At 66.5% G+C, this 111903-nt stretch carries 108 protein-coding genes, 1 tRNA gene and 1 other RNA gene (2 of these 110 cut by a window edge); 43 read left to right on the top strand and 67 right to left on the bottom strand.

All coding sequences use genetic code 11. From position 1 onward, the window contains the following. Together NVV90_RS02815 and NVV90_RS02810 are read left to right on the top strand one after the other, a co-directional pair. Window positions 1–140, top strand: the end of a protein-coding gene (locus NVV90_RS02815) for a biotin carboxylase (RefSeq protein ID WP_258439681.1). 1402 nt of this gene lie to the left of the window's left edge; 140 of the gene's 1542 nt are visible here — the last part of the coding sequence; the start codon falls outside the window, past its left edge; it ends in the stop codon at window positions 138–140. Window positions 141–217: 77 nt separating this feature from the next. Next, window positions 218–1381 (top strand): serine hydrolase, encoded by a 1164-nt coding sequence (locus tag NVV90_RS02810; protein WP_258439680.1) that lies wholly within the window; start codon window positions 218–220, stop codon window positions 1379–1381. Between the two features lie 90 nt (window positions 1382–1471). Here the strand turns inward: NVV90_RS02810 and NVV90_RS02805 are convergent, their stop codons facing one another. The 4 genes from NVV90_RS02805 to lysA all read right to left on the bottom strand — a co-directional run bounded on the left by NVV90_RS02805 (window position 1472) and on the right by lysA (window position 5611). After that, entirely contained in the window at window positions 1472–2227 is a 756-nt protein-coding gene (locus NVV90_RS02805) for an amino acid ABC transporter ATP-binding protein (protein WP_258441048.1), read from the bottom strand. A gap of 59 nt (window positions 2228–2286) precedes the next feature. Further along, window positions 2287–3282 (bottom strand): amino acid ABC transporter permease, encoded by a 996-nt coding sequence (locus NVV90_RS02800; RefSeq protein WP_258439679.1) that lies wholly within the window; start codon window positions 3280–3282, stop codon window positions 2287–2289. 6 nt (window positions 3283–3288) lie between these two features. After that, on the bottom strand, window positions 3289–4230 hold the full coding sequence (locus NVV90_RS02795; protein WP_258439678.1) for an ABC transporter substrate-binding protein: 942 nt from the start codon (window positions 4228–4230) through the stop codon (window positions 3289–3291). Window positions 4231–4300: 70 nt separating this feature from the next. After that, window positions 4301–5611 (bottom strand): diaminopimelate decarboxylase, encoded by a 1311-nt coding sequence (gene lysA / locus NVV90_RS02790; RefSeq protein WP_258439677.1) that lies wholly within the window; start codon window positions 5609–5611, stop codon window positions 4301–4303. 115 nt (window positions 5612–5726) lie between these two features. On the opposite strand from lysA, the gene NVV90_RS02785 reads away from it, so the two are divergent. Together NVV90_RS02785 and NVV90_RS02780 are read left to right on the top strand one after the other, a co-directional pair. Next, on the top strand, window positions 5727–6602 hold the full coding sequence (locus NVV90_RS02785) for a hypothetical protein (RefSeq protein ID WP_258439676.1): 876 nt from the start codon (window positions 5727–5729) through the stop codon (window positions 6600–6602). Between the two features lie 153 nt (window positions 6603–6755). Then, window positions 6756–7367, top strand: a complete 612-nt coding sequence (locus tag NVV90_RS02780; RefSeq protein WP_258439675.1) for a CdaR family transcriptional regulator — start codon at window positions 6756–6758, stop codon at window positions 7365–7367. Window positions 7368–7413: 46 nt separating this feature from the next. Here the strand turns inward: NVV90_RS02780 and NVV90_RS02775 are convergent, their stop codons facing one another. From NVV90_RS02775 to NVV90_RS02745, 7 genes are all read right to left on the bottom strand, one after another. Further along, the gene (locus NVV90_RS02775; protein ID WP_258439674.1) at window positions 7414–8154 is read right to left on the bottom strand and encodes a winged helix-turn-helix domain-containing protein; all 741 of its coding nucleotides are present in this window, start codon (window positions 8152–8154) and stop codon (window positions 7414–7416) included. A 491-nt stretch (window positions 8155–8645) separates the two neighbouring features. Continuing rightward, window positions 8646–9203 (bottom strand): ATP-binding cassette domain-containing protein, encoded by a 558-nt coding sequence (locus NVV90_RS02770; RefSeq protein WP_258439673.1) that lies wholly within the window; start codon window positions 9201–9203, stop codon window positions 8646–8648. 29 nt (window positions 9204–9232) lie between these two features. Beyond that, complete coding sequence (locus NVV90_RS02765; protein ID WP_258439671.1) at window positions 9233–10552, bottom strand: hypothetical protein; 1320 nt, start codon at window positions 10550–10552, stop codon at window positions 9233–9235. A gap of 163 nt (window positions 10553–10715) precedes the next feature. Then, window positions 10716–11123, bottom strand: a complete 408-nt coding sequence (locus NVV90_RS02760) for a hypothetical protein (protein WP_258439669.1) — start codon at window positions 11121–11123, stop codon at window positions 10716–10718. Between the two features lie 43 nt (window positions 11124–11166). After that, window positions 11167–11772: a hypothetical protein gene (locus tag NVV90_RS02755; RefSeq protein ID WP_258439668.1), complete on the bottom strand. Its 606-nt coding sequence runs from the start codon at window positions 11770–11772 to the stop codon at window positions 11167–11169. 25 nt (window positions 11773–11797) lie between these two features. Continuing rightward, complete coding sequence (locus tag NVV90_RS02750) at window positions 11798–12286, bottom strand: hypothetical protein (RefSeq protein ID WP_258439666.1); 489 nt, start codon at window positions 12284–12286, stop codon at window positions 11798–11800. Between the two features lie 73 nt (window positions 12287–12359). Continuing rightward, window positions 12360–12695, bottom strand: a complete 336-nt coding sequence (locus NVV90_RS02745) for an uberolysin/carnocyclin family circular bacteriocin (protein WP_258439665.1) — start codon at window positions 12693–12695, stop codon at window positions 12360–12362. Between the two features lie 295 nt (window positions 12696–12990). Here NVV90_RS02745 and NVV90_RS02740 point away from each other — a divergent pair, with 295 nt between their 5' ends. Beyond that, a complete protein-coding gene (locus NVV90_RS02740; RefSeq protein ID WP_258439664.1) occupies window positions 12991–13644 on the top strand; it encodes a TetR/AcrR family transcriptional regulator in 654 nt (217 codons plus the stop codon). Window positions 13645–13714: 70 nt separating this feature from the next. Here the strand turns inward: NVV90_RS02740 and NVV90_RS02735 are convergent, their stop codons facing one another. The 3 genes from NVV90_RS02735 to NVV90_RS02725 all read right to left on the bottom strand — a co-directional run bounded on the left by NVV90_RS02735 (window position 13715) and on the right by NVV90_RS02725 (window position 15272). Further along, window positions 13715–14017 carry a DUF4193 domain-containing protein gene (locus NVV90_RS02735; protein ID WP_258441047.1) on the bottom strand — a complete coding sequence of 101 codons (303 nt, stop codon included), beginning with the start codon at window positions 14015–14017 and terminating at the stop codon, window positions 13715–13717. Between the two features lie 135 nt (window positions 14018–14152). Beyond that, the gene (locus NVV90_RS02730; protein ID WP_258441046.1) at window positions 14153–14800 is read right to left on the bottom strand and encodes a LytR C-terminal domain-containing protein; all 648 of its coding nucleotides are present in this window, start codon (window positions 14798–14800) and stop codon (window positions 14153–14155) included. Between the two features lie 172 nt (window positions 14801–14972). After that, on the bottom strand, window positions 14973–15272 hold the full coding sequence (locus NVV90_RS02725) for a type II toxin-antitoxin system VapB family antitoxin (protein ID WP_207617061.1): 300 nt from the start codon (window positions 15270–15272) through the stop codon (window positions 14973–14975). Window positions 15273–15406: 134 nt separating this feature from the next. On the opposite strand from NVV90_RS02725, the gene NVV90_RS02720 reads away from it, so the two are divergent. Both NVV90_RS02720 and NVV90_RS02715 read left to right on the top strand, forming a co-directional pair. Beyond that, on the top strand, window positions 15407–16327 hold the full coding sequence (locus tag NVV90_RS02720; protein ID WP_258439663.1) for a hypothetical protein: 921 nt from the start codon (window positions 15407–15409) through the stop codon (window positions 16325–16327). 57 nt (window positions 16328–16384) lie between these two features. Beyond that, window positions 16385–17950, top strand: a complete 1566-nt coding sequence (locus NVV90_RS02715; protein ID WP_396125383.1) for a stealth family protein — start codon at window positions 16385–16387, stop codon at window positions 17948–17950. Between the two features lie 19 nt (window positions 17951–17969). Here the strand turns inward: NVV90_RS02715 and NVV90_RS02710 are convergent, their stop codons facing one another. From NVV90_RS02710 to NVV90_RS02695, 4 genes are all read right to left on the bottom strand, one after another. Then, window positions 17970–18902: a phosphodiesterase gene (locus NVV90_RS02710; protein ID WP_258439661.1), complete on the bottom strand. Its 933-nt coding sequence runs from the start codon at window positions 18900–18902 to the stop codon at window positions 17970–17972. Between the two features lie 164 nt (window positions 18903–19066). Next, window positions 19067–20110, bottom strand: a complete 1044-nt coding sequence (locus NVV90_RS02705) for a PDR/VanB family oxidoreductase (protein WP_258439660.1) — start codon at window positions 20108–20110, stop codon at window positions 19067–19069. Then, window positions 20091–21803, bottom strand: a complete 1713-nt coding sequence (gene hutH / locus NVV90_RS02700) for a histidine ammonia-lyase (RefSeq protein WP_258439659.1) — start codon at window positions 21801–21803, stop codon at window positions 20091–20093. Before hutH ends, NVV90_RS02705 begins: the two co-directional genes overlap by 20 nt. Further along, window positions 21781–22572: an IclR family transcriptional regulator gene (locus NVV90_RS02695; protein ID WP_258439658.1), complete on the bottom strand. Its 792-nt coding sequence runs from the start codon at window positions 22570–22572 to the stop codon at window positions 21781–21783. Before NVV90_RS02695 ends, hutH begins: the two co-directional genes overlap by 23 nt. A gap of 218 nt (window positions 22573–22790) precedes the next feature. Here NVV90_RS02695 and NVV90_RS02690 point away from each other — a divergent pair, with 218 nt between their 5' ends. After that, window positions 22791–23963, top strand: a complete 1173-nt coding sequence (locus NVV90_RS02690; protein WP_258439657.1) for a cytochrome P450 — start codon at window positions 22791–22793, stop codon at window positions 23961–23963. 35 nt (window positions 23964–23998) lie between these two features. Here NVV90_RS02690 and NVV90_RS02685 read toward each other — a convergent pair whose 3' ends face one another. Continuing rightward, the gene (locus NVV90_RS02685) at window positions 23999–24580 is read right to left on the bottom strand and encodes a TetR/AcrR family transcriptional regulator (RefSeq protein WP_258439656.1); all 582 of its coding nucleotides are present in this window, start codon (window positions 24578–24580) and stop codon (window positions 23999–24001) included. Between the two features lie 60 nt (window positions 24581–24640). On the opposite strand from NVV90_RS02685, the gene NVV90_RS02680 reads away from it, so the two are divergent. Both NVV90_RS02680 and NVV90_RS02675 read left to right on the top strand, forming a co-directional pair. Further along, window positions 24641–26215, top strand: coding sequence for a succinic semialdehyde dehydrogenase (locus NVV90_RS02680; RefSeq protein WP_258439655.1), 1575 nt, complete (start codon window positions 24641–24643; stop codon window positions 26213–26215). A gap of 45 nt (window positions 26216–26260) precedes the next feature. Next, on the top strand, window positions 26261–27124 hold the full coding sequence (locus NVV90_RS02675) for an SDR family NAD(P)-dependent oxidoreductase (RefSeq protein ID WP_258439654.1): 864 nt from the start codon (window positions 26261–26263) through the stop codon (window positions 27122–27124). On the opposite strand, the gene NVV90_RS02670 is transcribed toward NVV90_RS02675, so the two are convergent. The 4 genes from NVV90_RS02670 to NVV90_RS02655 all read right to left on the bottom strand — a co-directional run bounded on the left by NVV90_RS02670 (window position 27121) and on the right by NVV90_RS02655 (window position 30425). Then, window positions 27121–27849, bottom strand: a complete 729-nt coding sequence (locus tag NVV90_RS02670) for a hypothetical protein (protein WP_258439653.1) — start codon at window positions 27847–27849, stop codon at window positions 27121–27123. The genes NVV90_RS02675 and NVV90_RS02670 overlap by 4 nt on opposite strands. Window positions 27850–27884: 35 nt before the next feature. After that, a complete protein-coding gene (locus NVV90_RS02665) occupies window positions 27885–28364 on the bottom strand; it encodes a glutathione peroxidase (protein ID WP_258439652.1) in 480 nt (159 codons plus the stop codon). 87 nt (window positions 28365–28451) lie between these two features. Beyond that, the gene (locus NVV90_RS02660; RefSeq protein ID WP_258439651.1) at window positions 28452–29849 is read right to left on the bottom strand and encodes a M23 family metallopeptidase; all 1398 of its coding nucleotides are present in this window, start codon (window positions 29847–29849) and stop codon (window positions 28452–28454) included. Between the two features lie 198 nt (window positions 29850–30047). Next, window positions 30048–30425, bottom strand: coding sequence for a MarR family winged helix-turn-helix transcriptional regulator (locus tag NVV90_RS02655; protein WP_258439650.1), 378 nt, complete (start codon window positions 30423–30425; stop codon window positions 30048–30050). A gap of 84 nt (window positions 30426–30509) precedes the next feature. Here NVV90_RS02655 and NVV90_RS02650 point away from each other — a divergent pair, with 84 nt between their 5' ends. Together NVV90_RS02650 and NVV90_RS02645 are read left to right on the top strand one after the other, a co-directional pair. Next, window positions 30510–31973 carry an MFS transporter gene (locus NVV90_RS02650; RefSeq protein ID WP_258439649.1) on the top strand — a complete coding sequence of 488 codons (1464 nt, stop codon included), beginning with the start codon at window positions 30510–30512 and terminating at the stop codon, window positions 31971–31973. Between the two features lie 120 nt (window positions 31974–32093). Further along, window positions 32094–33005, top strand: a complete 912-nt coding sequence (locus tag NVV90_RS02645) for an oxygenase MpaB family protein (RefSeq protein ID WP_258439648.1) — start codon at window positions 32094–32096, stop codon at window positions 33003–33005. An 85-nt stretch (window positions 33006–33090) separates the two neighbouring features. Here NVV90_RS02645 and NVV90_RS02640 read toward each other — a convergent pair whose 3' ends face one another. Continuing rightward, window positions 33091–36555 carry a proline dehydrogenase family protein gene (locus NVV90_RS02640; protein WP_258439647.1) on the bottom strand — a complete coding sequence of 1155 codons (3465 nt, stop codon included), beginning with the start codon at window positions 36553–36555 and terminating at the stop codon, window positions 33091–33093. A 125-nt stretch (window positions 36556–36680) separates the two neighbouring features. Here NVV90_RS02640 and NVV90_RS02635 point away from each other — a divergent pair, with 125 nt between their 5' ends. Continuing rightward, window positions 36681–37580, top strand: coding sequence for a LysR family transcriptional regulator (locus NVV90_RS02635; protein WP_258439646.1), 900 nt, complete (start codon window positions 36681–36683; stop codon window positions 37578–37580). 104 nt (window positions 37581–37684) lie between these two features. Here NVV90_RS02635 and NVV90_RS02630 read toward each other — a convergent pair. Both NVV90_RS02630 and NVV90_RS02625 read right to left on the bottom strand, forming a co-directional pair. Beyond that, a tRNA-Ser gene (locus NVV90_RS02630) sits at window positions 37685–37769 on the bottom strand. Window positions 37770–38143: 374 nt separating this feature from the next. Beyond that, a complete protein-coding gene (locus NVV90_RS02625; RefSeq protein ID WP_258439645.1) occupies window positions 38144–40015 on the bottom strand; it encodes a PA domain-containing protein in 1872 nt (623 codons plus the stop codon). 152 nt (window positions 40016–40167) lie between these two features. Here NVV90_RS02625 and NVV90_RS02620 point away from each other — a divergent pair, with 152 nt between their 5' ends. Next, window positions 40168–40518 carry a hypothetical protein gene (locus NVV90_RS02620; protein WP_258439644.1) on the top strand — a complete coding sequence of 117 codons (351 nt, stop codon included), beginning with the start codon at window positions 40168–40170 and terminating at the stop codon, window positions 40516–40518. A 9-nt stretch (window positions 40519–40527) separates the two neighbouring features. After that, a complete protein-coding gene (locus NVV90_RS02615; protein ID WP_258439643.1) occupies window positions 40528–41418 on the top strand; it encodes a hypothetical protein in 891 nt (296 codons plus the stop codon). A gap of 220 nt (window positions 41419–41638) precedes the next feature. On the opposite strand, the gene NVV90_RS02610 is transcribed toward NVV90_RS02615, so the two are convergent. Further along, window positions 41639–42127 carry a hypothetical protein gene (locus NVV90_RS02610; protein ID WP_258439642.1) on the bottom strand — a complete coding sequence of 163 codons (489 nt, stop codon included), beginning with the start codon at window positions 42125–42127 and terminating at the stop codon, window positions 41639–41641. A gap of 528 nt (window positions 42128–42655) precedes the next feature. On the opposite strand from NVV90_RS02610, the gene ffs reads away from it, so the two are divergent. The 4 genes from ffs (at window position 42656) to NVV90_RS02590 (ending at window position 47139) form a co-directional block, all read left to right on the top strand. After that, window positions 42656–42752: signal recognition particle sRNA small type (gene ffs / locus NVV90_RS02605), an RNA gene on the top strand. A 33-nt stretch (window positions 42753–42785) separates the two neighbouring features. After that, window positions 42786–45860, top strand: a complete 3075-nt coding sequence (locus NVV90_RS02600) for a DNA polymerase III subunit gamma and tau (protein ID WP_258439641.1) — start codon at window positions 42786–42788, stop codon at window positions 45858–45860. A gap of 95 nt (window positions 45861–45955) precedes the next feature. Further along, window positions 45956–46555, top strand: a complete 600-nt coding sequence (gene recR / locus NVV90_RS02595) for a recombination mediator RecR (RefSeq protein WP_207617040.1) — start codon at window positions 45956–45958, stop codon at window positions 46553–46555. 5 nt (window positions 46556–46560) lie between these two features. Next, window positions 46561–47139 carry a GNAT family N-acetyltransferase gene (locus NVV90_RS02590; RefSeq protein WP_258439640.1) on the top strand — a complete coding sequence of 193 codons (579 nt, stop codon included), beginning with the start codon at window positions 46561–46563 and terminating at the stop codon, window positions 47137–47139. A 16-nt stretch (window positions 47140–47155) separates the two neighbouring features. Here NVV90_RS02590 and NVV90_RS02585 read toward each other — a convergent pair whose 3' ends face one another. The 3 genes from NVV90_RS02585 to NVV90_RS02575 are packed head-to-tail and all read right to left on the bottom strand — an operon-like array spanning window position 47156 to window position 50449. After that, the gene (locus tag NVV90_RS02585) at window positions 47156–48325 is read right to left on the bottom strand and encodes a hypothetical protein (RefSeq protein ID WP_258439639.1); all 1170 of its coding nucleotides are present in this window, start codon (window positions 48323–48325) and stop codon (window positions 47156–47158) included. An 8-nt stretch (window positions 48326–48333) separates the two neighbouring features. Next, window positions 48334–49500 (bottom strand): ABC transporter permease, encoded by a 1167-nt coding sequence (locus NVV90_RS02580; protein ID WP_258439638.1) that lies wholly within the window; start codon window positions 49498–49500, stop codon window positions 48334–48336. A gap of 13 nt (window positions 49501–49513) precedes the next feature. Continuing rightward, complete coding sequence (locus tag NVV90_RS02575) at window positions 49514–50449, bottom strand: ABC transporter ATP-binding protein (RefSeq protein ID WP_396125382.1); 936 nt, start codon at window positions 50447–50449, stop codon at window positions 49514–49516. Between the two features lie 264 nt (window positions 50450–50713). On the opposite strand from NVV90_RS02575, the gene NVV90_RS02570 reads away from it, so the two are divergent. Next, on the top strand, window positions 50714–52060 hold the full coding sequence (locus tag NVV90_RS02570) for an aspartate kinase (RefSeq protein ID WP_258439635.1): 1347 nt from the start codon (window positions 50714–50716) through the stop codon (window positions 52058–52060). A gap of 164 nt (window positions 52061–52224) precedes the next feature. On the opposite strand, the gene NVV90_RS02565 is transcribed toward NVV90_RS02570, so the two are convergent. Continuing rightward, the gene (locus tag NVV90_RS02565; protein ID WP_396125381.1) at window positions 52225–52404 is read right to left on the bottom strand and encodes a hypothetical protein; all 180 of its coding nucleotides are present in this window, start codon (window positions 52402–52404) and stop codon (window positions 52225–52227) included. A gap of 130 nt (window positions 52405–52534) precedes the next feature. Beyond that, window positions 52535–52729 carry a hypothetical protein gene (locus NVV90_RS02560; protein ID WP_396125380.1) on the bottom strand — a complete coding sequence of 65 codons (195 nt, stop codon included), beginning with the start codon at window positions 52727–52729 and terminating at the stop codon, window positions 52535–52537. A 137-nt stretch (window positions 52730–52866) separates the two neighbouring features. On the opposite strand from NVV90_RS02560, the gene NVV90_RS02555 reads away from it, so the two are divergent. The 4 genes from NVV90_RS02555 to NVV90_RS02540 all read left to right on the top strand — a co-directional run bounded on the left by NVV90_RS02555 (window position 52867) and on the right by NVV90_RS02540 (window position 55332). Next, window positions 52867–53349: a MarR family winged helix-turn-helix transcriptional regulator gene (locus NVV90_RS02555; RefSeq protein WP_258439633.1), complete on the top strand. Its 483-nt coding sequence runs from the start codon at window positions 52867–52869 to the stop codon at window positions 53347–53349. Window positions 53350–53423: 74 nt separating this feature from the next. Continuing rightward, the gene (locus NVV90_RS02550) at window positions 53424–54002 is read left to right on the top strand and encodes a subtilase-type protease inhibitor (RefSeq protein WP_258439632.1); all 579 of its coding nucleotides are present in this window, start codon (window positions 53424–53426) and stop codon (window positions 54000–54002) included. After that, window positions 53989–54927 (top strand): 3-methyladenine DNA glycosylase, encoded by a 939-nt coding sequence (locus NVV90_RS02545; protein WP_258439631.1) that lies wholly within the window; start codon window positions 53989–53991, stop codon window positions 54925–54927. Before NVV90_RS02550 ends, NVV90_RS02545 begins: the two co-directional genes overlap by 14 nt. A gap of 36 nt (window positions 54928–54963) precedes the next feature. Next, window positions 54964–55332 carry a serine protease inhibitor gene (locus tag NVV90_RS02540; protein ID WP_258439630.1) on the top strand — a complete coding sequence of 123 codons (369 nt, stop codon included), beginning with the start codon at window positions 54964–54966 and terminating at the stop codon, window positions 55330–55332. Between the two features lie 33 nt (window positions 55333–55365). On the opposite strand, the gene NVV90_RS02535 is transcribed toward NVV90_RS02540, so the two are convergent. Continuing rightward, entirely contained in the window at window positions 55366–57567 is a 2202-nt protein-coding gene (locus NVV90_RS02535) for an elongation factor G-like protein EF-G2 (RefSeq protein ID WP_258439629.1), read from the bottom strand. A 136-nt stretch (window positions 57568–57703) separates the two neighbouring features. On the opposite strand from NVV90_RS02535, the gene NVV90_RS02530 reads away from it, so the two are divergent. Continuing rightward, window positions 57704–58174, top strand: a complete 471-nt coding sequence (locus tag NVV90_RS02530; protein ID WP_258439628.1) for a pyridoxamine 5'-phosphate oxidase family protein — start codon at window positions 57704–57706, stop codon at window positions 58172–58174. A 61-nt stretch (window positions 58175–58235) separates the two neighbouring features. Then, a complete protein-coding gene (locus NVV90_RS02525; RefSeq protein WP_258439626.1) occupies window positions 58236–58817 on the top strand; it encodes an adenylate kinase in 582 nt (193 codons plus the stop codon). 92 nt (window positions 58818–58909) lie between these two features. Here the strand turns inward: NVV90_RS02525 and NVV90_RS20950 are convergent, their stop codons facing one another. The 4 genes from NVV90_RS20950 to NVV90_RS02495 form a co-directional block, all read right to left on the bottom strand. Further along, the gene (locus tag NVV90_RS20950; RefSeq protein WP_309304112.1) at window positions 58910–62011 is read right to left on the bottom strand and encodes a S8 family serine peptidase; all 3102 of its coding nucleotides are present in this window, start codon (window positions 62009–62011) and stop codon (window positions 58910–58912) included. A 334-nt stretch (window positions 62012–62345) separates the two neighbouring features. Then, on the bottom strand, window positions 62346–65318 hold the full coding sequence (locus NVV90_RS02505) for an exo-alpha-sialidase (protein WP_258439625.1): 2973 nt from the start codon (window positions 65316–65318) through the stop codon (window positions 62346–62348). Between the two features lie 297 nt (window positions 65319–65615). Continuing rightward, window positions 65616–65906, bottom strand: coding sequence for a DUF1540 domain-containing protein (locus NVV90_RS02500; RefSeq protein ID WP_258439624.1), 291 nt, complete (start codon window positions 65904–65906; stop codon window positions 65616–65618). A 122-nt stretch (window positions 65907–66028) separates the two neighbouring features. Beyond that, a complete protein-coding gene (locus NVV90_RS02495; RefSeq protein ID WP_258439623.1) occupies window positions 66029–66211 on the bottom strand; it encodes a hypothetical protein in 183 nt (60 codons plus the stop codon). A gap of 311 nt (window positions 66212–66522) precedes the next feature. Between NVV90_RS02495 and purS the strand changes: the two genes are divergently transcribed. Genes purS through purL form a run of 3 tightly spaced genes read left to right on the top strand, consistent with a single transcriptional unit; the run spans window position 66523 to window position 69837 of the window. Continuing rightward, window positions 66523–66774: a phosphoribosylformylglycinamidine synthase subunit PurS gene (gene purS / locus NVV90_RS02490; RefSeq protein ID WP_207615945.1), complete on the top strand. Its 252-nt coding sequence runs from the start codon at window positions 66523–66525 to the stop codon at window positions 66772–66774. Between the two features lies 1 nt (window position 66775). Continuing rightward, entirely contained in the window at window positions 66776–67531 is a 756-nt protein-coding gene (gene purQ / locus NVV90_RS02485; protein ID WP_258439622.1) for a phosphoribosylformylglycinamidine synthase subunit PurQ, read from the top strand. Further along, the gene (gene purL, locus NVV90_RS02480) at window positions 67528–69837 is read left to right on the top strand and encodes a phosphoribosylformylglycinamidine synthase subunit PurL (protein WP_258439621.1); all 2310 of its coding nucleotides are present in this window, start codon (window positions 67528–67530) and stop codon (window positions 69835–69837) included. Before purQ ends, purL begins: the two co-directional genes overlap by 4 nt. 95 nt (window positions 69838–69932) lie before the next feature. Here purL and NVV90_RS02475 read toward each other — a convergent pair whose 3' ends face one another. The 13 genes from NVV90_RS02475 to NVV90_RS02415 form a co-directional block, all read right to left on the bottom strand. Further along, window positions 69933–70226: a DUF503 domain-containing protein gene (locus NVV90_RS02475; RefSeq protein WP_258439620.1), complete on the bottom strand. Its 294-nt coding sequence runs from the start codon at window positions 70224–70226 to the stop codon at window positions 69933–69935. Between the two features lie 93 nt (window positions 70227–70319). Next, window positions 70320–71213 carry a carbohydrate ABC transporter permease gene (locus NVV90_RS02470; protein WP_258439619.1) on the bottom strand — a complete coding sequence of 298 codons (894 nt, stop codon included), beginning with the start codon at window positions 71211–71213 and terminating at the stop codon, window positions 70320–70322. After that, window positions 71213–72226 (bottom strand): carbohydrate ABC transporter permease, encoded by a 1014-nt coding sequence (locus NVV90_RS02465; protein WP_258439618.1) that lies wholly within the window; start codon window positions 72224–72226, stop codon window positions 71213–71215. Before NVV90_RS02465 ends, NVV90_RS02470 begins: the two co-directional genes overlap by 1 nt. A 5-nt stretch (window positions 72227–72231) precedes the next feature. Continuing rightward, window positions 72232–73641 (bottom strand): N-acetylglucosamine/diacetylchitobiose ABC transporter substrate-binding protein, encoded by a 1410-nt coding sequence (ngcE, locus tag NVV90_RS02460; RefSeq protein ID WP_258439617.1) that lies wholly within the window; start codon window positions 73639–73641, stop codon window positions 72232–72234. Window positions 73642–73860: 219 nt separating this feature from the next. After that, window positions 73861–74490, bottom strand: a complete 630-nt coding sequence (locus tag NVV90_RS02455; protein WP_258439616.1) for a hypothetical protein — start codon at window positions 74488–74490, stop codon at window positions 73861–73863. A 95-nt stretch (window positions 74491–74585) separates the two neighbouring features. Continuing rightward, the gene (locus NVV90_RS02450) at window positions 74586–74996 is read right to left on the bottom strand and encodes an MmcQ/YjbR family DNA-binding protein (RefSeq protein WP_258439615.1); all 411 of its coding nucleotides are present in this window, start codon (window positions 74994–74996) and stop codon (window positions 74586–74588) included. A gap of 98 nt (window positions 74997–75094) precedes the next feature. Further along, window positions 75095–75976 (bottom strand): polysaccharide deacetylase family protein, encoded by an 882-nt coding sequence (locus tag NVV90_RS02445; RefSeq protein WP_258439614.1) that lies wholly within the window; start codon window positions 75974–75976, stop codon window positions 75095–75097. A 96-nt stretch (window positions 75977–76072) separates the two neighbouring features. After that, on the bottom strand, window positions 76073–76498 hold the full coding sequence (locus NVV90_RS02440; RefSeq protein WP_258439613.1) for a CoA-binding protein: 426 nt from the start codon (window positions 76496–76498) through the stop codon (window positions 76073–76075). Window positions 76499–76616: 118 nt separating this feature from the next. Further along, window positions 76617–77372, bottom strand: a complete 756-nt coding sequence (locus tag NVV90_RS02435; RefSeq protein WP_258439612.1) for a hypothetical protein — start codon at window positions 77370–77372, stop codon at window positions 76617–76619. Further along, entirely contained in the window at window positions 77369–77923 is a 555-nt protein-coding gene (locus tag NVV90_RS02430) for an RNA polymerase sigma factor (protein ID WP_258439611.1), read from the bottom strand. The genes NVV90_RS02435 and NVV90_RS02430 overlap by 4 nt, the downstream gene beginning before the upstream one ends. 436 nt (window positions 77924–78359) lie before the next feature. Then, window positions 78360–79628: an IS110 family transposase gene (locus NVV90_RS02425; RefSeq protein WP_258437945.1), complete on the bottom strand. Its 1269-nt coding sequence runs from the start codon at window positions 79626–79628 to the stop codon at window positions 78360–78362. A 394-nt stretch (window positions 79629–80022) separates the two neighbouring features. Further along, window positions 80023–80487 carry an iron chaperone gene (locus NVV90_RS02420; protein ID WP_258439610.1) on the bottom strand — a complete coding sequence of 155 codons (465 nt, stop codon included), beginning with the start codon at window positions 80485–80487 and terminating at the stop codon, window positions 80023–80025. 181 nt (window positions 80488–80668) lie between these two features. Then, window positions 80669–81958, bottom strand: a complete 1290-nt coding sequence (locus tag NVV90_RS02415; protein WP_258439608.1) for an adenylosuccinate synthase — start codon at window positions 81956–81958, stop codon at window positions 80669–80671. A gap of 460 nt (window positions 81959–82418) precedes the next feature. Here NVV90_RS02415 and NVV90_RS02410 point away from each other — a divergent pair, with 460 nt between their 5' ends. After that, the gene (locus tag NVV90_RS02410) at window positions 82419–83051 is read left to right on the top strand and encodes a uracil-DNA glycosylase (protein WP_258439607.1); all 633 of its coding nucleotides are present in this window, start codon (window positions 82419–82421) and stop codon (window positions 83049–83051) included. A gap of 58 nt (window positions 83052–83109) precedes the next feature. On the opposite strand, the gene NVV90_RS02405 is transcribed toward NVV90_RS02410, so the two are convergent. From NVV90_RS02405 to NVV90_RS02380, 6 genes are all read right to left on the bottom strand, one after another. Then, window positions 83110–83295, bottom strand: coding sequence for a DUF1918 domain-containing protein (locus tag NVV90_RS02405; RefSeq protein WP_258439606.1), 186 nt, complete (start codon window positions 83293–83295; stop codon window positions 83110–83112). Between the two features lie 164 nt (window positions 83296–83459). After that, window positions 83460–83879, bottom strand: a complete 420-nt coding sequence (locus tag NVV90_RS02400; RefSeq protein ID WP_258439605.1) for a DUF3151 domain-containing protein — start codon at window positions 83877–83879, stop codon at window positions 83460–83462. Further along, on the bottom strand, window positions 83879–84898 hold the full coding sequence (gene fbaA / locus NVV90_RS02395; protein WP_258439604.1) for a class II fructose-bisphosphate aldolase: 1020 nt from the start codon (window positions 84896–84898) through the stop codon (window positions 83879–83881). Before fbaA ends, NVV90_RS02400 begins: the two co-directional genes overlap by 1 nt. A gap of 189 nt (window positions 84899–85087) precedes the next feature. Then, on the bottom strand, window positions 85088–86347 hold the full coding sequence (locus NVV90_RS02390) for a lipase family protein (protein ID WP_258439603.1): 1260 nt from the start codon (window positions 86345–86347) through the stop codon (window positions 85088–85090). A gap of 260 nt (window positions 86348–86607) precedes the next feature. Further along, complete coding sequence (locus NVV90_RS02385; protein ID WP_396125334.1) at window positions 86608–87303, bottom strand: TrmH family RNA methyltransferase; 696 nt, start codon at window positions 87301–87303, stop codon at window positions 86608–86610. Window positions 87304–87357: 54 nt separating this feature from the next. Continuing rightward, complete coding sequence (locus tag NVV90_RS02380) at window positions 87358–88383, bottom strand: hypothetical protein (RefSeq protein ID WP_258439602.1); 1026 nt, start codon at window positions 88381–88383, stop codon at window positions 87358–87360. Between the two features lie 258 nt (window positions 88384–88641). Between NVV90_RS02380 and NVV90_RS02375 the strand changes: the two genes are divergently transcribed. From NVV90_RS02375 to NVV90_RS02345, 7 genes are all read left to right on the top strand, one after another. Continuing rightward, complete coding sequence (locus NVV90_RS02375) at window positions 88642–89472, top strand: HAD-IIA family hydrolase (protein WP_258439601.1); 831 nt, start codon at window positions 88642–88644, stop codon at window positions 89470–89472. An 8-nt stretch (window positions 89473–89480) separates the two neighbouring features. After that, window positions 89481–90200: a tyrosine-protein phosphatase gene (locus NVV90_RS02370; RefSeq protein ID WP_258439600.1), complete on the top strand. Its 720-nt coding sequence runs from the start codon at window positions 89481–89483 to the stop codon at window positions 90198–90200. A 96-nt stretch (window positions 90201–90296) separates the two neighbouring features. Then, window positions 90297–91373 carry a LacI family DNA-binding transcriptional regulator gene (locus NVV90_RS02365; protein WP_258439599.1) on the top strand — a complete coding sequence of 359 codons (1077 nt, stop codon included), beginning with the start codon at window positions 90297–90299 and terminating at the stop codon, window positions 91371–91373. Between the two features lie 523 nt (window positions 91374–91896). Then, window positions 91897–93339: an argininosuccinate lyase gene (gene argH, locus NVV90_RS02360; protein ID WP_258439598.1), complete on the top strand. Its 1443-nt coding sequence runs from the start codon at window positions 91897–91899 to the stop codon at window positions 93337–93339. A gap of 79 nt (window positions 93340–93418) precedes the next feature. Then, on the top strand, window positions 93419–94339 hold the full coding sequence (locus NVV90_RS02355) for an amino acid ABC transporter permease (protein ID WP_258439597.1): 921 nt from the start codon (window positions 93419–93421) through the stop codon (window positions 94337–94339). Continuing rightward, complete coding sequence (locus NVV90_RS02350; protein WP_258439596.1) at window positions 94336–95118, top strand: amino acid ABC transporter ATP-binding protein; 783 nt, start codon at window positions 94336–94338, stop codon at window positions 95116–95118. The genes NVV90_RS02355 and NVV90_RS02350 overlap by 4 nt, the downstream gene beginning before the upstream one ends. An 89-nt stretch (window positions 95119–95207) precedes the next feature. After that, window positions 95208–96080: an ABC transporter substrate-binding protein gene (locus NVV90_RS02345; protein WP_258439595.1), complete on the top strand. Its 873-nt coding sequence runs from the start codon at window positions 95208–95210 to the stop codon at window positions 96078–96080. Here the strand turns inward: NVV90_RS02345 and NVV90_RS02340 are convergent, their stop codons facing one another. The 8 genes from NVV90_RS02340 to NVV90_RS02305 form a co-directional block, all read right to left on the bottom strand. Beyond that, window positions 96081–97106 (bottom strand): thioesterase domain-containing protein, encoded by a 1026-nt coding sequence (locus NVV90_RS02340; protein WP_258439594.1) that lies wholly within the window; start codon window positions 97104–97106, stop codon window positions 96081–96083. It lies immediately after the preceding gene. 175 nt (window positions 97107–97281) lie between these two features. Continuing rightward, window positions 97282–97854, bottom strand: a complete 573-nt coding sequence (gene pyrE, locus NVV90_RS02335; RefSeq protein ID WP_258439593.1) for an orotate phosphoribosyltransferase — start codon at window positions 97852–97854, stop codon at window positions 97282–97284. Between the two features lie 39 nt (window positions 97855–97893). After that, the gene (locus NVV90_RS02330) at window positions 97894–98724 is read right to left on the bottom strand and encodes an IclR family transcriptional regulator C-terminal domain-containing protein (RefSeq protein ID WP_258439592.1); all 831 of its coding nucleotides are present in this window, start codon (window positions 98722–98724) and stop codon (window positions 97894–97896) included. 89 nt (window positions 98725–98813) lie between these two features. Then, the gene (locus NVV90_RS02325) at window positions 98814–99497 is read right to left on the bottom strand and encodes a 3-oxoacid CoA-transferase subunit B (RefSeq protein WP_258439591.1); all 684 of its coding nucleotides are present in this window, start codon (window positions 99495–99497) and stop codon (window positions 98814–98816) included. Between the two features lies 1 nt (window position 99498). Beyond that, complete coding sequence (locus tag NVV90_RS02320) at window positions 99499–100188, bottom strand: 3-oxoacid CoA-transferase subunit A (protein ID WP_258439590.1); 690 nt, start codon at window positions 100186–100188, stop codon at window positions 99499–99501. A gap of 5 nt (window positions 100189–100193) precedes the next feature. Continuing rightward, window positions 100194–101423, bottom strand: a complete 1230-nt coding sequence (locus tag NVV90_RS02315) for a thiolase family protein (RefSeq protein ID WP_258439589.1) — start codon at window positions 101421–101423, stop codon at window positions 100194–100196. A 156-nt stretch (window positions 101424–101579) separates the two neighbouring features. Further along, window positions 101580–102836, bottom strand: a complete 1257-nt coding sequence (locus NVV90_RS02310; RefSeq protein ID WP_258439588.1) for an FAD-dependent oxidoreductase — start codon at window positions 102834–102836, stop codon at window positions 101580–101582. Continuing rightward, window positions 102829–104142, bottom strand: a complete 1314-nt coding sequence (locus tag NVV90_RS02305; RefSeq protein WP_258439587.1) for an aromatic acid/H+ symport family MFS transporter — start codon at window positions 104140–104142, stop codon at window positions 102829–102831. The genes NVV90_RS02310 and NVV90_RS02305 overlap by 8 nt, the downstream gene beginning before the upstream one ends. Before the next feature lie 48 nt (window positions 104143–104190). On the opposite strand from NVV90_RS02305, the gene NVV90_RS02300 reads away from it, so the two are divergent. The 6 genes from NVV90_RS02300 (at window position 104191) to NVV90_RS02275 (ending at window position 109296) form a co-directional block, all read left to right on the top strand. Further along, the gene (locus tag NVV90_RS02300) at window positions 104191–105012 is read left to right on the top strand and encodes an IclR family transcriptional regulator (RefSeq protein ID WP_258439586.1); all 822 of its coding nucleotides are present in this window, start codon (window positions 104191–104193) and stop codon (window positions 105010–105012) included. A gap of 132 nt (window positions 105013–105144) precedes the next feature. Next, window positions 105145–106278, top strand: a complete 1134-nt coding sequence (locus NVV90_RS02295; protein WP_258439585.1) for a cupin domain-containing protein — start codon at window positions 105145–105147, stop codon at window positions 106276–106278. Beyond that, a complete protein-coding gene (locus tag NVV90_RS02290) occupies window positions 106275–107099 on the top strand; it encodes a fumarylacetoacetate hydrolase family protein (RefSeq protein ID WP_258439584.1) in 825 nt (274 codons plus the stop codon). Before NVV90_RS02295 ends, NVV90_RS02290 begins: the two co-directional genes overlap by 4 nt. Next, on the top strand, window positions 107099–107863 hold the full coding sequence (locus tag NVV90_RS02285) for a maleylpyruvate isomerase family mycothiol-dependent enzyme (protein WP_258439583.1): 765 nt from the start codon (window positions 107099–107101) through the stop codon (window positions 107861–107863). Before NVV90_RS02290 ends, NVV90_RS02285 begins: the two co-directional genes overlap by 1 nt. A gap of 115 nt (window positions 107864–107978) precedes the next feature. Continuing rightward, a complete protein-coding gene (locus NVV90_RS02280; RefSeq protein WP_258441042.1) occupies window positions 107979–108695 on the top strand; it encodes a FadR/GntR family transcriptional regulator in 717 nt (238 codons plus the stop codon). Between the two features lie 130 nt (window positions 108696–108825). Beyond that, window positions 108826–109296, top strand: coding sequence for a hypothetical protein (locus NVV90_RS02275; protein WP_258439582.1), 471 nt, complete (start codon window positions 108826–108828; stop codon window positions 109294–109296). A 51-nt stretch (window positions 109297–109347) separates the two neighbouring features. Here the strand turns inward: NVV90_RS02275 and NVV90_RS02270 are convergent, their stop codons facing one another. The 3 genes in view from NVV90_RS02270 to NVV90_RS02260 are tightly spaced (at most 30 nt apart) and all read right to left on the bottom strand, a layout consistent with a single transcriptional unit that may run on beyond the window. Further along, window positions 109348–109893, bottom strand: a complete 546-nt coding sequence (locus NVV90_RS02270; protein WP_258439581.1) for a gluconokinase — start codon at window positions 109891–109893, stop codon at window positions 109348–109350. Next, window positions 109883–111112, bottom strand: coding sequence for a D-mannonate dehydratase ManD (manD, locus tag NVV90_RS02265; RefSeq protein WP_258439580.1), 1230 nt, complete (start codon window positions 111110–111112; stop codon window positions 109883–109885). The genes NVV90_RS02270 and manD overlap by 11 nt, the downstream gene beginning before the upstream one ends. Before the next feature lie 30 nt (window positions 111113–111142). Next, on the bottom strand, window positions 111143–111903 hold the 3' portion of the coding sequence (locus NVV90_RS02260) for a mannitol dehydrogenase family protein (RefSeq protein WP_258439579.1). The gene runs 550 nt beyond the window's last position; the window shows 761 of its 1311 coding nt (coding positions 551–1311); its start codon lies beyond the right edge, outside the window; its stop codon occupies window positions 111143–111145.

Below are 111903 nucleotides of genomic sequence, written 5' to 3'. Positions count from 1 at the left end.
TGCAGCGTGACGTCGTCGGGAAGACAGTCCTGTCCATCCGCGCCCGCCACCTCATCGATTCGATCCGCGCCGGCTACCTCGGTGTTCCGCTGACAAACGCAGAGGATCCGAAACAAGCGCAAGGGGTGAAGTCCCAGTGATAAGTTCTGCTGAGGACGTGGCAATCAGATCAGGAGAGAGCCTATCCAGCAACGCTGGTGGTGGTTTTCCGGAAGGTATGGACCTGCAAAACTGGCAATCCTCCCAGCACTTGCGCTGGAGTTTCCAACACATCGCCGAGTTCCTGCCCACGGCGGCCATCTCCCGGGGAACCGGACCGGTCGCGGCGCTGGAGCCGGAACCCGCGGACCTTGACAGCATTCCGATCATTCTTGTGGCAGGTGGAACCGCGGCGACCCTCCGGCAGGTGATCGATGCCACCGACACCGATGGCTGGGCCGTCATGCACCGGGGAAAGCTGGTAGTGGAGGAATACTTCGGCGAGATGACAGCTGTCTCATCGCACTTGCTGATGTCGGTGAGCAAATCCCTCGTTGGGGCCGTTGCCGGTGCCCTTTCCGACGCTGGTCTTATCGACGTCGACGCACCCATAACCACATACGTTCCCGCGCTCCTCGGCTCCGGGTACGCCGGCGCCACCGTCCGGCACTTGCTGGACATGCGCTCCGGTATCGCATTCTCAGAGAACTACCTGGACCCCTTCGCCGAGGTGCGGCGCCTGGAGGAAGCCATCGGTTGGGCACCCCGGATCGATCCCGGGCTACCCTCCACCATGTACGGGTACCTGCAGACCCTGCAACAGAAGACCTTCCACGGCGGAGCCTTCGAATACCGGTCCTGCGAAACCGACGTGCTGGGTTGGGTCTGTGAAGCAGCCGGCGGCGAACCCATGCCCGCGCTCATGTCCAGGCTCCTGTGGTCCAGGATCGGTGCGGAGTCCGACGCCACCATCGGCACCGACCAGGTCGGCACCGGCATGTTCGACGGCGGGATCAACTCCTGTCTTCGGGACCTGCTCCGTTTTGGGGCGCTGTTCCTCAACGGCGGTCTGTCCCTTACCGGTGAGCAAGTGCTTTCACCGACTTGGGTTACTGAGACACTGCAGGGCGACACCGATACCCGGGAAGCATTCCTGTACAGCCCTGGCGATAACAGGATGCCGGGCGGAATGTACCGGAACCAACTCTGGTTCCCATACCCCGGCAACGATGTGCTGCTGTGTCTAGGCATCCACGGTCAAATGATCTACATCAACCGGCCGGCCGGCCTCGTAGCCGCAAAACTCTCCAGCTGGCCGCTGCCCCAGGACGCAGCGAAGCTCTTCTCCACCATCGGCGCGTTCGACGCGATCGCTGCGGCCTTGGCCGGCTCAGCGGGGTAGCCGGAAGCCGCGGGCCACAAGGCAGGGCCACCCGGTCACGTTGACTGGGTGGCCCTGCCTCGTTGGTTTGCGGCCGTAGGGCTTGCGGCCCTAGACGAGCACGCTCTCGATGAACGCCTTGGTCCGGTGATTCTGCGGCGCCGAGATGACCTGTTCGGGGTGTCCGCGCTCCACCACTACGCCGCCGTCCATGAACACCACCTGGTCAGCGGCGCTGCGGGCGAAGCCGATCTCGTGCGTCACCACAATCATGGTCATGCCTTGGGCGGCCAAGGACCGCATGACGTCCAGAACGTCGCCCACCAGTTCGGGGTCCAGGGCCGAGGTGGGCTCGTCGAAGAGCATCAGCTTGGGGTCCATGGCCAGGGCACGGGCGATGGCCACGCGCTGCTGCTGCCCGCCGGAGAGCTGCGCCGGGTAGTGGTTCGCCCAATCGGCCAGCCCTACCCTGTCAAGCAGTTCCATGGCTCGCCGGACTGCGTCCTGCCTGGCCTGGCCCTTGACCCCGATGGGGGCCTCGGTGATGTTCTCCAGGGCAGTCTTGTGCGGGAAGAGATTGAACTTCTGGAACACCATGCCAACGTTGCGGCGCTGCCGGGCGATTTCGCGCGGGGTCATTTCGTAAATCCTGGCCCCGTGCTGGCGGTACCCGATGAGGTCCTCGTCCACGTAGATGCGTCCGCCGTCGATGCTTTCCAGGTGGTTAACGCAGCGCAGCAGCGTGGACTTGCCGGAGCCGGACGGGCCCAGCAGGCACGTGACCTCGCCGGCGTTGACATTCAGCGTGATGTCCTTGAGGACCTCGTGGCTGCCGAAGCTCTTGCGCACATTCTGGATTCTCACCAGCGGCTTCGTTGCCGCCTCCGGTGAGAGTGCGGCCTGCGCGTCTGCGGATGGGGTTGTTGTCACGGAACATTCACCTCCGTGGTCCCGACGGGGACCGGTGTGGGTTGGGACGTGCGGTCGGCAAGGAATCTCCGGACGCGCTGCAGCGGCGTGGGGGGCAGCGTTCTGCTGGCTCCGCGGCCGAAGCGGCGCTCCAAGTAGTACTGCGGGATGGACAGCAGGCTCGTCATGAACAGGTACCAGATACTCACCACCACCAGCAGTTCGACCTGCCGGAGGTTCTGCGAGGAAATGAGCGACGCCTGAGTGTAGAGCTCAAGGACTGCGATCACCGAGAGCAGCGAGGTGTTCTTCAGCATGGAGATGAGCTCGTTGCCCATCGGGGGAATAATGACCCGCATGGCCTGCGGCAGCAGGATCCGGTTGAACGTGAACAGCGGGGACATCCCCAGTGAGTAGGCGGCCTCGCGCTGGCCTTCATCCACGGAGAGCATTCCGGCCCGCACGATCTCCGAGGAATACGCGGCCTCGTTGAAGGTCAAGGCCAGGAATCCGGCCACGAAGGCCGTGATGATCGCGTTCGTGTCCACGGACCAGAACACGATGTCCGTGAGCGGGATGCCCACCGAGAGCCGGCTGTAGAGCAGGCCGAGGTAGCCCCACAGCACGATCTGCACCAGCAGCGGGGTGCCGCGGAACAGCCACACGTACAGCCACGACAGCGTGGACAGGACGGGGTTGGTGGACAGGCGCATCGCCGCGATGACGATGGCCAGGAGCGTGGAGACCAGCATCGACAGGACGGTCAGGAGCAGGGTGAGGCCCACACCGGCGAGGATGTGGGTGTCAAGCAGGTAGCGCCCGATCACCGGGTATTCGATGTTCTTGTTCGTCACCAGGGATTCGATGAACAGTGCGACGACGAACAGCAGGACCACTGCGCTGACCACCCGCCAGGGGCGGCGCAGCGGAACGGCCTTGATGTCGCCGGCGGGCCCCTCCGGCCCGGAAACATGGGCGTGGGGAGCGACGGACTGTTGGGTGGGGAGGCTCATTGCCGGCTACTTTCCCTGGTTGACCGCGGCCGAAGCCACGCCGTACGGGGTGAGGGAGTAACGGTCCAGGATCTTCTTGTAGGTGCCATCGTCAATGAGCGCCTGGAAGGCCGAGCGCAGGGCCTCGGTGAACTGGGGATCTGTATTGAGGTTTCCCATTCCGCTGAAGACCGGCAGGTAGCCCGAAGGGAATTCCGGGTCCCGGACAAGCTCGAACGCCTTGCCATCGCCGGCGGTCTTCACCACGAATTCAGCGACTGGCGCGTCCACCACATAGGCCTGGCTCTTCCCGGCCCGCAGCGCGGTCTGGGCATCCAGGTCGCTTGGCAGTTCCAGGACCGAGACGCCGCTCTGGCCTTTGGCCTTGCACTTTCCTTCGAGGTCCCGCAGGAGATCGCCCTGGACCGTGGCCTTCTGGACCGAAACGGTCTTGCCACAGAGGTCCAGCAGGTTCTGCACCTTTTCCGGGTTGCCGTTCTTCACCACGATGATGAATCCGCCGTGCGTGTAGTCCACGAAGTTGAGTGTCTTCTGCCGCTCCGGAGTGTCATTCATCGCGCTAAGAATGACGTCGAACTTCTTGGAGAGCAGGGACGGGATGATGGTGGAGAAGGCCTGCTGGTTGAAGGACACGGGAATGTCGAGCTTCTGCCCCAGCGCCTGGGAGAGGTCGTAGTCGAATCCCGTTGCCCTGCTGTCAGTGTCATACATCGTGTACGGCGGGTAGGGGATGTTGCCTGCGGCCTTGATCTCGCCCTTGGCGCGGATGCTCTCCGGGAGCAGTGCCGCCACTGCGGCGTCCTTGCTCGTCTGGATCGGCGGGTTGGGCGCGACGGCGGACGGGTCACTTGGTTTTGCGGCGTCAGCCGAGGTGTCGTTGGAACAGGCGGAAACGAAAAGCAGGCTGGCAGCGGCCACGATGGACAGGGCTGCGGATAGCTTCTTCATGGTGTTCTCCTCATGATGGGGATGCACGGCACGGAGGGCCGTTTGTTGCGTGGGAAATGGGTGTTGACGGTTACCAGGTGATGTTTCCGGCAGGTTCGTGGCAGCGCAGGAGGTCCTCGTAGCTTTCGCGGCGGACCGCGAGCCGGGGCTCGCCGTCGGCAACGAAGACGATGGCTGGTTTGAGGGCGCCGTTGTAGTTGTTGGAGAAGGTGTAGCTGTAGGCACCGGTGGCCGCCAGGGCGATGGTGTCGCCGAGGCGCGGTGCACTGATGAGTGCGTTGTCCACCATGAGGTCGCCCGACTCGCATTGCCGCCCCACAATCTGGGCGCGGGTGTCCCAGGGCTCGTGCAACCGGTTCGCCACAACCGGTTCGTAGCGTTGACCGGTGAGCGCCACATTGATGAGGTCCGCCAGTCCGCCGTTGACAGCCACGAAGGTCTTGGCCGTTTCCTTGATGGTGCTGACCTGGTAGAGCGTGATCCCGGCCCGGGCCACCACGGACCGTCCGGGTTCGATCAGGATCTTTGCATCCGCCGGCAGGTATGTGCGGGCTGCTGCGGTGATGGAATCCAAATACTCTTCGACCGTTGGCGGCTGGTCACCAAAGGTGTATTTGACGCCCAGCCCGCCTCCGACGTCGTACACGGGGAACTGCCCGATCGATGAGACTGCGGCCACCGCCTCGCCGAACGGACGGGCGTCGAGGATCTGCGAGCCGATGTGCACGTGCACGCCGTCGAACTGCAGCAAGGGATGCTGTGTGATGCGGCCGATGGCTTCAGCCGCCTGCTCCAGGGGCAGGCCGAACTTCGATTCCTTGCCTCCGGTGAAAATGGAGGCGTGCGTGTCCGCCTGGACCTCGGGGATCACCCGGAGCAGCACGGACTGCGGTGCGGTGACCATCTGCTCGAGCCGGTCGATGTCGTCGAAATTGTCGATGATGATGGTGCCGACACCCACGCGCAGTGCGAGTTCGAGGTCTTCCCGGCTCTTGGCGTTGCCGTGGAGGAAGATGCGGCCCGGATCCACCCCGGCCGCGAGGGCGAGGCGGATCTCGCCCGCACCGGCCACGTCCAGGCACAGCCCTTCGGCCGCGGCGATCGCATACATGGCCACGGCCGGCAGCGACTTCGAGGCGAACAGGACCTCCGAGTTAGGCCAACGCGAGGCCAGCCCGTCCACGAAGCGACGCATCTGGCGCCGCAGGCCTGTCTCGTCAATGACATGGAGCGGGGTTCCAAACGTCTTGGCCAGCTCCACCGCCGAACAGCCCCCAATGGTCAGTTCGCCCTGTTCGTTGGAGCCAGCTTCCTCGGGCAGGATCTGCCAGAGATCGTCAAGGCAGGGTGCGGTTCCTGGGGCAACCAGGGTCTGGGTCATGTGGGCTCCTCGGGGATGAATCAGGTGGGCGGATACGGGCGTCCGAACCGCATCTGAATCAAGGCTAGTGAGACATCCGTCACAATGATTTATGGAAAGTGCGTAAGATCGAGGCATGGAATTGGGAGAATTCGCAAAAGACGGCAATCCTCAGCCCCAGGAGAGCCAGCTGCTGCTTTCGGAGTTGCTGGAGCAGCTGGGGTCATCCGTCACGGTGCTCTCCCCCGGCCCTTCCTCCTCGCCCGTGGTGGGCAACACGGAATTCGCGGAAGTCACGGACGAGCTCCCGGACATCCCGGGGACGTTCCTGTTCATGATGTCGAGCAACGCCCTGTCCAGGGACGACATCGAGCGCCTCGTGGAGCAGGCGGTCCGCCGCAGCTACAGCGCCATCGCCCTGAAATGCCGGCCTGGACGGCGGGCGGAAATCTCTGCCATTGCGGCCAATGCGGGCATGGCGGTCATCGACGTGGCGGACCACGTGACGTGGCGGTACATGGACGCTTTCGTCTCCAGCATCCTGGGGGAAAGCAACATGTCCGGCGGGGCCTCACGGCAGGCGTCACTGGAGCCGCTATTTGCCCTGGCAAACAGCCTGGCCGAGGTCTTTGGCGGCTCCGTCTCCATCGAAGGAATGGGGCGCCAGATCCTGGCCTACTCCTCGGTCCCGGGCCAGCTCATCGACAATCTGCGCACGCGCGGCATCCTCAGCCGTCGGGTCCCGTTAACCGCCTTCAACGACGTCCAGTACCGTGAGGTCCTCACGGCCAAAGGGCCGCTGAGGTTTCCGGAGTTCGGGGAAGACTACGCCCGGATGGCAATCGCCGTCCGGGCCGGCTCCGTTCCGCTCGGAACGATCTGGGCCATCGACGGCAGGGCCGGCGATGACTCGCTTCCCGGTGAAGCCGAAAAGCAGGCGGCGCTGGCCCACGCGGCATGGACCGCCGCCTCGCACATGCTGGAGAACTGGAGGATCCAGGATGCCAACTAGGGGCCACGGGAGGAAGTCCTCCGGAGGCTGATTGCCGGCACCAACCTGACGGGAACAGAACTGGCGGAACTCGGTGTGGCAGACGGAGAACCTGTCATTCTGACGGGATTCTCAGTGCTGGGCAACACCATATCGCCGACCACCCTGACCCAGATGAAGACGACCATCGACCGGCACTATTCGGCGTACCGGCGCGAATCGTGCGCGGTGGTTGTCGAGCGGCGCATCTATGTCCTGATCCACACCGACAAGCAGGAAGAGGCCCGGACCATCGCCGAGCGTGTCCTGCACGTCATCGACCGGGTGGTGGACGGGGAAACGGTGGCCGCCGTCGCTGAGCCGGCGCACCACAGCGGCTCCCTCACCGCCCGCCGGCAGGAACTGGACGCCATCCTGCGCTGCCATGTCCGCGGTTCAGCCCGCCGTGTCTTGGCGCGGGGTGACGTCCAGTCCCAGCTTCTGATCAACAAGGTCCGGGACACCATTGCGGCTGAACCCCTTGTCCTGAACGCCCGGCTGGCGGCGCTCATCGACAAGGAACAGGCCACCGGACGGGGCAACCTCAGCGAGACGCTGCTTTGCTGGTGCCGGAACCTGGGCAACACGCTGCGCACGGCCGGGGAGCTGGGCGTCCACGACAACACGGTGCGGTACCGGATCCAGCGGGCAGCCGAGGCGCTGGATGCCGATCTCGGCGATCCCGACACCATGCTGGCCCTGTGGCTCCAGCTCCGGGCCGCACACGAGGAGCAGCCATCGCGGTGACCGCCAGGCGGGGCCAGACGGCACAGGGCGGGGCCGGCACCCCGCACTAGATCATGTATTCCGGGGCGGTGCACACCGTGAGCTCCGGATCGCCGCGGAACTGGTAGCCGGCTCCGCGCCGGGTCTGGATGGTCCTGGCAAGCCGTCCGAGCTTGCTCCGAAGCCGCCGGACGTGGATATCGATGGCGCGCTCGTTGGGCAGTTCGGCGGCATGCCCCCAGATGTGCTGGAGCAGTTCCGCCCGGCCGACGATGCGCGCCCTGTTGTCTATCAGGTAGGTCATCAGCCGGAACTCCTTGATGGTCAAGTGCACCGATTCGCCGTCGAGATAGACCTTCCTGGCCGACACATCAATGAGCACGCCCGACGCGGCAGGCCTCTTGGCACGCCGGGGCTGGATTGCTGGGGGCCGGACTGCTGACGGAAGGGGCACCTTAATGTCCCGCCGGGGCCGGGCCAGGGCCGAGGGGTCACCGAACGCTGCGAAGACGCTCTGGATTGGGCTGCCTTCGCCGCCGGGCGGGCCGAGCGCCACCGCGACGTGGCTGTCGAGCCCGTCCACCAGGGCGTGGCCGTAGTCGCGGATGTCCTTCGCGAGCCCGCACAGGGAGGTGCCTGCCGATTGGGCCACCGCCTCGTCGATCCCCACGAAGAGTGCGAACCCCCGCGCAGAGCGTGCCGCAGGGGTCTTTTCGTCGGGCCGACGCCGGTAGAAGGCTTGATGCTCCTCCTCACCCATGTTGTTGCCTTGGACGGAACTGCTGGGGTATCCCGGTGGAACTGGCATTGAATGTCCTACCTCATGCTGCAAAGCCGACGCCGCGGCCTCGGTCCCGGATCCCGTCCAATGGTGCGTGGGATCCGAACCCATTCGGGTCTGGATTGAATTCCGTGATGCTTTCTGGGATGGGAAAGCACATGGCATTTCGGCCCCAAAGCACCGGTCCGGCGCGGGGTCCGCCGGCCTGCGGCATCCACAACCTGACGCCCGTGATGCTGCTGGGACATGAAGTTTGCGACTCCTGCACGCGAAGTGCAAGCTGGCGCCTCCGGACGGCAGGAAGCCATGGAACAGACGCCGGCGGCTACAGGAGGAACCATCGAAGGAAAGCCCGGGAAATCGTCTGATCACTGGCGAAACGGGCGGTGCGGTCCGGGAGTGCCGGGCGGCGGTTCGCCAAATGACCAGATTCGGCGAATCCTCACCGCCACCCATCCGGCGCAGTGAGGTGCGTCACATTCGTGCGGCCGAACCGTAACCCTGGCCGCAGACTTGCCCTACTCTGCTGGCTGGAAGCGAAACGAGTGGTCCACGGCGAGTTGTTCGGGGACGGTGTGCGACACGAGCACCACGATCTTGCGTGAAGCCCATTCGTGTAGTTCGGAGATCAGCGCATCGGTGCCCTGACTGTCCATCCCGTTGAAGGGCTCGTCGATTGCGATGATAGGGGTGTCCGCCACGGTACACATGAGGATCCAGAGCTTGCGTTGGTTGCCCGTGGACAACGTGGACGCGGGCTGTTCAGCCCAATCCTTGAGACCATAGGCCTCCAATCGGGAGAGTCCCGCGTCGCGCCCAACGCCACGGCTTTGGGCAGCAAATGCCAGATGGTCTTGCACCGTCATTGATGGGTACAGCGCTGGGGACGTCCGGCACACGCTGCGAACCTCGCGGGCCTGCGGACTGCTCGCGTCCAGGCCGCAGAGTCGAACCTTGCCGGACCATGGGTGGAGGAACCCGCTGATGAGTTCGAGCAAGGTTGATTTGCCGCTGCCGTTGCTGCCCGCGACACGGTAGATGCCGGGGCCTGTCATTGCCAGGCTGAGCCCGTCCAAGACGGGGGAGCCCTGCTGGTAGCCGACGGTTACGGACTCGAGTGAGAGCGAAGTTTCAGGAGGTGTGTGCGAAGGCATGCGGTGGCTCCCAGGGTCAGAAGGATGGTGTAGCCGAGCAGCAAGATGGTGCTGCGTGCAGGGCTGAGGACAAGGATGAGCGAGCACGGCGAAACCAGCAGGAGTGTATAGAGGGCATCCATGATGTCTGCTGCCTTCGTGCCGTCGGTGCTGGTGGCAGGCCGCGCCAGGGCTTCGGCGATAATCCCGGCCGCCATGACGATCACTCCGGTCAAAATGATGCCCATGTCCATGATGCCCAAAGCCAGGAATGCGCTGCAGAATACGAAAAGACCGATGGCGCCGCCTATCAGGAAGTAGACGCCGATGAGCCCTGTCACGATGGACCTCGCCGAGTTGCCGTTCTCCCAGGCGAACCGCAACGCATACAGCTTGGCCGTGGGGCCGATTCGGTAAAGCGTCGGCTCTGTTACCCCGAGGCTAAGGACCAAGGTGACGCCGATGAGCGATCGCTGAAGGTCACCGCCGTCGAGACTGCTGTCTAACCGCAGGACACCGCTGGCACCTAGGAGAGAACCTACGACGGCGATCCACGACAAAGCGATAACGCCCACAACGGAACCTTGCCGGCTGTGGAACAGCTCGGACAGCAGAATTGATGCGAGCGTGAGGCGGCGCTTCTTCCGGCTAGTGACCGGAGTCGCGAGGAGTATCTTCCGGTACGCCAATCCCCGCCACAACCGAAGACTGAAAAGACCCGATGCCCCTGTGGCTGCGAGGGACACCGCACATGCCACAGCGGCCGTACTCTCGAAGAGAGCAGAGCCAGCATCCCACGCCCCGGCCGCTCGAACGTGGGAAAGCAGCGGCGCCGTCGCCCCGCCGATCAGGAGACCCACCGTTAGCGCCAGGAGACCGAAAGACCAGCTGAGGGTATTGCGGCGGGCGGCGGACGAGGCGAAGCGCAATACACAATGGAGCGCCGCGGCCGTGGTCACCAAGAGCACGGCTACGGTGGCAACGACGGTGGCCAGATATCGTGGCGAGACCTCGAAGAACACCGTTAGAAACAACGCGGCCGCGAACCACAGCAAGCCGAGTCGCCGGACCAACGGAAGGATTCCATAGCGGAGGACCACCTGATGAATGGGCAACTCCATCGCCCTGAACAGTTCAAGGTGTGGGGTTCCGGTCACAGCGAGTCTCCGGTTGGAAACGATTTCGCCGAGCCCGAGGACTGCGGCTGAATAGACGAGTGCCAGGAAGCCAAGGCTGAGGGCGTCGTCCATATTCCCGCGGAACAAGCCATCCCTGAGGACAGTGAGCGTCATGACGCAAACCAAGGTTCCTACGGCAACCCCGGCTACAGAACCCAACAATGTCAGCGCCTTGAAACCGTCCAGCGAAATGGCCCACCGCAAGGTATTGAGGAGTTCAAACGACCTGAAATTGCGGAGCGTGTGGTAATCGGCCGTGCGGGCTCGCATCAGAGGGCTAAAACTTGCTCTGAGGCGTCTTGCGCTGCACAGAATCCATGTAGGCCAGAACGCTGAGCGTGGCCATGACGAGTCCACACATCACTACGATAAGTGCCGTCGTGTCTTGAAATGGAACAGACAGCAGCGGGCTGAGCGTCATCGCGTTGGCGAACGCAGCGAAGGCAAAGGCGCCGGCTTTCAGCAGCAGCTGCTTCAGAGGGCTCGTGAGGAGAACAGCAACGGGCAACGCGACGCCAAATGCTATGAGCACAACCACCGCGACGGTCCTCAGCGCAGCCGGATCAAGGGCAGTCAGCCCATCAGGAGGGGGGGCAGTGCCAAGGAGCAGGGCAGAAATCGCGGAACAGACCGCGACGATGCAGCCCACGATACGTAGGGCGGATGGGTAGTACCGGGTGAGCATCGAAGAGCGTCCTTGAATCGATTGTGGGTTGGGTTGGATTGGGTTAGCCAAGCGAAACGACGGTGGAGAGGCCGACGGCTGAGAGCACTGTCAGAACTAGGCGGCTAAGGGAGAAGCCCACCCAGTGGCGGCGGAAGAAGAACAGGACAGCCAACGCCACTGCAGGGAAGTAGAGCCAATATCCGGGAAGCTCCCGCGGCTGCACTAGCCCGAACACGACGCTGACCAGGTTCAGTGGGACAGTGGCGAGGACCGCGACAACAAAAAATGCGCCAATCTTCCACCTGCCACCAATGACCGTTTTCCCTGGAATGACGCGCTTGTCCAAGACCCCTGCGAGTGAGAAGAACAGGCACATGATTACTGCGTAGAGCAAGAAAAACAATACGGTGCCCACGGTCATCGAGAGACTCAGCAGGCGATCATCACCGAGCTCGGACCGGACGTCAGCGGGGACCTGCGACGTCAGATTCTGGTTAATCAGAGGAAGACGGAGGGCTACCAGCACCATGACCACCACGTAGGCTGTGATCCATAAAGCCCGGGAAGTCGATGCAGACTCATAGCTAGGAATTTCCGCCTCGATGGGCGGAGCCTCTGGCATTCGAAGGACCGTTTCTGATTCCTTGGCGTTGTCCGGGTTGTTCATACTGTTCGCTGCGTCCGTTCGTGGATCAGGTTTTCAGGTGGATCAAGATGGCCTCGATGGCTGCGCCGCTTGCGATCAGCGCAACAGCAAGCAGCAGCGTTCCGAGAGAGCGGGCAACGTCATCGACGAACGAGGCCACGGTGACGGGTGTGTCGTTCAGTAGCCGGCTGCCGAGTCCAACCACCGGCTGGAAGCCCGCTGTCGCCGCCATCACCAGCCCGAGGAACTCGAACGGTACGTACCAGATGACGTCGTTGACGAGGTTGCTCCCGCCGGTGGAATGCATCCCAAGCGACATCGTGGCACCGATGTACAGGGCAAGGACTCCGCAGCCCACCAACGTGGTCAGTCCGAGCGTGACCACCCCGGAGTAGAGGACCAAGGCTGCGCCCAGATTTCGCACCAGAATCTGGAGGAATTCAGTGCCGTAGAACGGGCTTTCGCCCATGTCCTTGGCATCACTGATCCACGAAACATCGACGGCGGCGTAGCCGAATACGGCAATGGCGACCATGACCAAACCCGTGCTTGGGAACAACCCCTTTGGGATGTTCCCAAGCACGCGTACAGTTCCTGCGAGCATTGATTTAGGCGACAGCTTGCGCGCGGCCAATGCGGAACAGGATGCCTCGTGCCGTGGCGATCAGTGCTCCGGTGATCCCACCGCCGAACAATGCGCCGATGGCAATGAGAGCCCAGCCTCCGACCTCGATGGCCTTGACGATCTGGGATGCCGCGGCCGCCGAGACACCGAGCGAGCCGGCAATCCAGGAAACGGCAAGGCTTGCACCGAACACGCCAGCGATGGCCAGGGCCGCCGCTGTCGCCGCCATGAGCCCCGTACGTTTCGTGATTGTTGAATTCACTTCAACTTCGTTGCCGAGAAGAGTGGCTCCGAAAGACTTCTTCTTTATGGTGTTCATTGATCTGCTTTCTAATCCAGTGATTAAGCAGGTCGAAAGGGCGCCCCCACGACCCGAAACAGAGGCTATCACCATTAATCCATCAATTGTCCTAATGCTTGATTGGAGGAATTATTGTGAAGATGTGACTGGATAAGAATTCAATGAAGTGATAGCGGCGTTGAGTAGGATTTGAACAGTCGCTAGCGATCGAGCCAGCCGTGATGGACGGACCCGAATCTGTGGATGGGCGGGCTCGATGGGTTTGGGACCATGGCGCGCAGGGTTTGCTGACAGATCCCTGTAATGTGTCCGTATGCCTAGGATTACGGCCGCGAACAACGCGGCGCAGCGCGCCGAGACCCAACGACGCATCCTGACGGCATTCGGGGAACTCCTGTTCACGCACGGGCTGCCGGGGCTGACCATGACCGACGTCGCCAGGCATGCCGGCGTGGGGCGCACCGCCGTGTACAACTACTACGCGGACATGGAGCAGCTGCTCATCGCCTATGCCCTGGATGAGACCGAGCGTTTCATCGTGGACCTGCGCGATGCCCTGGAGGCCCTGGAAAACCCCGTGGACAGGCTTGCACTGTACGTCCGGGCCCAGGTGGAGGACCTGAGCCGCCGGCATCTCCCGCCCGGGCCGGCCATGGCGGCGGTACTCTCCCCCGGCTCCTTCGCGAAGCTCGCTGACCACGTGGGCGATCTCAACCTGCTGTTGCAGGACATCCTGCGCGACGGCGTGGCGCAGGGCTATCTGCCGGATATCGACGTCACTCAGCTGGCGCAGCTGATCCACGGAACACTCTCGGCCAGCGCCTCGCGCCGCAACCGCCCCGGCGAGTCGCCGGACGGTGCCCCCGCCGAAGACGTCGAGGCGCTGATCGCGCGGACGGTCCGGTTCATCCAGCTGGGCGCCGGAGCACAGTTCGACGACGACGGCCGCCCGGCGCCGCTGGGCTGAGCACCCCTGGGCTGAGCACCGCTGGGCAAAAATACCGCAGCGCTGAGCGCGCTGCGGCTGGGCAGGCTGTTTAGCCCTCGCACTCCATGCAGTAGGCGTGGCCGTCCTTTTCCTTCGCGATCTGCGAACGGTGGCGGACCAGGAAGCACGAGTAGCAGGTGAACTCGTCTTCCTTCTGCGGGATGACCGCAATGACAAGTTCTTCGGCAACGAATTCGCCACCGGGCGAATCGCTGCCATCGAGGCCGTCAGCCTCATCCAAATCGCGCACAACGCTTCGGGCGTCCGGGGCGTTGGCCGACTGCAGCGCCTGGAGCGAAGTGTTCTGCGATTCCGCGACGTCGGAGCGGAGTTCGTCGTAATCGGTTGCCAATTGGCTCATTCCCTAGGTAGATTGCCTGAAACTCTCGACGTAGCAGAGTACCCCATCAAGCCCCGAATCGGCTGGGGGTCGCCGGAAATCCGAGACACATAACCCCTCCAGACGGCCGGGACACCCCTGCCATCCTTACGGCGTGGGCGCCCCCTTGGGCAGGACAGGCCACTTGGAATCGTCTGCAATCCGCAGATTTTCGCGGGGACAGAGGAGCAAGCCGGGCGTCTGGTCCACCAACTCCGGCTGAACCAAGGCGCCGAAGTCTGGGGTGAGAATCACATCCACTGAAGCGTCTTCGCGGTTGTCCTGGAAGTAGTCCGTGCCGGCCAGGTTCCGCTGGAGGTTGAAGGCACCGGCCTGGCCCTTGACCCCGGAGACAACCATCCCGACGCCGGAATAGCTGGTCCCGCTGTTGTCCACCGCACCGATCTTGTACCCGCGGGCCGCGAACTGCTCCGAGACCTCCCGGGCCAGCCCGCTGCGCGAGGTCGCGTTGAAGACGTTCACGGTCACCTGCTGGTTGGGCAGGTAGTCGAAGGTGGTGGTGGGACAGGCTGAAATCGGGGCCCTGCTGGTGATGGCCGACGGCACCCGGATCACTCCGTTCATGACCGCCCAGGCGCCGATGGCCCCTGCAGCGATGATGCCCAGCAGCAGCACCAGCACGATCCCGTGGAACAGCCTGCGGCGGAACCTGCCCGGGTGGCTCTGCGGATCCTCCACGAACGTCGCCCGCAGCTCGGGGCCGCTCACCACGTGGTGGCCATGCAGCCGGGTCACGTCCTTGGGCCGCCGCCTGCGAGGCTTCTTGGGGCTCCGCGGCGGCATCCGCTGCACAGCCGGATCCGGTTCCCGATCCATGGGCGGCTCCTCCACCCCGCCCGGCCCGGCAGCGCCGGGCACCCTGGCGCCCGGCCCGGACGCGTCAAGGTCCTGCCCTGGGGCAGGCTGCCTAGCCATCTATCACCAGCACGCGTGCGTGGATGGCGGTGCGCTGGTGCAGCGCCGTGCGGACGGCCCGGTGCAGCCCGTCCTCGAGATACAGCACGCCTTTGTACTGGACGACGTGCGGGAACAGGTCGCCGAAAAATGTTGAGTCCTCAGCCAACAATGCCTCCAAATCCAGGGTGCGCTTTGTGGTTACCAGCTCATCGAGACGGACCGGACGGGGTGGCAGCGCCGCCCAGTCCCGGGGCTCGGTGTATCCATGGTCGGGGTACGGGCGTCCCTCGCCCACAGCTTTGAAGATCACTCTGCAAGACTATGGAAGTTGTCCCCGCAAGGGAACTTGTGGGCCGCCGCAAACGCAGCTTGTGGCCAAAAGGTGACTATCGACGTCGGGCGTCACAGCTGTGGCGCGCCCCCGGAGGCTGGGAGAATGGATCCATGACTGCTCCGCTTTCCGAAACTGACCGCACCCAGCTCCCCACGGCCCCCGCTTTGGCACTGCTTCTCGACGTCGACGGCCCCATCGCGAGCCCGGTCACCCGGGACGTCAAGCCGGAAATCATCGCGGACCTCGTGGCGCTGGCCGCGGCGGACATTCCGGTCATCTTCAACACGGGCCGCTCGGATGCCTTCATCCGCGAACAGGTCATGGCGCCGATGATCGCCGCGGGCATGCCGCAGGGCACCACCATCCACGCGATCTGCGAGAAGGGCGCCGTGTGGTTCAGCTACACCGCCGCCGGCCCGGGCCCGGTCCATGTGGACCACGAGCTCGCGGTGCCGAAGGCCTACGGCGACGACGTGCGCCGGCTGGTGGCCGAGGATTACTCCGCGCACATGTTCTTCGACGAAACCAAGCGGGCCATGGTCTCGGTGGAGCAGCACGTGGACGTCCCCAGCGAGGACTACCTCGCCGAGCAGAAACTGTTCGACGCCGATGCGCTGGACATCATGGGCCGCCACGGCCTCTCCGCCGCCATCCTGGACCACCACGCTCCGGGCTCGGATGACACCGCGGACTACCGCCTGGATCCCACCATCATCTCCACCGACATCGAGTCGGTCAGGCTCGGCAAGGACCTCGGGGCGAGCCGCGCCGTCGAGCTTTTGGCCGCGCAGGGCATCATCCCGCAGGCCTGGCGGACGGTGGGTGATTCGCGCACGGACTACGCCATGGCAGACTGGCTCCACCACAACGACCACGATGTCAAGCACGTGGACGTGCGCCCGGCGGACGGTGTGCCGGTCAAGCCCTACACGGTCCTGACGGCGGCGGACCTCAATCTGGGCGACGACGTCATCCACGACGACGCCGGCGGCGCTTTCCTGCGCAGCTGGCGCGAAGCACTCGACATCTAGGCACCACCCGCTCACCCCTATCGGAGAACAGCCATTACCCAAGCATCGCTCGATCCCATTTACCACGGCAGCCCCTCCACCGACGAGGACGTGATCGCGGAAGCCACGTCGCCAGCCGTCGTGGCGCGCCTCAAGCACCGGCCCGACGTCGTCCGGCACCGCGGGCGCTACGCCCTGGTCATCCGGGACCGGACGCCGCAGCAGTCCATGGTGGAGGACCTCCTGATGGTCCGGGCGGCGCTCGACGACGCCGGCGTGGACTTCATCCTGGTTCGTGGCAACGACGAACGGCCGGTCATCGCCGTCGACTGGGAGGCACGCAAGGAAGTGCGTGAAGCGCTGGTGGAGGCCTTCCGCAACGAGCCGTTCTACTCCATGACAGTCGACGCCCGGAAGAAGTCGTCAGTGCTCGTGGCCGACGGCGAACTATCGGCCAACCGCAAGGCGCGGATCTTCCGTTTGTACCGCCCCAGGGTGGAACCCGGCGGCGGCTTGTCCTACGGCCCGGGGCTCGGTGTCCAGTTGGAGCTGTGGCGGTTCGAAGGCGACCATCTGGAACTGCCTGTGGAGAATTCCCTGACCCGCCGCACCCTGCTGCGGCAAGACGCCGTGCGGGGCACCGTGCAGCGGCATGGACTCAGCTGGCCAACCATCGAGAACATGTTCGCGGACCACGCGAGCGACATCGACTTCGACATCGACATCGTGTTCTCGTGGGTGGACGGCAGCGACCCCGCCTACATCGCGGCCCGCCGTTCCCAGCAGGCCGGGGCCGTGCTGGGCGAAGGCGACGCCCATGAGGCACGCTACCGCCAGATCAACGAACTCAAGTACGCACTGCGTTCGGTCCACATGTTTGCCCCCTGGGTCCGTAGGATCTTTATCGTCACCGATTCGCCTGCCCCGGCGTGGCTGGCGGACCACCCTTCAGTGACCATCGTGCGCAGCGAGGAATTCTTCGCCGACCCCTCGGTCCTGCCCACGCACAATTCGCAGGCGGTGGAGTGCCAGCTGCACCACATCGAGGGCCTCTCCGAGCACTTCCTGTATTCCAATGACGACATGTTCTTTGGGCGCCCCGTCAGCCCGGACATGTTCTTCACGCCGGGCGGCATCACCAAGTTCATCGAGGCGGAAACACGCATCGGGCTGGGCGAGAACGACACCGAGCGCAGCGGCTTCGAGAACGCCGCCCGGGTCAACCGCAAACTGCTGTGGGAACGCTTCGGCCGGATCACCACCAGGCACTTGGAACACACGGCCGCTCCCCTGCGCCGGAGCGTCGTGGCCCAAATGGAGGGCGAGTTCCCGGCGGAATTCGCCAAGACCGCCGCCAGCAGATTCCGTGCCGCGGACAACATCTCCGTGACCAACTCGTTCTACCACTACTACGCGCTGCTGACGGGCCGGGCCGTGACGCAGACCAGCGCCAAGGTCAAGTACGTGGACACCACATTGTGGGCGGGACTGCACTACCTGCCAAAGCTCCTGGCCAAACGCCACATGGACTTCTTCTGCCTGAACGATGGCAGCTTCCCCGAGGTGGAAGCAGACGAACGCGCGGAGCTCGTGACCGACTTCATGGAGAAGTACTTCCCGGTGAAGGCGCCCTGGGAGAAGTAGCGCCGGCGGTTTCCCCGGCTCAGCTCCCGGTCAGCTCCGGGCGCTTGGTGGCGGCGCGTTCATGGCTCGGGCGGTGCGGAATCCGGATCCCTGCCTCGGCCAGCCGGCGCCGGGTGCCTTCAGGGCTGACATATTCGCCCACGGTGGGCGATTTGCCCAGCGGCACCACGGAGTGCACGATTGTGTGCTCGTACACGTGGACCAGGTTGAACGCCTGGGCGCCGTCCCGGCCCCGCGTGCCGCCCTGCGGAACGTTGAGGTCCTGGGTGTAGCAGGTGGCCGACGCCACGGATACGGGGATGCCGGCGAACATCGCCGTGGTCGAATAGTGCAGGTGGCCGGCCAGGATGGTGCGCACATCGCTGTTGCGCACGACGGCGGCCAGCGCGGCCTGGCCGCGCAGCTCCACCAGGACAGCGAGGTCCAGCACGCTGGGCACCGGCGGGTGGTGGAGCGCGAGGATGGTGCCGTCCGGTGCCGGCGTGGCCAGTTCAGCGGCGAGCCAGTCCAGCTGGCCCTGGCTGAGTTCGCCGTGGTGGAAGCCGGGAACCGAAGTGTCCAGGGTGATGATGCGCAGCCCGTTGATGAAGTAGCTGTGGTCCACGGGGGCATTGTTGCCGGCCTGGTCGAAGAGCCCGGCGCGGAAGTTGGCGCGGTCATCGTGGTTGCCCATGGCCCAGATCACCTGCGCGCCGAGGGCGCTGCAGGCCGGTTCCACGATCTGCCGGAGCTTGGCGTAGGCGCCCGGTTCGCCCTTATCTGCAAGGTCTCCAGTGAAGATGACAGCCTCCGGCCGGACCTTGGATGCATGCACTTCCGCGAAAAGCTGCCTGAGATGGGCTTCGCTGTCCACCGCTCCGTAGAGGGGGTCCTCACCGTCCAGTAGATGGGAGTCGCTGACGTGCAGGAGGATATGTCCTGGCCGAGGATGCTCGGCCTCGATGAGCTCCATTGCTGCCTTCGGGTCTGTAGGAGACGGCGTCTCCCGTGGGACCCCCAGTACATACAATACAAGCAGAATTTAGGCCGCAATGGGGTGAACTGCACCCGGAAAATTGGATAATTTCGGGTGCGCAGGCAGGGGTGCCGCCGTCAGGGTCCTCGGCTGGGTACCGCCTAGATGTCGAGCACGAGCCTTTCCCCGTGGCAGCGGGAAACGCAAATCATCATTGTTTCGTTCAATGCACGCTCCTCGTCGCCCAGAATGTCATCGCGGTGGTCCGGAATCCCTTCCAGGACCACGGTTTCGCACGTGCCGCAGGTGCCTTTCCGGCAGGAATTCAAGGCCGGAACGCCTGCTCTTTGCAGGGCGTCCAGAATTGTCTCACCGGCCGCCACGTCTATTTCCAGTCCATCCGCAGTTTCCACCACAAAAGGCGAGTCATCCGGGCCCACAGCAGGACCGCCGTCGGGAGCGCCGGCATCGGCGTCCGCAGCGGAAACGTCCGAATCCTCGGCGCCGAAGTCCTCGAACCTCAGGTGCGGCAAGGTGCCCGCGGCGTGGGCCGCACGGAGCTCTGCCAGGAGCCGGGACGGCCCGCAGGCATGTACCGTGGCGTCCGCGGCAACGGCGGCGAGGTAGTCCGCCAACTCCAGGCCGCCGTGCTGGTCCTTGGCATGGACGCGGACCTTCTCGCCGGCAGGATCCAGGGCGGCGAGCTCCTCGAGGAAGGCCATGGAGCGCACGCCGGCGCCCAGGTACAGCAGCCTCCAGGGCTCCCCGGCCGCGTTGGCTTCTCGGATCATCGGCAGCAGCGGGGTGATGCCGATGCCGCCGGCGATGAACACCTTCTCCCCTGCACCAGCCGTGCCTCGGAAGTTGTCCTTCGGTCCGCGGACCTCCACCGTGTCGCCGGCCCGCAGGACCTCATGGACGTAGCTGGAACCGCCGCGGCTGGCCTGCTCGCGCAGCACGGCCACGCGCCAGGCGGTCCGCTCGGCCGGATCCGAGCAGAGCGAGTACTGCCGCAGGATGCCGTTGGCGAACAGGACATCCACGTGCGCCCCGGGCTCCCAGACCGGCAGCGCACCACCGTCGGGGTCGCTCAGCAGCAGGGAGACGACGGCGTCGGCTTCGCGGCGGATGGCGCCCACCGTGAGGCGCGTGAACCCCTTCAGGGGAGCCGCGCGGACGGCCGAATCAGCGGTCTGCAGCGTCATGGCCGCCTCCGCGTATCGCGGCGTTCACGGCGGCCACCACGGAACCGTCATGGACAAGTTCGCCGGCCTTGCGCAGGCGCGGGTACATCACCACGTCCTCCGTGAGGTGGTCGATGGGGCGGCCGTCGGCGGACGCGGTGGAGCGCAGGTAGGCCAGGGCGGCGAGGCTGGCGGCGCCGGGTTTGGTTCCCTGTTCAGCGCCCGCCGGAGCCGGCATCCGCATCCGCAGCTCCAGTGCCTGGGCCGCCATGAGCAGCTCGATGGCCACCACGGATTCGATGTTGGCTACGATCTGGCGGGTGTGCCGCCCGGCGTTGTTGGCCATGGACACGTGGTCCTCCTGGTTGGCGCAGGTGGGGATGGAGTCCACGCTGTCCGGGTGCGCCAGGGTCTTGCAGTCGGAGACCAGGGCGGCGGCGAGGTACTGGGGCAGCATGTAGCCGCAATCCATGCCGATCTGTTCGCTGGCCACCAGCATGTCCGGCAGGCCGCGGTTCAGGGTGCCGTCGTCGAGCCGGAAGAGCCGGCGTTCGGTGATGTTGCCGATTTCGGTGACCACAATCGAGATGAAGTCGGCCGCGAAGGCCACGTATTCGGCGTGGAAGTTGCCGCCGGAGACGGCCTTCAGGGTGCGGCTGGCGGGCAGCGTGGGGAAGATCAGCGGGTTGTCGGTCGCAGCGTTGATCTCGTTGTCGATGATGCCGGCCGCGAACTCCAAGGTGTCCTTGACCGGGCCGAAGACCTGCGGGATGCAGCGCAGCGAATATGCGTCCTGCGGGGGCTGCCGGACGGGGTCGTGGTCCGCGTCGCCGTCCACGAAGCCGCTGCCGGAGAGCAGCTCGCGGAGCCGTGCGGCCACCTCGATCTGGCCGCGCTGGCCGCGGGCCTGGTGGAGCTCGTCGATGAACGCATCGCCGAAGCCCATCAGGGCCTCGATGCTCATGGCCGCGGTGATCTGCGCCGTTTCCAGCAGGTTCTGGGCGTCATACAGGGCCAAGGCGGCCTGGGCGCAGGAGAACGATGTGCCGTTGAGGAGGGCCAGGCCGTCCTTGGCGCCGAGCGGGAGGCGCTCGATGCCCGCGTGGGCCATGGCCGCGAACCCGGAGACCACGGCACCGTCCACGAAGGCCTCGCCGGAATCCAGTTCAACGTCCTCGCCGGTGTGCGAGCGGGACATCACGATGGCCACGTGGGCCAGCGGGATGAGGTCCCCGGAGGCGCCGAGCGAACCGTATTCCGGAATGGCCGGGTAGACGCCGCGGTTGAGCATCTCGGCCAGGGTCTTCACGATGTCCGCCCGCACCCCTGAGTAGCCCTGGGTGAGGCTGACGATGCGGATGAACATGGTGGCCCGGACAACTTCCTCGTCCACGTAGCGGCCCACGCCGGCGGCATTGGAGAGCACCAGGCGGCGCGAAAGCTCGGCGGCATCGGACGGTTCGTCGAAGGCCCTGCGGCCGGCGAGCGAGCCGAAACCGGTGTTGATGCTGTAGATCGGCGCCGTGTCCTTGCCGGCCTTCATGTCATCCATGACGCCCTTGAGCCAGTCCTCGCTGGGCTTCATCCGGGCCAGGGCGGCCTCGTCCACCGCCACGGGCCTGCGGTGCCTGGCCACCTGCACCAGCTCCTCCAACGTTGCCCGGTGGATCCCCAGGACCACCGCGTCTGTCTCAAGCAGAGTGTCGAGCGTCATCGCTTGCCTCCCGTGTTGTTCTTTGGCTGGCGAGGGAACCCAGCGACGCCGCCAGGTTCTCCGCTGCCTCGTTCATGGTTTTCACCGTCGAAGTGAGCCAGGCCCGCGAGCCGCAGCGGCTCTCCGGTCCGGCAACGTTAATGGCACAGACGGCCTCGCCGTCGAAGATCACCGGAACAGCCACCGAGACCGCGCCGGGATCGAGCTCGCCGCGCGAGACCACCCAGCCGTTGGCCCGGATCTGGGACAGCGTGGCCAGGATCTGCTCCGCCGACGGCGAGTTGTCCGTAAAGCGCGGAAGCTCGCCGTCGAGCACTTGACGCACGACGTCGGCGGGCGCCCAGGCGAGCAGCGTCCGCGGGCCTGCTCCCGCGGTCAGGGGCAGGAGCTCGTTGACGGCGAAGGTGTATTTGAAGCCCTTGTCCGGCTCGGCGCGGCGCAGGCACATCGCCTGCGTCCCCACCCGGATGACCATCACCGCGGTCTCCCCCACGGCATCCACAATGCTTTTCAGCACAGCCGTGCCAACTTCAGCGAGGTGGCTCTGCGTGAGGTGCCTGCCGGACAACGCCAGCAGCGCGTGCCCGGGCCGGTAACTCCCGGCATCCTCCTGAACGAAGCCGTGCTCGCGGAGCTGCCGGAAGTAGCGATAGGTGGTGCTGACGGGGATGCCCAGCTTCAGGGCCACGCTCTCCACGGTGGTGTCACCGCCGTCGGCGATTTCGGACAGGATCATGAGACCCCGCTCGAAGGATGTTGTTCCTGCCATGTGCCTGCCCCTTTCTGTGCGTTCCCGGCTGTTGATCGATCGTGCAGGGCGCCGGGCCATTGCGACAAACCCTATTCTCACTGGGTGAGAACTGCGTTTATCGGCTGCCCATTGTGACCGGTACGTTGATGCCAAGAATCCGCTGAGCGGCAGCCCCGCCATCGATGCTAACGAGGTCCCAGATGTCAGTGGCCATGCCCCCGCAGACCATCCCGGTGATGACGGATGATCCCTACTCCGACGAGAACCTGCGGAACCCGTACCCCCTGTTCCAGCGGATGCGCGAGGCCGGGCCGGCCGTGTGGCTTGAGAAGTACCAAGTGCTGGCGTTCGCCGGCTTCGAGGAATGCAAGGAGATCCTGGACGACTACCGGACCTTCATTTCCGGCGCCGGCGTGGGGCCCAAGAACCTGCACCGCGAACCCGCCTGGCGCCCCCAGGGCATCCTGGAATCCGACCCTCCCGTGCACGGCCCCATGCGCAACGCCATGGCCTCCGTCATTTCGCCCCGTGGCGTCCGCTCCCTGCGGACCGCCTTCGAGCTCTTTGCCGATGAGCTGGTGGACGCGCTGATCGCGCGGGGAACGTTCGACGGCGTCACGGACCTTGCCGAGCTGTTCCCCATCCGGGTCTTCGGAGACGCCGTCGGGATCCCCCGCGAGGGGCGCGAAGCGAATCTGCTCCCCCACGGCGCCATGAACTTCAGTGCGTTCGGCCCGGACGACGAGCGCTCCAAGGAGTTCTTCGAGAAGGGCGCGGGAACGCACCAGTGGGTCATGAACAACTGCGCGCGCGAGAACCTCTCGCCGGACGGCATGGGGGCGCAGATCTGGGAGTTCGCTGACCGCGGCGAGATCACGGCCGGGCAGGCGGCACTCCTGGTGCGGGCCATGCTTTCCGCAGGCCTGGACACCACGGTGTTTTCCATCGGCAACACGCTCCAGGCCCTGGCGGCCCACCCGGAGCAGTGGGCCGAGCTGCACGCCAACCCCCGCCTGGCGAAGTTCGCCATCGACGAGGCCCTGCGCTACGAATCCCCGTTCCAGTCCTTCTTCCGGACCACGGGTTCGGACACCGTGTTCCGCGGCATCCCGCTGCCCGCAGGCACCAAGGTGCTGCTCTTCATGGGCTCGGCCAACCGGGACGCCCGGCACTGGGGCGAAACCGCGGACCAGTACGTGATCAGCCGGAACGCCGGTGGGCACCTGGCCTTCGGCATGGGCATCCACCAGTGCGTGGGCCAGCCGATCTCCCGCCTCGAGATGGACGTCCTCTTCACGGCGCTGGCCAAGCGGGTCAAGAGCATCGAACCGCTGGGCGAACCCGTGCCGTACCTGCACAACACGCTGCGCGGCTGGCGTTCGCTGCCGCTTCGGATCACTGCCGCGTAGGCAGCGCGTCAGCCCGGACGCTTTAGTGTTGACGCTTAGTTGCTGTGGATTGGCTTGAACGCCCGCAGGGAGGACAGGATACTTTCCGGGTCGAAAGAGGCAGGTGCCCTGATGACCTGGACTGCTGCGCCTTGGATCAGCGACAACACGGTGGTGGCAATGTGCTCGGCGTGCGTTCCGGTTTCCTCCGCCACGTCCCGGCAGCTCGGGAGGAAGGCCTCGGCGTACAGGCCCAGGGCCTTGTCGATGGGGTCGCGGAAGAGCTCGTCGCGCCGGATGAAGTAGTAGGCGAAGAGCAATTCGACGAAGCCCCGCTGCTCGGGAAGTTCCTCAATTTCCATGCGCACCATCTCGTAGAGCCGGTCCCAGGCCGGCAGCGTGGCCAGTTCCGGCTTGTCGGCGGCGTCAAGGGTCCTGCCCAGGATGCTCTCCAGCAAGGCCAGGAGCAGCCCCTCCTTGGAGCCGAAGTGGAAGAACACCAGGCCCGACGACGCGTCGGCGGCCGCGGCGACCCGCCGTGCCGTGACCGCTTCGAGTCCTTCCGTAACTGCCACCGAGGCTGCGGCGGCCAGGAGGCTCTCGCGCCTTTCTTGCTCCGGCACCTTGCGTCCACCCATGGGAGTAGCCTACATTGAACGCCAGGTCATTGACCCGATGCTCAATGAGGAGAACGCCACATGACTAAACAGCTCCCGGCCGGTACCAGGACGCCTGCCATAACAAGCCATCCGGGCAGCTACGCTGGCCTTTCCAGCCTGGTCAGCTGCCAGGACGGACGCCCGCAGCAGTCCTCCTCCTCGCCCTTTGACGGCACACATATCGGCGACGTCCCGCTCTGCACGCCGGAGGACGCAGAACGCGCCGTGGAGGGAGCCCGTGCCGCACAACGGGCCTGGGCGGCCGTGCCCATCGAACGGCGCCGCAGGGTGATCCGCCGCTTCCACGACCTTCTGCACGAACAGCAGGAAGACATCCTTGATATCGTCCAGGCCGAGACGGGCAAGGCGCGGATCAGCGCCTACGAGGAATTCGCGGACGTCGCCCTGACCGCGAGCTACTACGCGCGCACCGCGGCCCGGCACCTCCGCTCGTCGCGGCGCCGGGGCGCGATGCCCCTGCTGACCCGCACCGTTGAACACCAGGTTCCCAAGGGCGTCATCGGGATCATCAGCCCGTGGAACTACCCGCTGACCCTCGCCGTTTCAGACGCGATCCCCGCGCTGCTGGCGGGCAACGGCGTCGTGCTCAAACCGGATTCGCAAACCCCGTTCACGGCCCTGCGTGTCCTCAAGCTAATGCTCGACGCCGGGCTGCCGCCGGCTCTGTTCCAGATTGTCACCGGAACCGGGTCCACACTTGGCCCCGCGCTCATCGGCCGCGTGGACTACCTGATGTTCACCGGTTCCACCCGCACCGGGAAGACGGTGGCGAAGCAGTGCGCAGAGCGGCTGATCGGATTCTCTGCCGAGCTCGGGGGCAAGAACCCGATGCTGGTACTTGCCGATGCAGACGTGGCGCGGACCGCCGAGGGAGCCGTCCAGGCATGCTTCTCCAACGCCGGGCAGCTCTGCGTCAGCATTGAGCGGCTCTATGTCCATGACGACGTCTACGAGCGCTTCATGGACGCGTTCATCAAGCAGGTGGAGCGGATGCGCCTGGGTGCCGGGCGTGACTGGGAAATCGACATGGGCTCGCTCATCAGCCAGCAGCAACTGGATACCGTGGGCGCCCATGTGGAGGACGCGCTGTCCAAGGGGGCGCAGCTCATCACCGGCGGCCACCCGCGCCCCGAGCTGGGGCCCCTGTTCTACGAGCCCACCGTGCTGGGCGGCGTCACGGCAGACATGCTGCTGGCCCGGTCCGAAACCTTTGGCCCCGTGGTTGCGGTCTACCGGGTGCGGGACGACGAGGAAGCCATCGCCCTGGCCAACGACACCGACTTCGGCCTCAACGCCAGCGTGTGGTCCACGCCGGAACACGGGGCGTCCGTGGCCCGGCGGCTCCAGGCCGGAACGGTCAACATCAACGAGGGCTACGCGGCGGCCTGGGCCTCCCATGACGCCCCCATGGGCGGGATGAAGGACTCGGGGGCAGGCCGGCGCCACGGCCGCGAAGGCATCCTCAAGTACACCGAATCCCAGACCGTTGCCCTGCAGCGCCTGATCCCGGTGGGACCGACCCCCGGGCTGAGCCACAAGCGCTACGCCCAGCTGATGACCCGGGCCGTCAAGATCCTGGGCCGCCTTCCATGAAATCGGCGAATCCACACGAATCCACACTGCAAAGGAGCACCTGACATGGCACGAGGAACCCTGCTGAGCGGATCGCACGTCCTCATCACCGGCGGCGGAAACGGCCTCGGCCGGCGCCTGGCGCTTGGCGCCGCACAGCGGGGCGCCCGGGTGACCATCTGGGACCTGTCCGCCGATCGGGGCAACGCGGTCAGCGAGGAAATCCGCCGAGCAGGCGGAGCCGCCCAGGCACACACTGTGAACGTTGCGGACAAGGAAGCCGTGAAAGCCGCGGCCGCGGTGACCGGTCCCGTGGACGTCCTGGTCAACAACGCCGGTGTGGTCAGCGGCCAACGTCTGCTCGAAGGAAACGACGAGGGCATCGAGCGCACCATGAACGTCAACGTGCTCGCCCTGTACTGGGTCACCCGGGTCTTCCTGGGCGACATGGCCCGCCGGGGCAGCGGCACCGTGGTCACCATCGCCAGTGCGGCCGGCATGGTGGGCGTCGCCAAACAGACCGACTACTCCGCGAGCAAGTTCGCCGCCGTCGGCTTCAATGAGTCCCTGCGCGCCGAAATGAGGACCGACAAGACGGGCGTGAACACGCTGGTGGTGTGCCCCTACTACATCGATACGGGGATGTTCGACGGCGTCACCACCCGGTTCCCGCGGCTGCTTCCGATCCTCAAGGAGCAGGAGGTGGCGGTCAAGATCCTGGATGGGATCGAAAGCGGCCGGCAAAGCCTGGTCCTTCCTCCGCTGGTCAACCTCATCCCGCCCGCACGCATGCTGCCCGTCCGCGCCTTCGACCGCGTCATGGACCTCCTGGGCGTCAACCAGACCATGAAGGACTTCACGGGCCGCCCGGGCGACGTGGCCGGAGGGCCCGCGAACGCACCCGCGCCGGAATCCAGGCCGACCCTCTAAATGCTGAGCCGGCTGCCTTCGTCGATCCGGAGGGCTTCGATCCCGGAATCGGAGACGAGCGCGGCGACCAGGGCGGAGCTGCCGGCGATGATGGTCGAGTCGAAGTCGACCTCGGTCACCAGGACCCAGGAGCGGTCCTCGGGCCAGAGAAGGCTCGGGGACTGCGGCCACCACGGATCGTGGTGCCATGGCGCGTCCAGGGCGAAGGTTCCCGGTCCCGCCGCTGCCACCCCTTCAACGAAGGTGGGCTGGCTATAGCCCGCCGAGCTGGTGAGGCCTCCCCAGCCTTCCCAGACGGCAGCCACACCTCGGTCCGGCGTGGCAGTGTGCCGGCACAGCTGCTTCGCGAGCGACGCGAGAACCTCGACGTCCAGGTTTCCCTGCACCGGCGCTGCGTAGCGCCAGCCGGCGGCATCGAGCACTTCGCGGTAGGGGCCGTTTTCGGGACCCGGGAGCTCTTGGTACTGGGCCAGGGGATGCATCGTCGCCCCGAAAGCCCGTGCCACTTCGGCCCAGGAAACAGACTCCTGCTCGATGTCCACGTACACGGGCCGCTCTTGGCCGTGCCAGGAACCGGTGTCCGCGGGCCGGTCCCGGTAGGCGGGATGGAACACCCGGGCATAGGCCTCAAAGCCGTGCGGAACCACCACGTGCATGTCCCGCCACGTGGTGTCGAGGAGCGAACAAAGCCAGCTGCCGACGTCGGCATCGGGAATGGAGTCCATCGCCTCAGCCTAGGGGCAGGGACGCAGCTAAGGGCTTAGGCGAGGGCCTTTTCGAGGGCATCGATGAGCTCTTCGGAGTCAGGCTCGACGGCGGAGGGGAAGCGGGCGATCAGCTCGCCGTCGCGGCTGACAAGGAACTTCTCGAAGTTCCACTTCACCTTGACCGGTTCGTCGTCCGTCTGGGTAAGTTCGGCAAACAGCGGGTGCTGTTCCTTGCCCAGGACGTTGGCCTTGGTGGTCAGCGGGAAGGTCACGCCGAAGTTGCGCTGGCAGAATTCGGCGATCTCGGCGTCCGAACCCTGCTCCTGGCCGCCGAACTGGTTGCAGGGCACGCCCAGGATCTCCAGGCCCTGTCCGCGGTACTTGCCGTAGAGCTCTTCCAGGCCCGCGTACTGGCGGGTGTAACCGCACGCCGAAGCCACGTTGACCACCATCACGGCTTTGCCCTTGAAACGGCCGAAATCCACGTCCGAGCCGTCATTGAGCGTGAGCGGGATGCTGTACAGGCTGGTCATGGGCGCTTCCTTACGACGTCGACGGCGGCAATTGCCGTCATCGAGTCTACGGGGCGAGCGCAGGATGTGACCTTTCGAGACGCCTGGCTACGGGACGGGCGTCACCGTGAGCGTCGCCAGGGGAACGATGCTGCCGTCGGGCGTTTGGACCGCGTCCGGCGATACCAGCACATAGCCCTCCGGGAGCGTAAGCGGAACCAGCACCGGCTCCGCAGGAGCGATCGACGCGGTAATCTCTGGGGCCGTCGTCGGCGCCACGGCAGTGCTCAGCACAGGTTCCGGAACCGGTTCGGGGGCCGGAGGCGCCGGAACCGGCTCCTCGCTCATGGCCAAGGTCCCGCCGCCTGTCGGCGTCTGCGTCTCCGTGGGCGCCACCGGCTCAGTTGGCGTCGGCGCTACGGTTTCCGTCGGAGCTACCGTTTCCGTCGGCGCCAGTGTCTCGGTGGGCGTCTCCGCTGGCGTCGGAGTCGGAGTCCCGGTTTCGGTGGGCGACGGGGTCGGGGTTTCCGTCTCGGTCGGAGTCGGCGTCGGCGTTGGTGTTTCCGTCGGCGTGGGCGTTGGTGTGGGGGTCGGCGTCGCCGTCCCGGGACTCGTCGGAGTCGGCGTCGGCGTCGGCGTCGGCGTCGGCGTCGGCGTCGGCGTCGGAGCCACGGGCTCCTCGTGCTCGCCGGCCACCACCGGGTGCGACTGGGTTGCGCCCACCGGCACGGCCCACGACGGTGCGGACGCTACGCCTGTCCCGACGCCCGGCTGGTAGTTGACCATCGCAATCGCGGCCAGGGCGTCAAGCTGGCGGGTGGACAGCAGCGTCCAGTTGGCGGGGTCCTTGTAGACGCCGTTGACGATCGTCTCAAAGTGGAGGTGGCAGCCGGTGGACCAGCCGGTGGTCCCCACCTGGGCGATGACCTCACCCACCCGGACCGATTGGCCCTTCGTGACGCCGATCGCCTGGAGGTGGTTGTAGGTGGTGACCAGGCCGTTCCCGTGCTCAATCTCAACACGGTTGCCGCCGCCCCAGGGATGCCAGCCCACGGCCCGCACCACGCCGGCGTCGGCGGCATAGACCCTGGTACCGCAGGGCGCGGCAAAGTCCCGCCCCCAGTGGAATTCGCCGGCATGGCCGGTAAACGGATCGATGCGGTAGCCGAAGGGCGAACTCGGGTTCAGGGTCTCCAGGGGCGAGTAGAGGCTTCCCAAGGGAGGCCGCTGCAGGCCTGCGGCCGCGACGGTGAGCCGTGCCGTGCCGTCCTGGCCGATGGTCTGCACGGCTGCCCGGTCGAACTGGACCATGGCGTGCTCGGACACGGGCACGGGAGCGCCTGTCGCGGTTTCGGTGCCGACGGCGCGCCACTGGTCCGGCGCGGTCGCATGGATCAGGGCGGCGTCCAGCTGCCTGGGCTCCACAACGCCCTGGACGGGCACGGCCTGTGAAGTATTTGGATCAAAGGTGGGTGCCTGGAAGCCGAAGGCGAAAAGGCCAAGCACCGTCAACGTGCCTGCAGCGCAAATCCGCCGAAAGCACACCGAATGCCACAGCGCCAGTATTTGTCCCGTGTCATGGTGCTTTCCCACAGCAACTCCCAAGTCAGCGGCGCCAAACCCCAGCATGGCGAGCAAGCTCCATTGTGGCCGAGTTCAGGGGGAAAGGGAAGGCCTCGCGGGGCGGCGGGGAAGCCGTCGATCTCAGGCGAGGTTTTCCTTCAGCAGCGCCCGGTGCTCGACGGCGGCATCGGCATGCAGGGCGCGGCCGGCCTCGGTGAGTTCGAGGAACAGTGAGCGGCGGTCGTCCTCGCAAGCATGCCGGGATACCAATCCGGCCTTTTCGAGGCGGTCCACCACCTTGGACACGGCACTCTGCGTCATGGGGGTCCGCTCGCCCAGGGCCTTCATGCGGCAGGCGGCATCCACGCTCTCGGCAACGAGGTCCAGGATTTCGAATTCGTTCAGGCCGACGCCGAACTTGGCTTCGAGGGCGCGGTCAATCGCAGCCGCAGTGCGGAAATACGAGTTCTGGATGCCGCGCCATTGCTCAACCAACTGGCGGTCCTGCGTTGTTGCCATGCCCCGATTCTAGTTCATGACGCATTTAAAATCCACGTCATAATATTCCTTGTCATTCAATGACGCGTCATATACATTGTTGCCATGACTTCTCCGAGCACCCTCGCAAGACCCGCCGAACGGCTCCACACGGCAGTCCGCTGGACGCGCGCCCAGTGGATGCTGCTGATGGTCGTCTGCACCGTCCTGGCCCTCGACGGGCTGGACGTCTCCATGGTGGGCGTGGCCCTGCCTTCCATTGGCCACGAACTCCACCTCGGAACCGATTCGCTGCAGTGGATCGTCTCCGCCTACGTCCTGGGCTACGGAAGCCTCCTGCTCCTGGGCGGCCGCCTCGCGGACCTGCTGGGCCGCCGTCGGATCTTCCTCATTGCCCTGACGGTCTTCGCGGCGGCCTCCCTGGTGGGCGGCCTCGTGGATGATCCGGCCATCCTGATCGCCACCCGCTTCGTGAAGGGCCTGGCAGCGGCCTTCACGGCACCCACCGGTTTCTCCATCATCACCACCAACTTCGCCGAGGGCCGCGAGCGCAACAAGGCCCTCTCCATCTTCACCACCTTCGGCGCCAGCGGATTCTCCCTGGGCCTGGTGGTCGGCGGCCTCATGACCAGCTTCAGCTGGCGCTGGACGTTCCTGGTGTCCGTGCCGATCGCCGTGATCACGGTAATCCTGGGCAGCAGGTTCATCCCCCGCGACAAGCCGTCCGCACAGGACAGCGGGCACGACATCTGTGGCGCCGTGACGCTGGCACTGGGCATGCTCGGCCTCGTCTACACGCTGGTTTCCGCGCCGGAAAAGGGCTGGGGATCTGTGGCAACAATCGCCGGATTCGCCATCTCCGCCGCCGTGCTGGCCGCGTTCGCCGTCATCGAGAACCGTGTCAAGCACCCCCTGATCCGCTTCGGCATCCTGCGGGAAGGCTGGGTGGCCCGGGCCAACCTGAGCGCCGTCGGCCTGTTCGGTTCCTACCTGAGCTTCCAGTTCATCGTGACCATGTACCTGCAGTCGGTGCTGGGCTGGTCGCCGCTGGGGATGGCGCTGGCCCTGCTGCCGGCGGGGCTGATCGTCGCTTCGAGCGCCCCGTTCGCGGACCGGCTGATCGAGAAGTTCGGCGCCACCCGGCTCATCCTCACCGGGCTGGTCTCGCTGGGGCTGGGCTACGTGTGGTTCCTGCGGGTAGGCACCACGCCCAACTACGTCCTGGACATCCTGCCGTCCATGATCCTGCTGGGCATTGGCTTCGCGCTGGCCTTCCCGTCCATCAACGTCCAGGCCACCGCAGGCATCCGCGATTCCGAGCAGGGCCTGGCCGCCGGCCTCATCCAGACCAGCACGCAGGTGGGTGCCGCGCTGGTCCTGGCCGTCACCACGGCCATCGTCAGCGGTTCCGGACAGGAAGCCGGAACGGCCAGCGCCGCCGCGATGCTCGACATGTACCGTCCGGGGCTCATCCTGAGCGCCGCCGTCGCGATCGCCGCGCTGCTCGTCGCGGCGTCACCGGCCCGACGCCGGGCAGTCGCCGCCGTCGGGACCGGCCCCGCCGCTTAGCCGGACTCGCGGGAATCGTCCGGGCTCGCTGTGTGCACACAGCGGGCCCGGACCTTTTCCGCGAGCGGGGCCCGCCCAGATAGCTGCGCCAACGGCGGGTGCTGCGCAAGAATGGGTGCCATGAGGAACTACCTCAAGGAAGTCCAGGGAGAGATCAGGCGGACGTTCACCGGGCAGCCGGATTCGACGCCCGAGTGGGTGCCGCGCCTGGCGGACGGGAACGACGCCGGATATCACCTTCCGGGGTCCGCCGTGTGGGCGGTGCACGGCTCGATGTCCACCATCGTGGCGGGCATCCGTGTGCTGCTCATGCAGTCCCTGCATCCCGGGGCGCTGGCCGGCGTGTACGACCATTCGGGCTTCAAGGAGGATCCACTCGGCCGGCTGGCGAGCACCATCCGCTGGATCTTCACGGTCACGTACGGTTCCACCGAGGCCGCCCAGGCGGCCACGCACCGCGTTCGGAAGATCCACGAGTATGTGCAAGGCAGCTACGTGGACGCGCACGGATCCACCCGCCGGTACGCGGCCAACGATCCGGAGCTCCTGTCCTGGGTCCATGTGGCCTACGCCGATTCGTTCCTCGCGGCCAACCGGATTTGGGGCCGCCCCGTTCCCGGCGGACCCGACGCCTACGTGCGCGAATGGGCGCAGGCCGGCCGGCTCATGGGCATCGAGTCTCCCCCGCTCACAGAAGCCGCGGTGCGCGCTGACCTCGACCGTTGGTATTGTTCCGGCGATTTGCTCGCGGACGAACGCCTGGCCGAAACCGTGGCCTTCATCCACCACCCGCCCCTGCACCCCACACTCAAGCCCGGGTACCGCATCCTGTTCGCGGCCGCCGTCGCGAGCCTCGAACCGAAATACCGTGAGCTGCTGGGCCTGCAGCTGGCCCGGATCGGGCCGGTCCCCTTCCCGGCGAGGTCCGCGGCGCGGGCGACCCTCGGCGTCGTGCGCCTTGCGCTGGGTCCGGTCAGCTCCAGCGAACTGGCCGCCCGGGAGCGGCTCCGGCGGCTGGGGTTTGAAGCGTAACCGCTAAACACAGCAGCCGGGCAGGGCGGTTGGTGACCGTCCTGCCCGGCTGCCGCGGGGCTGCGAACCCTGGCGTTCCTCAGGGTCAGATCAGCGCGTCCGAGAGGTGGTTCGGGGTGCCGAAGCGGTGTGCCGTGATGCTGACGGCCTGCTCGCGCAGGAACGGCAGCAACTCGATGCGCCCGGCCGGAGTGACCGTGCCGTGGTAGATCGCGACGTCGGGGCGGCCACCCAGGGCGGCGCTCAGCGCGCTGCTGTCCCCGCCGATCAGGCGGATCCGGCCGGCGTCGAACGCTGACGCACGGGCCAGCCACGCGGCGTCGTCCTCGATCCGGACGCTGACGCCCAGGCTCGCGAACACGGAGACCAGAGCGTCCGGGAGCCCGGCGGCGGAGGACACCTTGAGTGCCGATCCCGCCACTGCGCCGGCAGCCACCACGCGGAGCAGCTCAGAGAGTCGCTCGCCTTCGGAGAGGCGGACGGTGACGGGCACCGGACGGTAGCGGAACACGTTGCGCTCGGCGGTCAGCGCCGAAACATCCTTGCGGGTGCCGAACTCGGCATCCCAGGCGGCGGCGTCGCTGAAAAGGGCCTGCTGCAGGGCTGTTGCTTCCGTCGCGGAGACGGCGTCGCCGGCAGACTTCGCTGCGGCGAGGAGCCGTGCCGCGGCGCCCTGGAGCACGGTGCCGCGCTGGGCCTTCGGCTCGGCGGGAAGCCAGCTGCCCAGGCCGATCAGGTAGTTGGGTCCGCCGGCCTTGGTGCCCGCGCCGACGGCCGACTTCTTCCAGCCGCCGAACGGCTGGCGCTGCACGATCGCGCCGGTGATGCCCCGGTTGACGTACAGGTTGCCGGCCTGGATCGTGTCCAGCCAGACGCCCATTTCAGCCGAGTCGAGGGAGTGCAGGCCCGCGGTGAGGCCGTATTCGATCTCATTCTGGATGGCGATGGCCTCCTCCAGGGTGGCCGCCGTCATGACGCCCAGGACCGGGCCGAAGAACTCGGTCAGGTGGAAGTAGGAGCCGCGCTTGACGCCGGAGCGGATGCCCGGGGACCAGAGCTGTCCGCTCTCGTCGAGGCGCTCAGGCTTGACCGCCCAGCTTTCGCCGTCGCCCAGGGTGGTCAGGGCGTTGAGGAGCTTGCCCTTGGCCGGCTCGATGATGGGGCCCATCTGGGTGGTGGCCTGCGCTGGGTAGCCCACGGTGAGCGAGCGGGCGGCATCCACCAGCTGGTTGCGGAAACGGTCCGAGGTGGCCACGGAGCCCACCAGGATCACCAACGACGCCGCGGAGCACTTCTGCCCGGCGTGCCCGAACGCGGAGTGCACCACGTCCTTGGCGGCGAGGTCCAGGTCGGCACTCGGGGTGACGATGATGGCGTTCTTGCCGGACGTTTCCGCAAGAAGAGGCAGGTCCTGGCGGAAGGAGCGGAACAGCTCGGCCGTCTCGTAGCCGCCGGTCAGGATGACGCGGTCAACGCTGGGGTGCGAGACCAGCCGGGTGCCCAGTTCGCGCTCTTCGAGCTGGACGAGCGCCAGCACCTCGCGCGGCACGCCCGCTTCCCAGAGGGCGTCCACCATGACGGAACCGGAACGGCGGGCCTGCTTGGCAGGCTTGATCACGACGGCGGAGCCGGCGGCGAGCGCTGCCAGCGTGGAGCCCGCCGGGATCGCCACCGGGAAGTTCCACGGCGGGGTCACCACGGTGAGCTTGGCGGGGACGAAGGTGGCGCCGTCGACGCTTTCCAGGTCCTTGGCGCGCTCGGCGTAGTAGTGCGCGAAGTCGATGGCCTCGCTGACCTCGGGGTCGCCCTGGTCGATCGTCTTGCCGGTCTCGGAGGCCATGACCTCGAGGAGCTCGGCACGGCGGGCTTCCAGGATGTCGCCGGCGCGGTGCAGGATGGCTGCGCGCTGGGCGGCCGGGAGCGCGCCCCACTTTTCGGCTGCCTCCACGGCGCTGGCGATGATGCGGTCCAGTTCCTGTGCGTCGCTGACATTGGTGGACTCGACGATCGCGTTGCCGGCCGTGGAGCCCGGGATGCGGTCCAGGATGGCACGGCCCCAGGCGCGGTTGGCCGGGAGTGCGGGGTCGGTGTCCGGGGTGTTGCGGAAGCCCTCCAGCGGGGCAGGCTCGGCCGGAAGGCGGCGGTCCTGGATGCGGTTGGGCGCCGGGACTTCGTCATCCAACTCCGCGAGGGAGGCAAGGAAGCGCTGCTTCTCGCGTTCGAAGAGCGCCTCGTTTTCGCTCAGTTCGAACACCGCGGACATGAAGTTGTCCTGGCTGGCGCCCTCTTCGAGGCGGCGGATCAGGTAGGCGATGGCGACGTCGAATTCGCCCGGGTGCACCACCGGCGTGTAGAGGAGGAGGCTGCCGACGTCCTTGCGGACGGCCGTGGCCTGGCCGGTGGCCATTCCGAGGAGCATCTCGAACTCGATGCCTGCCGTTACGCCGCGTTCCTTGGCGAGCAGCCAGGCGAAGGCGACGTCGAAGAGGTTGTGCCCGGCCACGCCGATCCGGACGTTCCTGATCCGGTCCGGGTGCAGCGAGTAGTTGATGACGCGCTTGTAGTTGGTGTCAGAGTCCTGCTTGGTGCCCCAGGTGGCGAGCGGCCAGTCGTGCAGGGAGGCTTCCACCTGCTCCATGGGCAGGTTGGCGCCCTTGACCACGCGGACCTTGATGGGCGCTCCGCCGCCTGCGCGGCGGGCCGAGGCCCATTCCTGCAGCTCCTGCATCGCGGACAGGGCGTCCGGCAAGTAGGCCTGGAGCACGATGCCGGCCTCGAGGTTCTTGAACTCCGGCATGTCCAGGATCCGCTTGAACACGGCGATGGTCATGCCAAGGTCCTTGTATTCCTCCATGTCCAGGTTGATGAACTTGGGCTTGGGGAAGGACGCGGCCAGGCGGTAGAGCGGGGTGAGCTTCTCCACGATGTGGTCCACGGCCTCGTCGAAGGCCCACGGGGAGTGCGGGGCCACGGTGGAGGATTCCTTGATGGAGACGTAGTCCACGTCGTCCCGGGCCAGGAGCTTGAGGGTGCCCTCGAGGCGGCGCTGCGCCTCGTGCTCGCCCAGGACTGCCTCGCCGAGCAGGTTGACGTTCAGGTGCACGCCGTCCTGGCGGATCCTGGAAATGGCCGGGCCCAGCTTGGCGTCGGTGGCGTCCACGATCAGGTGGCCCACCATCTCGCGCAGCACGCGGCGGGCGATCGGGATGACGATCTGCGGCAGGACCGGGGCCATGACACCGCCCAGCCGGACGGCTCCGCGCATGTACCAGGGAAGGAACGCCGGAACCTTCGGGGCCAGGCGGGCAAGGTTGCGGCCAGCGACGGACAGGTCCTCGGGCCGGATGACGCCGTCGACGAATCCGACGGTGAAGTCCAGGCCGCTGGGGTCCTTCAGGACACCGGCAAGGCGCTGGGCGGAGACGTCCACGGGGATCTTGCTGGCCTCGGTGAGCCAGTGGCGGACCAGGGCAGTGGCCTCGTGGGCCAGTTCCTGGTGCCCGGAGTCCTGGGTGCTGTTGATGGTGGCATCCCGGGTGGAGCTGTTCATGGGTGTCGTTCCTTCTGGGGCGATGAGGTGCTTCGTTTCCACCAGTATGGATCTACAATCACGTTAGGAAAAGCGACCTTTTCCGAAGAATATTGCTTACTTTTTCCGATGTTTTGGAGGCTGCCATGCTGGACGTCCGCAGACTGCGTTTGCTGCATGAATTGAAGATCCGGGGCACCCTCGCCGAGGTGGCCGCCGCGATGCAGTACAGCCCGTCGTCGGTCTCCCAGCAGCTGACCCTTTTGGAGAAGGAAGCCGGGGTTGAGCTGCTCCGGAAGACCGGCCGGCGGGTGCAGCTGACACCGCAGGCGGAGATCCTGGTGTCCCACACCGCTTCGCTGCTGGAAATCCTGGAACGGGCCGAGACGGACCTTGCCGCCTCGCTGTCCACCGTGAACGGCACCGTGCGGCTGGCGGTGTTCCAGTCGGCGGCGCTGGCCCTGCTGCCGGACTTCCTCACGATCATGAGCGGGGAGTTCCCCGAGGTCCGTGTCGAGATGATCCAGCGTGAACCCGAGACTGCCCTGTACGAGACGTGGGCGCGGGACTTCGACCTGGTGGTGGCCGAGCAGTACCCCGGCCACGCCGCGCCGCACCACCCCGGCCTGGACCGGGCTGTACTGACGAGCGATGCCCTCCGCCTGGCCACTCCCCCGCTGGGGCTCGGCGGGGAGGCGGTGTCCTCTCTGGCCGATACCGCTTCCATGGCGTGGGTCATGGAGCCGCGGGGCGCCGCCTCCCGGCACTGGGCCGAGCAGGCTTGCCGCTCCGCCGGATTCGAGCCGGACGTCCGTTACGAAACCGCCGACCTTCAGGCCCAGATCCGCCTCATCGAATCCGGGAACGCCGTGGCCCTCATGCCGGACCTGGTATGGACCGGCCGGACCCGCCCCGTGCAGCTGCTCGAGCTTCCCGGGCTCCCGAAGCGGACCGTGTTCACCTCGACGCGCACGGCCGGCCGCATCCACCCGGCCATCCTGGCCTGCCGGGAAGTGCTGGAAAGGGTTGCTGCGGCGCAGGGGTAGGCGTTTGGCGGGCGCCCAAGGCCCGCACCGCCGTCGGGCGCTGGCCGTCGGGCGCTGGCTTCCGGATACGCAAAAGGCCCCGGTCCTGGGACCGGGGCCAACCGCGGAGAATGGGGGATTTGAACCCCCGAGGGCGTTAACCCAACACGCGTTCCAGGCGTGCGCCATAGGCCGCTAGGCGAATTCTCCTTGCTTCTGAATCAAAAGCAGGTTCCACTGTACCTGACATTTTCCGCATCACCCAATCGGGCGTCCAGGCGTCCACAGCGGGCGCGGCGACGAGCAGATTCGTTAACGAAAAAATGGACGCCCCCAATGCGCCCATTCCTGCGGTACCACCATTGAGCTGCCGGGTCCGGCCCAGGCACCCAGGCCCCACAGCTCACAATCAGGAGATTGCCCCAATCGGTGTACATACCCCATGTTCCGCCCTGTTCTGCGGATATGCAATGGAACGGCGCGACAAAAGTATCCGACGACGTTCCGGCGGACCGTCCCGATCGCACGGAGGCGGGGCGGCCGCGCCCAAGGCACGGCCGCCCCGCCCACTCGAAAATGCCTGCTCAGCCTCCGGTGTACCGGAAGATGTAGAGCCCGTGGTCGCGGTCGCTCGCAGCAACATATTCGATGCCGTCCTTCTCGAATACCTGGACACCCCAGAAGTTGTTTCCGCCCTCATCGATGAAACGGCCGGTCTCAACCAGCTTGCCGTCCACGATCTTGGTCACGCGGAATCCTCCGGAATAGTAGGAGAAGTACGCCAGGTCATTCCGTTGGTGCGACGTGGCCACCTCATGCACAGAGAGATCGCCAAAGCCCGTCGCAAAGGCCGGGTCGTGCGCCTCGGGGATGGCATAGGTGTCCAGTTCGGCCATCTTGCCCGCCGAGTTATCGAAGAGGTGCACATAGCCCCAGCCGTCAAAGATCGCATGGAGCGTGACGACGTCGCCGATGTCTCCCAGGCTCACGCCTGGAATCTCGCTGGCCGCGCCGGCCAGGCAGGCCGCGTTGTCATAGGAGGCCTCTTTGTCGAAGAACCCGAATCCCGTCTTGCGGTCCACCGAGAACGCGGGAGTGTTGCCGGCTATGGTCATTCCGAACAGGCCGCAGCCGTCGGAGCCTTCACGGTTGACCACCACCATGCCCTCATAGCCCAGTGCCGCGTCCACGCTTGCAGCTTTCTCTGTGAACGTGCAGAGGCCCCGGGTGACGATTGCGATCTGCTGGCCGCTCGCCGTAGTCGGAGCAGGTGGAACAGCAGCATCACCGATACATGCACGACCCACGTAGACTGCGTCGCCAGTCAGCGACTGGCCGCCAGGCAATTGCGGGGTGTCACTGCCTTGCGAGGCCTGATAGGGAGCCGCGGTGTCGTCTGTGAACCCCTCTGCCGAGTTGGGTGAGAAGTCCTCGTCGGCTCCAATCACGTACCTGTTGTCCAGCGTGAACTCGGCTTCGTGACCGTTGCCTTCGGGCTTCTCCGACAGTCCGGTCGACTCCAGGAGCTCCGGGTCCGGGTTGGTGAAGTCCGTGTCGCCGAGGTAGACGGGGTTATGCACGTCGGTCATGTCGACGGCCACGTAGCCGGCGTCCCAGTAGGACAGGAGCATGACCTGCCTGCCGCCGATCTCCTTGACGACAATGTCATGCAGGAACACCTCGGTCAGATTTGATGGCGCGCTCTGCAGGATCTGCGGGAACGTCTGGTCGAGGTCATATTCGGCCGTGAGGAAGGCCTTCTTCGGGTCGGTGATGTCCATGATGTCGACGTCGGAGCCCTCTTCGTTGTCCACGATGACCGCATAGGCCTTGTCGCCGGCATCCCACGCGAAAACGCTGTGGATCTCGTTGGCCGCCTTCTTGCCCTGACCGGCGACCGTGGAGTCCCCGACGCCCTCGGCCAGCGGCGTGGGGTGCTCAGGGTTGGTCACGTCATAGAGGTTCATGCCGCCGAATCCTGCCTTGGGCTTGCACTTCTCGTTATTGCTGACCAGCAGATCGCCGGTAAAGGACGGCGTGTCCACATGCAGGGCTTGGATTCCCTCGCCCGGGTAGCTGCCTTCCTTGGACTGAATGAAGGCAACCTCCTTCGGCTTTGCGGGGTCCTTGATGTTGACCACGTGTATACCGTTGTACGTACAGTCGACGACACCCCACGCGGCGAGGTAGGCGTAGTTGTTGAAGACGCCGACATCGGCGATCTTCTCCGGGACGGCGTTCTTCAATTTCAGTTTGGAGATGAGGTCCACGTTGGATTGGGTTGCCGGCAAGTGACCGGCCGTGGTGCCGTGCTGATGGGTGTCGCGGGCGCCATCCTCAACCGACACCGCGCCATTGTCACTGGGATGCGCCGCGGCAAAGGGTGTTGCTGCGATGATTAGTCCGGCGACCGACAGCAGCACCACCGCCCCGCGCTTAACAGATAACTTAGCCATGACACTCCTTGGTCTGGGTCCAATTGGTGTTCCGGGCGAACATGAAAAACTCTATTCTTCGTCTCACACATTGGAATGACTTGATATTTTCATTCAAATATGCATTTGAGGAATGCCGGTCCCGCTCCAGCCGAGAATGGCAGGATGGATCCATGACCCAGCTGCATGCCTTGGTGGTGTACGTCCCGGAGTCCCACGCGGAGGCGGTTCTGGGTGCCATCGGCGACGCCGGAGCGGGCCGGATCGGCGACTATTCGCACTGCTCATTTACCTCGCCGGGCACCGGCCGCTTCACTCCCCTGCCCGGCGCACGGCCGTACATCGGGGCCGTGGGGCAGGGCGAGCAGGTGCCGGAAATCCGGGTTGAGTGCGTGGTTGAGGAGGACGTGCTCGACGGCGTGGTGCAGGCCCTGCGCGCCACGCACCCTTATGAGGAGCCGGCGTTCATGAGCTGGCCGGTAAACGGGTGGCGGCCTTTCCCGCCAGGTCCGCCGGAGAGCTAGGATCACTGCGTGGACGATAGGCAAATACCACTTGACTCTGCGGGATCGTTGGACGGAGCAGACGAAGAAGGCCTCGCCGCGAAAATCATCCTTGACCGCATGAAGGTCCTGGAGTCGCTCTGCGACCGGCGAGTGAACGTTGGCCGCGTCGAGAACGGTTCGGCTCTTCACCTGTTGGATGACCGGTTCAGTTCGTCACGCAGCGTAAGCCATCTGCTGAAGCAGTCGCTCGTGGCCGCGATGGACAATCTGCTGGCGCTTCGGCGCCTCCTCTTCATCGAGGCGCCCGACGGCAGAATCTATTTCCGAAGGCAGACCCATGCGCCGTATGCCCTGGTGCGCACCATCATTGAGTGCACGGCGACGGTATTGTGGGCGCTTTTGCCGGAGAGCCCTGGCGAACGTGCGAGGCGGGGCCTGGTGCTCGTATCCCGGGAGGTGTTCAACGGTGCCGCGTTCTGGGACGCCTACCTTGGTGAATTCCACCCGGAGCGACATGCTGGCGCGACGGAATACTTTGACGGCCTCCGCCGGGCGCTGAATTCATCAGCGGAGGCCTTGCGGCTGCCCCCGATGTTCCGCCAGAAAGCCGACGGCAGCTGGGGATATGCAACCAAGAACCGCACGGAGACGGCGATTCTCAAGGAGCTGCGTTCCAGCAGCGGGCTGCCTCCTGGGCTGATCCATGCCTGGCAGTTCTGCAGCGGCTACTCGCATGGGCTGGAGTGGACGTCAGCCGAAGGAAGCGGTTACGAGGACGCGAGCGGCCCCGCCGGAGATGATGCGTTTCAGGGCGGAGGAATGGAACAGCTTCGGCGCATGTGCGACGTGGCGTTCGATCTGATACCCCAGGCGTGGGAAATTTTCGACCTGCGCCGACGCACCGGGCCGTTGACGTAGCTTCGGGAGCTGTCCTTGGACTGAACGGGAGACGGACTTTGAAAGTGAGGATTGATGGGTACCTGCGCCTGAGGGTACAGCTGGCCACAGACATGAAGGCCCAAGGAATCACGACGCTGGAGCGGAACTTCGGGCTTGAAGACGCGCCGCATTATCTGCTGTAGCGCTGGCATGCCCTGACCTGCCCTCGCGGGAACCGGCCACTGACGGGTGACGGTAGTTAGACGAGAGCGGGCATGCGGCCCGCTGCCAACTGGCCGTTGACTATGGCGATTTCATCGGCTGTCAGAAGCCGCGCACCTTCGTCGACCTGATGCTTCGATGAAATCGCCCACTCTACTATGTCCGACCAGCACCAAAGGGTTGCCCCTGCCTGGACTGCCGGCTCGGGGAACGGGAAATCGGCCTGCCGCTTGCCCAAAACCCAGTGCGCCACGGCCTGCCGGGTGGCACCCAGGCGCTCAGCGATTTCACTTCGGGTGACGTAGTCGGGATCGAGCGCAGTGACGGTGGCACCAAGGTCGCGCAGCGCTGCAAGTGCATAGTGGGCGGCATCCGCACCGCTGATAGCATCCTGCAGGAGCGTCACGTACGGGACGCCCGCAAAGAGGGCAATGGCGCCACCGAGTTGCCCCACGATGTGGTCTTCCACATCCTCAGGGAGTTCCCCCAATCGGAAGCGGAGTTCGAACGGCGCGTTGTTCGTCATGGTTCAACTTTAGATCCGAGTGTTGACAACTGACAACAACTTCTACCAACTTGGTATCTAACAATTACCAACATCTATCGTCGCGACCGCAGCAACTCGTGTTGGCCCGGACATCTTCGGGCGTCCCGGAGCAAGTTCTTGGCGCACCAGGAAGGGTTCCTCGGAGTACCGTCCACGCGGAGCTGGGCACCTCCGTCGCCGCACGGGCAGTACAGATAGAACTTGTGACCTTGCCTGCGGAGCTTCCACCCTGCTTCGACTAGCAGCTTTACGGCCGCAAACACGTCCTTATGGAGTTCTCCGGACACCTCGGATGGCTCCACCCAGTCGCCCGTTCCCATCGCAGCTCAGTCCCCCAATCTCCGGCAACCTTCATCGATCCTATTCGTCCCCACCGACACTGCGACGATCCAGTTGATGAGATTCAGAATCGCGGCAGCAGGGGCCCCGACCACGCGCTGTCGGGCGGTCCAAACCGCCCACCTTCCGGAGGATTCGAACGGGGCTTGATCTTCGGGTAAGCTTGTCGACGGCCCCTCATGTGGCGTCATCCTGTTGAACTCCCCCAGGACCGGAAGGTAGCAAGGGTAGATGGGCTCTGGCGGGTGCATGAGGGGTCACTTATTTAAATGTCATCCCCTACGGCTAGGTTGACCCTGTGACTGTTACTACTGCCCTCTACCGCAGGTACCGCCCCGATTCGTTCGCGGACGTTATCGGGCAGGAACACGTCACCGACCCCCTGATGACGGCCCTGCGCAAGAACCGTGTCAACCACGCCTATCTTTTCTCCGGTCCGCGCGGCTGCGGCAAGACCACGTCCGCCCGCATCCTGGCCCGCTGTCTGAACTGCGCCGAGGGCCCCACGGACACCCCCTGCGGCGTCTGCCCCAGCTGCGTTGAACTCGCCCGCGGCGGCTCCGGCTCGCTGGATGTCATCGAGATCGACGCCGCCAGCCACGGTGGCGTCGACGACGCCCGCGATCTGCGCGAGCGCGCCACCTTCGCCCCGGTCCGGGACCGCTACAAGATCTTCATCATCGACGAAGCCCACATGGTCACCTCGGCAGGCTTCAACGCCCTGCTGAAGATCGTCGAAGAGCCGCCGGAACACATCAAGTTCATCTTCGCCACCACGGAGCCGGACAAGGTCATCGGCACCATCCGCTCGCGCACGCACCACTACCCCTTCCGGCTGGTGCCGCCGGAGCCGCTCATGGCCTACCTGGAACTGCTGTGCCAGCAGGAGAACGTGCCCGTGGCGCCCGGTGTGCTCTCGCTCGTCATCCGTGCCGGCGGCGGCTCCGTCCGTGACACCCTGTCGGTGCTGGACCAGCTCATGGCCGGTGCCGGCCCCAGCGGCCTCGACTACGAGCTCGCCGTTGCACTGCTCGGCTACACCCATGCGTCACTGCTCGACGACGTCGTGGAGGCGGTCGCCGCGGCCGACTCCGCCACTGTTTTCCGGGCCGTGGACCGCGTCATCCAGACCGGCCACGATCCCCGCCGTTTCGTGGAGGACCTCCTGGAGCGCTTCCGCGACCTCATCATCGTCCAGGCGATGCCCGAGAATGCCCACGCCATCCTGCGCGGCATGCCTGCCGACCAGATCGCCCGCATGCGCAGCCAGGCCCACAACCTCGGTGCCGCCGAGCTCTCCCGCGCGGCCGACGTCACCAACACGGCCCTCACCGAGATGACCGGCGCCACCTCGCCGCGGCTGCACCTTGAGCTTCTGTGCGCCCGCATTCTGCTGCCCAGTTCGGAGCAGACAGAGCGCGGCATTGCGGCCAGGATCGACCGTGTGGAACGCCGCCTCAACTATGGTGAAGGCGCCGCTGCTCCCATGGCCGCGCCGGTTGCCTCCGCTGCGCCCGCGCCTGTTGCTGCGCCGGTGCCCGTGTCCGCGCCTGCAGCTGCGCCCGTGCCTGCCCCGGCGGCGGAAGCGCCGGCGCCGGCTCCCGCCGATTCACCTGCCCGGGAACCGCTGACGGCACCGCGCGTGTCCACCGCGGACTGGCCCGTCGACGAGCGCCAGCCTGCCGGGCGCCCCGCTCAAGCTCCTGCGACGCAGGCTCCTGCAGCGCAGGCTCCGTCCCCGGTGGCCGAAGCTGAGGAGCCGCAAGCTCCGGCGCCCGTAGCGCCTCCGGCCGCATCTCCGTCGCCGGCTCCCGCACAAGCGGCTCCCGCACAAGCGGCTCCCGCACTGCAGGCGCCCCGCCCTGCTGGAGCAGGCGACGTCGAGGCCCTGCGCCGCGCCTGGCCCGAAGTCCTGCAGACGCTGACCAAGATCAAGCGCAGCACCTGGGCCCTGGTGGAACCGAATGCCCAGGTAGCCCACTTCGACGGCCAGCAGCTCACGCTTGCCTTCACCACGGCGGGCCTCGCCGGAGCTTTCGGCCGGGCGGACCACGCCGAGAACCTCCGGCAGGCGATCCACAAGACCATCGGCATCGACTGCCAGATCGTGGCGGTCGCCGGCGGGACCAACAGCTCAGCGAGCTCTGAGCCAAACCCAAAAGCACCGGCTAGCCCGGACGTCCCGGCGCCCGGCCCAGAGGTCACTGCACCTAGCCGCGAGGCCCCAACTTCGGCTCCGGCCCCGACTTCGGCCGTCGATGCTGCGTGGGGTCTGGCTCCTGCAATGCCTGCAGATCCCTCGACTGAGGTAGCACCTGTCCAGGCAGAGCCGGTCCAGGCAGCGCCAGGTCCGGCAGAGCCGACGACGGCGGCGGCGGCGGCATCCGCTGCTGCGGCGGCGCCCGCTATTGCGTGGGGTGCTCCTGCTACGGCACCTGCTTCAGTTGCCTTGCCCCCTGCCGCCCCGGAGTCCGCACCGGCTTCCGCCGCTGCCCAGCCGACCACACCGGCAACCCCTCCAGCCACGCCTGAGTCCACCGGCGATTACGCTTACCCGGATGACGACTGGGGACCGCCGCGCGACGAGGACGCCCCGCCCCTGGACGAGGAACCTCCCGCCGATTGGGAACCGACAGGTAGCTATCCGCCTGCCCCGGCAGCACGCTCCGCAAACGCCGCACCTCCCGCGGCCGCGCCGAAGAAGGCCACACCGTCAAAGGCGGCCGCTGCCAAAGCTGCGGCGAAGTCAGCAGCCGTCGGCACAGCCGTGGACCAGGCATCGGCTCCCGACACCGCTCAAGACCCCTGGTCGCGTGCAGTGGAGCAGTCTCCTGGGTCCTGGGTTGTCGGCAGCGCGTCCAATGTGGGCGCGCAGGCTGCAGCCGAGCAGGCTTCGGCACAGGAACAGGCACAGGCCGTGCACGAGCCTCCCGCGCCGCCCGTCTACGAGCCGGCCGCCGCCCAGATGCCCACGGTTCCCGTGCCGTCCGGCTGGGACATCCCGCCGTCGTCGGGCTGGCCGGTTGCGCCCGCCGCCGCAGCAGCAACCGCTGCCACCTCCCAGGCAAGCACTCTGGCGGAGTCGCACGGGTCCGTCGCAACCATGGAGGAGCCCGCTCCGGCTGACCGCGGCACGGGCCGGCAAAGCCTGTACCAGCGGCTCACGAACAGCCCGGAAGCCCAGGCCGGACGCCAGCAGGCGCCGGTCCGGGCCCAGGAATCCGCCGCCCCGGCGGTCGAGGAAATTCCGAGCCCGGACGACGAAACCATCGAGGATTCCAAGCTCTTTGGCCGGGCCGCGGTGGAGCGTATTCTGGGCGCAAAGCTGCTCGAAGTACGGGCCCTGGACGGCACTCCCCTGCAGGCCCGCTAACTGCCGCCACCGCGGTGTGGCAAGCCCAGAAGCAGGCAGGCGAAGCCAGGCCCGGCGCCGCAGCGAAGAATTGATATCGAACGAACGAGGACATTGTGTACGAAGGTGCAGTTCAGGAGCTGATTGATGAGCTCGGCCGGCTTCCCGGCGTCGGGCCCAAATCGGCGCAGCGCCTGGCGTTCCACATCCTCGAGGCCGATCCCGAGGACATGAAGCGCCTCGTCACGGCCATCACCACGGTCAAGGAGCGCGTGAAGTTCTGCACGGTCTGCGGCAACGTGACCGAGCAGGAACTGTGCAACATCTGCCGCGACCCGCGCCGCGATCCCTCGGTGATCTGCGTGGTCGAAGAGTCCAAGGACGTCCTGGCCGTGGAGCGCACCCGGTCCTTCCGGGGCAGGTACCACGTGCTCGGCGGCGCCATCAATCCGATCGCGGGCATCGGGCCCGAGCAGCTGCGCATCCGCGAACTCCTCACGCGGCTCAATGACGGCGCCATCCAGGAAATCATCATCGCCACGGACCCCAACCTGGAGGGCGAAGCGACGGCCACGTACCTGGCACGCATGCTCAAGTCCATCGGCATCACGGTGACCCGGCTCGCGTCCGGCCTGCCCGTGGGCGGAGACCTGGAATACGCCGACGAGGTCACCCTGGGCCGTGCCTTCGAGGGCCGCCGCAACGCCCTGGCCTGATACTGATGCACGCAGCAGGGATCACCCCGGTTCTCACCGAACGCCTTGAGCTGCGCCTGCTGAAAGCCGACGACGCCGATGCCGTCCTCCGCTTTCGCGGTCGCCAGGATGCCACAAGGTATCTCTCCCACGAAGCCCTGGGTGCTGAGGAAAATACCAAGCGCCTTGCCGAGCAGCTGATACGCGCGGCATCGTCCACGGTTGGCTGGTATCACCTCGGCTGGGCCATCGTGCTCCGGGCAAACGGCGAGGTCATTGGCGACGCCCGGACGTGGAACACGGCCGAACCGCCCCTGGCCGGCAAACTGCCTTCAGACCACCCCTCGCTTGGCTACATCCTGCACCCGGACCACCAAGGTCTGGGGTACGGCCGCGAAGCAGCGGAAGCATTGGTGGCTTGGTTGGCCCATGAACGCGGTGCGAACACCATCTTCGCCGGCGTCTACGAACCAAACACAGCTTCCAGGCGGCTGTTGGAAAGCCTCGGCTTCACGAAGGACCGGCACTTCACCGCAGAGCAGGACAGCCATGGCAAGGCATTGCCGTCATGGCGCTACCGCTTGGACGTCTCCGCCACGCCTTGAGGCCTTCAGACCACCCCTACCCCCGATGCGCGCGCCGACGCGCCAGCAGCAGGCCCGGTACGGTCACCACGGCGGCCACACCGAGCTGTCCTGCCCATCCAATCAAGGCGAGGGGCATCGGCGTCGGGAGCTCTTCGCTGGACGCCCCGTTGAGGCAGGGCACATCCCAGGCAGGCCCTTCGGATGCCCATTGCATGCCGTCCAGGACCCACGCGAGATCTTCTTCCACGGGAACGGATCCCACAGCCACGGTGCCGAACAGCACGGACGGATGCATGGCCCCGAGCCACGCCACGCGTTCCGAATGCAGCACGGTTTCACTCCGGACGGGCTCGCCGATGCACTCGTAGTACGTGTACCGGCCAATGCTGTCGCGCTTCACATTGACGGCCACGGACGCCGGTTCATCCACCAGCGTGCCCGGCAGCAGCATCGCCATGGCCACCACATTGCCAACGCACATGGCCGCGGCCAGGAGCCAGGCGAGCACACCGCCGGGCAGGGTTCCCGCGAAGCATGCCCTGGCGCCGGCGCCGATCGCGCCGAAAGCGAAGAACTCAAAGACCATGACCCCGACGGCGGGCACAACGGCCGCCGGCGTGCCCACCACCAAGCCATATCCCAGCAGCAGCAAGCCGGCCGGCAGCGCGAATGCCAGTCCACGGACGCCGGCGCCCAGCACACCGCCGAGCACCGGCGCCAGGTACGGATGCGCTGAGTGGAATCCCCAGCGAACGCCCAAAACGGCCGCCACCACGGCCAGCAAAGCCGCCGCCAGGAAGAGGCCCGCAACGCCCACAGCCGGCGCCAACCATCCCCCGCTGTCCGAGGCGAACCAGCCGTCGGAGGCACCCCACGCTGCCACCGCCATGCTGCCGCCGATGGCAAACAGCAGGCCACACAACACGGTGAACCAGAAGCGGACGCTGGCGAAGGCCGGCCGGGCATCCCGCCACGCCTCCCGGACGGCGCCGAACGCCGCGGGGCGGCGTGCCCCGGCACCAGCATCGTCGTCGGGAGCACCGCCGTCGGGCCCAGAACTCTCGAACCGGCCGTCGAACCCAGAACCGCGGAGGCCGCCGTCGAACCCGCTCCCAAACCCCCGCGAGGCCCCGTCGTCAATCACGCCCCTGCCGATGTCCTCGAAGAGCGGCTCCTCCGGGAGCGGATCGTTCGCGGCGGGCATGGGCCGGGCTACGCGATCCGGGTGCCGCGCGCCAGCCGGTGTGCGGGGGTCCGCAGCGAGCGCCAGCCCAGCCACATGAGGAGCCCGGTCAGCACCAGCTGCAGCCCCAGCCCGAGCGGCCACAGCGGGGTGGTCTGGCCCAGGTACTGCGGGTGCGGCACGCCGTTGGCGCAGGGGTAGGTGTGTTCGGGGCCGGCCAGCGCGTACCGGGAGCTCTGGCTGATGGACTCGATCATGCCGGGGTAGGGGTAGTTCATGCCCTGGACGTTGCGGTCCGGGTAAGGAATGGCATCGGCCACCACAACGTAGGGGTTCATGGCGAGCACCCAGGCAACGCGCTCGGTGCGGTACGCGGGGTGCTCTTCCAGCGGTCCCACGCATGTGTGGTCGGGCTGGCCGTTGGTGTTCGGTACCGGGAACTGCCTTTCCATGTACGAATACTGTGGATTGTTGGCCAGGACGGTCCCCTGGGTGAGCTGCGTGCCCAGCCCGAACGCGATCAGCGTCCCCACCACCAGTCCGGCCACGGTGAGGTACGTGACCACGATCGAGAACAGCGGCCGCCCCGCCAGCGCCGAAATCCCGACTCCTATCCCGCACACCACGGCCAGTTCCACGGCCAGCATGAGCAGGGACACCAGCACGTGCCCGGGCGTCATCTCGCCCTGCATCACGCCGAACACCAGGAACGGCGTGCTGGTCACCAGGAACGCGAGCGCCGCCAGCCAGGCCGCGCAGAACTTGCCCCACAGGATCTGGCCGGGCCTGAGCAGGGTGATCTGCAGGATGGCCAGGGTCCCGCCCGCACGGTCGCCGTTGACGGCATTCGCGGACAGGGCGGGCGCCACCAGCAGCCCGAACAGCAGCACGAACGCGAGCACCACCTCGAAGATCATGGATCCGGGCCCGCTGGGCTCGCGCAGTACCGAGTCGGGTACGGGCTGCATGTACTGCTGGCTGGCGTTCCAGCTGGCCCACGTCAGCCAGCTCACCAGCGCGATCAGCGCGAACCAGATGCCCAGCATGATGTACCAGCCGCGGGAACGGAGCCGCTGCTTCATTTCAAGCACCACTACATCGCGGATGCCCGCAAAATAAGCGACGACGGCGTTCCCTGCCGGGGCGGGACGCCTCGCTTCCGCCGGGGTGCCGGTGCTGTCGCCCACCAGGCTCATGGCCGGTCCCCGTTCATCGTCGTTCCGCGTCCAGGGTCATGTACGTCTCCTCGAGGGCGCCGGTGGTGGGCGCGAAGCTGACCACGCCGACGCCCGAATCGACGAGCCGCTTGAGCAGGGTGGCGGCGTCGTCGTCGTCCATCAGCACCAGGCTCACGGACGGGCGGCGGCCGCCTTCCGCGCGGAAGACCAGCCCGAACTCGTGCAGCCTGGCACTGAGCGCAACGCCGTCGAGGGCGGTGACGGAATAGCGGCGGCCCTCCTTGGCGGCTTCGTCGACCGTCTGCTGCTTGACGGTGCGGCCTTGATTGACGAACACGGCGCCGTCGGCGATCTCGTCCAGTTCGCTGAGCACATGCGAGGACACCACCACGGCCTTCCCGGCAGCGGCCAGTTGCCGCAGCAGGTTCCGCAGTTCCACCCGGGATCCCGGGTCCAGCCCCGAGGCAGGTTCGTCCAGGAGCAGCACGGAGGGGTCGTGGATCAGGGCGCGGGCCAGGCTGAGGCGCTGCTGCTGGCCGCGGGACAGCACCCGGGCGGGCTGGTCGGCCAGGGTGTCCAGCCGGACAGCATGCAGCAGATGGGACACCCGCTGGCCGCGGCTTTCGGCGGGGAGCCGGTAGAAACGGGCGATCTGGGTGAGGATCTCGCGGGCAGTCAATGATTCCCACACGCCCAGGGTGTCCGGCATCCAGCCGACTTTGCGCCGGACGGTGGCGCGGTGGCGGACGGGGTCGAAGCCGTCGATGCGGATGGTTCCTGTATCGGGCCGGAGCAGCGAGGCGAGCATCAGCAGGAGCGTGGTCTTGCCCGCGCCGTTGGGCCCGATGAGCGCGGTGACCTTGCCGGCCGGGGCGTGGAAGTCCATGTATTCGACGGCATGGACGCTCCCGAAGCGGCGGGAAACCCCCTGGGCCGTGACGCCAAGCATTGTGGCGCCCGGTGCCATGACGCCCGGTGCAGCAGCCCCGGGCACGCCCCCATCGGCGCGGGCATCCGGCGCCGGATCACCGCCCGGCATTCCGCCGGCACTCTGGGTCATACGCCGATGGTACGCCGCACGGCTCCGCACGGATACGCGGTGTGTGGCCGCTATTTGGTCACAATTCCCGCGCCGGCTCGGGGCGGCGATAAACTGGCGGAATAAGCCACACCGGCATGCCCAAATTGGCGGCCGGATTTCGAACCCTAGTGATCCTGTGAGGGTGCGCGCATGAGTATGCCCACTACCGAAGTGAAGACCGAAGAGCTGTCCGTCGAGGCTGCCGTCACCAAGCAGCTGATCGTGCAGAAGTTCGGCGGCTCCTCGGTTTCGGACGCCGAAGGCATCAAGCGGGTTGCACGTCGTGTTGTGGACGCGCAGAAGGCCGGAAACGAGGTGGTCGTGGTGGTCTCCGCCATGGGCGACACCACCGATGAGCTCCTGGACCTGGCCGCCCAGGTGACCGATTCCGCTCCGGCCCGCGAGATGGACATGCTCCTCTCCGCCGGCGAGCGCATTTCCATGGCCCTGCTGGCCATGGCCATCAACAAGTACGGCGCTTCGGCCCAGTCCTTCACGGGTTCCCAGGCCGGCATGATCACGGACGGCATCCACGGCAAGGCCCGGATCATCGACGTCGACCCCCACCGCATCCGCACTTCCCTGGACAAGGGCCACATCGCGATTGTGGCCGGCTTCCAGGGCATGAGCCGCAGCACCAACGAGATCACCACGCTGGGCCGCGGCGGCTCCGACACCACGGCCGTGGCACTGGCCGCCGCCCTCGAGGCCGATGTCTGCGAGATCTACACGGACGTTGACGGCATCTACACGGCGGACCCGCGCGTGGTTCCGGCCGCCCAGAAGATCGACCGCATCTCCAGCGAGGAGATGCTGGAACTGGCGGCTTCCGGCGCCAAGATCCTGCACCTGCGCTGCGTGGAGTACGCCCGCCGCTTCGGTGTGCCGCTGCACGTCCGCTCTTCATTCAGCCAGCACGAAGGCACCTGGGTCATTCCCGGCGCCGATGACAAGTCCACCATTCAAGAGGGAGTTGCCTTGGAGCAGCCAATCATCTCCGGCGTTGCACACGACCGGTCCGAAGCCAAGGTCACCGTTGTTGGCGTTCCCGACATTCCGGGCAAGGCCGCCGCGATCTTCCAGGTGATCGCCAAGGCGCACTCCAACATCGACATGATCGTCCAGAACGTGTCTACCCACGGCACCGGCCGCACGGACATCTCGTTCACCCTGCCGATCGTCGAAGGTGCAGAGGCCCTCGCCGCCCTGCGCGCGGCCGAAGAGGAAATCGGCTTCGAGAGCATCGAGTACAACGAGCACGTTGGCAAGCTCTCCCTGATCGGCGCGGGCATGCGTTCTCACCCGGGCGTTTCGGCCACCTTCTTCAAGGCCCTCTCCGACGCCGGCATCAACATCGACATGATCTCCACCTCGGAAATCCGCATCTCCGTGGTCACCAGCGCTGACAAGCTGGATGAGGCCGTGCGCGCCATCCATGCCGCGTTCGAGCTCGACGGCGAAGCCGAAGCCACCGTCTACGGCGGCACCGGCCGCTAGTCCCCACCGCCTCCCTAGCCTCGCTCCGCTCGGCCAGGGAACCCGGGCGGCGTGGGCCCAACAGCCCGGCGGCAGGCCGCCGTCGGGCATTAAACATGGAAGGACCGGGGCTCGCGCTCCGGTCCTTTTGCTTTAGTCGGCGTGACGTTCAGCCCGCTCGGGTTTCAGTCGGCTTCCTTGCGGACACCGTAGTGATGGCCCTCGGCATCGGTCTCTACAACGAAGTGCTCGAGGTCTTCCTGCGAAGCCGATTCAAAGACGTCGTGCTTGTGGACCACGGGCGCTTTGGTGTCGCCCTGGGTTGCCGGGCCGAAGAGCGCCTGCAGGCGTTCCGTCACCCTCATGAAGGTGTCGAGTGCATGTCCCACAATTTCCACCTCCTTCCCCGCAGCGAGGTCCAGCCGAATGGCCGGGCCTGGTGGTTCCAGTGAGCCAATCTTACGCCCGGAAGCCCGAAAAGGCCCGGGATCCGGCTCAGCGCAGGGACTTGTCCTCGGGGTTCTTCGGCACCACGTAGGTGCTTCCGTCCGGACGCCGGAGCGTTTCCCACTGCTGGGCTTCCGCCTGGCGCTGTGCGAGCAGCCTGCGGTTTTCCTGGGTCATCTCATGGTCCAGCGAGCTGCTGTGCGCGGGCCCGAAAATGACCCGCAGCCGGCCTGTGGCGCGCATGAACTTGTGGGTAAGGGATTCCTTGGCCACCCGGATCGACTCCCCTTTCAAAGGTAGTATGGTTCAAGAGTACACTAATAATTAGTGCACTAATCAATTCACCTAACAGCAACACCGAACAACGCTGGAGGCAAACCGTGACGACGGTCCGTGAGATCACCCCGGAGACCGGGAACGACGACGACCTCCTGCTGGAGCGCCAGCTCTGCTTTGCGCTGACGGTCGCCTCGCGCAGCGTGGTGGGGATCTACAAGCCCGTGCTGGAGCGGCTGGGGCTGACGCATCCCCAGTACCTCGTCATGCTGGCATTGTGGGAGCGCAGCCCGCGCACCCTCAAGGACGTCAGCGAGGCACTGCTGCATGAACCGGCCACCCTCTCGCCCATCCTGCGCCGCCTGGAGGAAGCCGGCCTGGTGACCCGCGGCCGCATCCCCGGCAACGAGCGCGCCCTGGCCATCACGCTCACCGAGGCGGGCACGGCCCTCCGGCAGCAAGCCACCGCCGTGCCGGGAATCATCATGGAACGCCTGCAGCTGAGCCGCGAGGAAGTCGCCGGACTCCACAAGGCCATGACGGGCCTCATCGCGGCCACGCAGCACGTGCCGGGCGCACACGCCTGAGCCGCAGACGTATGAGGCTGATTCAAAGCCCAAACCGTCAAGAGGCGTAAAATGGCAGAAACCTAGGAGAGTCCATGCGCATGCGAACAGTACGGCCATTGCTGGCGCTCCTTGCCGTGGCCGGACTCGCCGCCTGCACGGCCGGGCCGCCGGCCGCCCCCGGCGGAAGCGGCACTGGCTCCGCACCGCCGTCGTCCGCCACCCAGTCCGCCTCGCCCACCACCGGCGCGCAGCCCACCACGCTGGGCCCCGAGGACATGACCCCGGACCCCTCGCTCTCCTACCCCGGCACGGAAGTCACCCCCGGCCAGGGCAACGCCGAACTCTCGATCCTCATCATGGACTCGCCCGCCGCCACACCGCTGAGCTACACGCTCGTCTGCCGCGACGGCGCCCCGGCCGCCGAAAGCAAGCACCCCACCGCCGCCGCGGGCTGCACGGCCTTGAAAAGCAACCCGGCGCTGCTGGAGCGCAAGCCCAAATCCGTTGACCAGATCTGCACCGAACAGTACGGCGGGCCGCAGACGGCCCAGGTCACCGGCGCCGTGGACGGCGTCGAGGTCAACGTGTCCTACAGCCTCACCAACGGCTGCGAAATCTCGGCGTGGAACGCCGTCCGCGACATCCTTGGTTCCTCCGGTGGAGCAGCCTAGGCCCCAGCACCTCCCGCAAGAGCAATGGCTCGGGCTGGAGGCCGCCCATCACGCGCGCGTGGCCCGCTACGCCGATCCCTACCTGGCCCGGCGCTCCGCCGGGCGCAAGCACCCCGTGGAGGATTTCCTCTTCACCTACTACACCCAGAAGCCGGGCCAGCTGTTGCGCTGGCACCCGGGCGACGGCGTGGTGCTGTCCGGCGAGCGCGCTGCCGAGCGCGCCGCATGGAAGTTCTACACGGTGCTCGACGACGCCGGGCTGGCGGCCGCGGGCCTGCCGTCGGGCACCGTGGCGGTCACCTTTGACCGCGAACGGTTCCTGGCCGAACGCACCGAGGCCGTGCGTTTCGCGGGGATCATCCTCGCCGGCACCGCGGCGCGGCCGGGCCAGTTCGGCTGCTTCGGGCTGCACGAGTGGGCCATGGTCTACCGACAGGACAAGTTCGACCTCCGGCACGAATACCTGCAGCTGAGGCTCGGTTCCAAAGGCACGGACACGGTGGTGGAGGAAAACCGGATTCGCTGCTCGCACTTCGATGCCTTCCGCTTCTACACCCCGGACGCCATCCCGCTCAACGAGCTCACGCCCACCCGCGAGAACCAGCGCACCATGGAACAGCCCGGCTGCCTCCACGCCAACATGGACCTCTACAAGTGGGCCTACAAGCTGGCCCCGGCCCTGCCGAGCGAACTGGTGATGGACTGCTTCGAGCTGTCCTGGCGGATCCGCGCCATGGACATGCAGGCTTCCCCCTACGACCTTGAAGAATGGGGCTACCCGCCCATCAGGATCGAGACAGCGCAGGGCAAGGCCGAGTACGTTGAGTACCAGCGGGCCTTCGCCGCCGAATCCCAGGAACTGAGGGCCCGCGTGCTCGCAGCCGTGCAGCCGCTTCTGGACCACCCGCTCCTGAAGCCGGCCTAGGCTGCCGCACCCGCCGCCACCCAGCGAAAGGTACCCATGACTGCCGCCGAACCGCACGACGTCGACCTGGCCGTCACGCTCACAGAGTCACCCGGCGGCCTGGTCCATGAGTTCACCCTCCGGGCCGCCGGCGGCCGCCTCTCGCCCGGCTCCACCCTGCCCGACGCGCCCGCGGCGCTGGCCGCCGTCGAGCAGTTTGGCGAGAAGATCTTCTTCCCGGAGCCCCAACCCTTCCGGCTCTGCACCCAGCAATACGGCGGCCCGCAAGTGGCGGTGGTGACCGGCTGGTTCCATGGCCGCAAGGTCAACAGCCGTTTCAGCCGGACGGACGGCTGCGAGATCGCGCGCTGGCGCACCATGGCCGCGCTGCTCGGCGGGACGGCCGGATCCACGGGAGCTGTTTAGGGCTGGGGGTTCTCCGGCCGGCGACTGGCGCCCTCACACATTCAGGACCGGCGGGGTGACGTTGGGCGGCAGCGGCTCGTGGCGCAGGTAACTGCGGCGGAAACGGCCGGTGCCCGCGGTCAGCGCACGCAGCTCCACGACGTACCTCAGCAGCTCATCGTCCGGGACCTCGGCGCTGATCTCGGTACCCTCGCCGTCGGCCGAGGTGGTGCCGGTCAGCCGCCCCCGGCGCGAGGACAGATCGCTCATCACGGCACCCACAAACTCGTCCGGAACCGTGATGGTCACCGCGGAGACGGGCTCGAGCAGCTGGATCCGTGTGGCGGCCGCGGCCTCGCGCAACGCCAGCGCGCCCGCGGCCTGGAATGCAGCATCGGAGGAGTCCACGCTGTGGGCCTTGCCGCCCACCAGCCGCACCCGGATGTCCACCACCGGGAACCCGGCGGACACCCCCTTCTGCATCTGGGCGCGGACCCCCTTCTCAACGGAGGTGATGAAGGGCCCGGGAACCACGCCGCCCACGATCTTGTCGATGAACTCGAAGCCGGCACCGCGTTCCATCGGTTCCACGTCGATGTCGCAGATGGCGTACTGGCCGTGGCCGCCGGACTGCTTGACGTACCGGCCGTGGCCGCTGGCCGGCGCGGCGAAGGTCTCCCGGAGCGGCGTGATCACGCCGACGGTCTCCAGTTTCACGCCCTGCTCACGGAGCCGGTCCAGCACCACGTCGGCGTGGGCCTGGCCCATGCACCACAGGATCAGCTGGTGGGTTTCGGCGTTGCGTTCCACGCGCAGGGTCGGGTCCCCTGCCGTGATCTTGCCCAGGCTCTTGGCCAGGGCGTCCTCATCGTTGCGCGAGGCAGCCTTGACCGCCACGGGCATCAGCGGTTCAGGCATGTCCCAGGGCAACAGCAGGAGCGGCAGCTCCTTCGCCGAGACCGTATCACCGGTCTCGGCGCTGCCCACCTTGGTGATCGCGCAGATATCGCCCGCCACGCACTGCGGCGTGGGCCGCAGTGCTGAGCCCAGCGGCGAGTGCAGGTGCGTGAGCCGTTCGTCGGCGTCGTGGTCCTGGTGCCCGCGGGCGGACAGGCCGTGACCGGCAACGTGCACGGCCGAATCCTGCCTCAGCGTGCCGGAGAAGACGCGCACCAGGCAGACCCGGCCGAGGAACGGATCGATGCTGGTGCGGACCACTTCGCCGGCCAGTGGCCCGGCAGGGTCACAGATCAGTTTCCTGGCCGGAACTCCGTCGAGGTCCGTCACCGCCGGCAGGGGACGTTCGAGCGGAGACGGGAACGAGCTGCCGAGTACCTCCAGCAGCTCGTCGATGCCGACGCCCGTTTCTGCCGAGGTGGCCAGCACCGGGAAGAATGAACCCCGCGCGACGGCGGTCTCCAAGTCTTCGACCACCGTTTCGAGGGCGAGGTCCTCACCGCCGAGGTAGCGGTCCATCAGCGTCTCGTCCTCGCTCTCCGCGATGATCCCCTCGATGAGCGCGCCGCGGGCGGACTCCGCGGCCGCCAGCTCGGCAGGCTCCGCCGGGCGCACTGCGGGGCGCTCGGCGCGGCGGTCCGCGGCGCGTCCCGCGCTCCGGTAGTCCGAAACGGTCCCGGCCAGCAGCCCGAGCAGTCCGGTCACAGCGCCGTCGCTGCGCACGGGCAGGTGCAGCGGCAGCACAGACTCGCCGAACGCCCCGCGGCAGGCGGCCAAGGCGGCGTCGTAATCTGCCCGCGGATGGTCCAGGCGGCTGATCACCACGGCACGGGGCATACCGGCACGCTCGCACTCGGCCCACAAAGCGGTGGTCGCGGCGTCGATCGGATCGCTCGCAGACACCACGAACAGGGCGCCATCCGCGGCGCGGAGGCCGGCACGCAGCTCACCCACAAAGTCCGTGTAGCCGGGCGTATCGATCAGGTTCACCTTGATCCCGTCCAGGGACAACGGCACCACGGCGAGTGCCACCGAGCGCTGCTGGTGGACTTCGGCCGGGTCCGAGTCGCTCAGGGTGGTGCCCTCCGGGATCGATCCCATGCGTGCAATGACGCCCGTGGCGGCCAGCAGGGCCTCCACCAGCATCGTCTTGCCGGCGCCCGATCTGCCCACCAGGGCCACGTTGCGGATGCCCGCGGGACCATCCATGCGGGGCACGGCGGACGCGTCTCCCCGCTGGGACTCGGACGGGGACCGCCCTAAATTCTTCGCCTGGCCGTTTGAGCCTTTCGTCGACATGGGTGCCTCCTGCTGTGTTCCCGCCACCGGACCCCCGTTAACAGATTCGACACCCTCGGGGCACCGGACGGCAAGAGGGCACCGGTGCTGTTCCCTGCTCTGGATTCCCCTGCAGGCCCGGCGTAGGCTCAGCGCCATGAGCAACGATGCGTCACTTCCCGGGGCAGAACACCTTCAGCCCCATGAATGTTGGGCCGCTCTGCGCGGGGTTTCCTTGGGCCGGCTGGCAGTCTGGGCTGACGATCATCCCGATATTTTTCCGGTCAACTTCACTGTTGACCACGGGACCCTGGTCTTCAGGACCGGACCCGGAACGAAACTGGCGGCGGCCTTGGGCGAGGTGCCTGTCGCCATGGAGGCCGACGGTGTCAACCCCGACACGGGGGTGGCATGGAGCGTGGTGGTCAAAGGCAAGGCAGGCGCCATCGAGCGGATAGAAGACGTCCTGGACACGGTGGCGCTCTTGCTCTTCCCGTGGGAAGCCGGGGAAAAGGACCATTTCATCCGCATCACAGCGGATTCCATCACCGGCCGGCGCTTCACCGTGGCTCCGCCGCGGACTTGGTGGACGCCGCTCGATGACGCTCCCCGTGCCAGCGCGGAATGAACCGGTCCGTGCTGGACCACGCTGGTGACCCGGCCAAACAACCATCCGAAAGCCGGCGCCCATGACCAACATGCTGATACTCGGACCTCCCGGATCAGGCAAGGGAACGCAGGCGGAACAGATCGCCGCGCGGCTCGGAATCCCCGCGATCTCCACGGGGGAAATGTTCCGGGCCCACGTGGACGCCGCAACCCCGCTCGGCCTTGAGGCCCGGAAATACCTGGACGAGGGCAACTTCGTGCCGGACAGCGTGACCAATGCGATGGTGCGCGAACGCCTGCACAACCCCGACGCCGGGGGCGGCTTCCTGCTCGACGGATACCCTCGCAACACCAAGCAGCTTGAGGTCCTGGACGGGATCCTGGCCTCCCTCGGTACGCGCCTGGACCTTGCCCTGCAGCTGACGGCGGAGGACGGGGAACTCGTGGAGCGCATGCTTTCCCGGGCCAGGATCAGCGGCCGGAGCGACGACACCGAAGACGTGATCCGGCACCGCCTGGAGGTCTACTACCGCCAAACGGAGCCGGTGGCGGCCGCCTATGCCGGGCGCGGGATCCTGCTGCAGGTGGACGGCGACGGGGACATCGGCACCGTCACGGAGCGGATCGTGGCCGCAATGCGCGGCACGGGCCTGGAACTGTAGCCGGGACGCACAGCAGCGGCCGGCGGGATCCTCCGCCGGCCGCTGCCGTGTGTTCAGCTATTCAGTTGGGTCGCCCGGTTGGGCTCGCCGGTTCAGATGGCGTTGTTCGGGTTCTCCGCCGGCTCGTCGCCGTGGATCTTGCCCTTGTTCTTCTTGCCCTTCTTCGGGTCTTCCTCGGCGGGAGCCACCACCACTGCTTCGCCGGCCGCCACCACTACGGTGACAAACGTGGGCTCGCTGGCGCCTTCAAAGGTGAGACGGCCGATGTAGGTTCCCGGAGTGAGGTTGCTCCAGTTGAGGTTGATGGTTCCCGACTTGCCGTTGGCGATCGTGATCGGGTTCGGCGTCACCGTGGCGTTGCCCTCGTTGGCGCCGAGGATGGCGGCGTCAACACTGGCCTTGGTGGGCCGGTTGTCCGGGCTGGCGAACAGGTTGGCGAAGACGTAGTAATCGCCGGCCGCCGGGTTCGGAACGGATACCGACTCGCTCGCTGCTCCGGTGGCGGAGACCAGCTGCTGGCCGGCGGGCGTCAGGACCACCATGTCGAAGTCGGCGGCCTCATCGGAGGAAATGACCGAGAACTTCGCCAGGGTTTTGCCCGATCCAACCGTGACCTTCTTGACGAAGTTGGATGCGTTGGTGCTGCCCTCAAACGGGCCCGGGACCAGTTCGATCGCCGAGGAATCCGCCTTGGACAGGCCGTCCACCGTCACTGCCACCGGCGAGCCGGTGCCGGAGACGACGTCGATCGCCGCAGAACCGTTGGGGCCGGTGCCGGTGAAGGAAAGGCTCTTCTCCACGATGACCGATTGGGGCCGCACGGCGATGGGGGAGGTGACGGACTTGCCGGCGCCCTGCCAGGTCAGCGAGCCCGTGGCGAAGGCGCCCAGGGCCGCGCTCTTGTTCTCGAACGTGACCTTGAAGCTCCGCGTCTCTCCGGCCGCGCTGAAGTTCAGCACGGACGGAGTGACCTTCACGTTGACGCCCGGAACATTTGCCGTGGCCCGGTACAGGCCCGGGGCCAGTGCCGTCACGCTGCGCGTGACCTCCACCTTCCCGGCCAGGTTGCCCAGCGCGAAGGAGGGGACGTTCATGTTGCGCGGCAGGGTGCTGCCGAGGCCCGGAATTCCGAGGTCGACCCCCGTGCCCTGGATGAACTCGAGGTAGTCCTCCGTGTCGGCGTCGTACACGAGGCCGGGCGAGAGGACCGCGGCAGGATCAACCTGGCCCGCGCCGGTGGCGAAGACGTCCGTGTTCTTGGCACCGTCGGCGAGCTTTACGTCGCCCGCGGTGGTCATCATGGCGGACTTCACCATGGCCGGGGACCACTGCGGGTTCTTGCCCAGGATCAGCGCCCCGAAGCCTGCCACGTGCGGGGAGGCCATGGAGGTTCCGGACAGGAAGCCGAAGTTGTCGCCGCCCGTGCCGATGGGGGAGACGCCGGCAAGGATGGCCACGCCCGGTGCCGCGACATCGGGCTTGAGCAGGTCCGATCCGGTGGCGAGCAGCGGACCGCGCGAGGAGAATCCGGCGATCTGCGGCTGGGCCTCGGCGGGCAGGCCCGTGGTGTCATGGTTCAGCAGGGAGACGGTGATGGCCGGGTTGGCGGCCACCTTGTCCTTGATGGCCTGGGTGGCTGGCGGGTTCACATGGACCGTGGGGACAGCGTGCTTGTCCGTGTCCAGCGAGGAGCTGCTGAGGTTCACCAGGATCATGCCCACCCCGCCGCCGCGCAGGACTTCGGCGCTCTTGGCGGTGCGGTCAATCACGCCGCGGTTACAGACAACCACCTTGCCGGCAACCTTGGCCGGGTCCAGGGATCCGGGGGCGCAGAGGGCGGCGTTGCCGGTGCCCGAGGCAGCGTTGGTGGACAGCACCACGCCGGCCCCGTTCACCTCCTGGTTCATGATGCTGGCGCCGCGGAACTTGCTGCCGTCGGCGAATTCGATGGTTCCCTGGAGTTCCTGGGAAAACGAGGTGGCGGCAACGGTGGTCATCCACGGCGCGCCGTGGTTGACCGTGCTGGCGGCCGGGCCCGAGTTGCCGGCCGATGCCGCCACGAAGATGCCGGCCGAGGCGGCCGAGAGGAACGCCAGCGAGACCGGGTCCGTGGTGGTGGTTGTGGAACCGGAGATCGAGAAGTTCAGGACGTCGACGCCGTCCAGGATGGCCTGTTCGATCGCGTCGACGGAGGCCGAGCCGTAGCAGCCTCCCGTGCTGGGGTCGTCATCCTCCCAGCAGACCTTGTAGACGGAGAGCTTGGCCGCGGGGGCGATGCCGCTGGTGATGCCAAAGCTGCGGCCGTCCACCGTGGTTTCCACGTTGGCCTTGCCGGCAGCCGTGCTTGCCGTATGCGTGCCGTGGCTGTCCACATCGACGGGCGAGATCAGTTCCTCGGGGGCCCGGTTGGCCTCGGGAACGGTCTCCAGGAAAGCGTCGGCGAAGTAGTGGGCGCTGAGGACCTTGGAGTTGCAGGCGGTGCCGTCGAAGTCCTCGCCGGTCTGGCATTCCCCGACGAACGTTTCGCCGTCGGCCTTCAGCATGGCGATCTTGCCGTCCGCGGTGCGGTACGGCACGCCCACCTGGGGGTCTCCCACGAGGGGCTGCACGGGATCCCCGGCGAAGAACGCGCTCGACGGCGTGTAGCCGGTATCGATCACGCCCACCACGGTGCCCTTGCCGGCATTGTCCTGCCCGCCGTACTGCGTGTTCCACGTGCCGTTGGGCCCGCTGAGCTTCAGGAAGTCCGCGGTGGAATAGTCGGGGGCGAACTGGGTGTCGGGGGCGACCATCAGGACGCGGGGGTCCTTGGCCAGGTTGATGGCCTGGTCGGCGGAGAGGTTCGCGCTGAAGCCGTTGACGGCGGTGGTGAACTCGCGCTTGACCTGCACGCCTTCCTGCGCGGCCACGTCCCGGAGCTTCTGCTTCAGGTGGGCCTGGTACTGCTTGACCTCGCCCTTGCCGGCGTCGAGCTTCTTGCCTTGCTGCGGCTTGGTGGCCGCATAACCCGGCGTGCCGCCGTCGTAGGTTGCCGCGGGCTTCTCGGCCAGGACCACCATGTAACGGCCGTCCTGGTAGGCGCTGGGGTCCAGGTTCTTCGCGGCCACGCCGGCTACGGTCGATTCCGGCGCGGGGGCTGCGTTGGCCGGAGCCACAGCCAGTGAGGAGAGGAGCAACGGAAGTCCCACGGCAATGGCCGCGGTCTTTCGAAGTCCCCCGCTTCGCACGAAGCTCTTTCCTTGTGATTTCACGCTTGATGGCACCTTTCACTAAGGGAAGATCCCGGCATCGTCGCCGGGATCGATCAGCGGCTGTTTGACAGTTCTTGTCGTACAGGCAAAGACCAGCCGGATCACACACTACCGATCAGTAGCGAAATATGACACAAAGCACGCTCCGACTTTTTTGTCTTGTCACATTCGGTGCGGTCCGGCGACAAGAAGGGCGGGCCTGTGGAAGATCCACAGGCCCGCCCACTTGTTCCCCCGCTGCTTGTTCCCCCGCCGCGCGGCAGGGGTCCTGGCCCGGCTAGCCCTTCGGCGTTACCTGAAGTCGATCGAAGGAGACCTGCTTTCCATCCTTGTCCAGCACCACCACGTCGTCGCGGCCGTTCTGCACGTCGGAGGGCAGGATGAACTCAACCGTGTTGTCGGTGGTGGGGAAGATCCAGCCGATCCGGTAGCTGTTCTTGTTGAGGTAGACGTAGTACCACTGGCCGTATTCAAGACCCTTCATGGTCACCTTCTGGCCGTTGCGGTACTTGTCCTGGGTGCCCAGGTCGAACGGAGCCGTCTGCTCCTCGAGGTCCTGGACGTCCAGGACGGGGACCGCCTCCGGCCGTGCCGGCTGGAGAGCGAGCACCAGTGCGCCGCCGCTCACGGTTGCCGTAACGCGCTTGGCACCATTGGAAGCGGTTGCTTCGAACGACACGCCGTCGAGGCGGCCTGCCGCGATGTCGTCTGCCGTCAGGACGTGCTCGCGCGTTGCCGTCGCGGCCCCGCCCACGGCCAGGTTCGGCTCGCCGATCGAGGCGTCCGGTGCGCTCAGACCGATCAACGACACATTGCCGGCGTTGCCCACCGTGTAGGTGTACGTGACGGTCTCGCCCGCGTTGGCGAAACGGTCGCCGTTGGCGTCGTTCCACTCGGCGGCTACGGTGCCTTCAAGCTTGGCGTCGCGGACCTTCAGGTCCACTTCGCCGCCGTCGATGGTGTAGTTCTTGCTGCTCTGGCCCGCGGAGCTGACTTCCCAGGTGGTCTGCGGGACGAAGAAGCCCTGTGCGGCCTCTTCCGCGGTCACGGCATGGCGCGGCGTCGCGCAGGTGTAGCCCTGGCCGGCCGGCAGCACGCTGTAGCGGCAGTTGCCCGGACCTTCAGGGACGAACGGGCTGAAGTTGCCGGCGGTGGGGACCACCTTTTCCACGAGCGGGCTCGTGTTGCTCACGCTGAAGGTGTACGGGAAGGCGTCGCCGGCGGCGTAGGGGTGGGTGGCGAGATCGCGCCCGGCGTCGCCGCGGGCGCCCGTGATCGTGGCGGAGACAAGTCCGTCACGCAGTGCCACGGCGGCACCGGTGAACGGAACCGTCTTGCTGAGCGACGGCGTGGAGCTGGCCGTGACGGTGAAGCTCGCCTCGGGGACGAAATAGCCGCGGGCAATGTCCTCGGCCGTCAGCGTGTGCTTGGCCATGGTGCAGTTGTAGTTTGCGCCGGCGGCCAGACTGTTGAACCGGCAGTTGGGGACGCTGGGTGCGCCTGGGGCCGGCGGCAGGAAGCCGGTCTCAAAGTTGCCCGAGACGGGCACTGAATTCGCAGTGACGTTGGCGGTGCTCTTGACGTTGAACGTGTAGCTCAGGACGTCGCCCGCCTGGTACGGGCTGGCGACGACGTCGCGGGCCGGGGCAGTTCCGGTGATGGTGAGGCCCACCTGCGGGGCGGCAGGGACTGTGGCCGTGAAGGTGAACTGGGAAACCCGGCCATCCGCCGTCGTGAACGCGGCGTTGAGGTTCTGCGGGCCGCTGGCGTTCGCCGGTGCGGTCAGGTCCACGTTGACGGTCACCGAGGCGCCGGGTGCGACGTCGGGGACGGGAACCGTGGTAGCGGTCCAGCCGGTGGGCGTGTAGACCGTGGCGTTGGCGCCGGAAAGGATGGTGGCTTCCTGGTTGGCGACCGTGACGGCTGCCTGCTTGGTGGCGCCGGGCGCGGTGGTGAGGGCCGGCACGGACAGCGGGGCGCAGGCGTAGTTCAGCCACGCGTCGTCGAACTTCGCGAACTGGATGTTGTCCGTGTAGTTGCCCTCGTACAGCACGCCGAACGTGCCGTCTTCCAGCCGGGTCACGGTGGAGTAGGCGGAGAAGCCGGAACGGATGGTGCGGACGCCGGGCCAGGTGGCGCCGTCGTCGCAGGAGACGCGGGCGGAGACGTTTTCACGGCCGGTCTTGGAGTTGGAGTTGGTGAAGATGAGCTTCTTGGCATCGGCCGAACCCGGTTCCGCAGCCGGGAACATGCGGGCGATGGCACCGTTGTTCGCCGGGTCCGGCAGTTCGGTGTCCTGCGTGACCGGGCCGTACGTGGCCCCGCCGTCGGTGGAGACGGCCACCTTGCGGTAGCCCTGGTTGGCATTGTCGCGCGAGTTCAGCAGCACGCGGCCGTCGGAGAGCTCCACGGTCTTGTTCTCGTCCATGCGGTCGCCCACGTTGGCGCCCTTGTGCCAGGTGGCGCCGTGATCGTCCGAGTAGACGCTGTAGGCCTGGATCTTGTTGGTGCCATCGGCCTGGCGGACGTCGCCGGCGTACTGCTGGACCAGGCGGCCCTTGTACTGGCCGTATTTGAGCTGGATGCCTTCGCCGGAGGAGGCGAAGTTGGAGCGGACGTCACCGGCCACCGGGCTGGTCTTGCTGGCGCCCGGCTTGGTGACGCTGGTGATGAGGCGCGGCTGGCTCCAGGTGACGCCGCCGTCGGAGGATTCGATCACGGCGGAGGAGATCACGTTGCGGTCGGCGTCGTCGTTGCCGAACTGGCTGCCGAAGAAGCCCTGGTCCTTGGAGTACACGAACAACGCGAAGACCTTGCCGGCCTCCGCGTCGTGGATGTAGGACGGGTCGCTGTAGCCGTACTTCGCTCCGGTGGCGTCGCCCACGTGGCCTGCGGCGATGACCTGCACGGGACCCCAGGTCTGGCCGCCGTCGGTGCTGCGTCGCTGCACGATCGAGTTGGCGTTCGGCGCATCGGCTGCGCTGCCAGGACGGCCGTCCCAGGAGGCGAGCACCACGTCGTTGCCCAGGTACGCCAGGGCCGGAATCCGGTAGAAGAAATTGCCAGCCGTGCGGTCGGCACCGATGTTGGTCTCGGTGAAGACGCCGGGCGCCGCGGCCGGGTTGTTCGGCGGGATCGGGGCGGCGGTGGCCGGCAGACCAAGCCCGGCCAGAAGACCGAGGCTCAGGGCACCGGCGGCCGCAGTGCGGCAGGCGGTGGCAAGCCCGGAGTGCGTGCGTTTGGATTTCAAGATCCAGCGTCCTTTCGTAGTACCGCGCTGGGCGGCCTTGCGGGGATCGAACGAGTGGCTCGGAGCCTTGCGGCGATATTGTGTTACGTGCCACATCGAACGTCCTACAACCATAGGGCGCCGACGATCACATTTCCAGAGCAACATGCAACAAAGTGATTTCTTGGCGCAGACTGCACCCACGAGGCGTCAGATGTGCGCGGGGTGCCTCGGGCACGCAAAAGCGGGCACGCCCTCGTCGGGAGGAAGCGTGCCCGCTATTGCGGATCGTGTTCTGGTTTGTTGTTCTGGCTCGTGTCAGGCGTGCTCGTACGTCAGGCAGTCGGCCGCCTCGGCACCGGGGCCGATCTTGACGTCGTGGGCCTCGCACATGAGGTGCTCGTTGTGGATGCACTCCGCACGCTGGCAGGCGCCAACATGGGCCAGGACCTTGGGAAGCCCGCCCATGGCAGTGGTGTCAATGAAGGTGGCGCAGGAAGCGTGGTCCGTTGTTCCGCCGATGGTGATGCCAAATGCGGTACATCCGTGGTGGTTGAACCCGCAGCTGCCAACACTGCAGGCGGAAACTTCGGCAACATGTTCGGTCATGGTTCCTCCTGGTCGTACTGAACGCTCAATCGAGGGACGGGCCCCTGCGTATGTCCAAAGTACGCCGGATTGGGCGGGTTTGACCGTCGCAAATAGCGCATTTGTACGTGCGCTATTCAGGGCTATCTGGGAGTGCGCAGGGCGTCGCTGATCCTGGCCCGCGTGGCAGCGTCCAACGGCGGCGTCACGTGCTGCTCCCTGGCCGCCCTGTCCGCTCTGACCTTCTGGAAGACCATGCCGCCAAGGCCCGCAAAGACTGCCGCGACCACAACACCCAGCACCACCGACTTCGGTTTCTCCGCCATGCCGCCATCCTAGTGACGCAGCCCACGGCAGGCCAGAGCCGCCGTCGGGCGCTTCCAAAACGCCCGAAAACCGCGGCAGGACTCCTTTTTGCGTCATTTCGGCGGCGCCTCTTCACGGATCTTCGGTGAATAGGGTATGGGCGGATCGCCCGGTAGAATGGGCATGCAAGCTCGCGGAGCGCCCCCCTCATGCTGTTTTTCAAGAACACTGTTGCTGAACACTGTTTGGATTCAGCTGAACGGCGTGAGACGGCATTTCTCCGCGACACCCTTATTTAAGGTTCACCCAACTCACGCACAGGAGTTACCGGATGCCCCGGATCGTCGTCGACGTCATGCTTAAGCCCGAGATTCTGGACCCTCAGGGGAAGGCCATCGTGGGTGCACTGCCCCGCCTCGGCTTCACCAGCTTCAGCGCTGTCCGCCAGGGCAAGCGATTCGAACTGACCGTCGATGGCGAGGTGACCGACGCCATCCTCGCCCAGGCCCGCGAAGCCGCCGAGACCCTGCTGTCCAACCCGGTTATCGAAGACGTCGTCAACGTCGAGGTCGTCGAGGCCTGACATGACTGAACTTCCCTTGATCGGCGAGGCTGCGGCCGGCGCCGACTCCCGGCTCGCCGGCGCCCTGATCGGCGTCGTAACGTTCCCCGGCACCCTTGACGACCGCGACGCCGCACGTGCAGTCCGCCTGGCAGGCGGCACCGCCGTTTCGCTGTGGCACGCCGACACCGTGCTGGCCGACGTGGACGCCGTGGTCATCCCCGGCGGATTCTCCTACGGTGACTACCTGCGCGCCGGCGCCATTTCGCGCTTCGCCCCGCTCATGTCCAAGATCGTGGACGCCGCCAACTCCGATGCCAAGCTTCCTGTGCTGGGCATCTGCAACGGCTTCCAGATCCTGACCGAGTCGCACCTGCTGCCCGGTTCCATGATCAAGAACGACCACCTGAAGTTCATGTGCCGCGAGCAGGTCCTGCGGGTGGAGAACAACTCCACCATGTGGACCTCCGACTACGCCGCCGGCCAGGAAATCACGGTTCCCCTGAAGAACCAGGACGGCCAGTACATCGCCGACGAGAAGACCCTGGACGCCCTCGAGGCCGAAGGCCGCGTCGCGTTCCGCTACGTGGGCTTCAACCCGAACGGCTCGCGCCGCGACATCGCCGGCATCTCCAACGCCGCCGGCAACGTAGTGGGCCTCATGCCGCACCCGGAGCACGCAGTGGAAACCGGCTACGGCCCCGAATCCAACGCCGGCACCGACGGCCTGGGCTTCTTCACCTCTGTCCTCAACAAGCTCGTGGGAGGCGCCAAGTGAGCACCGAAACCACCAAGAAGTTCAACATCGACACGGTCGAGAACGCTGCCAAGACGCCGGACACCGAGCTGCCCTGGGCCGAGCTCGGCCTGAAGCAGAACGAGTTCGACGAGGTCGTCAAGGTGCTGGGCCGCCGCCCCACCGGCGCCGAGCTGGCCATGTACTCCGTGATGTGGAGCGAGCACTGCTCCTACAAGTCCTCGAAGAACCACCTGCGCCAGTTCGGCGAAAAGGTGACCGACGAGATGAAGAAGGACATGCTGGTGGGCATCGGCGAGAACGCCGGCGTCACCAACCTGGGCGACGGCTGGGCCGTGACGTTCAAGATCGAGTCCCACAACTCGCCGTCGTTCGTGGAGCCCTACCAGGGTGCCGCAACCGGCATCGGCGGCATCGTCCGCGACATCATCTCCATGGGCGCCCGCCCGGTTGCCGTGATGGACCCGCTGCGTTTCGGTGCCATTGACCACCCGGACACCGCCCGCGTCATGCACGGTGCCGTTGCCGGCATCGGCGGCTACGGCAACTCCCTCGGCCTGCCCAACATCGGCGGCGAAATGGTCTTCGACGCCGTGTACCAGGGCAACCCGCTGGTCAACGCGCTGGCCGTTGGCGTCATGCGCCACGAGGACATCCGCCTCGCCAACGCCTCCGGCAAGGGCAACAAGGTTGTCCTGTTCGGTGCACGCACCGGCGGCGACGGCATCGGCGGCGCCTCGGTGCTGGCCTCCGAGTCCTTCGACGACACCAAGCCGTCCAAGCGCCCCGCCGTGCAGGTGGGTGACCCCTTCGCAGAAAAGGTGCTCATCGAGTGCTGCCTCGAGCTGTTCAAGGGCTCCCTCGTTGAAGGCATCCAGGACCTCGGCGCCGCAGGCATCTCCTGCGCCACCTCGGAACTGGCCTCCAACGGCGACGGCGGCATGGAAGTCGAGCTGACCTCCGTACTGCTGCGCGACCCCACTCTGACCCCGGGCGAAATCCTGATGTCCGAGTCGCAGGAACGCATGATGGCCGTGGTCACGCCCGGGAACATCGCCGCTTTCGAAGCGGTCATGGACAAGTGGGCCGTGGAGTACTCCTGGCTGGGCGAGGTCACCGACACCGGCCGCCTCATCATCACCTGGGACGGCGAAGTCATCGTCGACGTCGACCCGCGCACCGTCGCCCACGACGGCCCGGTCTACGACCGCCCGTACGCCCGCCCCTCGTGGCAGGACTCCGTGCAGGCCGACTCGTTCACCGGCTCCGTGCAGGATGCCGGCCGCCCCTCCGCCCCTGCGGAACTGGCTGCCGCCGTCACCGAACTGGTCGCCTCGCCGAACATGTGCGACAAGTCCTGGATCACCAAGCAGTACGACCGCTACGTCGGCGGCAACACCGCCATGGCGTTCCCGGACGACGCCGGCGTGGTCCGCGTGGACGAGGAAACCGGCCTGGGCGTTGCCCTGGCCACCGACGCCAACGGCCGCTACACCTACCTCGACCCGTACCACGGTGCACAGCTCGCGCTGGCCGAGGCCTACCGCAACGTGGCCACCTCCGGCGCCGTTCCGATGGCCGTCAGCGACTGCCTGAACTTCGGTTCCCCCGAGGACCCGGATGTCATGTGGCAGCTCGCCGAGGCCATCCGCGGCCTGTCCGATGCCTGCATGGTGCTCGGCATCCCGGTCACCGGCGGCAACGTCTCCCTGTACAACCAGACCGGCACCACGCCGATCCACCCCTCCCCCGTGGTGGCAGTGCTCGGCAAGCTCGACGACGTCGCCCGCCGCACGCCGTCGGGCTGGAAGGAAGACGGCCAGGCCATCTACCTGCTGGGCACCACGGCTGCTGAGCTGGACGGTTCGGAATGGTCCAACCTGCGCGGACACCTCGGCGGCCTGCCGCCGAAGGTTGACCTCGCCGCCGAGCGCGAGCTGGGCGAGATCCTGATCAACGCTTCCCGCGACGGCATGATCGACTCCGCGCACGACCTCTCCGAAGGCGGCCTCGCGGCGGCCCTCGTCGAGTCCTCGCTGCGCTACGGCGTCGGTGCCCGCATTGCGCTTGAGGAACTGCTGGAGCGCGACGGCGTGGACCTGTTCACCGCCCTGTTCTCCGAGTCCCAGGCACGTGCCATCGTGGCGGTTCCCCGCTCCGAGGAAGTCCGCTTCAAGGACATGTGCACCGCCCGCGGCTTCGCCCACCTCCGGGTCGGCGTGGTTGACGCTGCCGGCGGCCAGTTGGAGATCAACGGCGTGGAGACGCTTTCGCTCGACGCCCTCCGCGAAGCCCACGAGGCCACCCTGCCGAAGTACTTCGGCTAAGGCCGGAACTTTAGAAACCGCACCCGTTGCGGACCAACGCATCCATTCAAAATGGGTGCCGCGGTCCGCAGCGGGTGCGGTTTTTGCGTTGGTGCTCAGTCTTCGCTGTGGAGATCCCGCTGCCGGGCGCTGAGCAGCTCAAGCTCGGGACGGGCCGCCACAAAGCGCTCGACGGCGTCGAGCACCTCCACGAGGTGCGCCCGGTCCGCCGCGACAAGGCCGGCACCCACCAAGGCCCGCCGGTGCTGCTCCAGGTGGCCCGTCTCAGCCGCCGTGACCTCGAAGCGCCTCTTGAGCTCCGCGATCAACGGGCGCACCAGCGAGCGTTTCTCCTTCAGGCTCTGGACGTCTCCCAGGAGGATGTCGAACTCGATCCAGCCAATCCACATGCGCCCATTATGGCGGTTGGCAGCGGAAACGCCCGACGGCGGCCCCCACCCTGAGGTGGGGGCCGCCGTCGGGCGTGGCTCGGGAGAGCCGTACTACTTGGAGGTGCCCTGCGACACCGAACCCTGCAGCTGGCGCTGGAAGATGATGTACACGATCAGCACCGGGACCACCGTGACGGTGACGGCGGCGAACAGCGCGCCGAAGTCCACCGCGTAGCCCATCTGGCCGGCGAAGGCCGCCAGGCCCTGGGAGAGCACCCGTGGTCCGGCTGCGTTGATCGACACGGGGATGAGGAACTGGTTCCACAGGCCCAGGAAGTTGAAGATGGCCACGGACGCGAGCCCGGGCTTGGCCATCGGCAGCATGACCTGGAAGAAGGTCCGCCACTCCCCTGCCCCATCCAGGGAGGCCGCCTCGGTGATTTCGTGCGGCAGCGACTTGAAGAAGGAGAACAGGAAGAACACGGTGAACGGCAGGGCGAAGCCCACGTATACGATGATGAGCCCCGGCAGGGTGTTCAGCAGGCCCATGTTCTTCAGGACAAAGAACAACGGGACCATGGCGAGGAAGATCGGGAAGGTCAGGCCGGCCAGCATCAGGTAGTAGATCGCCCTGCTGCCGGGGAAGGTGTAGCGCGCCAGCACATAGGCGCACATGGCGCCCAGCACCATGACGATCACCAGTGCCGAACCCACCACGATGACGGAGTTCAGGAAGTAGCTGCCGATGCCGGCCTCGGTCCAGGCCCGGACGTAGTTGTCGAAGCGCCACTGCGAGGGCAGGGCGAACGGCGAGGCGAAGATCTCGCTGGACGTCTTGAAGGAGGACATGAAGGTCCACAGCAGCGGCAGGATCACGATCAGCGACCAGATGGTCAGGGCCGTGTGCGAGACGGCTCCCACCACCTTGTCCACAGGTGCGGAGGCCGGCTTGCGCGGGTTGAAGTGCAGCGACTTCATTTCCTGGTTGACGAACTTTGTACTCATCAGATGGACACATCCTTGTCTCCGCCGGTGAGCCTGTTAACCAGGAACACGAGGCCGGAGAAGATCAGGGTGGTAATGGCCAGCACGACGCCCATGGCGCTGGCCAGGCCGAACTGGCCCTTGCTGAAGGCGGTGAAGAACAGCTGCTGTGCCATCACCAGGGTGGAGTTGTCCGGGCCGCCGCCGGAGTTCAGGGCGGCCATGTAGACAAACGCGTCCAGCGCCAGGATGCCCATGTAGATGTAGGCGGTCTGGATGTTGTCCCGGATCAGCGGGATGGTGATGGACACGGCGGTGCGGAAGCGGCCAGCGCCGTCGATCCTTGCAGCCTCGAACAGCTCGGCCGGGATGCCCTTGATGCCGGCCACGAACAGGACCATGTAGAAGCCCACAAAGCCCCACACGATCACGAACATGGTGGCGATCATGGCGGTGTTCTTGTCGCCCAGCCAGGCGAAGTCCTTGAACTGGTCAAGGCCCAGCCCGGTGAGGATACCGTTCAGCAGGCCGCCGGAGGGATCGTAGATCTGGCCCCACATGATGCCGATGGCGATGGCGGGGATGGTGTACGGGAAGAAGGACACCACGCGGTAGAAGCTGGAGTTGCGCAGGCCCTTGATCTGGCCCTTGCTGCTTCCGCCCACGGTCACCAAGGTCGCCAGCACCAGGCTGAGGATGATGGTGACGATCGGCAGGAAGATGACCAGCAGGATGTTGTTCCCCATGGCCTTCATGAAGATGTCGTCCGTGAAGATCTTCACGTAGTTCTCAAGGCCAATGAAGTTCTGGGTGGGCGAGAACCCTGTCCAGTCGGTCATGGAGTACCCGAAGGCCTGCACGAACGGCCAGATCACGAACAGGAGGTAGATGGCCAGCGGCAGCCCGAGGAACACCGCGAAGAAGCTGATCTTGTCCCACGTCAGTGGCTTGCGCCGCCGCCTGACGGCGGGTGGAGCGGTGGCCGGAACGACGGCGGCCAGGGCCTCGTCGTTCCGGCGCTGCTTTGTCTTCACTACGGTCACTTCACTTCAATCTTCTTGACCGAGCTGTCGTTGCGGACCTTGTCGGTGATCTTCTGCAGTTCCGACGTCAGGGTTGCCACGTCCGATTTGCCGTCGAGGAAGGTGTTCCAGACGACCAGCTGGTCCTTGTTGGTGCCGTACAGGTCAATGAAGTTCCAGGTGTAGATGTTCTCGCCGGCAGCCTCGAGCAGCTTGGTCTGCGAGACCAGGGCGGTGGAGCCGAAGCCATCGGCCGGGACGGTGTCCTTGACGATGGTGGGGGCCAGCTTGGTCTTGGCGAAGTTGGTGGCCGCTTCCTTGGACAGCATGACGCGGAGCAGTTCCTTGCCGCCGGCCACGTTCTTGCCCTGGGACGGGACAATGAACGGTTCGCCTGCGGCGCTGTGCAGCGAGGCGTAAGGCAGCTTGGAGCCGGTGGTGACCGAAGGGACCGGAGCGCCGGTCATGTTGAATCCGGCCTTGGTCTGGTCCTTCATCTCGTTTTCAATCCACGAGCCGGACGGGTAGAACACGGCCTCCTGGGCGTTGCTCCACTGCGCCTGGGCAGCGGTGAACTGGGTGCCCGAGCCGCCGGGCTTGAAGAAGCCTGCCTTGATGATCTTGTCCATGGCGGTGAAGACGCTCTGCAGGGCCGGGTGGGACCAGCAGTCGGCCTTCAGGTTTTCCAGGCCCAGGCGGACATCGTGGCCGCCTTCCTTGACGGCGGAGGAGATCGCCATTTCCTGGTAGTACGTGGCCGCTTCCTTTCCCCAGAGGAACAGGTACTTGCCTTTGGCCTTGGCCTTTTCGCCGAGCGCATACATCTCGTCCCAGGTCTTGGGGACCGACCAGCCGTTTTCCTTGAGCAGGGAGTCGGAGTACCACATGGCGAAAACGGTCAGCACGTAGTTCAGTGCGGCCAGCTTGCCTTCGAAGGTGCCCGGGGCCAGGACGCCGCCGTAGAGGGTGTCCTTGATGACCTTGCCCTCGAGGTTCTTGGCGTTGACCACGCTGTTCAGGTCCTCCAGCTGCGCCAGGATGGTGCTGAAGCCGATGGACTTGGCGCCGGAGTTGTCAATGAGGTCCGGCGGGTTGCCGCCGACGAAGCGCGGCTGCAGTTCCTGGGCGATGTCCGTGGACGGAGCGATCTTGGCGGTGGAACCGGAGTGCGCCTTCTCGAAGGACTTGCCGGCGAAGTCGACGTAGTCGATGCCGTAGCCGCCCTTGAAGATCACGGCGTCAACGGTGGACTTGTCAGCCATGCCGAACGGGTTGGCGTCCGAGATGGTTCCCGTGGGGCCGGTGGTGGTTCCGCCGCCGCCTGCCGCGCAGGAAGCCAGTGCGCCACCCATGGGCACGAGCACGGCTGCTGCGAGCGCCCCGCGCAGGAATCCGCGGCGGCCAAGGGACTGGTGCTGAACGTTCATTTCTAAACCCTCCAGTGACTCGTTGTGCCGACTGCTGCGGCACGGAGGCCGGTAGTCGGGCAGTGGGGACGGTCACAAACGGCGCCGTCCTTCGTGTGACATACTTCACCACGGATGATCGAAAATCAATATTTGGCGCTAGTTTCGATCAACATTTGTCAAAGTGTGATCTTTTTGTGATCCCTCGCAATCACCTCTTTTGCGGCTTCGGAGTCCCTCTCAGTGTCCTCTCGCGAGCGACTTTCCGCACTCATTTATGGCTTCCCGGGCCCGTAATTGCTGGTTTTCCGTGCCCACGCGCTCTGCCCACTGCTCGGCCAGCTGGAACTCCACCATGGCCTCGGGGAAACGCGCAGCCGCGTGCAGGATCCAACCAAGGCTGCTGTGCAGGGAGACCATCCATCGGCGCGTGCGGTCATCGTGCACGGTGGAGGCGTATTCAAGCGCGCTGCGCGTCCAGGATTCGGCGTGGGCCGCGTCTGCGATCGCCAGCATGTGGAGGGAGTCGACGGCGAGGAATTCCTCGCTCAGATGGTCGGCAAGTTCGGCGGCCTGCTCAAAAAGGGGCACGGCCATGGCCGCGTGCCCGCTTGAGTTCAGGATCCGGCCCCGCTCCAGCAGGATCCGCACGCCCACGGTGGGATCCTGCCCGCCGTCGATCGCGTCCAGCAGGGCATCCGCTTCCTCAAAGCGGTCCTGCAGTCCGATGGCCCGGCCAAGTTGCGTTGCCAGCTCGGCCCGCTCGTCGTCGTCGTACTTTCCGTCCGCCATCGCGGCCCGGAATCTCGTCTCGGACGCCGCCGGATCGGCGAAGTCCCATAGTTCGTCAAGGGTGCGTTGTTCCAGCATCTGCCTGCTCCTGATCAGCTCTCGGCTGCGGGGTTGGATGTGCACTCCCAAGCTAGCCGGAAAGCCGCACCGTGTGCAGGTCCTGGAGCGTGGCGTCAGGTACTGCGCCCCTGGGCGAGCCGGGCCCAGCCGAGCTGTTCCTGCTGCTTGCGGCTCAGCGTGGCCACCACCAGGTCGTAGGAGTCCTCCACCATGTCCCGGACCATGTCGTCCGGCAGGGCTCCGTCCAGGCGGACGCCGTTCCAGTGGGTTTTGTTCATGTGCCAGGCGCCGGTGATTTCGGGGTGGGCGGCCCGCAGTTGCTCGGCCAGGGCCGGTTCGCATTTGAGGCTGACGGACCAGTTGTCCGGGTCCATGGCCGAGAGGGCGAACATCTTGGCCTCATGCCGGGCCCCGCCGGCCACCGCGGCCCGCACCTTGAACACGGAGGTCTCGGGGCCGAAGGGGAAGTCCTCAAAGGTACCGGGGAACCCCAGGCAGATCTCACGGAGATGGGAAACGTCCATGGGGCGAGCCTACCGGGCGCACGCCCGGCAACCGGCGCACGCCCGGCAACCGGCGCACGCCCGACGGCGGGCGTGGCCGGCCAACACAGAGTGCAGCCTCAGGCCACGCCGAGGAAGTCCTCCAGCAGCACGACCTCCAGGCCGGCGGCGAGCTGGGCCGCGCGGAAGGCTGCCAGGTCCGCCGCGAACTCGGGGCGGAAGTGCATCAGCACGATGTCCCCGGGGCGCAGCGAATTGCCCACCTGGTAGTCCATCCTGCCGGCATTGGCCTTGGCTTCCCAGGTCACGATCGCTTTCATCCCGGCGGCGGCCACGGCCTGCTGCATGGCGCCGGAGTACGCGCCTCCGGGCGGCCGGAACAGCGTGGGGCGGCGTCCGTACTGTTCGGTGGCGAACTGCTGCATGCCCTCGATGTCGTTGAGCTGCTGCTGGTAGCTCCATTGCCGGACCATGTTGACGTTGTGCGAAACCGTGTGGTTCTCGATGAGGCTGCCCTGGGCCTGGAACGCCTTGAAGAACGTCGGATTGCCCTGCACGGCATTCTTCGTCAGGAACAGCGACGCCGGGTAGTCGTACTCAGCCATGAGCCTGACCATCTCGGGCGTCTTGGTGTTGCCGTCATCGATCGTGAGGAACACAACGGGACGTTTGGTCTGGATCCTGGTGATCACCGGGGCCAGTCCGTTCCTGACCGGAGGCAGAGCGAGGTCCGGGATGAAGGTCCGCCGGATGCGCTTCGTGACAGTCGGCGTCGGCGTGGGTGTCGCCGTCGGTGTGGCGGCGGTCAGTGCCGGCGTTGCGCCGGGCGTGCCGGCCGCAGTCGACCGCGCCGTCGCAGAGGGGGCTCCCGACGCCGGGACACCGGCGCTGGGCGTCGCCTCCGACGTGGTGGTTGCCGGAGCGGCACAGGCATTGAGGCTGGCCAGAAGGGAGGCACCAAGAACACCGATCGCGGCCCGGCGGTTGGGGGCGGCTGCCACTCCAGCGTGATCGTCACACATCGCAGTCCCGGTGGTCGAGGAGCAGGTTCCTCAGCAGATTAGCAGCCCACGGTGTCTCGGCAGTTAACGGCCGCGCTACAGGCCGTAACGCCAGCCCATCTGGGCCGGGCAGAGGTTCATGACGACGTCCAGTCCTGCGGCCTTGGCCCGCTCCGCAGCGTCCTCGTCGATCACGCCAAGCTGCAGCCACACGGCCTTCGCGCCGGCCTCGATGGCCTGGTCCACCACGGCTCCCACGCGCTGGGAATTCACGAAGCAGTCCACCACGTCGATGGGCTGGCGTTCCAGGGGCACGTCGGAGAGGAACTTGTAGCCGGTTTCGCCGTGGACGTCCTCGCCCCGCTGGTTGATGGGGATGATCTCCATGCCCATGGTGCCGCGTACATAGAGGGCCACCTCGAAGGCGGAGCGCCACTCATTCGTGCTCAGCCCCACGATTGCCCAGCGGCCTTTTGTTCGCATGAGGCGGTCTACGACGGCCGGATCATTGACGTGCGTCATGTCCCAAGCCTACTCCAGGGGCCCGGAGGTCCCGTGGATCGAATTTATGAATGAATCAGCTCCAGTACGACGACGGCCGGTGCCTTCCCTGTGGAAGGGGCCGACCGTCGTCGTACCGTCAGCGCCTGAGGTGCTTCGAGTCCTTCAGCCACCATTCCAGCGTGTGGTTCACTGGCGCGGTGCCGGCTACTTGGCGGTCCCGCTCCAACAACCGCCACACGTCGCCGGACTTCAGTTCAGTCCTGGAAGCAATGGGGAGCTTGGGCACCTGCGCGGTGTCCTTCTGCGGCGCGGCCGGAACAGCCGGGGTGGCGGGCTTGGCAGGTGTTCCGGGACCCCCCGGAACTGCAGGGACTGCCGGGATGGCTGGGCGCTGCTCCGGGGCAGGTGCGGTGGCGATGGGCGCTGCAGGGACCGTCAGGGCCTCTGCTGGGGGCACGGCGGCAGGATCGACGGTGGGTGCCGGCACCGACGTGACCTTGGGTGCGTCCGAGGTGGGAAGCGGTGGCTGCAGGGACGGCGGGGGCGACATCCAGCCGGGCGCCCAGCCTGCCAGCAGGCGGTTCATGAACTCCGGCTGTTTCGTGAAACCCGAGCTCGCTGCGGCGACGCCGCTCACGCCGAGGCCCATGGCCGTGACTACGGCGATGCCCAGAACGGCCGGCCGGTGAGTGCGCAGCCAACGGCGCTTGCTGAGCTCGTCCGTGGGTGCAGCGAACAGGGCGGCGAGTTCGGCGCCGGGCTCGGGTGCCTGCATCGAGGCAAAGGCGCCAAGGGAATGGAGCGCGGCCTTCAGCTCAGGAGCGTCGTGGACGCCGGCCTCGCGCATCACGTCGTCGACAAGCTTGTCGCGTTCGAGATTGTTGCCCGTCATGGCGCCACATAGTCCTTTACTGCCGAGTGCTCACGGAGTGTTATCAGAGCCCGGCGCTGCAGCTGTTTGACTGCGCCCGGGCTTTTCCCCACGATTTCGGCAGCTTGCTCAACCGTCAGACCAGCCACGATCCGCAGCGCCAGGACGTCCCGCTGGTCCTCGCCAAGGATGTCCAGCAGTGCCAGGACTTCACCCGGGGCCAGAAGCTCCATCGCCTCGTCTTCCGCCGAACCCGAGGCACGGGAATCCCGTTCCGTTTCAAACTCGCAGTGCTCCGGTGACCGGCTTTGCTGCCGCCGGTCATCCACCATGCGCGCATGGGCCACAGAAAAAACGAAGGTCCGCAATCCCTGCGCGCCGCCCGTGATCGTGGAGATCCGTGGCAGGACCGCCAGGAACACGTCCTGGGTCACGGCTTCCGGGTCTGCCACGCCCTTGGCCGTCAGGTAGCCGAGCACCGGGCCCGCATAGGCCTGGTAAACGGCGCGGAACAACTCCGAGTCCCGGCCCTGAAGGGCACGAAGCACGTCATCGGTCAATGCGTCAGTCACAGGGAAGGGACTTTCGGTCGGCGATAGTTCCTTGGCTCCACTGGCCAGCTGCGTCCACGACGGCTGCCTGGCGGACAACCTACCAAGAGTAACCCGTGTTTGTGAACAGCCCAAGGCCCTGCCTGCGCGGTTCCCGAAGGCCGCACAAAGTGAAAACCGCCGAGCTGGAAATTGATGGGGGACAAGTTCCAGCTCGGCGCTTTCATTGACGTAATCGCAGGACAGACCGAAAGGGTTACGCGGATGCGAAAAGTTTTTTTGGGGGTGGGCCGGGGTGCGTCCGTGGCATCCCAAGCAAGTAGCAGTAGGTGTCGTTATGAGCCTCCAAAACGACAGTTACTGCTAGTCCGAAAATGAGGTGATGTGCGTTCGTTGGCGCGCGTGTTTGGGCATCCGGGGGCGAAAGGCAGCCCTCGGTGGACGGGGAATGTTGGAGTCAGGCGGCAGGGGTCAGGGTGACGGTGTAGCCGAGGGCCTCGAGTTGCCGGATGTGGCTGTGCTTCCTGGTTTCGGGGTTGGTGTGGCGGGTGAAGTGGTCGGCGCCGAGATCCTGGAACCGTGTGTCCGGGCCCTGCAGGAGGTGCCAGACGATGACGAGGATGGAACGTCCGATGGCGACAATGGCGCGTTTCTTGCCCCGCCGCCGGACGAGCCTTCGGTAGCGTTCGCCCAGGAAGGTATTGGTCTTGCCGGCTCCGAAGGCGGCCTCGCCAAGGGCCCGGGCGAGATAGCGGTTGCCGTGCCCGGTCGAGCCGTTTCCTTTGGTCTTGCCTGCGGAGGAGTTGATGCCCGGGGAGAACTTTGCCCAGGAACACAGGTGCCCCGCGGTCGGGAACCGGGACATGTCGACCCCGATTTCGGCCAGAACTACGGCGGCGGCGATGGGGCCGATGCCCGGGATCTCATCCAGGCGTTTGGCCGCCGCGGCGAAAGGGGCCAGCTGGACCTCGATCTGTTCATCGAGCGCGGCGATATCGGTATCGATGCCGTCAATCCTTGCCAGCATCCGGGCGAGCAGGAAGCCGTGGTGGTCATCGAAGCGGCCGGTGAACGCCTCCTCCAGTTCGCTGATCTTCCTGCGCATGCTGGAGCGTGCCAGCTGCGCGAGCACGCCCGGGTTGCGTTCTCCGGCGATGAGCGCTGCCATCATTTCCCGGCCGGACACCCCGAAGGTGTCCGAGGCCACCGAGGAGAGTTTGATGCAGGCGTCCTCGAGGAGTTTCTCGACCCGGTTCTTCTCCGCGGTCCGGGTCCCGACCAGGTCAATCCGGTACCGGGTCAGGTCCCGGAGCCTGCGGATCGGGGCGGGCGGGACGAAGCTGGGCCGGAGCATCTGCCGTTCGGCGACCTTGCACAGCCACACCGCATCCAGCACATCGGTTTTGGGACGTCCCGGCAGATGCTTCACGTCGCGGGCGTTGACCAGCCACGGTTCGAGCCCGTGCGCCTCGAGGAGGTAGAACACCGGCTTCCAGTAGTCGCTGGTCGCCTCCATCACCACCCGCTCGATGCGCAGGTCCACGAGATGGTTGGCCAGGTCCGCCAACGAACGGGTCATGGTCGAATGCGTGGACACCTCCTGCAACCGTTTCTTTCGGTTCCCCTCCGCGGGGACCCGCACGCAACACACGAGTTCGGCCTTGCCAATGTCGATCCCGGCGACCCTGGCAATGATCTGTTCCTCATCCTGGGTTTCAGCCAGCATGATCCTGCTCATCTCCTCACGGCGCGGCCCTTCTGAATATCGAAGTGGCCGCCCGTGGGGATCACCAGGGACAACGGGAATCTAGTCCTCGTTCTCGATGAAAGGAACAATGAAGGGCCCACAACGTGACCCCCAACGCCCGGCTACTTAGCGGCCTCAACGAACCATAGAAGCACGGCGTTGGCAGGCGGCCACAAGCACATTTTCAGCCCGGAACGGGCGTCCCGCAAGGGACACAAAGGCTACTTACATGGGCCCGCCGTGGCTTCCGTGGGGGCCGCATAACCGCCGGGGATCTTCGGGACTGTGGCGTCGAGGGCGCCGGCATGGACGCAGGCCGAGAGGAGCCTCGGCCGCTCCCCCTCCGAGCTCAACGTGGTTGCTTCCGCCTTGCTTAGCTGACCGCCTTCTTGATGAGCTCGATGATCTGCGCTTCCTCGGCGGCGGCGAGCTTCGTCAGCGCATACGAGGTGGGCCACATGTTGCCGTCGTCGAGCTTCGCGGGGTCATTGAAGCCAAGCGTCGGGTACCGTGCCTTGAACTTGTCCGCGGGCTGGAAGAAGCAGACCACCTGGCCGTCCTTGGCGTAGGCCGGCATCCCGTACCAGGTCTTCGGCGAGAGTTCCGGAGCGTGCTCCTTGATGATGGCGTGCAGGCGCTCGGCGATGGCTTTGTCCGGCTCCGACATCTCGGCGATCTTCGAGAGCGCGTCGGTTTCCCCATCCACCTTGGCAGCTGCGGGTTTCCGGCGCGAGGCCTTCTTGAGCTCCTGCGCCCGCTCCTTCATCGCGGCGCGTTCTTCCTCCGTGAAACCGTCGTACGACTTTTCCTTGGTGGCCGATCCGTTGGCGTCCGTCATGGCACGAACCTCTCTCCTGGATTTGGTGTGACCACCCTAACGCTAGGGGGCAGCGAGGCGAGGGGCTTCTCCGAAACTGCTCGATTGCCGCTGCCGCTGCCATAGACAACGACGGCGGGCCACCCACCAGGTTCCTTTGGAACCCCAGGGTGACCCGCCGTCGTCGTAATCTCTGAAGCGTTTAGTCCTTGATCAGGTCGTGGACCACGATGGTCTGGTCGCGGTCCGGGCCGACGCCGATCGCGGAGAACCGCGTGCCGGAGAGCTTTTCGAGGGCCAGCACATAGTTGCGGGCGTTCTCGGGGAGGTCTTCCAGGGTGCGGGCGCCGGTGATGTCCTCGGTCCAGCCGTCGAAGTACTCGAAGATCGGCACCGCGTGGTGGAACTCGGTCTGCGTCATGGGCATTTCGTCGTGGCGCACGCCGTCAACGTCATAGGCAACGCAGACCGGGATCTGCTCGATGCCTGTGAGCACGTCCAGCTTGGTGACGAAGTAGTCCGTGAAGCCGTTGACGCGGGAAGCGTGGCGGGCCAGGACGGCGTCGTACCAGCCGCAGCGGCGCGGACGGCCGGTGTTCACACCGAACTCGCCGCCGGTCTTCTGCAGGTACATGCCCATCTCGTCGAAGAGTTCCGTGGGGAACGGGCCGGCGCCAACACGGGTGGTGTACGCCTTGATGATGCCGATGGAGCGCGAGATGCGGGTGGGGCCGATGCCCGAGCCCACGGACGCGCCGCCGGCGGTGGGGTTGGAGGAAGTCACGAACGGGTAGGTGCCGTGGTCAACGTCAAGGAACGTGGCCTGGCCGCCTTCCATGAGCACAACCTTGCCCTCGTCCAGGGCGTTGTTCAGGACCAGGGTGCTGTCGATGACCAGCGGGCGCAGGCGCTCGGCGAAGGACAGGAAGTAGTCCACGATCTCGTCAACCACGATGTCGCGGCGGTTGTAGACCTTGACCAGCAGCTCGTTCTTCTGGCGCAGCGAGCCTTCCACCTTCTGGCGGAGGATCGACTCGTCGAAGACGTCCTGGACGCGGATGCCCAGGCGGGCCACCTTGTCCATGTAGGCCGGGCCGATGCCGCGGCCGGTAGTGCCGATGGCGCGGCTGCCGAGGAAGCGCTCCGTGACCTTGTCCAGGACCTGGTGGTACGGGGCCACCAGGTGGGCGTTGGCGGAAACGCGCAGGCGGGAGGTGTCCGCGCCGCGGGCTTCCAGGCCCTCGATCTCCTGGAAGAGGGCCTCGAGGTTCACCACGCAGCCATTGCCGATGATCGGAATGGCGTTGGGGCTCAGAATGCCGGCGGGAAGGAGCTTGAGCTCATACTTCTCACCGCCCACGACCACGGTGTGCCCGGCGTTGTTGCCGCCGTTGGGCTTGACCACGTAGTCAACGCGGCCACCGAGCAGGTCGGTTGCTTTGCCTTTGCCTTCGTCGCCCCACTGGGCGCCGACGATCACGATAGCGGGCATGGGATCCTCCCCCATTCTTTCGGGCCAAACCGCGATGGCCTGGCGCCGTACATGAGAACGCCCCGAATCATTCTGGTGCCGCCGCTTGGTGCAGCAAACGCAAGAGTTCCGGGGCTCTTACCAGCCAAGTTTAGCGGATGCGGCCCGGATCCCCGTGTCAGGAGGCGCTGGGTGACGTGGCTAGCTGAGATTCGTGCACGAGCCGCCGATGCCGTCAATCAAGTCAAGTCCCTTGCGGCCGCTACCGCCGTCGGGCGTTCCCGCCCGCAGCGGACCCAACATTCCGGCGCCCAACACGCCGGGGGCGTCAGGAGACGGCGCGCCGGAACCGGGATTTTGGCACCCTACCCGTCCGGTAAGGTTAACCAGCCCCCAACAGCGCCCTTCTGGGACCGGCAGCGGCATGCCCGCGACCGGTCCAGCGAGTGCGGTCAGCAACACCAAGGAGACCCAAGACCCAATGCAAGACCTGGCGACTGAATCACCCAACGAGCTCCTCTGGAACCGCCGCTACGAACCCCACATCGCCGAGGTCACCGGGCTGTGCGATTCCCTCAAGGAACAGAAGCCGGGCAGCGAGGTCCTCTACATCGACCCCGTGCACAACACCGATGAATGCCGCATCATCAGCCTTTTCTCCAACACCCGCACCACGTCCGGCGAGGGCTTCATCGCCCCCGGCGACGAGGAGGCCACCACGCGCATGGTCGGCATGCAGTGGCAGCTGGGCCTGCGCCCGGAACTCACCATGCCGTGGAACGCGTACCCGTGGATCGAGCCGAATGAAGAGCCGGGCAAGCTGACCCCCGCCAACATCACCGAGGGCCTCAAGCCGCTCCTGCGCCTGCTGGCACTGCTGCCGCGCACCTCCGCCCTCGTGGCGCACGGCAACGAGGCACACCGCCTGGCCGACCAGCTCATGAAGGCCGCCCCCGCAAGCATCATGCGCCGCGGCTTCAAGACCTTCAAGGTCCGCTCCCTGGGCGGCCGCTCCTTCGCCGGCTCGCCCGCGCGCCAGCAGGAGTACCTGGACGCCATCCACGGCGCCTACGCCGAGGCCATGGCCCGCACTGGCATTCCCCGCAAGGCCTAGCAGCACTCACTTAGCGAGAACGGCGGCCCCTCGCTTGGGGCCGCCGTCTTTTTGGTGCCTACTTGGCCGTCTCGACCACAAAATCCCCGCCCGGAAAGACGATCGACTCGTGTCCGTCGTCGAACCTGACGCGATACGGCGGCGAGCCGTCCTCGCCCTTGACTTCAATGATTTCGCCGTGCCGGTCGGACGTCTCCACGGTCCGGCCCCGCACAATGATTCGGTCCCCTTGGGCTGCCTTCATTGGCTATCACCTCCCAGCCCCAGATTACGGTGCGGCGCGTTCATGGAACAGGGGTTACCTCCAGTTCCATGGCCTGCTGGCGGGCGTCCTGTATGGGGAACGACGACGGGCGGTCACCTTTCCCTGAAAGGTAACCGCCCGTCGTCGTTGTCCTGCGTGAAGTCCTAGCCCTCGATCGCCGCCTTGGCCTTCGGGTCCGAGTCGTTCAGGAACTTCTCGATCCGCTCCGGCTCCTCAGCCTCGCCGATGGCCGCTGCGGCCCGGCCCAGCGCGTAGAGCGCACGTAGGAAGCCCTGGTTGGGCTCGTGCTCCCACGGGATGGGGCCGACGCCGCGCCATCCGTTGCGGCGCAGCGAATCCAGGCCACGGTGGTAGCCCACGCGGGCGTAGGCGTAGGACTCGATGGTCCGGCCTTCCGTCCAGGCTTCCTCGGCCAGGATCGCCCACAGGAGCGACGACGTGGGGTTCTGGGCCACAAGGTCCAGCGCTTCCTTGCCGAGGGCAAGGTGCTGGTAGATCTCCGTCTCGGCGGGCAGGAGCGTGGGCTCCGGACCCATGAGGTTTTTGCGGAATTCGTCCGACATTAGAACGTCTTGCCGACCGAACCGAGCTGCTGTGCGGCTTCGACGATGCGCGCGGCCATGCCGGCTTCGGCGGAAGCGCCCCAGACGCGCGGGTCGTAGGTCTTCTTGTTGCCCATCTCGCCGTCGATCTTCAGCACGCCGTCGTAGTTGGCGAGCATGTGGCCGGCCACCGGGCGGGTGAAGGCGTACTGGGTGTCCGTGTCCACGTTCATCTTGATGACACCGTAGGACACGGCGTCGGCGATTTCCTGGGCGGTGGAGCCGGAGCCGCCGTGGAAGACCAGGTCGAAGGGGTTTTCCTTGCCGATCTTGGCGCCCACCTCGGCCTGGATCTGCTTGAGCAGTTCCGGGCGGAGCTTGACGTTGCCCGGCTTGTAGACGCCGTGGACGTTGCCGAAGGTCAGCGCGGTGAGGTAGCGGCCGTTTTCGCCGGCACCCAGGGCTTCGATGGTCGCCAGGGCATCCTCGGTGGTGGTGTACAGCTTCTCGTTGATTTCGTTCTCGACGCCGTCTTCCTCGCCGCCGACCGTGCCGATTTCGACCTCAAGGATGATCTTGGCGGCTGCGGCGCGCTCGAGCAGTTCACGGCCGATGCGCAGGTTCTCGCCGAGCGTCTCGTGCGAGCCGTCCCACATGTGCGAGTTGAAGATCGGGTCCTTGCCGGACTTGACGGCTTCCTCGGAGGCGGCCAGCAGCGGCAGGACGAAGCCGTCCAGCTTGTCCTTGGGGCAGTGGTCCGTGTGCAGGGCGATGTTGACGTTGTAGTTCTTGGCGACCTCGCGGGCGAACGCGGCGAAGCCGAGCGAACCGGCAACCATGTCCTTGACGGAAGCGCCGGACCAGTAGGCCGCGCCACCGGTGGAGACCTGGATGATGCCGTCAGACTCGGCCTCGGCGAAACCGCGGATCGCAGCGTTCAGAGTCTGTGACGACGTCACGTTAACCGCCGGGAAGGCAAAGCCATCGGCCTTGGCGCGGTCGATCATCTCGGAGTAAATCTCTGGGGTTGCAATGGGCATGGTGACTCCTATGCTGAGTTTTCGTCTGTGGGCTGTGACCCTGGAGTAGACCGCTTACGGCTAGCCACCATCCTAGCCATTTCTGTGCAGGCGCAGTGTTTCGGGTCACGCAGACGGGTAACACTTGCGGCAGTCGTGCCGGGATGGCACCCCGTGGGGTCTCGCCGCGACGTGCCATCCCGGGCAGGCTTAGCCGTACAGCCAGCAGTTGCTGATGGCGCCCTGGCCCGAGAAGCGGCGCTCCAGGAAGATGAACGCCTGCGGGATTGCCGCCGCGTAGCCGCCCACGTGCGTGGCCCCGGCCGTGACATCGAAGTAGACGGACGATCCGGCGGCGCACCAGCGCTTGGCCAGCTGCCTGCCTTGGTCAAAGGGGATCACGTCGTCCAGCAGGCTGTGGGAGAGCAGCACTGGAACCGCGGGGGCCCGGCCGTTGCCGATCTTCTGCTCGGCGATGACCGGCTTGACCTCGGGAAGGTCCAGTAGTGAGCTCAGCTTCTGCCCGGACACCGTGAGCTGGGAGGTGTTGAGGAAGCCGCTTGAGGCAATCGACTGCACGGTGCATTCGGTGTCCGTCGCGGCCAGTTTGGCCTGCCCGGCGGCGTTGAGGTACGGGCTCAGGTCCAGTCCGCCGGTGGCGCTCATGCCGGTCACCGCGTACAGCAGGAAGCCGGTGTACAGGCCGCCGTCGAGGTTTCGCCCGACGGCGGGGAGGTCGGCGGGCACGGCCCCCGCATACGCGCCCTTGAGGTTCAGTTCCGGGGCGTACTCGGGTGCGAGCTCGACGGCGGCCGCTGAGGCGCCGCCGCCCTGCGAGTAGCCGGCCAGTGCCACCGGACCCCCGGGGACGATCTGCGGGTTCCCGAGACGCTGGGCCGCACGGGCGGCGTCGAGGACGGCGTGCGCTTGCGAGGCGCGGGCCATATAGGTGTGGCTGCCGGCTGTGCCGAGGCCCTCGTAGTCCGTGACCGCCACCGAGTAGCCGCGCGCCAGAAGTCCGGCGATGAACAGGCCTTCGTATTCCTCGCCGGCGGCCATGGCCCGGGACGGTGCGCACTGGTCCCCCTGCCCCTGGGTTCCGGCGGCATAGGCGACCAGCGGGCGGGGTCCAGAACCGGTCCAGGCGGCGTACGGCACCAGCACGGTGCCTGTCACGGCGATGGGCGTGCCCGCACTGTTGACCGAGCGGTACATGATGCGCTGCACGGAGGCCTGGGCCCGGATGGTCTTGAGCGGATCGACGTAGAAGACGGACGGCTCGGACCGGACGAGGTCCCCGTTGCCGGCCGGAAGCGATGCGGGGGTGGTGTAGAAGCCGAACGGATCGGCGGCCGCGGTGGCCGGCGCCAGGGAGGGAACCGGAGCGGCATTGGCCGCGGCGCCGCCGCCGAGCGTGAGAACCGCGGCCAGGGCAAGGGCCGAACAGACGAGTACAGAAGGATGCTTCATTGAACCTCCAGTCAGTGCCACACTCGCCAATGAGTGTGATCCAAGCCAAATGCTACTGACGGGTAACTTCATGGCCTAGGGTTTCGCCGAAGATTTCTGATAGTTGCATGTCGGTTTTGGGTGGGGTGCCCTGAGGTGCCACCGCCGCGGCCACGCGTCCGTGCACCCGGTGAGGACCGAGGCGCCCGGTGCTACGGCGGCGTCGGTCCTTTGCAGCTGCAGAAGCGGGAGCCGCCCGCCCGGGCCCCGAGCTGCGCGTCCTAGATGTGCTGCTGGAAGACGTGCCGGCGCACCCAGGCATGCATGGCGATCGCCGCCGCCGAGGCCGCGTTGATGGAGCGCGTGGAGCCAAACTGCTCAATGGACAGCGTTGCGACGGCGGCGTCGTGCACCTCCGGCGTGAGGCCGGGCCCCTCCTGCCCGAACACCAGCACGCATTTCTCCGGCAGTTCGTAGGTCTCCAACGGCACGGAATCGGGGAAGATGTCGATCCCGATGATCGCCAGCCCCTCGCCCTCCGCCCAGGTGACAAAGTCCTCAACGGTGGGGTGGTGGCGGACGTGCTGGTAGCGGTCGGTGACCATGGCCCCGCGGCGGTTCCAGCGGCGTCGTCCGATGATGTGGACTTCCTTGGCGAGGAAGGCGTTGGCGGTGCGCACCACCGTGCCGATGTTGAGGTCGTGCTGCCAGTTTTCGATGGCGATATGGAATTCGTGGCGCCGGGAGTCCAGCTCGGCCACTATGGCCTCGTGCTTCCAGTACCGGTACTTGTCCAGCACGTTGCGGCGGTCGCCGTCGGCGAGGAGGTCCGGGTCCCAGTGATCGCCGTCGGGAAGCTCGCCTTCCCAGGGCCCGACGCCGACCTCGGCTTTCGCCTCAGACTCGCCTTCCGCGGCGGTTTCGGCAGGCGTTTGGGCAGGCGTGGGCAGGGCTTCGTCGGGGGGAAGGTCAGTCACCCCTCAACTTTAGCCCTGCCCGCCGTGGGTCCTGGCCCGCGGGCGTGAAGCCCTTTAGCCCGCCATCTTCCATCTGTTGATGCGGTAGGAATTGCCGAGCTGCTCCATCAGGCCCGGGTGGGTTTCCCAGTAGCTGTGGTGCCCGCTGACGCCCAGCATCTGCGGAGTGCCCCACGGCGTCACGGTGAACAGGTTGACGGCCTCGATCACTTCGCCGCGCGCGTTGGTGCACGTGAAGCCGATGACCACGGCGGCGCCCCGGCGGAACTCACGGATTTCGGGTTTGCTGGTCTGGAAGTCCGATGAGCACTTGTGGCCCACCAGGTTGGCCGGCAGTTCGGCCGCGGGCATGGCCGTGAACTTGGCCCGGATGCCCTCGATGGCGGCCTTGACCGTCCCCGGGTCCGTGCCGAACTTGCCTTCCTGGGACTCGGCGAAGAAGGCGAACGCGAGCGCAATTCCGTCGCCGTCGGCCTCCACGGTGCCTTGGGCCTTCTTCTGGATCTCTTCACCGGACGTGGGGTCCTTGGTGATCCCGAACGACTCGTCGTGGGTCCACTCGGCCAGGTACTGGAAGGACGATTCGCCCGTGACCCACTTGCTGAACCGGGCGTCGCCGTCGGCCGGGACGTTACCGGGGCCGTCCAGCTGCTCCCATCCCGCGGGCAGCGCCACGGCGCCTGCGGGGATCTCGGAGGAGGCCGTGCCCGGTGCAGAAGGCGCGGCGGACGGTTCGTCCGCGGCTCCCGTGGGGGCGTCAGTGGCGCTTGCCGACGGCGTGGTTTCGCCCTGGGCCTGCACCTTGGTGAACGACGGAATGAGCCAGGCGAAGAGGACGATCAGGGCAATGCCCACGGCGACGGCAACCGAGCCGAGCACGATCGCCAGGGTCTTGCGCTTGGCCGGACCGGGCTGCTGCTGCCCGAACTGGCCCGGCTCATACTGGCCCGGCTGGAACGGCGGCAGTTGCTGGGTCTGCTGCTGCCCGAACTGCGGCGGCTGGTAGGCCGGCAGGTACGGCGGCTGTGGCTCTGCGGGCGGGTTGCTTTGAGCCTGTGGTGCTCCGTGGTCGTGGCTCATTGATGGCCCTTTCAGCTGTGCGGCTTCCGATGATCCGGAGGCCGGATTGACGATCATGCGGAGGGACCTGCCACCACCCGGGCGGCATGAAGGGACCACCATGAAGATCCCCCGACTCACAGTAGACGGCGCGCCGGCGCCACCAACCAGCGTAATCGAAACGCCAAGTGGCCCCAGTTGGGAGCATCACAGTGTTTCGTCAGGTGAAAAATGAAAGACTGGGAGGCAGTGCACGAGCAACCCAAGCCGGAGGCAAACATGGCAGAAGAATCCACGCCCAACACATCCGCATCGGTCTACCGCAATGGCCACGAAATCGAATGCTGGCTCACGGACATGGACGGTGTGCTGGTCCACGAGAACCAGGCCATCCCTGGAGCCGCAGAACTGATCCAGCGCTGGGTGGATACCTCCAAGCGCTTCCTGGTCCTGACGAACAACTCCATCTACACCCCGCGCGACCTCGCGGCCCGCCTCAGCGCCTCCGGCTTGGAGGTCCCGGAAGAGAACATCTGGACTTCGGCCCTGGCCACCGCCCAGTTCCTCAAGGACCAGGTGCAGAGCTCGGACTCGGGCAACCGCGCGTACACCATCGGCGAGGCGGGGCTCACCACGGCCCTGCACGAGGCCGGCTTCATCCTCACGGACACGGACCCGGACTTCGTGGTGCTGGGCGAGACCCGCACGTACTCCTTCGAGGCGATCACCATGGCCGTGCGCCACATCCTGGCCGGCGCCCGCTTCATCGCCACCAACCCGGACGCCACGGGCCCGTCCAAGGACGGCCCGCTCCCCGCCACGGGCGCCATCGCCGCCATGATCACCAAGGCCACGGGCCGCGAGCCCTACATCGTGGGCAAGCCGAACCCCATGATGTTCCGCTCGGCCATGAACCAGATCGACGCCCACTCGGAAACCACGGCCATGATCGGCGACCGGATGGACACGGACATCATCGCCGGCATGGAAGCCGGGCTGCACACCGTGCTGGTCCTCAGCGGCATCACGCAGCGGGACGAAGTTGCCTCCTTCCCGTTCCGCCCGAACCAGATCCTGGGCTCGGTGGCCGACCTGAAGAGCCAGATCTAGGTCCACCGATGACCGTGCTGAACCTGCGGTCCCTTGCCGGCGGCCGGATCCTCAGAGGAAGCCAGCCGTTCGGCCTGGATGCCGTGTCCGCCGCCGGGTTCCTGGCGGCGCACGGCATCCAGACCGTCATGGACCTGCGCAGCGAGTATGAGCGCGCCATGGTTCCGTGGCCGATTCCCAACGGCATGCCCGACGGCGGGAGTGACGCCGGGCGGGCCGCCGCCGTCGAGCTCGTCGAAAACCCCTTTGATCCGCACACCGCCACCGGCGGTCTGCAGTCGATCGAGACCCCGCAGGACCTCGGCGAGCTGTACCTGGGCTGGGTGCGTGCGCGGCCGGATTGGGTGGCGGATGCGCTGCGGCCCGTGGCCCAGGGACGGCGGACGCTCATCCACTGTTCGCTGGGCAAGGATCGCACGGGCGTGGTCTCCGCGCTTGCCCTGCTCCTGGCTGGCGAGCATCCTGACGCCGTAGTTGCCGACTACACCGCCACCGCGGCCAACTTGCCGGAGATGCTGCACGTCATGGCCGACACCTGGCGCCTGCACGTCCCGTCCACGCCTTCGCAGTACTTCAGCCCGGACCTCATGATCCTGCAGGCACCGGAGGCCGCCATGCGGCATTTCCTGGCCGGCTTCGCGCGCGAATTCGGCAGCCCGGCCGCTTATTTGCGCGACGCGGGGCTGTCCGCCGTCGAACTCGATATCCTCAGCGGCAAGGCCCACTAAGCGGGCGGATACCGGTATCCAACGGCCTGCATTCCCCTGGCCCGTAGGATTACCCGGCGGTAATGCCGGCGGTCAGATTGTTGTAGATTCATATTTATGGTCCACAACACACGCAAAGCCGCCAGCCTCATGGATGTGGCCCGACTCGCCGGCGTTTCACGCTCGACGGCGGCGCGTGTGCTGGGCGGCTACGGCTCGGTCAACGGCGAGCTCGCCAGCATGGTCGAGGCCGCCGCCGAAACGCTCGGCTACCGCGGGAACGCCCTGGCCCGGAGCGTGAGTTCGGGACGCTCCAACACCATCGGCGTGGTGGTCAGCGACATTGAGAACCCCTTCTTCGCCCGCGCTGTCCAGGGCATGACGGCTGCGGCCAAGCGCGGCGGCTACGACGTCATCCTGGCCAGCACAGCCGAAAACGCGGAAGCGGAACGGGACGCCGTCCAGGTCTTCCTGGACAAGCGCGTGGACGGCCTGATCATCGCCGCCTCCTCCCGGACCAACACCTCGCACCTGCTGGACGTGGTGAAGATGGGCCGCCCGCTGGTGCTCCTGGACCGCCGCCCCGACGGCGTGGACGCAGACTGGGTGGGGACGGACAGCTACGACGAAGCCCGCCACATGGTGCGCCACCTGGTCGAGCACGGCCATCGCAGCATCGCCTTCATTGCCGGCACCACCAAGACCCCCGATCAACTGGAGGCGGGCCATCCCCTGCCGATCTCCACCATCGCGGACAGGGTGCGTGCCATCCGCGAGACCGCCAGGGAAGCCGGCATCGCCTACGAGTTCCTGCCGGGCGCCATGACTCCGGCCGAGGCGCAGTCCGTGGTTCGAGAAATGCTCAGCCGCGCCGAGCCGCCCACGGCGCTCATCGCCTCCTACAACCGGCTTGCCCTCCCCGCTTTCCAGGCGATCCGGGCCGCCGGGCTGCGCATTCCGGAGGACATGTCCTTCGTGAGCATGGACGACGCCGAGTGGATGACCGTCAGCTCGCCGGGCGTCACCGCCATGGCGCTGCCAGCCTACGAACTCGGTGAACGGGCCGCCGAGATCCTGATCGCCCGGGCCAACGGCGCCGGGCCGGAAAGCACCTCACACCTGCTGCCCTCGGTCTTCATGGACCGGGAATCGGTGGCCAGGCTCAACGCCCCGGTAGGGAGCAGCAAGGCCTGACGGCAGTGCACTTCCCGCGCGCTCACTGACGCGCGCCCCCGGCCTGTCCCCCTCACCTGAGTGGTTCATGTTGCGGGCCCGCGATGCCCTCGTCATGCCCACCGGCGCCCCGCCATGCCGGCCCTCCCGCACCCCGCCATGCCGGCCCTCCCGCACCCCGCCATGCCGGCCCTCCCGCACCCCGCCATGCCGGCCCTCCCGCACCCCGCCATGCCGGCCCTCCCGCACCCCGCCATGCCCAGAGTTGGCGGGCAGAACATCACAAGATACCGGTATCAATACAGAGTGGAGTAGACTTGGACACCGGTATCTCAACATATCGAACGCGGATTGGAGACCAGTCTCCAGCTTCTGCACCGCCCCCAGAGTGGCGCCATCCAGCCAGTCCGGGGCCGAAACAATGTCATGTTGTTTTGATTTCGCGGATATCGGAAAAAATCATTGACTTAATCGTTTACTGGGGAAATACTTCTGTTTACCAACACACGTGATCCACATCACCGCACCTTTAGGAGTCCACCTCATGACAGAAAACACCAAGCTGTGGGGCGGACGATTCGCAGGCGCTTCCAGCCCGGAACTGTCCCGCTTCTCCCGCTCCGATCCTCGCTACTTTGCGATGGCTCCGTATGACCTCCACGGTTCCCGTGCCCACGTCCGCGAATTGAACCGCGCCGGCCTCATCAACGATTCCGAACTCGGCCTGTTCCTGGCCACCATCGACCATCTGGCCCGCGACGTCTCCGAAGGCTCGGTGCAGCCGCGGGAAGCGGACGAGGACGTCCACACCTTCCTGGAACGGCTCCTGATCGAGCGCATGGGTCCCGTTGGCGGCAAGATCCGCGCCGGCCGCTCGCGCAATGACCAGGCCGCCAACGACCTCCGCCTGTACATGCGGGACAAGGTACGCACGGTGAGTGCCCTGGTGGTGGAGCTGGCCCAGGCCCTCGCCTCGCAGGCCGAAAACCACCTGCACACACCGGTCCCCGGTTTCACGCACCTGCAGTCCGCCCAGCCCGTGGTGTTCGGCCACCAGCTGCTGGCTCACGCCCAGCCCCTGCTCCGGGACCTGCAGCGCTTCCAGGACTGGGACCGCCGCGCCGCCGTCTCCCCGCTGGGCGCCGCAGCCCTCGCAGGGTCCACCTTCGCGCTGAACCCGGAAATCGCCGCCGTCGACCAGGGTTACGAGACGAGCGCCGAGAACTCCATCGACGCCGTCGGGAGCCGCGACGCCGCGATTGAATTCCTGTTTGTCTGCTCCCTGACGCTGATCGACATCTCCCGCCTGTGCGAGGAGATCATTTCCTGGGCCTCCCAGCAGTTCCGCTGGATCCGGATGGACGATGCCTACTGCACGGGCAGCTCGATCATGCCGCAGAAGAAAAACCCGGACATCGCCGAGCTGGCACGCGGCAAGGCCGGCCGGGTGCTTGGCGATCTTGTCGGCCTCATGGCCGCCGTGAAGTCCCTGCCGCTCGCGTACAACCGCGATCTGGCGGAGGACAAGAACGCGGTGCTGGACGCCGTCGATACACTTGAAGTGGCACTTCCGGCACTGAGCGGCCTGGTGCGGACCTTCACGGTCAACGTCGAGGAAGTCACGCGGCAGGCGACGGCAGGCTTCACCCTTGCCACCGAGGTGGCCGACTGGCTGGCCCGCCAGGACATCCCCTTCAGCGAGGCCCACGACATTTCCGGCGCCCTGGTCCGCTTCTGCGAGGCCAACGGCCTGGACTACGGAGACCTCAGCGATGAGCAGCTGGCCTCCGTGGATCCGCGGCTGACCCCCGCGGTGAGGTCCGTCCTCTCCATCGAGGCCGCCCTTGAGGCCCACTCCGGCTTCGGCGGCACCGCGCCGCACCGCGTGGCCGAGCAGCTGACCCGGCTCCGTGCCCGCCTGGACCAGGTGCAAAGCTGGACGGCCGACTACCAGGGCCTGCGCGTCACCCCGTACGCAGGTTCCTAGCGAAGCACCCCTGGCAGCCCTGCCTGCAAGCCGCCGGACCGCCCGGCATCCCCAACCCCTCCCAAGATCAGGACACGTCATGAACAGTCAGACCGAGCAAAGCGTCAAGAGCAACGCTCCCGCACCGGAGCTGAGAATCGTCCCCCGCCGCCATGTGGGCCGTTGGGCGGGCGCCGCAGCAGTGGTCCTGCTGCTTGTCTGGCTCGGGGTGTCCTTCGCCCAGGCCCAGATCGACTGGCCCACCGTCCAGGAATACCTCAACGCGCCTGCGCTCATCATGGGCATCGGGCTGGCCATCGTCCTCACCGTGGTGGCCATGCTGATCGGGCTGGTGCTCGGCGTGGTCACCGCCGTCATGCGCCTGTCCAAGAACCCCGTGGTCTCCGGCGTCGCGTGGCTGTACGTGTGGGTGTTCCGCGGAACCCCGGTGTACCTGCAGCTGCTCATGTGGTTCAACCTGGCCCTGATCTTCCCGGTGGTGGGCATCCCGGGCGTCTTCCAGGGCCGCATGGTGGACCTGCTCACGCCGTTCATTGCGGCGTCGATCGGCCTGGGCCTCAACCAGGGCGCCTACACCTCGGAGGTGGTCCGAAGCGGCATCCTGTCCGTGGACGAAGGCCAGACCGAGGCGGCACAGGCCGTGGGCATGACCCGGCTGCAGACCATGCGCCGGATCGTCCTGCCGCAGGCCATGCGCGTCATCATCCCGCCCGTGGGCAACGAGGTCATCGGCATGCTGAAGACCACCTCTCTCGCCTCGGCGATCGGCGTGACCGAGATCCTCGCCGAAGCCCAGCACATCTACTTCGTGAACAACCGGATCATGGAGCTGCTGATCGTCTGCGCCGTCTGGTACCTGGCCGCCGTCTCGATCCTGAGCATCGGGCAGTTCTACCTTGAGCGGCACTTCGCCAAGGGTTCCTCCAGCAAGCAGCTTCCCCTGACCCCGGTCCAGCGGCTGAAGAGCATCTTCGGCACCAATCGAAAGGCCATGCGATGAGCACCGTCCCTGCACGCGCCGATGTACTTGTCCGCGCGGAAAACGTCCACAAGAGCTTCGGCCTGAACGAGGTCCTCAAGGGCATCAACCTCGAGGTCTCCTCAGGTGAAGTGGTCTGCCTGCTGGGCGCCTCCGGTTCCGGAAAGAGCACGTTCCTGCGCTGCATCAACCACCTCGAGAGCGTCTCCCAGGGCAGGATCTGGATCGGCGACGACGTGGTGGGCTACCGCCAGGACGGCAACAACCTCTACGAGCTCTCGGATAAGCACGCCTCCCGCCAGCGCCGCAGCATCGGCATGGTCTTCCAGCGCTTCAACCTCTTCCCGCACATGACCGTCCTCGAGAACATCATCGAAGGCCCCGTGCAGGTCAACAAGGAGAAGCCGGCAGACGCCAGGAAGTACGCCTCCGAGCTCCTGGCCCGGGTGGGCCTGGCCGGCCGCGAGGACTCGTACCCGCGCCAGCTCTCCGGCGGGCAGCAGCAGCGCGTGGCAATTGCCCGGGCCCTGGCCATGAAGCCGGAGCTGATGCTGTTCGACGAGCCGACGTCGGCCCTTGACCCCGAGCTGGTGGGCGAGGTCCTGGACGTCATGAAGGACCTGGCCCGTTCTGGCCTGACCATGATCGTGGTGACCCACGAGATCGGCTTCGCCAAGGAGGTCGCGGACCGCGTGGCCTTCATGCACAACGGCCAGATCGTGGAAATCGGCACGCCCGCCGATGTCCTGGACAACCCCCGCCACGAACGCACGGCAGCCTTCCTCTCCCGCGTTTTCTGACCGCGTTTTCCGACCGCGTTTTCTGACATCCCCGTTTTCTGAGATCCCCCAATAAGAGCACCCCCAACACAACACCTTCTGGAGCCACTATGAAGAACGTCAAGAACGCTGCGCGCCTGGCAGCCGTCGCCGCCACCGCAGCCCTCGCCCTGACCGGCTGCGTCAGCGGCACCGCCAGCACCGGTGCCGCTTCCGCCGAGACGGGCCTGCCCGCCGCCATCAAGGCCTCCGGCACGCTGCGGGTTGGCCTGTCCGCCAACTTCCCGCCGATGGAGTTCAAGGACGCCGAGGGCAAGTACGCCGGCGCGGACGTGGAACTCCAGCAGAAGCTCGGCGAGGTCCTGGGCGTCAAGATCGAGGTGGTGGAGGCCCCGTTCGACCAGCTCATCAACTCGGCCCAGACCGGCCGCGTGGACATGGTCATGTCCGGCATGTCCGACACCCTGGAGCGCCAGAAGACCGCCGACTTCGTGGACTACTTCGCTTCCCAGGGCCGCCTGTACACCACGGGTGCCCGCGCCGGTGAGTTCACCAAGCCGGAGGACGCCTGTGGCAAGAAGCTGGCCGTCAGCGGCAAGACCGACTACTTCGAGCAGGTCAAGAAGCTCAACACCACCCTGTGCACGGACAAGGGCCTCGCTCCGATCGAGATCATGTCGGCCGATTCCGGTCCCGGTGCCCGCCTGCAGCTCGACCAAGGCCGCGCCGACCTTGCAGCCCAGGGTGGCGAAAACCTCGCGTACTTCAACAAGACCGAACCCGGCAAATACGCCCCCGTCCTGGAACCGCTCCCGGCCAAGCCACTGGGAATCCTGGTCAAGAAGGGCAACACGCAGCTCATCAACGCCATCCAGGACGGCCTGAACAAGATGTACGACAGCGGCGACTACAAGAAGATCCTGGACAAGTGGGGCATCGGCTACGGCGCCATGAAGCCCGTGGTCAACGGGGTCAAGGCCTAGTCAATCGATGATCGCGTTCCGGCCCGCGCCAGGCAGCGGGACCAGTTCATTCTGCACCGCCTCCACCAGGGGGTTGTAGATGGACGGGTTCCACTGCGGACTGGCGTGGGCCGGCCTCGCGCCGTCTGTCCGGCGGTCCATGGCGGAAGCGTTGCGCGGGAATGCCCCCGCCCAACCCGCCCGGGCCGCCTGGTAGTTAACGGTCTCATCGCGCGGATTCCCGAGGAACGCCATCCGGGTCTCGCCCAGCAGCTCGGCGAATCGTGACGCCGTGAAGTGGTAGATGTAGGCCGACTGGCTCTGCACCAGCACGCTGGAGGGCGCGATCGGCGAGAGCTGCTCGAGGGACTGGTCCACCACCTGCCGCCAGCTGCGCTCGTTCTTGTGCACCACCCGCTCGCCCAGCTCGTAGCCGCCACGCAGCACCGAGGGCACCCGGAAGCCGCTCTCGTAGAGGAACACGACGCCGTCGAACCAGCTCCGGTCCAGGACGTCGTACCTGCTGAACGGCGAGGAATCCAGCAGGATGAGCTCCACCTTCAGTCCCAGGATCCCCCGCAGCCGCGCGGCGACGTCCACCGCCAGCATGCCGCCGAAGCTGTGCCCGTAGAAGTACAGGCTGCTCAGCTCGCGCTCGCGGACATAGTCGACCACGGCGTCCGTCACGTCATTGACGTTGAGGCCCAGGTTTGAGTACCCGACGGCGGCCAGCTGGCCGCGCTGCTTCAGCGAACCGCGCAGGGAATGCAGGATCCACTGGGCCTCCTCCCAGCTGGTCTTGTACCCCGGGAAGAGGATCCAGCTGGCGTTCGGAAAGTAGGATTCCGCGAAGCCATCGCTCACGGGCAGGATCTTGACGGCCTGCCGTTCGGCCTGCACCCGGCGCGTAAACATCATGTCTGCAGCCAGCGCCGTCGAAACGCCGGCGCCGAGAAGAAACGTGCGCCGCGAAAACCTTCTCAGGCCCGCGGCATCGTGCAGGATCCGGGCAATCGAGCCCGGATCCTGAGCATTCCGCTGGTCCACGCAGCAAGCATAGGCTTTCCGCAGGCGGTCAAGAAGGGCTTGTGCCCGCCTTTCACATCACTGCCAGCGTCAAGGGGATCGCGGAGCGGCAGCCGTAGCGTCGGGGGCCAGCGGCGGCGATCTGCTCCTTGAGCGCCGCCAGGGCAAGAAGACCCTTGGCGGCCCCGGGAAAGCCTTAGTCCAGGCCGAGCTCGTCCTTGCCGAAGGCGAACAGGTACGGCACGCCGGTTTCGGCTTCGATCTTTTCCTTGGCGCCGGTGTTGCGGTCCACGATGACGGCCACGGCCACCACGTTGCCGCCTGCCTTGCGGACGCCTTCGACGGCGGTGAGGGCGGAGCCGCCGGTGGTGGAGGTGTCCTCGAGGACCACCACGTTGCGGCCCTCAACCGAGGGGCCTTCCACCTGGCGGCCCATGCCGTAGGACTTCTGGGCCTTGCGGACCACGAACGCGTCCACGGCACGGCCGGCGTCGGCAGCTGCGTGCATCACAGCGGTACCGACGGGGTCGGCTCCCATGGTGAGGCCGCCGGCGCACTCAACGGCGATGCCGGCGTCGTCGATCATGGACAGCATGACCTGGCCCACCAGCTTGGATGCCTCGTGGTGCAGCGTGATGCGGCGCAGGTCGATGTAGTAGTTGGCTTCGGCGCCGCTGGAAAGGATCACCTTGCCGCGGACGACCGCCAGTTCCTTGATGAGTTCAAGAAGGCGGGCACGGGCAACGGACGTGTCAACGGTGGAAGTCATGGTTCCTATTCTACGTAAGGCACGGTGCCAGCCGCGGCGCTACGCGTCGCCGTGCTTCGCGGACACGTCCTGGGAGATGGCGCGAGCCGTCTCCACCACGTGCCTGCGGACAGATTCCAGGTAGGCGGCGGGATCGGCCTGGGCCGCGACGCTTTGCGCCTGCAGGGAGACGTTGACGGCTGCCACCACCTCGCCCGCGGCGTGGTTCCACACCGGGGCAGCAATGGACATGAGCCCGACTTCGAGCTCCTGGTCCAGCAGGCACCAGCCCTGGTCACGGACTGTGTCCAGCACGGCCAGCAGCTCGCCCCGCGTGGCCACGGTTCGTGGCGTGATGGCCTGGAGTTCGGCTGCCGCGAGGTATTCCTCCAGCTTGGGCTGTGGCAGGCCGGCCAGCAACACGCGGCCCATGGACGTGGCGTAGGCCGGGAAGCGCGTGCCCACGGTGATGCCGATGGTCATGATGCGTCGCGTGGCCACGCGGGCCACATAGGAAATATCCGTGCCGTCCAGCACAGCGGCCGATGTCGATTCCCCCAGGGCCAGGGACAGATCCTCGAGGTGCGGCTGCACCAACTGCGGCAGGGACAAGGCCGAGAGGTAGGAGTAGCCGAGCTGCAACACCTGGGCCGTGAGCACGAAGGTCTTTCCGTCGGTGCGGACGTAGCCCAGCTCCACGAGCGTGTGCAGGAACCGCCGCGCGGTGGCCCGGGTCAGATCCGTGCGGGCGGCCACCTCGCTGAGGGTCATGACAGGGTTGGCGGCATCGAAAGCACGGATCACCGACAGTCCCCGCGCCAACGACTGGACGTACTGGTCACTCGCCTGCGGCGCAGTGCCCTTGCTGGGCGCAGATGCTTCGTCGGTCATGGTTACCAATCCTATGTGGCGCGAACTGGCAGCAGATGCCCCTCTGGATGCTCTGTGAGGGCATGTGCTGCCGGTTCGATACCGTCGATTCAGACGCCGACGACGGCGCCCGCGGCCTTGAGCGGGAGGGGCACCAGGGCCTGGAGGTCCTCGAAGGTGCAGCCGAACGTTTCACGCACGGTCACGCCGTCGGGCCCGGTGAGGAAGACCGCCTTGTCCGTGTACACGCGGGTCACGCAGCCCACGCCGGTGAGCGGGTAGCTGCAGTGCTCCACGAGCTTGGACACGCCCTCGCGGGTCAGGAGGGTCATCATCACGTAGACGTCCTTGGCGCCCGTGGCCAGGTCCATGGCGCCGCCCACGGCCGGGATGGCGTCCGGCTCGCCCGTGTGCCAGTTGGCGAGGTCGCCGGTGGCGGAGACCTGGAAGGCGCCCAGGACGCACACGTCCAGGTGCCCGCCGCGCATGATCGCGAAGGAATCGGCGTGGTGGAAGTAGGACGCTCCGGGGAGTTCGGTGACGGGGATCTTGCCGGCGTTGATGAGGTCGCCGTCGATCTGGTCCCCTTCGGCCACCGGGCCCATGCCCAGCATGCCGTTCTCGGTGTGGAGCGTGATGTTCTGCTCCGGCGTGAGGTAGTTGGACACCAGGGTGGGCTGGCCGATGCCCAGGTTCACGAACGAACCCGGGGCGATGTCGCGGGCCACGAGCTGGGCGAGCTCGTCGCGGCCCAGGGAGGTGGCAGATGTCTGGATGCTTGTCTGGGTGCTCATGTCAGGCCACCTGCTCTGTCTTGCCGACGGCGGAATCGACGCGGACGATGCTGTTGACGTAGATGCCGGGGGTGACCACGTTCTCCGGATCCAGCGCACCCGTGGGCACGATCTCGGAGACCTGCACGATGGTGTGCTTGGCGGCGGCGGCCATGATGGGGCCGAAGTTCCGGGCGGTCTTGCGGTAGACGAGGTTGCCCTTGCCGTCCGCCTTGAGGGCCTTGATAAGCGCGACGTCGGCGTGGATGGGGGTCTCGAACACCTGCCACTTCCCATCCAGGAAACGCGTTTCCTTGCCCTCGGCCAGCATGGTGCCGTAGCCGGTGGGGGTGAAGAAGCCGCCGATGCCGGCCCCGGCAGCACGGATCCGTTCGGCCAGGTTGCCTTGCGGCACCAGCTCCAGCTCGATCTCACCGGCCTTGTACTTGGCGTCGAAGTGCCAGGAATCGGACTGCCGCGGGAAGGAGCAGATCATCTTCTTCACCCGGCCTTCCTTGATGAGCAGCGCGAGGCCCTGATCGCCCTGGCCTGCATTGTTATTCACCACGGTCAGCCCTGTGGCGCCGGAATCCAGCAGGGCGTCAATGAGTTCGAACGGCTGCCCGGCGTTGCCGAAGCCGCCGATCATCACCGTGGAACCGTCCGTGATGCCGGCGACTGCCTCGCCCACCGTGTCGATGAAATTCAGCATGACCCTTAGCCCTTCACTGCTGGTGCCGACGGGGCGGCGGTGACGTTTTCGAGCACCACGGCGAGGCCCTGCCCGACGCCGATGCAGATGGCCGCGACGCCCCAGCGCTGCCCGGAGGCCTGCAGGGACCGGGCCAGGGTGCCGAGGATGCGGGTGCCGGAGGCCCCCAGGGGGTGGCCCATGGCGATCGCGCCGCCGTGCCGGTTCACGATGGACGGGTCGATCCCCCACGCGTCGACGCACGCCAGGGACTGCGCGGCGAACGCTTCGTTAAGTTCGACGGCGCCCACCTGCTCCCAGCCGATGCCCGCCTTCGCGAGGGCCTTGTTCGCGGCCTCCACCGGGGCGAAGCCGAAGAACTGCGGATCGTTGCCGTGCGCGCCGCGCCCGGCGATCCGGGCGAGCGGTTCCAGCCCGAGCAACCCGGCGGCAGCCTCACTGCCGATCCAGGCCGCCGAAGCGCCGTCGGACAGCGGCGAGGCGTTGCCGGCCGTCACCGTGCCGCCCTCAACTCCGGGGGCCTCAGCACGGAACACGGTCTTCAGTCCGCCGAGCTTCTCCGCGGACGAACCACCGCGGATCCCCTCGTCACGGACCAGCTCGGTGCCCGGAACCGGGCTCACCAGGTTGTCGTAGAAGCCCTCATTCCACGCAGCATCGGCCAGGTTGTGCGAGTCGGCGGCGAACTGGTCCTGCCGTTCCCGCGTGATGCCGTACTTCTCACGCAAGCGTTCCGTGGCCTCGCCCAGGGACACCGTCCACTCCGACGGCATGGCCGGGTTCACCAAGCGCCAGCCCAGCGTGGTCGAGGCCAGGGTCATGTCGCCGGCCGGGTAGGGCTTGGAGGTCTTGGGCAGCACCCACGGGGCACGGGACATGGACTCGGCACCCCCCACCAGGACCAGATCGGCGTCACCGGCGTTGATCTGGCGCGACGCGATGATCGCCGCATCCAGCGAGGAGCCGCAGAGCCGGTTGACCGTGGTCCCCGGAATGGAGACGGGGAGCCCTGCCAGCAAGGTGGCCATGCGAGCGATGTTGCGGTTCTCCTCGCCCGCACCGTTGGCGTTGCCGAACACCACCTCATCGATCCGCTCCACATCCAGGCCCGGGGCGCGCTTCACGGCCTCACGGACCACGTGGGCGGCAAGGTCATCCGGACGGACGGCGGCAAGACCGGAACCGAACTTGCCGAAAGGGGTGCGCACGGCGTCGTACACATAGGCCTGGTTCATGGGTTTCCTCTGATTCCAACTGAGTAATCCTGTGGTCACCGCCTCGGGTCGACCGGGCGGTTGATTCAGCTTACCTCGGATGTTCACAATCCGCACGCATGTTCTTATCGCGAACAATACTGGCCGCGACGCTCCTCCGGAACAGCCCCCGTCCGGTCAGGCGGACAGCCGGCTCAGCGGACGGGAGCCGGCCCCGTCAACCGCCGGCACGCCGTCGCCGTCCTGGCCGTACAGCCAGTCGTTGTATTGGAAGTTGCCGTCGCCGCGGCTCTTGAAGAGCAGGTTGCGCAGGGTGCGGGCCAGTCCGGAGACGTGCCAGGACTCGCCCCAGATGCGGGCGGTGCGCTGGACGCGTGCCGTCCGGCCGGCGCGTACCCTGTTGAATTCCTCGATGGCACCGTCCCAGGCAGCAGGGTTGACGCCGCCCTCGGTGAAGACGGTGCCGTTGCTGACGTCCTGCAGCACGGCGGCATCTTCGAGGGCCTGGCAGGCGCCCTGGGCGAGGTACTGGAGCATGGGGTGCGCGGCGTCGCCCATCAGCACCATCCGGCCGGCGACCCAGTTTTCGATCGGGTCACGGTCGTACATCGGCCAGCGCATGCCGGTGCCCAGGTTCTTCAGGGCGTCCTGGACGGCCGGGACGCAGTCCTTGTAGGCGGCCTCGAGTTCGTCCACGCCGCCGTACTGCTCTTCGCCGCGTTCGAAGGATGCCGATTTGAAGACGGCCACGGTGTTCAGCAGCTCGCCCTTGCGGAGCGGGTACTGGACCAGGTGGCAGTCCGGGCCGAGGTAGACGATGACGTCCTCGAGATCAGCCTTGGGCGTCTCGGGTGTGATGGGCACGGTGCCGCGGTAGGCAACGTAGGCCGAGGAGACCGGCTGGTCGTTGGCCACGAGCGGACGCAGGGTGGATTTGAGTCCGTCGGCACCGATCACCACGTCCGCTTCATAGTCCACGCCGGCGGCGGTGTGGACCACGCCGCGGCCGTTCACGGTTTCCACACTTTCCACCATGACGTCGTTGACCAGCGTGACGCCTGCCGCCTCGCATCCTTCGAGCAGGACACGGTGCAGATCGCTGCGGTGGATCACCACGTACGGTGCGCCGTAGCGCTCCTCGAATTCCCCACTGAGCGTCTGCCGCGTCAGCTCCTCGCCGGTCACGGCGTCGCGGAAGACCAGGTGCTTGGGCTGGACGCCGATTTCGAGGGCCTTCTCCAGCAGGCCCCAGCGCTTGAGGACGCGGGAGGCGTTCGGGGCCATCTGCAGGCCGGCGCCAACCTCGCCGAATTCGGGCGCCCGCTCAACCAGCGTGACGTTCGCGCCGTTCTCGCGGAGGGCGAGGGCTCCGGCCAGTCCGGCCATTCCCCCTCCCACAACCAGGACATCGGTGGACATGGTGTATTCAGACATTGCTTGCTCCTTGGGAGTTCTTCGAGGTGATTTTGAGTCCGACGGCGGCCAGCAGGACCGCGGCGATGGCGGCGGCACCGGCGAACGCGAGGAAGTTGGAATTGACGCCCAGCCCGGCCGCCAGCAGGAGGCCACCCACCTGGGGTGCGACGACGGCGCCAATGCGGCCTGTGCCGAGCGCCCAGCCAAGTGCGGTTCCACGCAAATGGTCGGGATAGTGGCTGGCGACCGCGGCAATGATGAGGCACTGGGTGCCGTGGGTACCGACGCCGGCCAGGACCAGCATCAGGTACACGATGGTGACGGGCGGGCCCGTCACCAGGACAGCCAGCGCGATACCGGCGACGGCGGCGGCTGCGATTGCGGTGGGGACCGGGCCGAAGCGCGTGCCCGCCCAGGCCGTGATGACCGAGCCGGCGACGGCACCCAGGTTGAGTGCCAACGCGAAGGTCAGCGCTGAGCCAAGGTTGTAGCCTGCCAGCTGCATGAGGTTGGGCAACCAGGTGCCCAGGCCGTACCAGGCGAAAAGCGTGGCGATCGTGGCCAGGGCGAACAGCACGCTGACTCCCAGGTAGGGAGCCCGGAGGAGGGAGCCGAATCCGGAGGAGTCCTTGGTGGCGCTGGTCCGGGCGGCTCTTCCGGAACCATTCGCCGGCGCCAGGGTCTCAGGAATGTACTTCAACCCGAGCGGCACCACGATCACCAGGGCCAGCACGGCCACGAGGAACATGGCCTGCCACCCGAAGGCCGGAATCAGCGGGATGCCCACCAGCGCGGCGATGGAGCCGCCGATCGGCACGCCGGACATCATGAGCGTGGCAATGGTCGAGCGCCACTTGGACGGCACCAGTTCCGCGACCAAGGCATTCGCCGAGGGCACCAAGCCGCCAAGACCGATGCCCGCGAGGAGCCGCAGGCCACCGAAGACGGCCGCATTGGGAGCAAAGGCGCAGAGGATGGTGAAGACAGAGAAGACGATCGCGCAAGCGAGGATGGTCCGGCGCCGGCCCCACGAGTCGGCCATCCGGCCGGCAAAGATGGCACCGATCATCATGCCAAGGAAGGCCATGGATCCGATGGTGCCGGCAGTGGCCTTCGTCAGGCCCCACCCGGTCCCGGAGATCAGGGAGGACTGCACGGTGCCGTAGACAATGAGGTCGTAGCCATCGAAGACCACCAACAGCCAGCAGACAAGGACGGCCAGGGCCGAGCCTTTCGAGAACCGCGGTGCGTTGCCGGAGGCGTCGGTGGTGACAGCCTCTGCTGATGACCGTTGCGACGCTGCAGCGGGAAGTGTGTGATTCATCCCACCACTGTCGAGTGAACATCAGGCGGAGCACCATACAATTCTGTTGTGCAGAACAAGCCAGCATCTCCCTCGGCCCGAAAGCCCGTTCAGAAGCGGCCCACCTATTCCATCGAGGCCGTGGACAACGCGCTGCAGCTCCTCCAATTGCTCCGCGACGGCGGCGCGCTCCGCCTCAAGGACGCCGCAGCAGAGCTTGGTGTTGCCCCCTCCACGGCCCACCGCCTGCTGGCGATGCTCGTTTACCGCGGCTTCGCGGTCCAGGATGAAAACCGCCGTTACGTCCCCGGCCCCGCCATGGGGGTTGGACCTGCCGGCCTCAGCTGGACCCGGCTGCTGCGCGAGCTGGCTCAACCCCATATGGAGCTCCTGTCCGCGCAGCTCAATGAGACCGTCAACCTCATGGTCCGGGTGGGAACCAAAGTCCGTTTCCTTGCCACCGTGGAGGGCAGCAACGTGCTGCGCATCGGAGACCGCCAGGGTACGGTCATGCCTGCGAACAAGACCTCCGGAGGGAAGGCCATGCTCGCAGAACTGGAACCCTCCATGATCGAGCAGTTGTTCCGCAGCCAGAACGCAGAGATTGGCGGCGACACCATCCCGGACCATGAATTTGCCGCCTTCAACCGCGAGCTGGACGCCATCCGGGGCAACGGCTTCGCGGCGAACTTCGAGGGCACCGAGGAAGGCGTCAGCGCGTTGGGTATCGCACTGCACAACCGGCATGGAGCGGTGGTTGGGGCACTGACCGTCGCCACGCCTGCCACGCGCTTCCGGAACGTGTTCGACGGCGGTTTGGTCGCCGCCCTGCGCGAGACCTGCCGGCAGGTGGAGATCGACATCGCGGCCAACCCGGCCGAGACGGACTGAACCACCCACGGGCCGGACGGCAACGCCGTCGACATTAATTCTGTACAGCAGAATATGCTGGGAGTCACCGCCATGCATCCCTAGGGTCGAACTACGCCAAAAAACTGTTCGGACCCTATCGAGGAGGCCTACGTGTCCATCAGCGCCGAGAACACGACTCATGAATCAGTGGCCGCCAGCCACGCCCTGCCGGAGCCGACCCCGGAAGAAGCTGCCCAGCTGGAGCAGCTGTACAAGGACTTCGACGAAGAGAACCTGATCCCGCTGTGGACGGAGATCGGTGACCTCATGCCGATGGTCCCCACGCCCAAGGCAGTGCCGCATGTGTGGCGGTGGAGCGATCTGTACCCGCTGGCCGCCCGTGCCGGGGACCTGGTGCCGGTGGGCCGCGGCGGGGAACGCCGTGCCATCGCCCTCGCCAACCCGGGCCTGGCGGGCACGCCGTATGCGACGCCGACGCTGTGGGCCGCCATCCAGTACCTTGGCGCCCGCGAGACCGCGCCGGAGCACCGCCACTCCCAGAACGCCTTCCGCTTCGTCGTCGAAGGCGAAGGCGTATGGACAGTCGTGAACGGGGACCCGGTGGCGATGCGCCGCGGGGACTTCCTGTTGACTCCGGGCTGGAACTTCCACGGCCACCACAACGACACCGATCAGCCGATGGCGTGGATCGACGGCCTGGACATCCCGTTCGTGCACTACGCCGATGCCGGGTTCTTCGAGTTCGGCTCCGAGCGCGTCACGGACGAGGCCACCCCGGACATCTCCCGCTCCGAACGGCTCTGGGCCCACCCCGGCCTGCGCCCGCTCTCCGGGCTGGATGACACCACCAACTCCCCCATCGCCGCGTACCGCTGGGAACACACCGACGCGGCGCTGCGCGAACAGCTGCTCCTGGAGGACGAGGGCCACCCGGCCACGGTGTCCCAGGGCCACGCCGCCGTCCGCTACTCCAACCCCACCACCGGCGGGGACGTGATGCCCACCATCCGCGCCGAGTTCCACCGCCTCCGCGCGGGCGCCGTCACCGAGCCGTTGCGCGAGGTGGGATCCAGCGTCTGGCAGGTCTTCGAAGGCACCGGCACCGTGGTCCTGAACGGCGAAACCAAGCATCTGGCCAAGGGCGACCTGTTCGTGGTCCCGTCCTGGCAGGAATGGTCCCTGCAGGCCGACACAGAGTTTGATCTGTTCCGCTTCAGCGACGCCCCCATCTTTGAACGCCTGAACTTCAACCGCAGCTACACCGAAGGACGCAAGAACGCATGAAACTCCTCACCCTCCGCACCGAATACGGCACCAAAGCCGTCCGCCAGGACGGCGACACCCTCACAGAGATCGACGGCTTCGCCGACGTCGGCGCCCTGCTGCAGGACCCCGCCTGGGAGGCCACGGCGAAGGCGGCCAGCGGCGCCACGCACGCGCTCGACGGCGCGGACCTCGCCGCCGTCGTGCCCTCACCGGGCAAGATCATCTGCGTGGGGCACAACTACCGCAACCACATCAAGGAAATGGGCCGGGAAATCCCGGAGTACCCCACCCTGTTCGCCAAGTACCAGGAATCCCTGATCGGCCCGAACGATGACCTGGCACTGCCGCAGGAATCCGACACCGTGGACTGGGAAGCCGAGCTCGCCGTGGTGATCGGCAAGAAGGGCCGCCGGATCAGCGAGGCCGACGCCGCGGACCACATCGCCGGGTACTCGGTGCTCAACGATGTCAGCATGCGGGACTACCAGTTCCGCACCATCCAGTGGCTGCAGGGCAAGACCTGGGAGAACTCCACCCCGTTCGGCCCCGCCCTGGTCACCAAGGACGAATTCACCGCCGGCCCGCTCATGACCTCGGCCGTAGACGGCGAGATCCAGCAGAGCACCCCCACCGGCGACCTCGTCTTCACCCCGGAATTCCTGGTCTCCTACATCTCCACCATCATCACCCTGAACCCGGGCGACGTGATCGCCACCGGCACCCCCGGCGGCGTGGGCCACGCGCAGGACCCCAAGCGCTACCTGCAGGAGGGCCAGCTCCTGGTCACCAGCATCGAGGGCCTGGGCCAGCTGAACAACCGCGTGGTCAAGGAAGCCTGATGGCCGCCCGCGCCGACCAGACGACGGACCCGCGACTGCAGGAAGAACTCTTGCAGGCGCGGCGGGGCACCGCCTTCTTCGCTCGGAAACTCAATGAGCTTTCCGACGCAGCGCTCGACGGCGGCACCCGGCTTCCCGGGTGGACGCGCCGCCACGTCGTGGCACATGTGGGCTACAACGCCCGCGCGATCGCCCGATTGGTGGACTGGGCGGCCACCGGCGTGGAGACACCCATGTATTCCTCCCCGGAGGCCCGCGGGCAGGAGATCAATTTCGGCGCCACCCTGTCCCCGATCGCCCTGCGGAACCTGTTCGACCACTCCGCCGTGCACCTGTCCGTGGAATGGCGGGACCTGCCTGCCGAGGCGTGGTCCCACGAAGTCCGCACCGCCCAGGGCCGCACAGTTCCCGCGTCCGAAACCGTGTGGATGCGCACCCGCGAGGTCTGGATGCACGCCGTGGACCTGGACAACGGAGCCTCGTTCGCTGACATCCCCGCACCCGTCCTGGGGCGGCTGCTCCAGGACATCACCGGCGCCTGGAGTGCCCGGGGCACGGATGCCGGGCTGCTCGTCACGGTCACCGGCGCTGGTGTGGATGGCACGGAGCTGAAGTTCGGCGACACCGGCGCCGGGAACCCGACGATCATCACCGGCCCCCTGCCCGCCGTCGTCGAGTGGGCGGCGGGCCGCGGCGCCCGCGGCGTCACCACCGTCGGGCCGGGCGCGAATGGTGCGGTTCCGGCCGCGCCGAAGTGGATCTAGTCCCGCGAGGCACAAAGAGCAGTCGGCGACTCCTGTGGGTCGCTGACTGCTCTTTGGGTTAAATTCGGCGTAACAACTTGCCCCGTTCTGTGGCCCGTGCCATATTCGTTTCATGATCAGCCTGTTGGACAGCTGGACTGCTGGACAAGATAAAGTCGTTCGGGTCGGCGCCGCCGAGGCAGTGCTTGCCACCCTGCGCGCTGCCATTGAAGACGGCAGGCTTCCAGTTGGTTCCCGCCTCGATTCGGAAGCCACGTTGGCGCAGCAATTCGGCGTCAGCAGGACGATGGTTCGCGAGGCCCTCAAGTCCTCGAACGCCTTGGGCCTGACCGTAACCCGGACGGGCAAGGGCACGTTTGTTATCGCGGACAAGGTTGGCCAGGACCTGAAACTGGGGAAGTATTCGGCCCGCGAGCTCCTGGAGGCACGGCCTCACATCGAGGTCCCGGCCGCCAGTTTGGCCGCTGAACACCGAACCCAGCAGGATGTGGAGTCACTGAGGGAAATCCTCCGGGCCATGGATGGGGAAGAGGACCTGGAGCAGTGGGTCATCCTCAATTCCGAGTTTCACGCGATCATCGGCCGGAGCAGCGGCAACGGCGTCTTCGCATCGATGCTTTCGGACATCGATGAAGCCATGGCCAACCAGTCCAACACGCTGAACCATGTGGTGGACCGCAGGAAAGAATCCGGTCTTGAACACGCGGCCATTTTCGAAGCCATCGAAAAGGGCTCGGCTGAAGACGCAGGCCTTGCCATGATGCGGCACCTTCAAGGCGTCGAAGGATCCCTCGGCGCGGTCGTCCCGATCCCGGCACGCCCCAACGGCTAGCCCCAGCGGCTCACCACCCCAACCATTCGGACGGGTTCAATGACGAATCCGAGCCGTCTTTCATTGCCGCCCCCAGAGGCGCCTGACCATAGGAAATGATGACGAACAAGTCGATCGCTTGGACACAGCCATGACTACGACTTCCATCAACACCACCGCCCCGACCGCCACCAAGTCGGCGCAAAACCGAATCCAGCTCACTAAGTCCCGCATCATCGCCTACCTGGCAGACCACGGCGCCAGCAAGGTTTCAGACATCACTGACGGCGTCCCGGCCTGCAAGGACACCGTCAAGGTCCGCCTCGCCGAACTTGAAGAGGACGGGACCATCCGGGCCAATGTTCCCGCCGGCGAACGGGGCAGAACCACCCCCTACTACTCCCTCACCACCGCTGGGATTCCGCCCAAGGAACCCAAAACGGTCATCACCGTGCACATTCAGCACGCCAGTGACGGCCGCTTGACCCTGGCTTTCGATGACTACCCGGAATTGACGGCCACAGCGCGCAGCTTCATCGACATTCCTGCAGCGTCCCGCCAGGTTGCCGCGCGCCATACGGGCCGTCCCGAGGACAGCTTCACCGTCCATATCCGCTTCTGAATTCACGACGACGGCACGCGACACAGAAACGCCCACTACCGCCTTGTGGGCCTATCGGGCATGTCCGTGCGTCCTCCTGGATCCCGTGAAGCTTGCGTTCACGTCATCCACGATTGTCTCCACCGCGTTGGCGATGTCTGCGACGACGCCGGATTCGTCCGCCTGCAGGGCTTCCAGCGTGGACAACTGGGAATCCAGCAGCGACGCCGGCATGAAGTGGTCCGGGCGCGCGTTCATGCGTTCGGCCAGGAGTTCCTTGGTGCCGTGCAGGTGCACGAACATCACTGAGACGTCCCCGCTGCGGATGATGTCGCGGTAGGAGCGCTTGAGGGCGCTGCACGCGATGACCAAGCCAGTGTCCGACGCGGCGAACCGGCTGCCGATTTCGGCCAACCACGGTGCGCGGTCGCGGTCGTTCAGCGGCGTTCCGGAGGCCATCTTGTCGATGTTCGCCTGCGGGTGGAGCGAATCGCCGTCGAGGAATTCCGCGCCGATGCTTTCGGCAAGGGCCGCACCGACGGTGCTCTTCCCGCAACCGGCCACGCCCATCACCACGATGTGGAGAGGGGCATGGACGGTGTTCAGATCACCAGTCATGGACGGTGCCGTCCACCAGGCGGTTGTAGGGCAGGTAGGCCTGCTGGTACGGGAACGCATTGGCTGCTTCCACGTTGAACTCGACGCCGATGCCGGGCTTGTCGCCCGGGTGCAGGTAGCCGTCCTTGAAGGTCATGGACTGTTCGAAGACCTCGTTGGTCTTGTCCGAGTGCTGCATGTATTCCTGGATGCCATAGTTGTGGATGGCCAGGCCCACGTGCAGCTGGGCGGCGAAACCGATCGGCGAGATGTCGGTGGGGCCGTGGAAGCCGGACTTGATCTGGTACTGGGCGGCGAAGTCCATGACCTTCTTCAGCGGGGAAATGCCGCCGAAGTGGGTGGAGGCTGCGCGCACGTAGTCGATCAGCTGTTCCTTGATGATGGTCTGGTAGTCGAAGACCGTGTTGAAGATTTCGCCGATGGCCAGCGGGGTGGTGGTGTGCTGGCGGACCAGGCGCAGGGCTTCCTGGTTTTCGGCCGGGGTGCAGTCCTCGAGCCAGAAGAGGTCGTACGGTTCCAGGGCCTTGCCGAGCTTGGCGGCCTGGATGGGTGTCATGCGGTGGTGGCCATCGTGCAGCAGCGGGATTTCCGGGCCGAACTCGTTGCGCACGGCTTCGAAGACGGTGGGCAGGTGGCGCAGGTAGGCTCGGGTGTCCCAGTCCTCTTCCTGCGGGAAGGCGCCGCGGCCGGCGGGCTCGTAGTCGTAGCGTTCGCCGGAGGCCTGGGCCTGGGCCGCAACACCGTAGACGGCCTTGATGCCGGGGATGGCGGTCTGGATGCGGATGGACTTGTAGCCCAGTTCCAGGTGCTCGCGGACCGAATCGAAGAGCGAAGGGATGTCCGCGCCGGAGGCGTGGCCGTAGGCACGCAGGCCATTGCGGGAGGCGCCGCCCAGGAGCTGGTAGACCGGCATGTTGGCTACCTTGCCCTTGATGTCCCACAGGGCCATGTCCACGGCGGCGATGGCGGCCATGGTGACCGGCCCGCGGCGCCAGTACGAGCTGCGGTAGAGGAACTGCCAGGTGTCCTCGATCCGATGCGGGTCCTTGCCGATGAGCAGCTGGGCGACGTGTTCCTTGAGGTACGCTGCAACGGCGAGCTCGCGGCCGTTCAGCGTGGCGTCGCCGATGCCGACAACGCCCTCATCGGTGACGACGCGGAGCGTGACGAAGTTGCGGGTGGGGCTGGTCACGAAGACTTCAGCGGCAACGATTTTCATGGATTCGGTTCCTTCCGGAGGGTATGGGAGTTAGTGGGCGGCCGGAGCAGCCATGGCGCCGAGTGGGCCCTGCAGCCGGTGAATCTGCGAGACAAACGCAGGGTCGGTGGCCAGTTCAGGGCTGAGCAGCGCCAACAGCGCAGCCGTACGCTGATCGCCGTCGAGCGCTTTTGCCTGCCTGATGTGGTCCGCCAGGGGGTCCTGAAATTCTGCGGTGGAGGACAAGTACGCGATCCACGCCGCGATCATCCGCGCAGCACCATCGCCGCTCCGTCCGGCGGCACGCTGTGCGGCCAGGACGGGCAAAGCCCGCATGCGCAGCTTGGTGCTGCCGTCCATGGCGATCTGGGCCAGGTGATGCGCGATCCGGGAATTGCCGAAGCGCTCCAGGAGCGCGGCACGGTACTCGGGGATGCGCAGATCGGGGCCGTGCAGGTGCGCTGCGGCCTCGTCCCAGAACTCCTCCACTGCCTGGCGGCACTGGGGATCCCCCAGCCCCTCGGCCACAGTCGAATGCCCGCGCAGCTGCCCGGCGTAGGCGAGGAGCGAGTGGGCGCCATTGAGAAGCCACAGCTTGCGGTTCTCGTACGGTTCGATCTCGTCCACGAACATGGCGCCGGCGTCTTCCCAGCGCGGGCGGCCAGCAGGGAAGTCGCCGCTGAGGATCCAGTTATGGAAGGGCTCGGTCACCACGGGCGCCGCGTCACGGTAGCCGCACGCTGCGGCAACGGCGTGGACGTCTGCCTCCGTGGTGCGCGGCGTAATCCGGTCCACGGAGGTGCTGACGAAGC

Origin of the sequence: Arthrobacter sp. CJ23 (assembly GCF_024741795.1) — a bacterium.
Classification (GTDB): domain Bacteria; phylum Actinomycetota; class Actinomycetes; order Actinomycetales; family Micrococcaceae; genus Arthrobacter.
Note: the sequence above shows the minus strand (reverse complement) of the source record. Positions and strands in the feature narration are given on the sequence as shown.

What these genes read in the sequence shown, in the direction of transcription:
- fbaA (WP_258439604.1), bottom strand. Translation starts at nt 84,898, where the DNA reads ATGCCCATTGCAACCCCAGAGATTTACTCCGAGATGATCGACCGCGCC.
- NVV90_RS02670 (WP_258439653.1), bottom strand. Translation starts at nt 27,849, where the DNA reads ATGGACTCCATTCCCGATGCCGACGTCGGCAGCTGGCTTTGTTCGCTC.
- NVV90_RS02550 (WP_258439632.1), top strand. Translation starts at nt 53,424, where the DNA reads ATGCGCATGCGAACAGTACGGCCATTGCTGGCGCTCCTTGCCGTGGCC.
- NVV90_RS02565 (WP_396125381.1), bottom strand. Translation starts at nt 52,404, where the DNA reads ATGAGGGTGACGGAACGCCTGCAGGCGCTCTTCGGCCCGGCAACCCAG.
- NVV90_RS02560 (WP_396125380.1), bottom strand. Translation starts at nt 52,729, where the DNA reads ATGCGCGCCACAGGCCGGCTGCGGGTCATTTTCGGGCCCGCGCACAGC.
- NVV90_RS02765 (WP_258439671.1), bottom strand. Translation starts at nt 10,552, where the DNA reads ATGACGCTCACTGTCCTCAGGGATGGCTTGTTCCGCGGGAATATGGAC.
- NVV90_RS02590 (WP_258439640.1), top strand. Translation starts at nt 46,561, where the DNA reads ATGCACGCAGCAGGGATCACCCCGGTTCTCACCGAACGCCTTGAGCTG.
- pyrE (WP_258439593.1), bottom strand. Translation starts at nt 97,854, where the DNA reads ATGACTTCCACCGTTGACACGTCCGTTGCCCGTGCCCGCCTTCTTGAA.
- NVV90_RS02285 (WP_258439583.1), top strand. Translation starts at nt 107,099, where the DNA reads ATGGCCGCCCGCGCCGACCAGACGACGGACCCGCGACTGCAGGAAGAA.
- argH (WP_258439598.1), top strand. Translation starts at nt 91,897, where the DNA reads ATGACAGAAAACACCAAGCTGTGGGGCGGACGATTCGCAGGCGCTTCC.
- NVV90_RS02645 (WP_258439648.1), top strand. Translation starts at nt 32,094, where the DNA reads ATGAGGAACTACCTCAAGGAAGTCCAGGGAGAGATCAGGCGGACGTTC.
- NVV90_RS02370 (WP_258439600.1), top strand. Translation starts at nt 89,481, where the DNA reads ATGACCGTGCTGAACCTGCGGTCCCTTGCCGGCGGCCGGATCCTCAGA.
- NVV90_RS02655 (WP_258439650.1), bottom strand. Translation starts at nt 30,425, where the DNA reads ATGGCAACAACGCAGGACCGCCAGTTGGTTGAGCAATGGCGCGGCATC.
- NVV90_RS02420 (WP_258439610.1), bottom strand. Translation starts at nt 80,487, where the DNA reads ATGACGGACGCCAACGGATCGGCCACCAAGGAAAAGTCGTACGACGGT.
- purQ (WP_258439622.1), top strand. Translation starts at nt 66,776, where the DNA reads ATGACTGAACTTCCCTTGATCGGCGAGGCTGCGGCCGGCGCCGACTCC.
- NVV90_RS02380 (WP_258439602.1), bottom strand. Translation starts at nt 88,383, where the DNA reads ATGAGCCACGACCACGGAGCACCACAGGCTCAAAGCAACCCGCCCGCA.
- NVV90_RS02390 (WP_258439603.1), bottom strand. Translation starts at nt 86,347, where the DNA reads ATGAAGCATCCTTCTGTACTCGTCTGTTCGGCCCTTGCCCTGGCCGCG.
- NVV90_RS02470 (WP_258439619.1), bottom strand. Translation starts at nt 71,213, where the DNA reads ATGAGTACAAAGTTCGTCAACCAGGAAATGAAGTCGCTGCACTTCAAC.
- manD (WP_258439580.1), bottom strand. Translation starts at nt 111,112, where the DNA reads ATGAAAATCGTTGCCGCTGAAGTCTTCGTGACCAGCCCCACCCGCAAC.
- NVV90_RS02435 (WP_258439612.1), bottom strand. Translation starts at nt 77,372, where the DNA reads ATGACGGGCAACAATCTCGAACGCGACAAGCTTGTCGACGACGTGATG.
- hutH (WP_258439659.1), bottom strand. Translation starts at nt 21,803, where the DNA reads ATGACGCTCGACACTCTGCTTGAGACAGACGCGGTGGTCCTGGGGATC.
- NVV90_RS02315 (WP_258439589.1), bottom strand. Translation starts at nt 101,423, where the DNA reads ATGAACCAGGCCTATGTGTACGACGCCGTGCGCACCCCTTTCGGCAAG.
- NVV90_RS02785 (WP_258439676.1), top strand. Translation starts at nt 5,727, where the DNA reads ATGGAATTGGGAGAATTCGCAAAAGACGGCAATCCTCAGCCCCAGGAG.
- NVV90_RS02585 (WP_258439639.1), bottom strand. Translation starts at nt 48,325, where the DNA reads ATGCCCGCCGCGAACGATCCGCTCCCGGAGGAGCCGCTCTTCGAGGAC.
- NVV90_RS02740 (WP_258439664.1), top strand. Translation starts at nt 12,991, where the DNA reads ATGCCTAGGATTACGGCCGCGAACAACGCGGCGCAGCGCGCCGAGACC.
- NVV90_RS02475 (WP_258439620.1), bottom strand. Translation starts at nt 70,226, where the DNA reads ATGTGGATTGGCTGGATCGAGTTCGACATCCTCCTGGGAGACGTCCAG.
- NVV90_RS02575 (WP_396125382.1), bottom strand. Translation starts at nt 50,449, where the DNA reads ATGGCACCGGGCGCCACAATGCTTGGCGTCACGGCCCAGGGGGTTTCC.
- NVV90_RS02375 (WP_258439601.1), top strand. Translation starts at nt 88,642, where the DNA reads ATGGCAGAAGAATCCACGCCCAACACATCCGCATCGGTCTACCGCAAT.
- NVV90_RS02675 (WP_258439654.1), top strand. Translation starts at nt 26,261, where the DNA reads ATGGCACGAGGAACCCTGCTGAGCGGATCGCACGTCCTCATCACCGGC.
- NVV90_RS02610 (WP_258439642.1), bottom strand. Translation starts at nt 42,127, where the DNA reads ATGACGAACAACGCGCCGTTCGAACTCCGCTTCCGATTGGGGGAACTC.
- NVV90_RS02745 (WP_258439665.1), bottom strand. Translation starts at nt 12,695, where the DNA reads ATGAACACCATAAAGAAGAAGTCTTTCGGAGCCACTCTTCTCGGCAAC.
- NVV90_RS02775 (WP_258439674.1), bottom strand. Translation starts at nt 8,154, where the DNA reads ATGCCAGTTCCACCGGGATACCCCAGCAGTTCCGTCCAAGGCAACAAC.
- NVV90_RS02425 (WP_258437945.1), bottom strand. Translation starts at nt 79,628, where the DNA reads ATGCTGGCTGAAACCCAGGATGAGGAACAGATCATTGCCAGGGTCGCC.
- NVV90_RS02325 (WP_258439591.1), bottom strand. Translation starts at nt 99,497, where the DNA reads ATGAGCACCCAGACAAGCATCCAGACATCTGCCACCTCCCTGGGCCGC.
- NVV90_RS02330 (WP_258439592.1), bottom strand. Translation starts at nt 98,724, where the DNA reads ATGACCGACGAAGCATCTGCGCCCAGCAAGGGCACTGCGCCGCAGGCG.
- NVV90_RS02290 (WP_258439584.1), top strand. Translation starts at nt 106,275, where the DNA reads ATGAAACTCCTCACCCTCCGCACCGAATACGGCACCAAAGCCGTCCGC.
- NVV90_RS02500 (WP_258439624.1), bottom strand. Translation starts at nt 65,906, where the DNA reads ATGACCGAACATGTTGCCGAAGTTTCCGCCTGCAGTGTTGGCAGCTGC.
- NVV90_RS02530 (WP_258439628.1), top strand. Translation starts at nt 57,704, where the DNA reads ATGAGCAACGATGCGTCACTTCCCGGGGCAGAACACCTTCAGCCCCAT.
- NVV90_RS02570 (WP_258439635.1), top strand. Translation starts at nt 50,714, where the DNA reads ATGAGTATGCCCACTACCGAAGTGAAGACCGAAGAGCTGTCCGTCGAG.
- NVV90_RS02690 (WP_258439657.1), top strand. Translation starts at nt 22,791, where the DNA reads ATGACGGATGATCCCTACTCCGACGAGAACCTGCGGAACCCGTACCCC.
- ngcE (WP_258439617.1), bottom strand. Translation starts at nt 73,641, where the DNA reads ATGAACGTTCAGCACCAGTCCCTTGGCCGCCGCGGATTCCTGCGCGGG.
- NVV90_RS02680 (WP_258439655.1), top strand. Translation starts at nt 24,641, where the DNA reads ATGACTAAACAGCTCCCGGCCGGTACCAGGACGCCTGCCATAACAAGC.
- NVV90_RS02640 (WP_258439647.1), bottom strand. Translation starts at nt 36,555, where the DNA reads ATGAACAGCTCCACCCGGGATGCCACCATCAACAGCACCCAGGACTCC.
- NVV90_RS02580 (WP_258439638.1), bottom strand. Translation starts at nt 49,500, where the DNA reads ATGAGCCTGGTGGGCGACAGCACCGGCACCCCGGCGGAAGCGAGGCGT.
- NVV90_RS02320 (WP_258439590.1), bottom strand. Translation starts at nt 100,188, where the DNA reads ATGCTGAATTTCATCGACACGGTGGGCGAGGCAGTCGCCGGCATCACG.
- NVV90_RS02760 (WP_258439669.1), bottom strand. Translation starts at nt 11,123, where the DNA reads ATGCTCACCCGGTACTACCCATCCGCCCTACGTATCGTGGGCTGCATC.
- NVV90_RS02540 (WP_258439630.1), top strand. Translation starts at nt 54,964, where the DNA reads ATGACTGCCGCCGAACCGCACGACGTCGACCTGGCCGTCACGCTCACA.
- NVV90_RS02635 (WP_258439646.1), top strand. Translation starts at nt 36,681, where the DNA reads ATGCTGGACGTCCGCAGACTGCGTTTGCTGCATGAATTGAAGATCCGG.
- NVV90_RS02800 (WP_258439679.1), bottom strand. Translation starts at nt 3,282, where the DNA reads ATGAGCCTCCCCACCCAACAGTCCGTCGCTCCCCACGCCCATGTTTCC.
- NVV90_RS02755 (WP_258439668.1), bottom strand. Translation starts at nt 11,772, where the DNA reads ATGAACAACCCGGACAACGCCAAGGAATCAGAAACGGTCCTTCGAATG.
- NVV90_RS02415 (WP_258439608.1), bottom strand. Translation starts at nt 81,958, where the DNA reads ATGCCCGCTATCGTGATCGTCGGCGCCCAGTGGGGCGACGAAGGCAAA.
- lysA (WP_258439677.1), bottom strand. Translation starts at nt 5,611, where the DNA reads ATGACCCAGACCCTGGTTGCCCCAGGAACCGCACCCTGCCTTGACGAT.
- NVV90_RS02810 (WP_258439680.1), top strand. Translation starts at nt 218, where the DNA reads ATGGACCTGCAAAACTGGCAATCCTCCCAGCACTTGCGCTGGAGTTTC.
- NVV90_RS02275 (WP_258439582.1), top strand. Translation starts at nt 108,826, where the DNA reads ATGACTACGACTTCCATCAACACCACCGCCCCGACCGCCACCAAGTCG.
- NVV90_RS02400 (WP_258439605.1), bottom strand. Translation starts at nt 83,879, where the DNA reads ATGTCGGACGAATTCCGCAAAAACCTCATGGGTCCGGAGCCCACGCTC.
- NVV90_RS02705 (WP_258439660.1), bottom strand. Translation starts at nt 20,110, where the DNA reads ATGACGCTGCAGACCGCTGATTCGGCCGTCCGCGCGGCTCCCCTGAAG.
- NVV90_RS02355 (WP_258439597.1), top strand. Translation starts at nt 93,419, where the DNA reads ATGAACAGTCAGACCGAGCAAAGCGTCAAGAGCAACGCTCCCGCACCG.
- NVV90_RS02305 (WP_258439587.1), bottom strand. Translation starts at nt 104,142, where the DNA reads ATGAATCACACACTTCCCGCTGCAGCGTCGCAACGGTCATCAGCAGAG.
- NVV90_RS02710 (WP_258439661.1), bottom strand. Translation starts at nt 18,902, where the DNA reads ATGGAGCTCATCGAGGCCGAGCATCCTCGGCCAGGACATATCCTCCTG.
- NVV90_RS02440 (WP_258439613.1), bottom strand. Translation starts at nt 76,498, where the DNA reads ATGACGCACGTCAATGATCCGGCCGTCGTAGACCGCCTCATGCGAACA.
- NVV90_RS02450 (WP_258439615.1), bottom strand. Translation starts at nt 74,996, where the DNA reads ATGGACGTTTCCCATCTCCGTGAGATCTGCCTGGGGTTCCCCGGTACC.
- NVV90_RS02535 (WP_258439629.1), bottom strand. Translation starts at nt 57,567, where the DNA reads ATGTCGACGAAAGGCTCAAACGGCCAGGCGAAGAATTTAGGGCGGTCC.
- NVV90_RS02365 (WP_258439599.1), top strand. Translation starts at nt 90,297, where the DNA reads ATGGTCCACAACACACGCAAAGCCGCCAGCCTCATGGATGTGGCCCGA.
- NVV90_RS02350 (WP_258439596.1), top strand. Translation starts at nt 94,336, where the DNA reads ATGAGCACCGTCCCTGCACGCGCCGATGTACTTGTCCGCGCGGAAAAC.
- NVV90_RS02665 (WP_258439652.1), bottom strand. Translation starts at nt 28,364, where the DNA reads ATGACCAGCCTGTACAGCATCCCGCTCACGCTCAATGACGGCTCGGAC.
- NVV90_RS02625 (WP_258439645.1), bottom strand. Translation starts at nt 40,015, where the DNA reads ATGGCTAAGTTATCTGTTAAGCGCGGGGCGGTGGTGCTGCTGTCGGTC.
- NVV90_RS02410 (WP_258439607.1), top strand. Translation starts at nt 82,419, where the DNA reads ATGCAAGACCTGGCGACTGAATCACCCAACGAGCTCCTCTGGAACCGC.
- NVV90_RS02780 (WP_258439675.1), top strand. Translation starts at nt 6,756, where the DNA reads ATGAAGACGACCATCGACCGGCACTATTCGGCGTACCGGCGCGAATCG.
- NVV90_RS02495 (WP_258439623.1), bottom strand. Translation starts at nt 66,211, where the DNA reads ATGGCGGAGAAACCGAAGTCGGTGGTGCTGGGTGTTGTGGTCGCGGCA.
- NVV90_RS02620 (WP_258439644.1), top strand. Translation starts at nt 40,168, where the DNA reads ATGACCCAGCTGCATGCCTTGGTGGTGTACGTCCCGGAGTCCCACGCG.
- NVV90_RS02310 (WP_258439588.1), bottom strand. Translation starts at nt 102,836, where the DNA reads ATGTCTGAATACACCATGTCCACCGATGTCCTGGTTGTGGGAGGGGGA.
- NVV90_RS02650 (WP_258439649.1), top strand. Translation starts at nt 30,510, where the DNA reads ATGACTTCTCCGAGCACCCTCGCAAGACCCGCCGAACGGCTCCACACG.
- NVV90_RS02750 (WP_258439666.1), bottom strand. Translation starts at nt 12,286, where the DNA reads ATGGTCGCCATTGCCGTATTCGGCTACGCCGCCGTCGATGTTTCGTGG.
- NVV90_RS02455 (WP_258439616.1), bottom strand. Translation starts at nt 74,490, where the DNA reads ATGCTGGAACAACGCACCCTTGACGAACTATGGGACTTCGCCGATCCG.
- NVV90_RS02795 (WP_258439678.1), bottom strand. Translation starts at nt 4,230, where the DNA reads ATGAAGAAGCTATCCGCAGCCCTGTCCATCGTGGCCGCTGCCAGCCTG.
- NVV90_RS02270 (WP_258439581.1), bottom strand. Translation starts at nt 109,893, where the DNA reads ATGACTGGTGATCTGAACACCGTCCATGCCCCTCTCCACATCGTGGTG.
- NVV90_RS02345 (WP_258439595.1), top strand. Translation starts at nt 95,208, where the DNA reads ATGAAGAACGTCAAGAACGCTGCGCGCCTGGCAGCCGTCGCCGCCACC.
- NVV90_RS02695 (WP_258439658.1), bottom strand. Translation starts at nt 22,572, where the DNA reads ATGGCAGGAACAACATCCTTCGAGCGGGGTCTCATGATCCTGTCCGAA.
- NVV90_RS02405 (WP_258439606.1), bottom strand. Translation starts at nt 83,295, where the DNA reads ATGAAGGCAGCCCAAGGGGACCGAATCATTGTGCGGGGCCGGACCGTG.
- NVV90_RS02720 (WP_258439663.1), top strand. Translation starts at nt 15,407, where the DNA reads ATGACTGCTCCGCTTTCCGAAACTGACCGCACCCAGCTCCCCACGGCC.
- NVV90_RS02525 (WP_258439626.1), top strand. Translation starts at nt 58,236, where the DNA reads ATGACCAACATGCTGATACTCGGACCTCCCGGATCAGGCAAGGGAACG.
- NVV90_RS02685 (WP_258439656.1), bottom strand. Translation starts at nt 24,580, where the DNA reads ATGGGTGGACGCAAGGTGCCGGAGCAAGAAAGGCGCGAGAGCCTCCTG.
- purS (WP_207615945.1), top strand. Translation starts at nt 66,523, where the DNA reads ATGCCCCGGATCGTCGTCGACGTCATGCTTAAGCCCGAGATTCTGGAC.